Here is a 112,129-nt window from a genome sequence, read left to right on the forward strand (position 1 = left end):
CACTCTTATCGTTGCTATTAGTCATAAACATAACCGTTTGCCTATCCCTTATCGTAAGGGGGAAACGGTGTCCTGTCTTTCATGGGGCTCGTTCATGAAGTCAGTCAAGGTTGCTCGTGCCCAGGCAGAGATAGAACCCTTGGGGCCGCACCTTGGAAAATCAGGCGGTCACTATTACCCGTTGTCCGAAGCGTCCAAACGCTACATCGAGAAATACGGCATCCCCTACGGCAGCTGGTAAACATCACCGCACAAAAAAACGGGCGCCTATCAAGGCGCCCGTTTTCATTCCGGCATGACGCAATCAAGCCTCACTGATCTGACTGACACTCGTCACCTGCCCATTCCAGATCATCTCGTAATGCGCCGCCTGAATGACCGATAAAACCGGTTTCGGCGTCATCAGCGCCCAGCAATGACTGCCGTGCATTCGCACCGAGTTATAACGAAGCCCGGGACAACCTGCGTCTTTGACCAACTTTCCCAAACGCCGGGAATGGGAGTAATCGTGCGGATCATAAACAGGATCGGTCATCGCAATGGACGTCGCATCTTTCATCCCTGCATCCCCAAAAGAGCAGGACAACCCCCGGAAAACAAACCGCTCATAGTTCAGGCTCGGCACGTTCGACCAATACAGACTCTGGTGATGTTTCACTTCGGCCAACGCCGTTTCCATGGTGTCCGCCAGATACAGCACACCAAAACGGCCATCGCTGAACCGCGAACCCGCCGGGTTGACGTGGGTGAACGGCGCTGTCGCGTAAGAGCAGCCCGGAATACCGAACGGGATTTCACTGCGGCGAATCAGCTCAAGGCGACCCACTTCATTTTTCAACCTGGGGTTGGTGAGTTCCTGTATCTGATACAGCACCTCGAACTCGTCCGCGTCGGCGACGTCATCAAACAAAGCCACCGGTGGGAACTTGGAGTTGACCAGTCGATAGGCTTGCAATGGCTCACCGGCAAGTTCTGCCAGTTCGTCCAGCCTCACCATTGCGCACCACGCAGCACGTCGATGCGGCGGAAGGTTTCATACAACGAAATCATGTCGCCCTGAGCCATGATCTCGAGCGGCGAGCGGCCGTTGAAGAATTCGTTATCGTTGGCCATCGACGGGAAGCCGTAGACGTTCTCCGGATTATCGAACACCAGGCGCAAGGCGGCGTGGATGTTGAGCACAAAGCTGATGCGCTGCATCTGATCCGCATCCAGCGCCACGGCCCAGTCGGGATCGCGTTGGCGGGCGCGGGTGTAGGTGCTGCGGGAAATGCGCAGGATACGGCAGGCCTGATCGCTGGACGCCTTCCACTTCTCGAGGATGCCGACAGCAGCACGCAGGCCCGTTACACACTGGCTCTTGCTAAAGGCTTGTTGCTGGAGGGCAACGGCCATGTTCATTACCTCTTTTTTAATCCATGGATTCAAAGTTAGGTAAAAAGCGTCTAGAGAGCAAGTTCGTGGCGACCAGTGGGGGCTGCTATCGTTATTAACCTTCCGACTGCATAAATGAAAGGAGGCGCAGCATGGACCGATTTACCGGTGGCTGCCTGTGCGGCAACGTCCGAATCGAAGCGTCGGGACGTCCCTATCGGGTCGGCCTGTGCCACTGTCTCGACTGCCGCAAGCATCATGGCGCGCTGTTTCACGCTTGCGCGATATTCCCCGAGGAGGCGGTAACGATTACTGGCGAAACGCGCGACTACGCCGGGCGGTTTTTCTGTCCGCGCTGCGGCTCTTCGGTTTTTGCCCGCACTGATGACGAAATCGAAGTGAGCCTGGGATCACTGGATGCTTCTGATCAACTGACGCCAACCTACGAAAGCTGGATCATCCGTCGCGAGTCCTGGTTGCCGCCGTTTCCGCTCACGAGGCGGTACGAGCGCGACCGTGAAGGTGCGGGGCGATTGGAGGAGTAGGGCGCACGAAAGGCGTGAGGGCATCACGCCAATGTCAGGATCGCTACGCCAGCAAATCGGCGTCCGATCGGCGTCACGATGTCAGCGATTGAAGTTTCTTCAGAATCTCGACGCTCGGATCTGCGTTCCTGGCTGCGCTGGATTGTTCGCTGTCAGAGCCGTCCGTCACGACACCCGCGAGGATTTCAGCCAGGTTGTGAAAGTGGCCGGTCTTTTTCTCGGCCGGGTCCGTGCCACCGCTCTGATTCAATGCCGCTTCCAGTGACAAGTGCTGGGACAGCCATTCAGGCGTGGCTTTTTCTTCAGGGCTCATGTTGTCCATAAAAGCCAGCGCCGCCGTGGCTCGACCGAAAGGGTCATTGATAAACGGGTCTTTCCAGTTTTTTTGCTGGTCCGCCGGGCCGCTGTAATAACCGGTGGCGAGCCGGGCTTGCTGGCGCATCAAGGCTTGCGCCGAGGCTTGTTCCTGAGTGGTGAACTTCCCGCCCTGATTGGTGGCGACGGCGTTCAGCGAACGTCGGTCCAGATCGCCCATCAACGCATTACGGTCTTCATCGCTGCCGGTGTACGGTTTGCCGCTGGCGGTCATCAGTGCGTATTTTTCGTCCATGCGCTTGCGGGCATCGGCGGCCACTTCGGCAAAGGTCTTGTCCTTGGAACTCGAGACCGCGCCAGGCTTGGAAGCGCCCAGAACGAGTGCGTCGGCGTTCATCCCCGCACGCACCGGGAAGAATGGCGCGTTACCCGCGATCGAGTTGCTGTAATCGGTAGAGGTGCTGGACAGGCTCACCGAATCATCATTCTGCGGCTTGGCCTGATCATCTTGCGTGACGCGTTTTTGCGCATCGGCGGCAGCCTTTGCATCGACGGCAGACGTGTAGGCAGACATCGCCGTATTCGTTGAAGTTGAAGCAATGATCATTGTTCTTCCTTGACGAGGGCAGCCAGTTGGCCGCGTTGAGACGCTCAATGTCGGACAAGGTACGCCAAAATTGTGAACCTGGCATTTACATGTACATCGCACTGTCGATTTCGCAGTGTCTCGTTCGATTATGGGTCAGGGAGTGAGTCGGATGATCGCGATGATCTTCGGCGTTCCCTGCACAAGAACGTTCTCGAAGACGAACCGGGAGAAGACCATGCGCACACTCACCGTTGCCGCTTTCATCAGCCTGGATGGCGTCATGCAAGCGCCCGGCGGGCCCGAAGAGGATCGCAGCGGCGAATTCCGCTTCGGTGGCTGGATCGTGCCCTACGCCGACGAAGCCACCGGCCAGGCTATAACGGATCTGTTCTCGCCGCCGTTCGAATTGCTGCTGGGGCGTCGCACCTACGACATCTTCGCGGCGTATTGGCCGCGCATCCATAACCACCCGATTGCAGACCCGTTCAACCAAGTGCCCAAGCACGTGGCCACGCATCGAGCCGATACGCTTGAGTGGCACAACAGTCATGCGCTGAAGGGAAACATTGTCGACGCGATACGCGCGCTCAAGCAGCAGGACGGCGCCCGGCTGCTGACGCAGGGCAGCGGTGATCTGGTCCGCCAACTGCTGGCAGCAGGGGTGGTGGACGAACTTCGGCTGATGATTTTCCCCGTCGTGCTGGGGTGCGGCAAGCGCCTGTTCGACGACAGCGCACTGGCGTCCGCCTTCACGTTGGCGAACTCGACCACCACGCCGGGCGGTGTGCTGATCACCCGCTATGTGCGCAGCGGCGATGTGCGAACAGGAACGTTCGAAGACGCTGAGTAGCGAGCGTCAGTATTGCGCCACTGACCTGATTGACTGCTTGGCTAGAATGAAACGTCAGCCCATTGTTGGAGAACCGAAATGACCGGCAAAAACACGATTTGTCTCTGGTACGACGGCGACGCACTGGACGCCGCGACGTTCTACGCCAAGACGTTCCCGGACAGCGCGGTGGGCAATGTCCTCCGCGCGCCCGGCGACTATCCGGCGGGCAAACAGGGCGATGTCCTGACCGTCGAATTCACGGTGATGGGCATCCCGTGTCTGGGGCTGAACGGCGGGCCAGGGGTCAAGCACAACGAGGCCTTCTCGTTCCAGGTGGCGACCGACGACCAAGCCGAAACGGACCGCTTGTGGAATGCGATTGTCGGAAACGGTGGCCAGGAAAATGTCTGCGGCTGGTGCCAGGACAAATGGGGGCTGTCGTGGCAGATCACCCCTCGTGTGCTGACGGCGGCGATCAACAATCCAGATCGAGCGGCGGCCAAGCGCGCGTTCGACGCGATGATGACGATGGGGAAGATCGATGTTGCGGCGATTGAAGCGGCGCTTGGGCATTAGCCCGCTGGGGGGCTTGGACATGTTGGGTGCCTCGTGAGTCGTGTCGAGCGCACCCAACCAATATCGTCCTTATTGCCTGTCGACCGCCGTATAACTGTGGGAGCCGGCTTGCTGGCGATGGCGGACTGCCAGCCAATAAATCAATCGCCTGACCCACCGCCATCGCCAGCAAGCCGGCTCCTACAGGGGGCGTGTTATGACAGGCGCGATTCCCGTGCCGCGCTGCTCAAGCGTTCAGTCGTGGTGCTGATGCGCGAGAACACCAACCACGCAAACAGCAGCACACTGCAGCCAACGAGAACGGATGCGACTGCAATCAAGGGCTCGACTGAAGCGAAGCCCTTGAGGCGCAGCGTCAGTGCGCCGAGCATCACCGGGACGCCCACGTTGTACATCCAGAACTGGACTGCCGCAACGCGTCCTTCGGTGATTGACGGGTGCGCAGTGCCGATGATTCCGAACAGGGCCATCGACACCCATCCCAACAGATTGACATGGGCATGTACCGCGAACAGCGAGTGGTCGCCGGAAGCGCCCATCGTCACACCCAGCGCCACGCCAATGGCGAAGTAGAGGGCAGCGAGCCGAAACCAGGTCCGCGAACGGGGGTTGTGATTCATGGCATTCACCTCATGCGCCCAGAGGCGCGCTCAGTTGCTGAAACATAATGGGCGACCCTTGTAGATTGGTTGCCGTGTGTCTATTATGAGACTAAGTCTCATGAAAAGACAGAGTCTCATATATTCCATGTCGATCCCCAAGTCAAGCCCGTCGAACCCCGACGGCGATCCCCAAGGCCGCGCCAACCAGAAACTGCGAACGCGCCAGGCGTTGATCGATGCCGCCATCGCTTTGCGCGACGAGGGTCATCACCCAACGGTTGCGCAAGTGGCCGAGCGCGCAATGGTCTCGCGCGCCACGGCGTATCGCTACTTTCCCTCGACCGAGGCGTTGATCAGTGAGATGGCGGCCGATCGCGAAATGAAGCCGCTGGACAGCTTCTGGCAGCCGGGAGACGATCCGGTAAAGGGCATTGGCCTGGCCGCGAACGCGTTGAACACACTCTTGATCGACGACGAGATCGGCCTGCACGTGATGGAACGTTCGTTCATGTCGGTGTGGCTGGACAGTGAGACTCACGAGCCTCTGCGGCCAGGTCGGCGCATGAGCTACATCGAGCCGATCGTCGACTCGCTGAAGGGCGTGCTCACCCCCAGGGCGCGCAAACGCCTGAAGCAGGCGCTGTCGATCGTTATCGGCACCGAAGCGTTGATCGCCGTGCGCGACATCAGTGGCGCGAGCGTTGAAGAGTCACTCGACACCGCGGCCTGGGCGGCGAAGGCGCTGGTTCGTCAGGCCTTGGCGGAGGAGGAACAGGCGCGGCAGAAGCGAAAGTGAGGCCGGGCGCCATCGCTTACTCTCGGCGCACAGGTTCGGCGATCAAGAGCAACGACTGCGGCACAGGACTCTGTGGGTGCTGCGGCTCTTGCAGGCCGGCCAGCCGAAAACCGGCCATGTCCAAGGCGTTGAGCCAGCTGGACAAGGTGCGGAAATACCACGGCATGGGTTGCCACTGTCCCTTGAACCCGGCAAAGGTCTCTGTGCGCCAGCCATCCTGATAATCACCCGCCGCCGCGGTCCATGGGTGCAGAGTCTGGATCACCAGTGCACCGTCAGGGACGAGCAAGGTGTTCATGGCGGCGAGCAGAGGGATGATGTCTTGGTGCAGCAAGGCGAAGTTGGCGCAGATCAGGTTGTAGTCACGACCGATAGCGACTTTCGCCTCCACCAACGCTTCGTAACTTGCCAAATGCACCGCTGAAGTTCCCGCTGCCCGGGCCGCTTCGACCAGCGTCGCATCGCCATCCACGCCGACCGCCTCGATGGAGCGTTCCGTCAACGCCCGCAACAGCCAGCCCTCACCGCAGCCCAGGTCGAGCACGCGCTTGGGCTGACGGCCCAGCACTGCCAGCAGGATCGCCTGGTCTGTGACCGTGTGGCGGCTTTCTATGGTGCCGGCGCGGATGGCTTCGATCCAGGACCGCGCGTTAAGGTGCCAGCTTTGGAGGAGGGTGGATTCAGGGGCGGACATGGCGGCGACCGGCGTTGTGGGTTGGATGAAGGATAGGACAAATGTTGAGGGGCGAATGGGGCTGGGCAGGCAACTGGTTGAACGAAAGGGCGATGAGCCTCTCTTTATGCTCACTCAGTCGAGCGCGATCATCTTCTACGCAGCCGAAAAGGCTCCAGAACGGCTCTTGCCCCGGTGTCGCGAGCCACAGGGCGTCGTGTATGAACGCTTCTTCTTTTTGACTGATGTCATCGCACCTCCGGGCTCTCTAACGTCGCAATACCCTCAAAGCAACCGTTCAATGGCAGAATCTCTCAACTTGATCGTTTTGGAGAACACCATGCTTCGTGCGTTTGAACGAAGGCTCGACCCCTTTCCTCCTGACGAGGTACCACCGCCACCCGACGGCCTGGCTCGCTTTCTGTGGGCCTGTACGCGGGGCGCCCGCGGTTACATCCTGGCGCTTGCGCTGCTCAGTGCCGGTGTGTCGATTTATGAAGCCTGGCTGTTTTTCTTCCTCGGACAGGTCGTGGACCTGCTCTCGACCTGGCAGGCAGGCGGTGAAGCGGCGGCACAGGAAAGTCGCGCGTTGTGGGGCATGGGTATCGTCATGATGGCCAGCGTCGGGCTGGTGGCGTTGCGCACCATGGTGCAGCACCAGATATTGGCGATCAATCTGCCGTTGCGGCTGCGCTGGGACTTCCATCGCCTGATGCTGCGGCAGAGTCTTTCGTTTTTTTCCGATGAGTTTTCCGGCCGGGTCACTACCAAGGTGATGCAGACTGCGCTAGCGGTGCGCGACATGCTATTCACCCTTATCGAGATCGCACCCGGGATCGGGGTGTATTTCATTGCGATCATCGCACTGGCCGGCGGCTTTGCTCTGAAACTGATGCTGCCTTTCGTTGCCTGGGTCGTGTTGTTCGGGCTTGCCATGTGGTACTTCGTGCCCCGCCTGGGGAAAGTCGGGCAGGAACAGGCCAATGCGCGGTCGATGATGACCGGTCGAATCTCGGACGCCTACACCAACATCACGACAGTGAAGCTGTTCTCCCACTCCAATCGTGAAGCGCACTTCGCGCGTGCAGCGATGGAGGATTTCAAGCAAACCGGCTTTCGCCAGATGCGCCTGGTCAGCCAGTTCGAGATCGTCAACCAGGCGCTGGTGGTGGCGTTGATCATGGCAGCAGGTGGCTATGCCCTGTGGCTATGGCACCAGGGTGAGGTCGGTGCTGGTGCCGTGGCGGCAATCACCGCCATGGCGTTGCGTATCAATGGCATGTCGCACTGGATCATGTGGCAAATGACCTCGCTGTTCGAGAGCATCGGCACCGTGCAGGATGGCATGGCAACCCTTACCCGCGGCCCAAAGGTGCAGGATGCGCCGGACGCGGGCGTGCTGGTGACCTCCGGCGGCGCGGTAACCTTCGATAACGTGAGCTTCAACTACAACGGCGAACGCCAGGTGCTCGATGGCCTGAGCCTGAACATCCGTCCGGGCGAAAAAATCGGCCTGGTTGGCCGCTCTGGCGCCGGCAAGTCCACGCTGATCAACCTGCTGCTGCGCTTCTATGATGTCGACCGCGGGGAGATTCGCATCGACGGCCAAAACATCGCACAAGTGACGCAAGACAGCCTGCGCGGCGCCATCGGCATGGTCACGCAGGATACCTCCCTGCTGCACCGTTCCATTCGGGACAACATCGCCTACGGCCGTCCCGATGCGACCGACGCGCAAATCCGCAGCGCCGCGGCCAATGCCCAGGCCGATGAGTTCATCAGCCAACTGAGCGACCGGCAAGGCCATACCGGCTACGACACCCTTGTGGGTGAGCGGGGCATCAAGCTGTCGGGCGGCCAACGCCAACGCGTCGCGATTGCCCGGGTGATGCTCAAGAACGCCCCGATCCTGCTTCTTGACGAAGCTACCAGCGCGCTGGATTCGGAAGTCGAAGTGGCCATTCAGGAAAGCCTAGATGAAATGATGCAGGGCAAGACCGTGATCGCCATCGCCCATCGGCTGTCTACGATTGCGGCCATGGACCGGCTCATCGTTATGGATGACGGACGCATCATCGAGCAGGGTACTCACACCGAATTGCTTGCGAAGAACGGCATCTACGCGCGGCTGTGGCAGCATCAAAGCGGCGGGTTTCTGGGTGAGGATCAGGGAGTGGTCGAGGCTATGGATCAGGTGTGAGCGTGAAGGGCGCGCAGCAGGGGGCGATGGGGGCGGGCCACGACCCTTGGCTGACATTGCCCCTTCTGTATGAAAGGGCGGTGGATACGAAAATGAGTCGCGGTGTCATTTTCATAAGCTTTGGCAGTTGGTTTTTTTCTTGCCGATTACTGTCGGCACTAAATTTTCCGCCAGGGGCAAATACCTCAGTCGCCAGCGGATGAACTACGCTCCAAAAACAACCCCGCAGATCGAAGAAACAGTGCGCAAGGTGGATACGACCAGAAAGCTGGTGGAAACCAACGGGCCATTCTTCGGGATCCGGCATCCCTGATCGCCACCACCCGGAGTACGCTCCGTGAGAATCAAACAGCCCCTTCTTGCTTTACTGGTGCTCGCCTTGCTGTTTGGTGGCTGTACGACACTCAATGTCCCTCGCGAACCCAGTCAGGCCTTGCCGGCGAGCGATTCGGCGTTCGGCCGTTCCATCCAGGCCCAGGCAGCGCCCCATGAGGGCCAATCCGGCTTTCGCTTGCTATCCGGCAGTGCCGAAGCTTTCACCGCCCGCGCCGAGCTGATTCGCAACGCCCAAAGCAGCATCGACTTGCAGTACTACATCGTCCACGACGGCATCAGTACGCGGATACTGGTGAGCGAGCTGCTCGACGCCGCCGACCGCGGAGTCCGCGTGAGGATTCTGCTCGATGACACCACCAGCGATGGTCTGGACCGAATTATCGCGACGCTGACTGCGCACCCGCAGATTCAGGTCCGCGTGTTCAACCCGCTGCACCTGGGCCGCAGCACCGTCGTGACGCGAACGATGGGCCGGCTGTTCAATCTGTCGCGACAACACCGGCGCATGCACAACAAGTTGTGGGTGGTGGACAACAGCGTGGCTATCGTCGGAGGGCGAAATTTGGGAGACGAGTATTTCGATGCCAAGCCCGACAAGAATTTCACCGACATCGACATGCTGAGTGTGGGCCCGGTTGCAGAGCAGCTGGGGCATAGTTTTGACCAGTACTGGAACAGTGCTCTGAGCAAGCCGATCGAGCAGTTTCTCTCGACCAAACCAACAACCAGGGACCTGAAAAATACCCGGACCCGGCTGGACGAATCCCTGGAGGAAACGCGCAAACAGAATCATGCGCTCTACCAACAATTGATGGCCTACACCACTCACCCACGTCTGCATGTCTGGCGCCGGGAGCTGATCTGGGCCTGGAATAAAGCGATGTGGGATGCACCGAGCAAGGTCTTGTCGAAGGGCGAACCAGCCCCGCATTTGCTGTTGACCACCCAGCTGGCACCCGATCTTAACGGGGTCACCAAGGAACTGATCATGGTGTCGGCCTACATGGTGCCCGGCCAGCCGGGGGTGGTGTATTTGACCGGTCGTGCCGACGCCGGCGTGTCGGTCAGCTTGCTGACCAACTCGCTGGAAGCCACCGATGTGCCCGCCGCGCACGGTGGTTACGCCCCTTATCGCCAAACCTTGCTTGAGCATGGTGTGCAGTTGTTCGAATTACGCCGCCAGTCCGGCGACGATGGCGACAGCGACAGTGGACCGCGTCTGTTCCACCGCGGATCCTCCGAGAGTTCCGACTCCAGCCTGCATAGCAAGGCGATGATTTTCGACCAACAGAAAGCTTTCATCGGCTCGTTCAACTTCGACTCGCGCTCATTATTGTGGAACACCGAAGTCGGGGTGTTGGTAGATAATCCGGAACTCGCCGGACGCGTGCGCGAACTGGCCCTGGAAGGGATGGCTCCGCCTCTCAGTTATCATGTCCTGCTGGAAAAGACTCAGCTGGTCTGGGTCACCGAGGATGACGGCAAACAGCATACGTTGACCAAGGAGCCGGGGAGTTGGTGGCGTCGCTTCAATTCGTGGCTCAGCAGCAGGATCGGGCTGGCGAAAATGTTATAGCGACAAATGGGGCCACTTCCTGCCTGGCAAAGCCTCTTTTATAAAAGTGACATAGACGAACGGCATGTCACTTTCAGGACCAGGATGAATCATGCGGATCGGGACAGGTGGCATGGCGCGGCTTGGCATCCAATTGATGATGGCTGCGGGTATTAGCCTCATCGGAATCCTCACGAGTGTGCAGGTTCAAGCCACACCTCAAGCCACTCAAGAGATAAAAGGCTTGCTGGACTTTGTCGAACACAGTGAGTGTCAGTTTGTGCGCAACGGGAGCGGATACCCGGGCCCCCGCGCTCGGGCGCATCTGGAAAAGAAGCTGAATTATCTTGAAGGCAAGAACATGGTGAACAGCGCAGAAGACTTTATCGATCTTGCTGCCACCAAAAGCAGTATGAGTGGCCGCGTGTATGAAGTGCGCTGTCCAGAAGGCGTAGAACCGGCAAGCAACTGGTTGAAGAGGGAGCTAGAGAGGCAACGCCAACTTCATTGATAATGTCTCAGGCCTAAAATAGTCAGGTTGGCGATGGGGTTTTTTACTTACATAATGTGAACCGCACTTTGGAAAAAAGGCGATGCTTGTCTGGCTGGGTGGTTTCATATTGATCGTGGCCGTTACTTGCTTTCAGTCGCTGTAATGAGCTGCTGTAACGGGCCGATTGCTGCCCTTCGTGAAGGGCTGCTATCGCCTAAAGCAGCCGCTCATGCGACTGCTTCCTCCCCAAACTGCTCAGTGCGGGCTAGCAGTAGGACGAACCACAATTTCACTGACATCAACATCGTCGGGCTGTTCGATCGCATAGGCGAGTGCTCTCGCAATGGCATCTGCGCCGAGCGCCACACGGCGGAACGCTTTCATTTCCTCTCGCGCCACCTCATCGGAAATCGTATCGGCCAGTTCGGACTCGACGACTCCCGGGCACACTACGGTGACCCGAATCTTGTCTGTTTCCTGCCGCAGACCATCCGAGATAGCCCTGACTGCGAATTTGGTCGCGCAGTACACCGCGGCTGTCGGAGATACTGCAAGGCCGCCGATCGACGAAATATTGATGACCTGGCCGGATCCTTGAGCCTCCATGCTCGGCAAGACTGCGGCAATACCATGCAGCACCCCGCGGACGTTGACATCGAGCATCTGGTTCCACTCGTTGACCTTCAATGAGGCCAAGGGCGAAAGTGGCATCACGCCTGCGTTGTTGATGATCACATCCACCTTGCCATATTGCGCCTTGGCGAAGTCCACGAAAGCATGCATGGAATTCAGATCCGTAACGTCGAGTGCGCAGGCACTTGCCGAGCCACCTTCGGCACGTATCTCGTTCACAAGCTTTTCCAGACGCTCGGTACGGCGGGCACCGAGCACCACTCGGGCACCTTTGGCTGCGATTAGCCTGGCCGCTGCTTCGCCAATACCACTGCTTGCACCAGTAATCAGTACGACTTTGTTTTGGATGTTCGACATATCCGGAGCTCCTGCTTTATGCATTGAAGTTCAGCTCCGACCGCTGAAGGCGCGGGCGTTGCTAATGGGTACGTCGGAAAGGTTAAGGGCACTTGTCGGGTCGACGCGTGCCAAAACCTGCGCAACTTTTGCCTATTCGTGTCTGTGTACTTAGCGACGGCAGAGTCGCGCCAGATTGTCGCTCGAAGTTACCAGAGCCTGATGACTGATCCAGAAGCGCTGCTCTATGCTGGCCAGGTCCGGTTTCGCGTCGCAGCGACCGGTTCAAGCCTGAAAATGTATGAAGGAACGACGCTCAAGCCCCACGAAACTCGCTGGGCGTTACGCCCACCTCACGACGAAACACCTGGGAGAAATGACTGGGGCTTGAGTAGCCGACCTCCAACCCAACATCGATGATGCTACGTCTGGTCTCAAGCAACAGAAGCCGCGCACGGATCATGCGCAAACGGATGAAATACTGAGAAGGCGACAGTCCTGTCGCACGCTTGAACATGCGGCTGAAGTGGTACTCACTCAGCTCGGCAAGCCTTGCAAGGTTTGCCAGGCTGAATTCAGCGCCCAGATGCGCAGTCATCGCATCAGTGACTTTACGCAGTTTGTGCGCTTGTAACGCGTTAACCCGACGCTCAGGCTGGATGTCGGCGATGTAACTGCGCATAAGATGTACTGCCAGCGCCTGTGCCAGAGAGCGGGCAAAAAGTGGGCTGGGTGAGCGCTCTTCGACCAACTCAGTGCGCAACTGCTCCATGACGAACGCGACTCGCGCGTCCCGTGCACCTGATACATCGCGCAAACGTACAAGCCCAGCATGTTCACCCAGCAGCTCCCTCGAAGCTTGCTCTATCAGCGGTAAACCCAGATACAGATGCATGACTTCGAAGGTATCGCCCCCGTGAGTCTGCCAGCGCATTTCATACGGCTCATCGGAACTGGTGAGGAAAAAATCACCGGCGCTGACATCTGCCGCTTCCCACTCGCCACCCCGTACGCGCTCCTCCACCTTCGCTGTCCCTTCCAGAACCAGGACCAGCAGCGGTTCCACCACCGCAGGTACCAGAATGGGTTCAATGATGCTGCGATGGGTAAACAGCTGAATCACAATGTCCTTGATTTCCGGATGCGCTGGTAAAGCCTGCGGCTCGCCTGGCAGGTATTCACGCATCGACTCCCCGGTGATGCGTAAGCCAGGGGAGGGTGTCGGATCCTGTTCCAGAGACGTTAGCTTGGTACTCGCCATGAACATGTCCTTTTCGTACTCGGTTATGCACAGCCAGACAGGCTTCAACCATTCTCCAAGCGCTTACCCGTACCCCGTGCGATGAGACTGTATTGATGATATCGGGCTTTTCCCGCTCATTGAATGGAGGGTCGAGCCTTTCCAACTTCACATTCAGCGCAAAACCCCGACAGCTTCGGCAAACCCACGAAAGCCGGCTTCCCCTTGTTGCGAGACAGTAGCTCCGTCGCCGATGACAGCGCCTTGCGCGCGCAGGATCGGTACATCCCTTACTGGATCACAACGCTGGAGAACATCATGACCGATATCAACCACAACACGCCAAACGAAGTAGCAGGCAAAGTCGCACTGGTCACTGGCGCGGCCAGTGGCATCGGCAAGGCGATCGCGCTCTTGCTGCACGCACGTGGCGCCAACGTCATTGCCGAAGATGTGAACCCTGCGGTGGAGGAACTGGCTCGCCCGGGTCTGGTGCCACTGGTAGCCGACATCACTCAGGATGGCGCCGCCGAGCGCGCGGTCGCATTGGCCGTCGAGCACTTCGGTCGGCTGGATATCCTGGTCAATAACGCCGGCATCATCATCAACAAGCTGGTCATCGATATGACCCGCGAAGATTGGGAGCGAATTCAAGCGGTCAACACCACAGCGGCATTCCTGCATAGCCGGGAGGCTGTCAAAGCGATGATCCCTAACAAGTCCGGCTCGATCGTCAACATCGCGTCCTACGCATCCTACTTCGCTTTCCCCACCATTTCCGCCTACACCGCCTCTAAAGGCGCGCTGGCCCAACTGACGCGCACGCTGGCGCTCGAGGTCATAGCCCACGGCATTCGTGTCAATGCCGTCGGCGTGGGGGATGTGGTGACCAACATCCTCAACGATGTGGTCGACGATGGCCCTGCATTTCTGGCCAAACATGGCGAAGCCGCGCCTATCGGCCGTGCAGCACAGCCGGAGGAAATTGCCGAAGTGGTGGCGTTCATCGCCTCGGATCGTGCCAGCTTTCTGGTCGGCTCGGTTGTCATGGCAGACGGCGGCATGACCGTCACTGCCGGATGAGCATCCGCAGGAATGAACCGCAAGGCATCCACATCGAGCCCAAGAGGATCAGGCAAATCTGCGGCAGTTTCGACCTAACGCCGCTGCGCTTCAGCTACGTAATCTGAAAACACGCAACGGATGCAGAGACAGGCCACGGCAGGCCATTCAACCGAGCAACGTAGATGAGGATCTGAACAATGAAAAACTCAAATCGACTTTCCGTTTCGCTGGTTATCAGCGCGCTCGTTGCATGCGCTGTCAACCTTTCCCCCACAAGCCTGTACCTGGCCGCAGACGGTGCCGAGCGGACACCCGGCATGCGGCTGAGTGAAGGCGGCAGTGATCGCACGCCTGGTTTTCGCGTTGCCGACGACGGCTCGGACCGTACTGCCCTGGGTCGTATCGGCTAAGGATAAAGTTTGAGGAGAGCACCTTATGAAAAAGGCCAAAGAAGCCATTCACGATCATCGTTACATAGGCATGTGGGTCACCGCTGATGGGTTCATTCGTCACGAGCTTCTGGCGACTGGGCGTTACGACGAGGCCCGTGGTAAAAATAAGAGTGCCTACCAAGGCCGCTACGAAATGGAGGGCAACTACATCCAGTACTGGGACGATAGCGGCTTCACCGCCGATGGCCACTTTCATGACGATGTGCTGTATCACGCGGGCATGATTCTCTATCGGCAATGAGCGGTTCGATTATGTCAGGTGTATACCGTCTGCCTGGAAAGCTCCAGGCAGGCGCTCTTGAACATTTGTGAGAGCTTTGAAATGGAACAAAGCGATGCTTTCATCCTTCAAAACACAGCCATATACCGTGACGAACTGGTCCGGTTACTGACGCAACGGTTTACGACGCCCGGCCTCTATGAGACCGCCGTGGCACCCCTGCATGTCATTCGTTTTGACAGTCCCTCGGAGCTTATCCATACCGTCCACAAGCCGGCACTTTGCCTGATTGTGCAAGGGCAAAAAGAAATCGGCTTGGGTGAGGAGCGTTACCTGTACGACCCGCTCAGCTACCTGGTGGTATCGGTGACTCTTCCAGTCTCCGGTCGCGTGCTGATGGCCAGCCCGGAAGCGCCCTATCTGTGTATCCGTTTTGATTTCGAGGCCACGGAAATCGCTCAGGTTATCGCCGATGCTCCTCCTGCGGGGGTTCCGGATGAGCCGGAACTTGGCCTTTTCCTTGAAAAAGTCGATGTCCCCTTGCTGGAAACAATGCTTCGGCTGGTGCGGCTGCTGGAGACGCCGCGGGACATCGGCATGCTGGCTCCGCTCGCTCTGCGGGAGCTGTATTATCGTCTTCTGCGCGGCGTGCACGGGCGCCGTCTGTATGAGCTTGCCCTCGGTGATTCGCAAACGCGACGGGTGACGCGGGCAATCGATTGGTTGAATAACCACTACACCCAACCTTTACGCATCGAAGAGCTTGCCCGGGTCGCCAATTTGGGTAGTTCTACATTGCATCACCGATTCAAGGCGGTGACCGCGATGAGTCCGCTGCAGTATCAGAAACAACTCCGTTTGCAGGAGGCCCGCCGACTGATGCTCGGTGAAGGGCTGGATGTGGCGAGTGCATGTTATCGAGTGGGCTACGAGAGCCCATCGCAATTCAGCCGAGAGTACAGTCGCCAGTTCGGGTGTCCGCCATCCAGAGATACCAGCCGAGCTCGCCGTCCTGCGTGAAGACCCTACTTGGTTGCCTACGGCTGATGCGGTTCAACTCGTATTCTGAGGGCGGGGTTCACCGAATAGCCGACATTGGCGACAAGGGGTTTTTCTCTCATGATCCCTGCCGGGACTGAGCGGATCGATTGCCGGGATGGCGAAAGTCCCTCCCTCTAATCAAGACAGATCTCAGGCGTTGTGGGCAAGCTATCGATAAAGGCGTCAATCTGCCGGGCACCGCGCAAGTGCACCACAGGAATCTGCGGGCCGATGGCCAGGCGCACCGCTTCGATTCCCGAACGGTAGCCACGATCGAAATTCCATACGAAGTTCAAAAAGATCAGGAACGCCCGGTCGAGCTTCTCTGTACAGCCTGCTGCAAGGTCAGGGCGAGGGCGGTTCATGACGCTGCGCATGATCACCCGGATCAAACAGGTGAGCCGCGATGTATCGAGCCAGATGATCAGGTCGGTTCGGGGCAGGCGAAGGTCGAAGGTTCGCCGCGCATAGTTGCCTTCACAAATCCAGGCATCCGGTGTGATCGCTTCGCGGACCCGCGCGCGAAACTGCTCAGCGTCGGGTTCGATCCAGCCGGGCTCCCAGAACAGCGTGTCCAGGTGAACCACGGGCAGGCTCAGGCGTTTGCCGAGGGCGCGGGCGAGGGTAGATTTGCCGCTACCGGCATTGCCCAGAATGACAATCCGTTGCATGGGGGGACTTCCTGTCGCGAAAAAAGCCGGCAATTGTGCAGGTTTTGCTGGGGCAGTGAAAGGCGACCTCCACGAGCGACAGTGACTGAGCGATATCAATGCGACCGCTTTAGCCTGTCCGGTTCAGCACCAGCAAACGTGCCGCCAGCGCCGTCATGACGATAGCGAAGCCATAAGCGCCCAAGCGCCTGGAGATCATGCCTCCACGCCCGCGCCCGTGCAGCCGCCCGGCACAGACGCTGAGCAGGGAATGAAAGATCAACGCGAGCAGCGCAAGCAACACACCTAATACCATCAGTTGCAGCGTGACACTGCTGGTTCCCAGGGTGACGAATTGCGGCAGGAATACCATGAAGAACAACAGCGCCTTGGGATTCAACAGGCTGTTGAGTGTGGCCCGGATGAAGATTTCGCGCTGCGATGCCAATGCAGGTTCAGCATCAGCATCCGCTGGCGGAGTGCTCAATGCCTGCCAGGCCAGCCACATCAGATAGCAAGCCCCGGCCCACCGCAGCAGATCAAATGCCGGCGCCCAACTCATCACCACCGCACCGAGCCCTGCACTGACCATGGCCGTCATCAGCACGTCGGCCAGGGTAATGCCCAATGCGGCGGCGAAACCGGCACGCCAGCCGTGGGCAACGGCATGACTGATGACGAAGGCCATGTTCGGACCAGGCACGATCAGCAACAGCAGGGCCGCAACAGTGAACAGGTAAAGGTTGGTGGCGTCTGGCATAGCGCAAGCTTCCCTGGATGAGAATCAAGGCTAACCGTTAGTCGTCGGGTGAAGCAGATACAGTGGGGATGGATTTGATAGCAACAGTCAGGTGTGCGGCGCCCGGTTGGCTTGAGCCGCAAGCGGCCTCGACCAGCGGACGCGTCGAGCGCGCTGTGCTAACTCAGGCTCGTCAGTCGTTTTTAGCGCTCGCTAGAAAGTACGCAACCAAAGCGTTGGCATGACCATGACCCATGCCGTGTTCAGTCTTGAGCAAGGCAACCATTTCCATGTGCTTTTTGCCGCTGACTGTTTTGAGCAGGTTCAGCCAGTGGATGATCGGGTGCCCATACTTTTTTTCAATAGAGGGGAAGTACGACGCTGGCCCTTTTACTTTTGGTTCGTCGGTCATGACGCAAGCTCCTTTTTGTCTGTGTGGTTTGTGCCGACCTCAAGACTTTAGCCTGTCATCGGTCGGCCGCTAAAGCCACGTATTCAGCACCCGCCGATCCAGCTCCTCCCAATCCGCCATGCCCAACACTCGCGTGGTGTTCAGCCCGCGCAAATAACCGCGCAACTGATTGGCGGTCGCCTGCGCGAGCTGCGGATCGGGCGGGTTTTCGCCCAACAGTACGGTTTCGTACTGAACCAGGTACTCGGCCACCCGGTCACGAAAATCGGGCAGAACAGCGTCGCGGATCAAGTCAAAAGTTCTCAAGTAGAGATCCTCATCCATCTTTTCCAGTGGTGATTGAGTGTGTATCGGTCTGCGCGGCGCGCAACTATTGCTAGAGGTAATAGTGACCATCAAGAAACGCAAGTTCTACTTTGATGGCAATAACCGGAAAATCACCTCCAACGACACACCACTCACGAAAATTTGCGTGATTTGATGAACAAACCTTTCAGGATGAGACCGATGCGTCTTTTACATGTGCCTGCCATGGCGATTGGCGCTTTGATGCTCGCCGGTTGTGCCTCCGCGCCGAACGACCCGACGCTGACCTTGCAGACCAGCAAGACCCCGGCCCAATACGCTGAATGCGTCGTACCGAAATTGCAGGGCGATGCATTGAACCCGACCGTCTCGCAGACCCAGCGCAGCTATCGGATCGTGGTGCCGAGCAAAGTTTCGGCTGACAACGTGCTGGAAGCCTACAAGGCCGGCAACGGCGGCAAGGTGTTCATCTACGAGCGGCACTTGCTGGCCTGGAACCTGTTGCCTTCGAGTTTTGAACGCGCCGCACAGGATTGCATCTGACCCCGGCCCGTAAACGTTTTCTACAGAGCTCCTTTGGTTGGCCGCAACCAACCAATTTTCTGCCTCGCACCCCATTTGGTTGCGGGGCTTTTTTTTGTCTGGGAATAACAACAGCTGGCTTTCCACTCGTCTAAATCGACAGGCCAAACCGATACTTCTGGTCTGTTCCTTCTTGCCCGGATGTATGTTCGATCAAGAAGCCACAGCGCTTGAGGACCTTGGCTGAGCCGATATTGGCAGCGTAAACGTTGGCAACCAGTTGGTTAAGGTTCCAGCGCAACTTCGCCTCCTGGATCAGATGCTTCACCGCCTGTGTGGCCAGTCCTTGTCCGCAAGCACTTTGAGCAATCCGATAGCCGACTTCTGCCGAGCGCCGGGACGTGTCGATGTCTTTCAGGTTCGCTCGACCCACTATTGTTCCGCCAGAGTCGACGATGACACAGGGGTGCCAGATTCCGGCGGCGTAGTCGGATAAATAAGCCGTGATGTGCTCGGTGACGCCCTGCACCGAGTAAAAAGCCGCATCGCGCGCGTCAATGTGGCGCTCGAACCACTCGCGATTATCCCATTCAAATGTCAGCAACGCCTCAGCATCAGTGCTTTCCAGAGTCCGAATCCTGACGGATTTCATAAGTACGCTCCCTCCTTGGTAAACAACCTGGATCATTGTTCAGGGGGACACCGGTCCGCTCCTGGCCGCCAGCATCCTCTCACAAATAACGGCCACCGCTAACGCAAAGACTTGAACGCCGTGCGGAGTTCTTCAGTGAACAGTTGCGGCTGTTCCCAGGCTGCAAAGTGGCCGCCTTTATCGGCTTGATGAAAGTAGATCAGATGGCTGTAGGCCCGTCGTGCCCAGGATTGCGGAGGGTAATAAACGTCATCCGGAAACACCGTGACCGCCACTGGCAGGGAAATGTCGGTGGTCTTCTGTGCGGCTGAGGAAAGAGGGCTGCGTCCCATGTTTTCCCAATACAGCCGTCCTGCCGAAGCGGCACTGTTCGTTAGCCAGTACAGCGTGAAGTTATCCAGCACCTGATCCTTTGTCGGCAGCTGTTGAGCGTCGGCGCCGTACATCCATTTTGAAAATCCCGGGTGAACGAGCAGCAGCGCAGCGAGAAAGGCCGGTGAATCCGCCACGCCGTAACCCATCATCTGTGGTCGGGCGGCCATCATTGCGCTGTACGCCAGGTTTCCCTGTTTGATCAGTGTGGCAACGGCGTCGAAGGTTGCGCGTTCCTGCGCGGAGAAGTTCTCCGGTGCCGGCCCACCGGCCGCGAGTGCCGCCGTCGCTTCCGGCGGTAATGTGGCCGGCAGGTTGAGGTGGATACCGAGCAATCCGGCCGGTGCCTGGCGCGCCATCGCGCTGGTGATCGGACCACCCCAGTCGCCACCCTGAGCGACGTAGCGCGTGTACTCGAGGCGTTTCATCAACTGTGCCCAGACCCGTGCAATATGATCCGGGTCCCAACCAATACCCGTCGGCTTACCGGAGAAGCCATAGCCAGGGATCGACGGAATCACCACATCAAATGCATCCGCCGCGTTACCCCCGTGAGCGACGGGGTCGGAGAGCGGACCGATGACATCGATAAATTCGAGAATGGAGCCTGGCCAACCGTGGGTCATGATCATCGGCAATGCGTTCGGACGGGGAGAGCGCACCCAGATGAAATGGATGTCCACCCCATCGATATTCGTTACGTACTGCGGCAAGGCGTTGAGCCGGGCCTCCACTTTGCGCCAGTCGTAACCCGTGCCCCAGTAGTGAACCAGCGCCTTCAGTTGTTCCAGTTGAGCGCCCTGGGACCGATCGGAAACGGTCTCTTTATCCGGCCAGCGGGTCGCCGCAATTCGGTTACGCAGGTCCACAAGATCGCGCTCAGGAACGTGGATTTCGAAGGGCCGGATGGCTTCTGCATCTTCGGTGGCAACCGCATGGGCGGGAAGCGATGAGGTGAGCATGACGGCGACTGCGGCAGCAACGAAGGCGAGTTTCATTTTCACTTCCTCGGATGAGGGCATGCTGGGCATCATTGCAATTGAAGGTTAGCAGTTCAGCCGCGTCCACTACGCTCACCCCTGAGGACCCCGCCATGCGCCATGTCACTGTGGAATACCTGTTCAACGGCGAGCCCCGTACTCACCTGTTCGAGTTCAAGCAGCCTCAGCTGCCCGTACACGAGGCGGCGATGCACTTGCTGCAACTGCATTTCGGGGATGGAGAAAACAGCCTGATCATGCCCAATGCGGATGCCACGCCCGCGCAGATTCTAGAGCAGGCCGAGCGGGTAGGGCTGACGCAGATACAGGTTGACGACTAACGTGTAGACCAAAGCAAAAAACCTATTGAATAAAAACTCTATAAACGGGAAGCTCACTGGCACATTGCTAGCAACCACTCAGTGAGTATCGCCAGTGACTGGCTCAGGGAGCGCTGATGAGTGTTCGTCCATTAACCGACGCTGTGCGGCAACCGAACGATTGCGAAGTTATCGCCTCTCAGCTTAAAGGGAATTCGGACACTCTCGGCATGGCTGACGCTTGCAACACGGAAACAATCGAGCAATTGCTGGACTCGGCGCGTACCTGGGCACACACCACCGCATGGGTGGTTTACCGTGCCGGTGAGCAAATGCATCTGGTCGGACAAGGCGACCCACGGGCGCAGTGGCCGGCCAGTGTTGCAAACGAAGAGTTCGACACCTTTTGCCAGAACTGGCGCTTGCACCGCTGGCCGACGGGCAGCGGCGAAAGTGTGCTGGGCTGGTTGCTCGCGCCGGTCGACGCTGCTGCGGAACCGGCGCTCGCCGGGTTTGCCCGGCGCCTGGGTATTCAGGTGCAGACCAATACCCTTGCCCGTGCGCAGATTACTCAGCGTGTACTGTATGAAATCACCTACCTGGCCAGCTCGACCCGCGACCGCTCAGTGTTTCTGGTGGGGGTTCACCAACTGCTGGCCAGCCTGATCGACGCCGAGAACTTCTATCTCGCGTTGTATGACCCGCACAGCGGCAAGATTGACTACCCGTATTACGTCGACATCATCGACGTTGATGCCGTGGAGTCCTCGCACTACGAATACCTTGACCCTTCGCACCTGTCGCTGACCGGCCAGGTATTGACCACTGGCCAGCCGTTGCTGATCGACGCCGCCGGCATTCTCGCGGCTCAGGCCGAGGAGCGTTTTTACTGCGTGGGTGATCGTCCCGAGTTCTGGATGGGCGCACCGTTGAAAAATGCCTCGGATGACGTGTTTGGCATGCTCGCGATGCAGGTCTACGACGTTTCTCGTACCTACAGCGCGGAGGACCGCGCGCTGTTTCTGGTGGTGGCCCGCCACGTGGCGATGGCGCTGGACCGGATCCTGCACCGAGAGGATCTGGAAGCGACGGTGATGCGTCGCACCCTGGAACTTTCGGCACTCAACGACGCCTTGCGGCAGGAAGTGGCAGATCGAGAGCGCGCCGAACATCTGCAGAGCGCGCTGTTCCAGATCGCCGAACTGTCCAGCCAGCCTGGTGACATGGCCGAGTTGTTTCAAACCTTGCACGGTATCGTCGGTGATCTGCTGTTCGCGCGGAACTTCTACATTGCGCTGTTCGACGATGCGACCAGTGAAGTGACCTTTCCGTATTACGTTGATGAACGGCAGACGACCTGCCCGGTGGCACGGCGTGGGAGCCGCGGCCTGACCGAGTACGTGATTCGTCAGCGTCGAGCTTGCCTGATTGACGCCGACGAAGCTGAGCGATTAACTGCGCACGGTGAAATCGAAGTGGCCGATGCGTATTCCCAAGCCTATTCCTGGCTGGGCATCCCCTTGTTCGATGGCGATGTGGTGCGTGGCGTGCTGGCGGTGCAAAGCTATACCTCGCAGGTGCGCTATACCCTGCGTGACCAGGAACTGCTGACGTTCGTGTCGCGGCACATCGACACCGCGTTATCGCGACGCACGGCCGCCGAAGCGATCCATGTCGCCAACCTCAAGCTGGAAGCCCGGGTGCAGAGCCGCACCCGCGAGCTCGATCACGCCAATGCCAAGTTGCAACACGAGAACTCCCACGATGCGCTGACCGGGCTGCCGAACCGTACTTACCTGCAACAGCGCCTCAATCAGGCCTGGTCGCAGTTCGGTAGCGAAGGCGGGCACCTGGCGGTGATGTTCATTGACCTCGACCGTTTCAAACTGGTCAACGATAGCCTCGGCCACCATTTTGGCGACCTGCTGTTGATGCAGGCCGCCCATCGATTGCGCGGTTGTCTGCGCGACGCCGACATGCTGGCGCGCCTGGGGGGCGATGAGTTTTCCGTGCTCGCGCCCGAGGCGCCGCTGGACGTGGTGATCGACATCGCCGAACGGATTCTGGTGGCGTTTGACCTGCCGTTTTTGATCAATGGCTATGAAGTTTTTTCGTCCTGCAGTATCGGCATTGTCACCGCCGACAGTCAGTTCCATCAGGAGCCAGCCGACTTGCTGCGCGATGCCGATGCGGCGATGTACCGGGTCAAGAGTGCCGGGCGTGACAGCTACGCGGTGTTCAATCAGGAAGTGCGCCGTGAAGTTTCGGACCAGGTCGAGCGGGAAGGGGCCTTGCGCAACGCGCTCAAGCGTACCGACGAGTTGCTGCCGTATTTCCAGCCGATTGTCAGCGTCGAAAGCGGCGAACTGTTGGCCCTTGAAGCGCTGATCCGCTGGCAACAGCCGGGCGGCAGGGTGATCGCGCCGGGCGAGTTTTTGCCGGATGTCGAGGGCCTGCGCCTGATCGGTCGACTGGACCTCTACATGCTCAACAGCATTGCACTGATCCTCGCACAGCCCGAGCACGCCAATTGGCCTCCGGTGCACGTCAATTGCTCCAGCTACAGCATGACGCGTCCGGACTTCGCCAGTGATGTGCTTGCACTGTTGGCGCGGTACCGGGTCGAGCCGTCGCGGATCTGCCTGGAGTTGACCGAAGGTGCGCTGGTCGCCGAGCCGGCGATTGCCCGACTGACCATGCAGCAATTGGCCGACAACGGCATGTCTGTGGTGCTCGATGACTTCGGTGCAGGGTTTTCATCCCTGAGCTATGTGCATCAATACCGTTTCAGTGGCTTGAAGATCGACAAGTTGTTCATCCTCGAACTGACCGCCAGTCCTCGCAGTCGCGCGATCGTTCGGGCGATTGTGCGGATGGCCGAATCGCTGGACCTGAGTGTGGTGGCCGAAGGTGTCGAGGATAAAGCGACGCTGGACTTGCTGCGTGAAATGGGCGCAGGGCAGGCCCAGGGGTATTACTTTGCCAAGCCGATGGGGTTGGAGGCGTTGTTGGCGAGTTCGCTGATGGGGGGGTAGGGTGTGTATCGTGCCCTTGTCGCGGTCGCCTGACCTTCAAACGCGAGTACGGCTTGTACCTCATCTATGACTGGCCGGCATTGGCCTTCAGCGCCGGTTTCACGCCTTCGCCTGCGCCCGCAAGCGTCGGCCAAGCACGTCCATCAAGTCACAGCCGTCGCGAAACGGGATGGCCTGCAGCTGAGAAAAGTCCTTCAGCACCACCGTGTCGCAACCAAGCTCGGCGCGCAAGGCTATGTTTTCCAGTACATCGTATGAGTGCCATACATGGCTGGATCAAGGTCAACGGCTTTCACCCAGCCTTTGACTGTACGAGCGTATTGCCGAGTGGATAGATGGTCTGAGGTATGCAGCCGGCTAGGGAAAGGCAGTCCTCGCTGTGTAGCTTGCCCTGATGTATCCAGACTGCGACAGCCGGCTGTATTTGTTCAGTCATCTCGAACTGCACTGGCCGCGGCGTTTTCTGCTGCATCACCATGGCTCGTGATGATACGTGCTCGCTGTGGGCGACGTCGCGCATAAGGTGGGCGAATCAATCCAGAGGCCGTCCTTGCCTTAATAGCCAAGGTTCGCCAACTGGGTCAACACGGCACCTAGCGAAATAGTGCCCTGAATTCGTTCGATATTGCCGCCCTCAAACGAGATCCACCCCTCATTGAAACCATCGAGCATGCGGATTCGAGCCAGCGGATGCTGCATCCCTTGTGAGCGAAAGACGTTGTCCCAAGTCTCTCTCGGCACTGCCCGAGCTTGAACAGAACGGCCCAGTATTACGCTGAATGTAGCGGCAATGTCTTCAGGACTCACGTGTTGCCCCTCCAGTTCGACAATGCGCCGGCCCTGCCAGGATTGCTGGATGAGTGCAGCGGCCGTCCGGCCGACGTCCGCAGTTGCGATCATGGGCGCTGTTTTATCGAGTGGTTGCAGGAAGCTGTGGATCGCGCCCTCATCCCGTGCCGAGGCCACGTCCCACAAGGCATTCTCCATGAACCAACCAGGGCGCAGGAACGTCACGGGAACATCAAGCTTGCTCAGGGCTTGTTCCATGAGCGTGCGTTGGGTAAGCAGGTTGGTGTTCACGGCTTGAGCACCGATAGTCGAAAGACAGACGACTCGCTGTGGCTGCGCCGTTACGATTGCCTCACTCACTGCAGCAATCACCGCTTTGGCCTTGGGGAAGTGCGGTTCGGGATCAAAATCCGACGGTGGCAAGATGAACACGCCTTGGGCGCCTTCAAATGCCCGCGTCAGTGCGGCGGCGTCGTCCATTTCTGCAAGGGCGATCTCGCAGCCGACCGCTTCCCAGGATTCAGCTTTGTTAACGTCGCGCACCACGGCGCGAACGGGTTGCTTGTCTTCCAGCAGAGCACGGGCAAGTGCGCCGCCGACCTTGCCGGTGATTCCAGTGATTGCGTACATGATTGATCTGCCATCAATGAGTCCGAAGGGGATGCGCCACTGCATCTACGTACATCTATGTGCAGTAGCGATCTGACGGGGGCAGATTATCGAAGCCTGCACGATGACAGAATAGCCATCGAGTCAACTGAGTGATGATCTAAAGTCATGAATTGGCGGGCTGGCCTCCGTATTCTCAACCGACGTCTGTAACCGCCTTGACTCGGGCTTTAGAACGAGCCCGATAGCTGTGCGCCGCAGGTTCGGATAGATCCAGTACCTCTGTCACGAAATCGATGAATGCGCTGACCTTTGCAGGAGGCAGGTGGCGAGAGGGGTAGAGCGCGTACAGGTTAAAGCTCTCTCCCTGCCAATCTTGAAGTATCTCAACCAGGCGGTTGAATCGCCCCTGATTTTGTAGAGCATTGAATGACTGCTTCAATCCAAAGCTGACATTCATTTTGAGTCGCTCAATCACTGGCTCAGAGGACAGTGTCGTCACGTAGAAATAAACAAGGCCGCAATCGCAGCCTTGTTTATTTCGGAGGGTTACTCGTGCGAATGGCCGTGCTTGGCACTCTCGGAGGTTGTGCCTTTTCGCCACCGCCGCATGAAAGCGACGAGTTTCCCATTTGTAGGGGGTTTATATCCCCCTGGGGGATGTGGGGCCATCCGAAACCAGAGCCAGTGGTAGCTCAAGAAGTAGGCGCTCGGCCGTTCATCTAATGTTGGGAAGACAGTTAGGAAGTCGCTTGTCCAATGAAGGCAATTAGCCATACGCTGCGAAGCGTGAGATATCTCACGGATAAAAAAACATGAGCATGGAGCAAGCCCTGATGAAACTGTCCGCCATTTTGATCGCCGCTTTACTTTCGATTACGTCCGTTGCTGTCTTCGCGCACAGTGGCGGTACTGATTCAAAAGGTTGCCATCGCAACCATAAAACGAACGACTACCACTGCCACTAAATAGCAAGAGCACACCTTGCGGCTGGACCGCAAGGTGGCATTCTCACATTTGTGGAGGCCAGTTAAAGAAAGGCTGATTCCATGCGCTTCAGACTTTAAAGTGAAGGGCCGCTTTTGGCCGATAGCCGCCTGTTGGAAGAGGCAACTTTCTACCCAAATCCAAGGGTGGCTGACCATCGGTGGCCGCATTACAACCGTCACGAAAAATCGCATCTCCCTAGAAGCAGACTGCCGCGGATCACTTCATACACAGCAGATCAACGTCGCCCAGTCCGAGTGCTCACATCCACCCACACGGCCAACACCAGAATGCTGCCCTTGACGATCATCTGCCAGTAACTGTCGACGTCGAGCATGGACATGCCGTTGTCCAGGCTGGTAATGACCAGTGCGCCGAGGAGGGCGCCGTAAACGGTGCCGGACCCCCCGCGCATGGAAGTGCCGCCGATGAAGCAGGCGGCGATGGCGTCGAGTTCACCCATGCTTCCGGCCGAGGGTGAACCGGCGGCCAGGCGTGCGGTGTTGACCACGCCGGCGAGGGCGCACATGACTCCCATGATTCCGAAAATCCACAGCTTCACGGCCTGCACATTGATACCGGACAGACGTGTCGCTTCCATGTTGCTGCCCACGGAATACACGCGCCGGCCGAACACGGTCTGGCTGGTCACGTAGCTGAAACCGCCCAGCAGAACCAGCAGAAGCAGGACCGGCACGGGAATGCCGTCATAGCTGTTGAGGGTCTGGACGAATCCGGCTAGCACCGCGCCGATCAACAGCACACGCACGACGTCACGCACCAGTGAATGTGCCGCAAGGCCATGAAGGGCGCGATTGCGTCGTTGTTTCCAAGTCAGGAACAACGTCAGTGCGAACAGCAGAACGCCCAGGCCCGTTCCGATTGTGTGGGGCAAATAACCCTGACCGATGTAGACGAGTTCCGGTGATACCGGGGCGATGGTCGTGCCGCCGGTAATCCCCAGCAAAATGCCGCGGAAAGCCAGCATGCCTCCCAGCCCGACGATGAATGACGGAATGCGCAGGTAGGCGGCCATGTAGCCGTTGGCGAGGCCGATCAGCAGCCCGCACAGGGCCACAAGGCTCAGGTTCGCCAGCAACGGTACGTGGTAGACCACGTCGAGGATAGCCGCGACACCACCGAGCAGGCCCAGCAATGAGCCGACCGACAAATCGATCTCGCCGCTGATGATGACCAGCACCATGCCGCAAGCGAGAATTCCGGTAATGGACATCTGGCGCAGCAGGTTGGAGAGGTTGCGCGGTGTCAGGAATCCACCCTCGGTCTGCCAACTGAAAAACAGCCAGATAAACGCCACGGCAAACACCAGCGCGAGCATTTTGTAGCGGGTGAAAAGTTGTTTGACCTGATTCATTTACGCGGATTTCCGATCATTATTGTTATGGCCAGCAGGCTGGCTGAGTGCGGCGGCGAGCACCTGCTCCTGAGTGAGTTGCTGGTTGATGAAGTCGCCACGCAACTGGCCTTCGCCGATCACTAGCACGCGGTCGGAAACGCCGAGCACTTCGGCCAGCTCCGAAGACACCATGATGATCGACACGCCTTCGGCCGCCAGCGCCCCCATCAATTTGTAGATCTCGTACTTGGCGCCGACATCCACACCTCGGGTGGGCTCGTCGAGAATCAACACCCGGGGTTTGGTCAGCAGCATCTTCGCCAATACGGCTTTTTGTTGATTGCCACCGGACAGACTCGTGATCGGCAGGAGCGGGCTCGCGGTCTTGAGGTGCAGGCGCGAAATTTCTCGATCAATGCTGCCCAGTTCGGCTTCGGCATCGATGCGGGTCAGTTTCGAGTAACTGTCCAGCACGGCCAGGGTGATGTTCTGGCCGACGCCCAGGTCTGGAATGATCCCTTGACGCTTACGGTCCTCCGGCACCAGGCACACGCCGGCGCGGATTGACTTGAGCGGTGTGCGGGTATCGATGAGTTGGCCGTCCAGCCAGACTTCGCCTTCGTGGCAACCGGGATAGGCGCCGAACAGCGCGGTCACCAGTTCGGTGCGGCCTGCACCGACCAACCCGGCGATGCCGAGGATTTCCCCGCGTTTGAGACTGAACGAAATGTCGTCGACCCGTTTGCGCCCGGGACTGTCGACGTCGTAGCAGGTGATGTGACGGGCCTCGAAAATCACCTCGCCAATGTCGTGTGGCTCGGTGGGGTAGAGGTTGCTCATTTCCCGTCCGACCATCTGGGTGATGATCTGCGGAATATCCATGTCCGCCATGGCGGTCGTGGCGATGTGTTTGCCGTCCCGGATCACCGAAATCGTGTCGCACACCGCGGCCACTTCATCGAGCTTGTGGGAGATGTAGACACAGGCAACACCCTTGGTCTTGAGGTCGCGGATGATGTCCAGCAGCACCTCGATTTCCGAACGGGTCAGGGCCGATGAAGGCTCGTCGAGGATCAGCAGGCGTGCCTGCTTGTTCAGTGCCTTGGCGATTTCCACCAGTTGCTGATAGCCGCCGCCGTACTGCGAAACCGGCAGCGATACGTTCATGTCCGGCACTTTCAGTTCACGCATCAGGGCTTCGGCGCGGTGGATCATCGCCGGGTAATTCATCCGCCCACCGGGCAGCGTCAGTTCATGGCCCATGAAAATGTTCTCGGCCACCGACAGGTCGGGAACCAGGGTCAGTTCCTGGTGAATGATGACGATACCGGCGGCTTCCGTTTCGCTGATCGATTGCGCCTTGAGCGGTTGACCGTCCCAGAGGATCTCACCGTCCCAGGTGCCATGGGGGTACACCGCGGAAAGGATCTTCATCAGCGTGGACTTGCCGGCGCCATTCTCGCCGCAAAGCCCTACGCATTCCCCTGGCTTGACCTTGATGTCGATGCCATTGAGCGCTGTGACACCGCCGAAGGTTTTGACGATACCGTTCATTTGCAGCAGATAGTCGGACATGGCAGAGACTCATAAGCGGCAGTGACGAGGCGGGTCCCCGCAGGAGCGGGCTGGCTCCTGCAGGGGGGGCATTACCGGGCGATGATCACTGCCCGGCAATCTGCGCCTTGGTGTAAAACCCGTCCTGTTCCAGCAAGTCGATGTTGTCCTTGGTCAACGGAGTCGGGGTGAGCAGGATGGTGTCGACTTTTTTGCTGCCGTTGTCGTATTGCGAGCTGTAGGCGGGTTTCTCGTTACGCGCCAGTTGCACCGAGAGCTTGGCAGCTTCGGAGGCGATGAGTTTGAGCGGTTTGTACACGGTCATGGTTTGCGTGCCGGCGATCACTCGCTTGACCGCTGCGAGGTCTGCGTCCTGCCCCGAAATCGGCACCTTGCCGGCCAGTTGCTGAGAGGCCAATGCCTGGATGGCGCCACCTGCCGTGGCGTCGTTGGAAGCGACGATGCCGTCGATTTTGTTGTTGTTGCGGGTCAAGGCGTTTTCAACAATGCTCAGCGCTTCGGTCGGGTTCCATTCCTTCACCCATTGTTGGCCTACGATCTTGATATCCCCCTTGTCGATGGCCGGTTGCAGCACTTTCATCTGACCTTCGCGCAGGACTTTTGCGTTGTTGTCGGTAGGCGCACCTCCGAGCAGGAAGTAATTGCCCTTGGGCGCTGCGTGCAGCACGCCGCTGGCCTGCATCTCGCCGACCTTTTCGTTATCGAAGGAAATGTAGGCGTCGATATCCGCGTTGAGTATCAGGCGGTCATAGGACACGACCTTGATCCCGGCTTTCTTCGCTTCGGCCACTACGTTGGTCAGGACCGTGGCGTTGAACGGCACGATGACGATCACATCGACGCCACGGGAAATGAGATTTTCGATTTGCGAAATCTGCTTTTGCTCGTTGGCATCGGCCGACTGTACAAAGACCTTGGCGTCCATTTTCTCCGCCGCCGCGACGAAGTAATCGCGGTCACGCGACCAACGTTCCAGCCGCAGATCATCAATGGAGAAACCGATTTTCGGGTGGGCAGCATCGGCCATCACCGGTAGCGACAGCAGCGCCAGGGCGCTGGCCAATAGCGCGCGTTTCACATTTTTCATGGTGGTGCGTCCTTTTGTTTTTGTTTGAAAGACACTGCCTGACGATGAGTCTCGGGCTGGTAGAACTGTAGAGAATTGGCAGACGCAGAAGACACAGATTTGTCGTGCGAATGTCACAGCGTTGTTGCGCCCGCAGACGCCGTGGCGATCAGCGATAGATGAACCGGTTGACGACGTTTTCGAGCATTTCCTGCCTGCCGCTGACGGCCTGCGGATTCAGTTCGTTGGCGAAGGCATGTTCGGCCAATGACTGGAGGTTGAACTCACCCGCCAGCACCGCCTGCCCGAACGGCTGCTGCCAGCCGGCGTAGCGTTGATCCTTGAGCCGCTGAAGCTGGTCGTTCTGCACCATGGCGGCGGCCCGCTCCAGGGACAGGGCGAGGACGTCCATTGCGCCGACGTGACCATGGAATAGATCGATCTCACCGAGGCTCTGGCGGCGAACCTTGGAGTCGAAGTTGAACCCGCCATTCTTGAACCCGCCGGCCTTGAGGATTTCATAGGTGACCAGGGTCATTTCTTCGACGCTGTTGGGGAACTGATCGGTGTCCCAACCGTTCTGCGGGTCACCGCGGTTGGCGTCGATGCTGCCGAAAATCCCCAGCGAGATGGCTGTCGCAATCTCGTGATGAAAGCTATGACCGGCCAGGGTCGCGTGGTTGGCTTCGATGTTGACCTTGATTTCCTTTTCCAGGCCGAACTGCTGGAGAAAGCCAAACACGGTGGCGCTGTCGTAATCGTATTGGTGCTTTGTCGGCTCCTGCGGCTTGGGTTCGATCAGCAGGTCACCTTTGAAACCGATCTTGTACTTGTGCTCGACTACCATGCGCATGAAGCGGCCCAGTTGTTCGCGTTCACTTTTCAAGTCGGTATTGAGCAGGGTTTCGTAGCCTTCGCGACCGCCCCACAACACGTAGTTGGACCCTTTCAGGCGTTGGGTCGCGTTCATGGCGCTGAAGACCTGGGCAGCGGCGAAGGCAAACACTTCGGGATCCGGGTTGCTGGCGGCGCCGGCGGCAAAGCGCGGATTGCTGAAGCAGTTGGCGGTGCCCCACAACAGCTTGATCCCGCTTTCCTCCTGATGTCGCTCCAGATGATCAATCATTTGCGCGAAGTGGTTGCGGTAGTCCTTCAACGAATTGCCTTCCGGGGCGACATCCGTGTCGTGGAAGCAGTAATAGTCGATACCCAGTTTGGAGAAGAACTCGAACGCGGCTTCCGCCTTGCCAATCGCCAGCTCCATCGGGTCGCCGGGGTGTTGCCACGGGCGCTTGAAAGTACCTGCGCCGAACACATCGGAGCCCGGCCAGACGAAGGTGTGCCAATAACAGGCGGCCATGCGCAGGTGTTCGCGCATGGGTTTGCCGAGGATGATTTTGTCGGCGTCGTAGTGACGGAAGGCGAGCGCAGAATCGCTGGAAGGGCCTTCGTAGCGAATCTTGTCGACATCGGGGAAGTACGGCATTGGCAATGTCCTTGTTGTTCTTGGCGGTGTCTCGATACTAGCAACGGCCCCATGCCTGCTGATTATGAAAATCACCAACACTGGGTGCGATTTTGCGTATTGAGATTCGTGGTCTGCGCGCCTAGTCTGTGCAAACCGCCTCCGTGAGAAGGGGCCCCGGAACAAGCCTGAAAATAATGAAAACAGTACCGCCTGTTCACCGCATCGCACTGTTGTTCAACGGGAGCAAGATCTATGACCGGGGTATCATCAGCGGCATCGGCAACTACCTGAGCAGCACTCGCGCCTCCTGGGACCTGTTCCTGGAAGAGGATTTTCTCTGCCGGTTGAAAGGGATCGAGCGCTGGCAGGGTGACGGGATCATTGCCGACTTCGACGATCCGCTGATTGGCGAGGCGCTGGCCGACATCAAGTTGCCGGTGGTGGCGGTGGGTGGTTCTTATCAGGATGAGCGCGCCTACCCGAAAGGAATCCCTTATGTCGCCACCGACAATAACGCATTGATCACCCTGGCTTACGCGCACTTGATTGAGGCGGGGCTGCAGCGTTTTGCCTGCTTCAGCCTGCCTGAAGCGCAGGCCAATCGTTGGGCGCAGGAGCGGGAAAAAGCCTTTCGACGGCTGATGCAACGTGACGGCCTGCATGCCGAGGTCTACCGCGGCATGGGCACAAGCGCACCTCTCTGGGACAGCGCCGTCGAACAACTGATCGCCTGGCTGCAAAGCCTGCCTAAACCCATAGGTATCATCGCCGTCAGTGACGCCCGTGCAAGGCAGTTGCTGCAGGCCTGCCTGACCGCCGGAATCGCCGTACCGGAGCAGGTGGCGTTGATCGGCATCGACAACGATCCGCTGACACGCAGCCTGACCCGGGTCCCCCTGAGTTCAGTCATTCAGGGCACCGAAACGATGGGCCGCACCGCCGCGCAACTGCTCCACCAGATGCTGCACGGCATGCCCTCCACCGGCACCCACATCCTGATCCCGCCGGATGCGATCAACGTGCAGGTGTCGAGTTTGCACCAACCGTTGGGCAACCCCTACGTCATGCAAGCGCTGCTGTTTATCCGCCAATATGCCTGCCAGGGCATCAAGACCGCGCAAGTGGCGGCTTATGTCGGCGTCTCGCGCTCATCGCTGGAGTCGCACTTTCGCACTGTGAGGGGCTGCAGCGTGCATGATGAGATTCTGCATTTCAAACTGGCGGCGGCGACGAGCGGGTTGGAAAATACCGAGACAGCGATTGCGGAAGTTGCCCGCGCGTGCGGATTCAAATCCGCACAGTATCTGCACACGGTGTTTCGTCGCGAGTTTGGCTGTACGCCCCGTGAATACCAGCAGGGCGCTATAGTGATGCCGGGCGCAATTGGTTGATTGTTGTGGGGTGAGAAGGGTTGGTTTGGCCAGAAGTAGTCATTCGACACCTCCCTTTGCCAAGGGCCCGAAGCAGGGATGCGGCTTGTCCAAAAGCGCAAGAGACGGTCGATTTAACATCGCCGTAGTACGAGATCTAATTGGCGCATTAACGCAAACGCTCATTTGTGCTAGCGCCGTCTACCAGGCGTTGAATGCCGAGCGGATTGGCGTTTTTCAACGCGTCGGGAAGCAAACTGTCCGGGTAGTTCTGGAAGCAGATCGGCCGCAGGAAGCGGTTGATCGACAGCGTTCCCACGGACGAGCCTCGGGCATCCGAGGTGGCGGGGTAGGGGCCGCCATGAACCATCGCATCGCAGACTTCGACACCGGTCGGGTAACCATTGAGCAAAAGGCGACCCGCCTTCAGTTCCAATACTGGAATCAACTCGGCAAATATCTCCAGATCCGCGGGTTCGGCAATCAAGGTCGCGGTCAGTTGTCCCTGCAAACCGTGCAGCGCGTGCTGCAGCTGTTGCCGGTCATTGACCGCAACGACGACTACAACCGGGCCAAACACCTCGTGCTGCAGCAGTTCGTCATGGTTGATCAGCAGTTCTGCGTCCGCTTCGAACAGCTGTGGGTTAGCCTGGATACCTGCTTGAGGATTCCCCGCTCGATGGTGGATCTGCGGATGATCATGCAGGCGGATCAGGCCATCGGAGTAATTGCACAGCCCGCCGGCGTTGAGCAGGGTATGTGCAGGCTGAGCGTTGATCTGCCAGGTCAGCTCATCGAGAAACGCATCGAACTCGGGAGAGCGTATTCCGATCACCATTCCAGGTTTTGTGCAGAACTGTCCTGCCCCTTGAACCACAGAGGCGCAGACCTCGGCCGCAATGTTTGCACCACGGGTCTTGAGGGCCTCTGGCAGCACCAGTACCGGATTGACACTCGACATCTCGGCGAACACCGGGATGGGTTCTGGTCTTGCCGCTGCCATGTCACACAGCGCCCGGCCGCCCTTGAGCGAACCGGTGAAGCCAACAGCCTTGATTGCCGGGTGTTGCACCAGCCAGGCACCGACCATCCCGCCGTAAATCATGTTGAAGACACCGGGCGGCATTCCGGTCTGTTCGGCGGCGCGAATGATTGCCAGAGCGACCCATTCCGCCGTAGCCATGTGCCCGGGGTGTGCCTTGAATACCACCGGGCAACCGGCCGCGAGCGCAGCGGCGGTATCACCGCCCGCCGTAGAGAAGGCCAGGGGGAAATTGCTGGCGCCGAATACGGCGACCGGGCCGATACCGATGTGGTATTGGCGCAGATCGGGACGGGGCAGGGGGTGACGGTCAGGCAGGGCACGATCGATACGTGCCCCAAAGAAATCCCCACGTCGCAGCACCTTGGCAAACAGTCTCATCTGCCCACTGGTACGGGCACGTTCACCCTGAATACGTGCGGCCGGCAGCGCCGTTTCGCGGCAGACCGTCGCGACAAATTCGTCACCCAGGGCGTCGAGCTCATCCGCGATGGCGTCGAGAAACGCCGCGCGTCGAAGGGGCGGCAGGGTGCGGTACAGCGGGTAGGCCGCTGCCGCCGCATAGGCGGCAGCATCCACTTCCTCTCGCGTGGCTTCAGTAAAGTAGCCCGGAAGTTCCTGCCCAGTGGTGGCGTCGAAACTTTGCAGGCGCGAGTGACCTTCGGCGCTGCGTGCGCCATTGATAAAGTTGTGTCCGGTGCTGGCGTTCATAAGCATTCTCGTTTTGGCTAGCGTGGCTTGATCGCGGCAGAAACCAACCCGCGACCGTGCAAGTTATCGAGCAGGGCGCGATAACCCATCTGCCAGGCCGGCGCGCGATCGCTTGTCGTCACGCGGTTGACCAGCGTGCCGAACCTGGCGCTGCTGATGGCGACCAGATCACCCTCTTTATGGGTGAAGCCTCCGCCGGGTAGATCGCGGTCTTGCTTGGGGGCAAACAGCGTGCCGAGGAACAGCACAAAGCCGTCCGGGTACTGATGGTTCTCGTTGAGTGTCTGGGCGACCAGATCCAGCGGGTCACGACTGATCTGGTTCATGGAGCTGCTGCCATCCATGATGAAACCATCGTCGCCTACGACACGCAGTGCGACTTCTGCCGAGCGCACGTCCTCGATGCTGAAGGTTTCGTCGAACAGTCGGATAAATGGCCCAAGCGCGGTCGACGCATTGTTGTCTTTGGCTTTGGAAAGCAACAACGCACTGCGCCCTTCGAAGTCGCGCAGGTTGACGTCATTGCCCAGCGTAGCGCCCTGTACCTTGCCACGACTGGAAACGGCCAATACCACTTCGGGCTCTGGATTGTTCCAGCTGGACTTCGGATGGATTCCAATGTCCGATCCGTAACCCACCGCTGACAACGGCTGAGCTTTGGTGAATATCTCGGCGTCCGGGCCGATGCCTACTTCGAGGTACTGCGACCACATGCCCTGGCTGATCAGCACTTCCTTGAGCGCGGCGGCCTGGGAAGAGCCCGGCACGATGTCCCCGAGGTCAGTACCGATGCTCGCTACCAGCGTTGCGCGAATGCTATCGGCCTTGGCCGGGTCGCCCTTGGCCTGCTCTTCGACCACCCGCTCAAGCATGCTGGTTGCGAAGGTCACCCCGGCGGCTTTTACCGCTTGCAGGTCAATCGGCGCCAGCAGCCATGGCTGTGTTTCGTCGCGCATCGAGACATCGCTGTTGCACAGTAACGCGTCAACGCTGATTAGCGCCTGCTCCAATGGCAGGCTGCGCAGGTAAGCAACGGGGTCATCGAGTTCAAGCAGGGCCGAAACGGTCGCCACCCGAACGCTGATGTCATAGACCTCGCGGTCTTTAAGCAGGACGATGGCAGGCCCTGCCGTGGCGCCAGGAATCCACACGCGACCGATCCAGGTGCCTTGCGCGAGGTCCTGGGCTGGAGTGTTCAACTCCGACAATGTGATGGTAACGTTTTTTTGGGGCATGAAAAAAACCTCGGCGAAAGTGGCGAATCAGTGGGAATGACGTGGGTCGCCGCTGCGTGCGATGACCCGCAGGTGCAAGGTCGCGGGCTCCAGGCAACCACCGGTCGAGAGTTGGCCAACCTGCTGTCGGTAGAGTTCCTGCCATGGCGTTTGCGAGGCTGGAAAGGACGGTTTGAACGCCGCCTGGCGGCGTGCCATTTCGCTCTCATCCACGAGGAGATCGACGCGGCGAGCGTTGAGGTCGACGCGAAGACGATCATTGGTTTCCAGCAAACCGATGCCGCCCCCCACCGCGGCTTCAGGGGACATGTTGAGTATCGACGGGCTGGCCGAGGTCCCGCTCTGGCGTCCATCACCCAGGCAGGGCAGGGAGTCAATGCCTCGTTTGATCAGTGCTGCGGGTGGGGCCATGTTGACCACTTCGGCGCTGCCCGGATAACCCACGGTGCCGCAGCCCCGAATCACCAGAATGCAACGCTCGTCGATGTCCAGAGCCGGGTCGTTGATGCGCGCCTGATAGTCCTCGGGGCCATCGAAAACAATGGCTCTGGCTTCGAAACTGTTTTCCGCGCCCGGCTCGGACAGGTAGGTTTTGCGGAATGCTTCGCCCACCACCGACATCTTCATGATGGCGCTGTCGAAGAAATTACCGCTCAGCACGATGAACCCGGCCCGTTGAATCAAGGGATTTTCGTACGCGTGGATCACATCGGTATCGCTGGCGGCCGTATGGCTGACGATCTCGCCAACGGTCTTGCCTGAGACCGTGTCGCAGCCTTCATGCAGTCGCCCGGCTTTCTGCAGTTCGTGCATGACTGCCGGGACGCCGCCCGCGCGGTGGAAACCCTCGCCAAGGTATTTCCCGGCGGGCATGCAATTGACCAGCAGGGGCACGTCTTCGCCAATCCGTTGCCAGTCTTCCAGGCTGAGATCGATGCCGGTGTGCCGCGCGATAGCGATGAGGTGCGGCGGGCAATTGGTCGACGCCCCCAAGGCCGAAGCCACGGCAATGGCATTTTCAAAGGCTTCGCGGGTCATGATTTGGGTAGGACGAATATCCTGACGGACCATGTCGACGATGCGCTTGCCAGTCGCATACGCCATCTGGCCGCGTTCACGATAGGCGGCCGGAATGCTCGCACAGCCGGGCAGCGACATACCCAGCGCTTCGGCCAGCGCGTTCATCGACAACGCGGTGCCCATCGTGTTGCAGTGACCGATCGAAGGAGAGGCCGCCGTGGTCATCTCCATGAAGCCTTCATAATCGATCTCTCCACTGGAGAGCAGGTTGCGCGCATGCCAGAGCACCGTGCCGGAGCCGATCAATTTGCCTTTGTGGTGCCCATCAAGCATTGGACCGCCCGACAAGACGATCGCCGGGATATCAACCGTCGCGGCCGCCATGAGACAGGCAGGGGTGGTCTTGTCGCAGCCAGTGGTCAGCACCACGCCATCCAGCGGGTACCCATGAAGAATCTCGACCAGGCCCAGGTACGCCAGGTTGCGATCCAGTGCGGCAGTCGGACGCCGGGTTTGTTCGGCCATCGGGTGCACCGGGAACTCCATCGGAATGCCGCCGGCATCGCGAATACCTGCTTTGGTGCGTTGCGCGAGTTCGAGGTGATGACGGTTGCACGGCGCGAGATCGCTACCGGTTTGAGCGATGCCGATGATGGGACGGCCCGATTGCAACTCCTCGCGCGTCATACCGTAATTCATGAACCGTTCGACGTAGAGCGCGGTCATGTCAGCATGACTGGGATCGTCAAACCATTGTTGACTTCGCAGAGGCAGAGGAGTGTTTTCGGGCATGGTTTTTATCTCTTGTTAGAGGCATATCAGCGGAAAGTGAACCACCGCAGGAGGCGACAAACAGGCGAATCATCACCGCCGTCGGCGTTCGAATGGCTTTATGTTACCGGTAACATTTCATTTGTAAAGACCCAATCTCGACGTTCGAATGGACGCTGGACACCTTTGCAAGGAGCAGAGGTCGGCCTGCCAACGGCCATGTATAATCAGCGACCATCTGTGTTGGCGGCATTGATTTCCAGGGTCCGCCCGGTCATTTTCAGGAAAACAGGACGTTCATGAGTTACGAGGATTCAGGCAAAACCACCACGCCGCCGCGAATGGCCGACGTCGCCAAACTGGCCGGTGTTTCGAAGATGACGGTTTCCCGGGTCCTGGCCGGTCGCGACGTCTCAGAGCGCACGCAGAAGCTAGTACACGAGGCGATTGAAACGCTCGGCTATCTGCCTGATGCCTCTGCAGGAACCCTGGCCACCGGACGTTCGGAGTTTATCGTTGCGCTGGTGCCGTCTTTGGCGAGTTCGAACTTTGCCGACACCGTCCGCGGCCTGAATGATGCCGTTAGCGAACATGGGCTCTGTCTGCTGTTGGGTGACACGGATTACCACTTGGAGCAGGAGGCCCTGCTGGTACGCACGCTGCTGCGCCATCGACCCGTCGGGGTGATGCTGACGGGCAGCGCGCATCTGGATGAAACCCGAAAGCTGTTACGCCAGGCGCAAGTGCCTGTTGTCGAGACCTGGGACATTCCAGCCGATCCACTCGAGCAATCGGTTGGATTCAGTAACTTGGCCGCCGCTGCCGCAATGTATGAACATCTGCATCAGCAAGGTTATCGACGAATCGGCTACATCGGGGGGGCATCCGTTCTCGACCATCGGGGGCAGCAACGTCAGCAAGGCTACCTTCAGGCTGTCGCGGCGTTGGGGGCAGGTGAGCCTCGGGTGATGGAATATGGCGAGTCGCCTATCACCATGAGCCATGGTGGAGAGTCCGTGAAGCGACTGCTGGAGAAGTGGCCGGACACAGACGCGGTCATGTGCGTCAGTGACCTGTCAGCGTTCGGCGCGATCATGGAATGCCATCGGCAAGGGCGACGAGTGCCCGGGGACATTGCGATAGCCGGTTTTGGCGATTTCGAAGTCTCACGGTACTGCACGCCGACGATCACCACGGTCTCGGTCGACCCCTATGGAATTGGCCGCCGCGCAGGTGAGTTGCTGGTTGCCAGTGCCGCTGCCCAGCGTCTTGGACTGCCTCGTCCGAAGGCGTCCGATGTCGTCGAATTCAAAATCCTGGCGCGCGAAAGCACCTGAATTTTTTTAACCGGGCGCGCTTGCTTTGCGTCGAATTTAGTTGCTAAATTAAAAATGTTACCGGTAACAGACTAACTTGCAGCGTCTTTTTTCCTGTGGATTGGCCTAGGTCAGCCCAAGGAACTCAAGGTCGCAAGCCAAAAACAAAAACAATCGGCATGACGACATGCCTTGAGGTCAACACATGGAATCAGTATCTCAGCGTCCTCTCGAAGGAGAGGGCTCGGCGGAGCTTACCTCCGAGGATCGTACCTACCGCAAAGTCATCCTGCGCATCCTGCCGATCCTGCTGTTCTGCTACATGGCGGCGTACCTGGATCGGGTGAATATCGGTTTTGCCAAGCTGGACATGCTCAACGATCTGCAATTCAGCAACACGGTCTACGCCCTGGGTGCGAGCATTTTCTTCTGGGGCTATTTCCTCTTCGAAGTCCCTAGCAATCTGTTCCTCCATCGCTTCGGCGCACGCCTCTGGATCGCCCGCATCATGATCAGCTGGAGCATTGTCTCCATGGCGGTAGCCTTTACCGTGCCGCTGGCTAAGTTCTTTCACATTGAATCGGAAACCATGTTCTACGTGCTGCGCTTCCTGCTGGGAATCTGCGAAGCCGGTTTCTTCCCAGGGGTGATTCTTTACCTCAACTACTGGTTTCCGACGCATCGCCAAAGCCGTGTAATGGCGGGCTTTTTGATGGCCATGCCGATCAGCCTGACATTGGGCGGGATTCTTTCCGGGTGGTTGATGGGCGCGATGCAGGGTGTCCATGGTATGGCCGGCTGGCAGTGGATGCTGATCATCGAAGGCATCCCGTCGTTGATCATGGCCGTTGTCGTGGTGACGTTGCTGGTCGATAAAATCGACAATGCCAAGTGGCTGAGCACGGCAGAAAAGAACATGCTCAAAAACAACCTCGACCGAGACAACACGGCGAAGGCTTCCAGCCTTCGGGATGTGATCTTCAACGGTCGCGTGTGGTTACTGGTGTTGATTCTGCTGACGTTCAATACGGGTTTTTACGGACTGGCGTTCTGGATGCCGACGATCATCAAGTCCACCGGTATTTCCAACACCCTGCACATCGGTTTGCTGACCGCGATTCCCTACGCTACCGCCATCGTCGCCATGACCCTCAACGCCTGGCACTCCAATAAAACCGGTGAGCGCCGATTGCACGCGGCCATCCCGGCATTCATTGGCGGGATGGGCCTGATTGGCAGCGCCTTCTTCGCCCATAACCTGCCGGTGTCGATTTTCTTCCTCAGCATCTCCGCGTCAGGGTTGCTGAGCCTGATGCCAATTTTCTGGACATTGCCCGGCACGGTTTTATCGGGTGTGGCTGCAGCAGCGGGTATCGGCATGATCAACGCAATCGGCAACCTCTCCGGGTTCACCGGTTCCATGATTACAGCCATGGCCGAGACACTGACCGGCGACATGAACAACGGCACCTATGTCCTGGGTGCTTGCCTGCTCGTCAGCTGTGTGTTGATCCTGCTGATTCCAAAATCGATGCTATCCAGAGACATCAAGGCCTGATTGGCCGTCGATTCGCCCGACCCTGTTCCGTGAGCAGGGTCGACGGCCGATCAGTGCAGAGAGAGGCGTTTTGATTCAGTCCGCTCGTGAGAAGTAGTTTTGGTTCTGAATCCGTTCGGGAATGTTGCCCGGTGAGGTTCAGGCGGAGAGTCTCATTTATCCCGAAAAAATATTTCAACGCGCAGACAATCGAGACGAGGTTGTGGGGTAATGCACCTGGGATTTTAGTCAAGCATATGTTGTCAGGGGGGCGAAGTGGAAGGTCCACGGAGACCTCCAAACCCGACAATCTCAGGGTAGAGCCGACCTCTTTTTCAAGCCGGAGGACAATGTCCACTTTTGGCCGATTGTTGCCTGTCGTGACCGACTGAAACCGACCCAAAGCTGCCGGTCGCGAGAGCTTTCAACCTGTCCCATTCTGGCTATAGGTACGCGGAGCGTGTAACGCTGTTTATGAGCTGGTCTTCACCAACGCATCAAACTTTTCCAATGCAGCGTTGAAGTTCACTAAGTCAAAGCTCACCGGCTGGCTATTGGCGTCCCACCGGGTCGAAACACCCACTTCGAGCTTTCCCGAAACGCTCCAACCAAAACGAGCCCAGCGCACCGTGGCGCCTTCGACAACTTGCTCCGCTACCATCACGGTACAGTCAAAATCCATGTCATCACTGCATACCAATAGCGGGACGATTGTGGAAGTGCCCTCCTGTCCGGGAATGAAGCGCCGTTTCGCAAGCGCATCTTCGTCCTCATCCAACAACCACATCAGCGAAAGACCAAGTTTGGCGACATCTGGATCATTGAGATGACCGGATAGCCATTGCTCAATAGCGACGTCATCGATAGTCAGCCATGCGCAACTACTGCGGGAGAACGACGCTTGGTGGTAAGTGGCATCGATACGGTGAAGCATGGGAGAAGACCTTCGGAGTGGCCTCGAGCGTCGCTAGCTCAGACGAATTAAAGATGGGAGTACAAGTCGATTATCGACCTGCTGTCAGCCATGATGACATGTAGCGAAGCGCTTGCTTTGATGAATGACTGCTTATGGCCGTTAGCTGCCTGTCATGAAGGGTTTCTAACGAACCATAGGGGCCTCTGATCAGTGGCAGAAATCGGCCAAATGCGGTCAGGCGAACTGCTGGTGAGCGCGCTGCCACAGTTCGTGAGCGTCATCGATCAGGCTGACGGCAATCGACTCCCTGGTCTCCGAATCTCGGAGGAGGGCCAGGTCCTCATTGGAAGGGGCATGTAGATTCACATTGAAATTAGAGAACTTCCAAAACAGGTTGCCCGAATTGCGAGTGTTGGGTGCGATCTCTCGACTCAGCGCCAAAAGGCGCTCCCGGTCTTCCGGGAACTGCTCACCGTCACAGTAGTAGCCAACGTAGAGACGGTGGTTGAGTTCGATGTACACGCCACCATTCATAAACGTGAAGGGGAAAGTGAGGCCAATGTATTTGCTGTTTTTGGCCTTCTTGTAATAGGCGGAAACCGCCTCCTTCGTGGCCGAAATTGCGGGCTTGCCGAGTTGTGGATATTGGCTCGCTTGGCAAGCCGTCATGCGCTCCCAAATATCGAACTGTAGATCGGCCAGTACGGACTTGAATGCATGGTTGATGTCGGCGATCACGAAGAGATTCTCACCCAGCAGGATCTGTTCTTTTAGCTTGCTCATGTAGATCTCACCCTGGTCACTGGATGTCAGCTTTTGGAGTAGTTCGATGTACTGGAAAACGCTTTCTCGTACGCCGGGCTCGCGGGCAACCAGTGGGATACAGTCCTTCAACCAAGCGATGATCTCAGCTTCGTAGCTGAGAAGAACTACAGGCAGAGACTTGCGACTCTGTTCACTGGGCTCGGAACCATCCAGAGTGAGATACGTGGTCCAAATCTCACCGTAGCCTTCCGCCTGCATTCGCTGGTGGTAGCGCCAGAGCTGCTCGTCCTGATCGCCGGCGTAGATCTTGTTCTCGATGATCACTGCCTGCTTGGATTGGTTGCGGACCAAGATGTCGATGTTCTGGTACTCGACCTCGACAATCGCATTCTCTGAATCGAAGCTCTGGATGCCCAGTCGCTTCAACAGGAGATTCAGTAGCGCTGTTCCCTGATTGTGGGTTGCCTTTGGGTCGAGCAAGAAGGCGAGGAAGCGCGAGTGAAGCCGAACCTCGTCACTCGCGCTGCGGAGTACGGAGAAGAGGTTGAAGTCTGCCCGGCGCTGATACCTCGCGCGCAGCAGAGCCACGGTTTGCAAAAAATCGTCCATGAGAGAGGGTCTCTGATTAAGGCCAAGTTGCGGCGCGCAGTATCAGGCAAATCACGCTCTTATGTAATGGCTATTTGATGCTGCTGGCATCATGCAAGTCTTGGTTTAGAGCTGTGTCGACCGTTCGGACCTTGCCAATGAAGCGTTTTGCGAAGTCGCATCACACTAAGTAATCCGGAATCGCTGTAAACAGCTCCTGCTTTTGTAGACACGCGATGACCGCTTTTGGCCGATTTCTGCCTGTCACGATCGGCCGTTTCTCACCGACCTATCCATACATGTCCGATGGGTAATCGCTAGGTTTGTTTCGCATGATTTAAATCAGGTGAGGCATTGGTTTCGGAGGGGCAAGCTGAGTGGCAAACACTTACGTGCAGTGCCAATTATGCATTCACAAGGTTACTCAACGGCCCCTCACACTGACGGCCTACACAGTTACATCAACACCCACACGCGTCAGTAGCCACTCCTGATAAACCGCAGTGCTGGTGATCGACAAGTCGCCATGGGTAGGGTTGATGGCCTGCTCTTCAAGGCGTCCGGTCTCGATCAGAGGCAGGAGGTCTTGCGGCACAGGCGAAGCGTCGCTTTTGCTGAGGGACTGAACATCGGGCCGTTCGACAGGGTTGCTTTTCGTGTCGAGCGTCGCCCGACCCGGATCAGTTTTATAGCGGGCTATCAGCTGTTCCAGATCGCGTTGTGACTCGCGAAAACCAGCATCAAGCTTTGCCTGGAGTTCCGGTGTCGCATTGGCGACCTCGATCCTGCCGGCGGTCACCTTGCCACTTTCCAAAGACTTTCTGAGACCCTCTACGTAAGGCAGCGGAGGTAAGTTGCTTCCGATCATTTTGACACTCCCTGGTTGGTCACCGAGTAGCAGAGCAAAAGCCGGGCCATTCGCTGAGTGCCTTGTCCTTCAGGGGCGTTGGCGGGTCGCTGAGGTGAGTCGGTGGCACACGCTAGCCGGGAGCGGCAAAGCATTGCCATAGCGTCGGCGGTTCAAGCTCTGCAGATCAGCTCTCAGGGGAGATCTCTGACTCTTGGCTGGATTCAGCAGCCAGTTTCAACCGGTCAGCCTTACTGATGTATTTAGACTTGTTTTGCGGTGCCAATTTGGCGCTGGCCTTTTTGGCGTGCGCCCTTAGTAACTGCTTTATTTTTTTTTGACGATTCATGTTTTTTACCCGGCTTGTCAGTTCTTCAATGATGACAGAGGTTTGCGCACGAAGCCCAGGGGCGTGAGGCAGGGCTTCACTGCGTCTTCGAGCCTGTTAAAGCTACCGCCAGCGCTGCCGATATCCCCAGCCATAGACTTGCGTACCGCCGGTACGACTGTAATGACTGACCTTGCGACCCATGCGCTCTGCTGCCCGGCCGCGTCATTTAAGGAAAAGTGACTGTGATCATTGGTATCGACCTGGGCACCACCAACAGCCTCGTGGCGGCCTGGGAGGGTGAACATGCCCGGATACTCCCCAATGCCTTGGGCAGCCTTCTCACGCCTAGCGTCGTCGGCCTCGACGACCAGGGTCAACTGGTCGTCGGGGATATCGCCCGCGAGCGGTTGCACACCCACCCGCATCTCACGACGTCGCTGTTCAAACGCTATATGGGCAGCGCCCGTGAAACGCTGCTCGGTGGGCGCGCCTACCGCGCGGAAGAACTCTCGGCGATGCTGCTGCGCAGTCTCAAGGCCGACGCCGAGCGGGCCTTGGGCGAGCCCGTTCACGAAGCGGTAATCAGCGTGCCGGCGTATTTCAGCGATGCCCAGCGCAAGGCTACGCGTATCGCTGGCGAACTGGCTGGGTTGAAGGTTGAAAAGCTGATCAACGAACCCACCGCCGCAGCCTTGGCCTATGGCCTTCAACAGCGAAACGAGGCGACCTTTCTGGTGTTCGACCTCGGCGGTGGCACCTTTGACGTGTCCGTAATGGAGCTGTTCGAAGGCGTCATGGAAGTTCGCGCCAGCGCGGGGGACAACTTCCTTGGCGGCGAAGATTTCGATGACCTGCTCGTGGAGCACTTCATCGCTAAAATTGGCGCCGCTGACCTGCCAGACACGACCCTCCCGGCCATCGCACAGCGGTTGCGGCGTGAAGCGCAGCGGGTTCGCCATGCCCTGGGACAGGCGCAAATCGCACGCTTTACCCTTCGCGAGCAAACGGGGGAGTGGAGCATTGAACTGACCCAGGCCGACCTTGCGGACATCTTCCGTCCCTTGCTGGACCGCTTGCGCGCTCCGATCGAACGCGCGCTCCGTGACGCCCGGATCAAGGTCGCGGACCTGAACGAAATATTGCTGGTGGGCGGCACAACGCGCATGCCGCTGGTGCGCAAGCTGGTCGCAGCCCTGTTCGGGCGAATCCCGGCGATGCAGCTCAACCCGGACGAAGTGGTCGCGCAGGGGGCAGCCATTCAGGCGGCGCTACTGGCGCGCCACGCCTCGCTTGAAGAAGTGGTGCTCACCGATGTGTGTCCTTACACCTTGGGAATCGAGACGTCGGTGCAGGTAGGTGCCGGTTTCCAAAGCGGCCACTACTTGCCGATCATCGAACGCAACACCGTGGTGCCGGTGAGCCGTTGCCGTACGGTGTCCACCCTCAGTGACAACCAGAAGGTGGTTCATCTGGGGATTTATCAGGGTGAAAACCGCTTGGTGAGTCACAATATTTTCCTGGGTGAACTGGAAATCTCCGTGCCGCCACGCAAGGCCGGCGAAGTCACCCTGGATGTGCGCTTTACCTACGACAACAACGGATTGCTCGAAGCCCAGGTGCACCTGCCGATCAATGGCGAAACCCGCCGGCTGGTCATCGAGAACAACCCGGGTGTACTGGCGCCAGAAGAAATCGCCCAGCGGCTGGCCGCCCTCGAAGCACTGAAAGTGCACCCCCGCGATCAACAGATCAACACCCTGTTGCTGGCTCGACTGGACCGCTTGTATCAGGAAAGCCTCGGCGATGGCCGGCAGTATATTGCCGGGCTGGCGAACCACTTCCAGCAAATGCTCGACACTCAGGACGAACGCCAGATACGCGAAGCCCGCAGCGACATTACGCAGCGCCTTGCTCATTTCGAGCGCGAGGGTTAAGCCACCATGAACCACTGGCAATTGCTCAGCCTTACCCCGGACGCGGATGAACGCAGCATCAAGCGCGCTTATGCGCGGCTGCTCAAAACCCACCGCCCGGACGAAAACCCCGATGAGTTCCAGCGCCTGCGTGAAGCCTATGAAGCCTCGCTGGCCGAGGCTCGCTGGCGCGCGCAGGCGGATGAGGACGTCGTTGATGCCCCGATAGTCGTCAGCGCGCCAGCCCCGGAATATTCCCAGCCAGCGGAAGTCTCCCCGCTGGTCATGCCCCTGGAACACGTCGATATCCCTGCCGCCATCAGCCCTCCGGAACCTTCCCTTGAGCAGATGCAGCAGTGGTTGGCCGAGGGTAAAGACCGTCAGGTAGTGGACGCGCTGCGCGTCTGGATGGCCAGCGACTGGCTATTACCCTTCGAGCGCCGCCAGCAGTTCGAGCAGCGCGTACTGGATTGGCTCGAATCCGCCCCGCAATGGACGCCAGCCTTCTTCGAGGGCGTGTGCAAGGCCATGGGGTGGGACGAAACCCAGGACACTCTTCCTTGCGAGCATTGGCGTTGGGACAGGCTGATCCGGCGGTGCGAGGTGCAAGCCATGGAGGAGACCGTACGCGGCGATCTGGCCAGGTTCGACGCCGATAAAATCCATGGGCAGGCAACGGCCTTGCTGCTCAAACCAATGAGTGACCGCCGCCGTCGTGGCATGGCCGACTACTTTACCGGCCTCGACTGGCAACGCTTTACACAGCTCGCTCAATCCATCGAATACCAATACCCCGAGGTGCCCCAACGTCTTGGGCTGCAACCACTCGACAACTGGCGGGACTGGTTGCCGGCCGAAAGTTATCGAGGGGTCTACCTTTTTCTGTGGCTGGCGCTGGCTGCTTTGGTTGTTTCTTCGTTGCTGGCTGTGCCGATGAAAAGGAATGGGCTGGGCGCCGTGGTGGTATTGCCGCTGATGATGCCCGTATTGATGTGGTTCGGCGCGAAGGTCTACCAGGTTTGGGCCATGGTGGCGGTGGCGGCGGGGCATCTTGATGTGCTGCTTAGCCGATGGTTACTCCCGCGCCGTTGGTACCGGCAAGGCGCGGGGCTCTTGGTGCTGCGCCACATACTCCCCAGTGCAGTGCCCGCAGCCGTAGCGTGCGCATGCTCCGCTAATGTGCCGTGGCTGCGATGGGTCAGCCCGGTGGTGGTGTTCCTCGGCACGATTTATTTCACGAATTCAGCGCTGAGTGGCGGTAAGGTCTCGATCGGTACTCGGGCATGGCGAGCAATCAAGCTGAAGGTCGAGCGGTTGCCCTGGCACATGCTCAAGCGCGAAGGCATTCTGGTTTTGATGGCCGTGGCGGCGATGGCAGTCTGGATACATATGCATATCAAAACTGCTGTTTAGGCGCTCGCAAAAATGGGTGGGGCCTGCGGGACCCACAGCGGTCATCGCGAAGCGACCGACAGGGATACGCTAAAAGCGATGGGTGTCGTCGATCAATTGTGATCCACTGTTCGCGCCGCTTCCGTTCCTGGAGGTTCGAATGCCGCCCATCACCACGCGCCTGGTGGCGCTGTTGGTTCTTTGCCTGACGCTTGAGGTGCCGGCCCAGAACAGCGCCTGCCCGGCTGGCGAGAAACAAGTGTGCCTGGACAGCTGCATCTGCCTGCCAGACCTCGGACAGGTGCTCGGCCCCGTGCCCGATGGCATCTATCAGATCGCGGCACCTGCCCTGGCGCTGTGGCTGACTCAAGCCCGGGCCGAAGCAGCCAGCGCCGGCCTTCAACCCATTCCACCGCACATCCGCGAGCAACTGCTGCGTTGGTACGACCCCGGCGTCCTCGATGCCGCGCACTACAAAGTCAGCGACAACGGCCAGTTCAGCGCCGCCACTGCCATGCTGCAAAACCCCGATGTCGGCGCCGTGACGCTGATCGACATCATCCTTTTTCGGGATGCTCAAACCGCAGAACAGAACGTTGCGCTCTGGGCTCACGAACTCAAGCATGTGCAACAGTTTCAGGAATGGGGGATAGAAGGATTTGCCCAGCGCTATACACAGGATTTCAATACCGTGGAGGCGCCGGCGTATGCCATACAGGCTGAGGTCAGACGGTTTGTGCGCGAAGGGACTGAACACGAATCCCCGGCACATCCTCAATGACTTCCCCGGCAGACAAACGTAGTCTTGTTGATTCGCTTCTCACGACAAGAACAAAACCAGGAGTCATTGATGCAACCGATCCGTCTCGGTCTGGTGGGCTACGGCAAGATTGCCCAGGATCAACACGTCCCCGCTATCTACGCCAACCCCGCCTTCCAGTTGGTCGCTGTCGCCACGCAAGGGCAGCCCTGTGCAGGGGTAGAGAACTTTCAGTCCCTGGGTGAACTGCTCGAAAACGGCCCGCCTGTGGATGCGATTGCGTTTTGCACGCCGCCGCAAGGACGATTCGCGCTGGTGCAACAAGCGCTGGCCGCAGGTAAACACGTGCTGGTCGAAAAGCCGCCGTGCGCCACGTTGGGCGAAGCGATGGCGTTAGTGAATCAGGTCGGCGAGCAAGGCGTCAGCGGCCTGTTCGCCTGGCATTCACGCTACGCGCCAGGTATCGAAGCCGCCCGTGACTGGCTGGCCTCCCGCACCCTGCAAAGCGTACAGATCGACTGGAAGGAGGACGTGCGCAAGTGGCACCCCGGCCAGGCATGGATCTGGCAACCCGGAGGCCTTGGCGTCTTCGATCCCGGCATCAATGCTTTGTCGATTGCAACTCATCTGCTGGCGCTGCCGCTGTTTGTCGAGTCTGCCGAACTGCGCGTCCCCGGCAACTGCCAGTCGCCTATCGCCGCGTCCATCAAAATGTCTGACGCTCGCCACCTTGATGTCCGCGCAGAATTCGATTTCGACCACGGTCATGACGAACTCTGGAGCATCGAGGTTCGCTGCGCCGAAGGCATCCTGCGGCTGGACAACGGCGGCGCACTGCTGAGTATCGACGGCGTGCGCCAGGCCGTATCGGAGGAGGGCGAGTACGCGGCGGTGTATCGACATTTTCAGCAGCTGATCGGCGACAAGGCCAGTGACCTGGATCTCCAGCCGCTGCGATTGGTTGCAGATAGCTTTTTTGTCGGCAGTCGGACGCTGGTTGAGTCGTTCTACGATTAGCGACGGCTCGGGTAAAGGCAGAGACAAGCGTCACGAGCGGCGATGGAAAGTTGACACCGTCGGATCGCGAAAATAACGCGCGCGATTGCGCGTTATTCTGCCGCTGTAAGCGTATTGGACTGGATCAAGAGCGTGGACGTATCGGCGGTTTCCACAAACAGGTCATAGGCCTCCAGATACAAGTACGCGTTGCTCATCTTCAGTGCGTTGTTGGTGGCGCAAGTCACAGCGCGTGCGTTCCCTTGCAGTGAAGCAACTGTCTGTGAAGCCGGAAAGGACTCACCTACCGAACACTCGATTTTTTGCACGAAAGGTTTGCCACTGCTTTCGATAAAGCTTTTGCTGTAGGCGATCGAGCTCCCGGGTTTGAGGTTTTGCCAATCGCCCACCAGGTCGATGTTCGTGAGGACGCTTCGCTGATCGTTTTTGCCGGCTGGTCCCGTGTGGCTCGTTGCGCCAAGTTCGATCAGCCCACGCCAGCGCAGGCTCACACGTTCGCTGCCCAAGGCGCCCGTCGCCTGCTCGCGCCACAGACCACGGGCCGGGCCCGGTTGCAGATACACGTCCATTGGGCGGTCGTTGACCACGGCGCGCGGCACCAGTGGGGAGGAGGCGCTGTAGCTGAATTGCAAATGACTGAGCGTGTGAGTCGGTTGTCCCTGAGGTAATGCACTGACGTGTGCCAGCAGTGTTGCCGGTAGTTCGGGTGTCAGCATGTTCGGCGGCAACTTTTTCCGGGTGACTGGCGTGGCGAGTTGCGCCAGGTTGGCGGGTTCGGCGCACGCGATGCCACTCAACCGGGCCCGTTGCTCAGTGTTCAATGCACAGTCGAGCGGCTGAGCGGGCGGCGGTAGCAAAGTCGCGTCGCCTAAACGATAAGCCAAGCGAGTGCTGGTCAGGCGCGTAGCACAGTCGATTTCAACGAGTTCGAACTGACGGCCGTACGGTTTCCCTTCGCTTTCATCCAGGCGGGTGCGGCCAAAGTCGATGCCTGCCCATATCGAGCGCCGGGACTTTTCTATGCGCAGTGTGCCCGGGTCCAGTAACAACAGGTCTTCGCCGTCACCGGGAAGTTGCTTCCAGCTACTGTCCGGGACCGCCTGGCACATTTGCTCGGCGATCTTTCGCGCCGGGTCTGCTGGCAGGACGTAAGGACTGCTCCTGTCCTTTCCACTTCGATAATCCATGGCCACTGTCGACGCATCGCAGCCAGCGAAAAGTCGGACCTGGTTCGCTGGCTCAATCCCGGCGGCGGGTACGTCAACCATCACCACGGCGGTTCGGCCGAGTTTGAAAGTGCTATCAAGCGGCAGCGACTGTGTTTGTACCCGGGTCGCCATGGCTTGATTTTGTACCTGGCGCTCGGCAGCCAGGCGCTTATAGTAATCGGCCATCCCGTTGCCTTGCAGGGCACAGCTTGCCAGGGTCACAGTGAAAATAGCGCCCGTCAGTCGAAATACAATACTCACAGCAAACAGCTCCTTGGTGCGCCCGGTATCCAGGCCATCTGAATCGGCTCGACGGTCCAAACCTTTAGGGCTGCGAGTGGCCGCGTCTGTTTTCGCTCTTCAGATTCCCCCGGCAGGGACGACAACGTCTGTACATTCCCTTGGTGTCGTGAGTCGTTCATGAAAAAGATTGCTGTCCTGTTGTTTGCCGTTCTTTTCCTCGCCGGATGTGCCAACCAGAAGTTCAAGCCCGAGTACCGTGCGCAGATACACACCGTGAAGGTTCTCCCGGTTTCGTGGAAACCCCGGGAAATGAGTTACATGGGCCGTGAACAAGCATGGGGCGCGGCATTGGGCGCCGGTGTTGGCGCCGGTGTCGGTATGGCGGCGGGCGCATCGAGCCTGGGCAAGGCCGCGCTGGGTGGGGCCGGATTTGCCGCAGGCCTGAAGGCCGGCGACCTGGCTTCAATGTCGACGGTCGATGCGATTCTCTACAACATGGAGACGGCTGATATCGATCTGGCCAGGTTGGTCAAAAAGAGCTTCGAGGAACAACTGGCCGCTACTGGCCGTTTCAAGATCGTGAGTGAAAACGAACAGGCCGATGCGGACATTCAGTTGACCGTCCTCAGCTGGGGTTTCGCCCTGACTCAAGGCTTCAGCAGCGTGGTGTACCCGACGATTGCAGTGAGCGGTGTCATGAAGCGCGGCGATGAACTGATCTGGCAACGCAACGAGCCCATCACCGCCTTCAACGGTGCCAACACCTATGGCTACGAGCCGTTGCGCTATCGCACCGAACCGGAGCTGCTACGGACTGCGTTGACGGGTATTGCGCAAATTGCCGACAGCTACCTGGTCAAGGACTTGAACGAGTGAGCATGGGATAAGCGTGCTCAAACACGCCGTAAAAACACCGCAAGCCCCTGCGGGGGCGTGTAGGTGAACCTCAGTTGGTGACCAACAGTTCCGGGCCGAGGTAGTTGTTGATGTGGTCGATGTCGTCATCGCCCAGACTGCCCACCGAAGAGGCGAGGCGCAGGCGAGACATCAAGTACCGCAGCTTCGCCTCGAACAGGTCGTGGCGCGCAACGAAGAGCAGCTCTTCGGCATTGAGCACGTCCGAGTTGGTGCTGGTGCCTCCTTCCTTGAAGCCCTTGCGTGTCGACATCAGTGAGCGTTCGTTGGACTCTACGGCTCGCTCCAGTGCGCGAATGCGTTTGGCGCCGCTCTGTACGCCGGCATACTCGCGGGTGGTTCCGGAGATGACTTCCTGTCGTGTGGCGTCGAGTTCGTCCAGGGCCTTGGAACTATTGGCACTGGCCTGGCGTGTCAGCGCGCTGGTGCCGCCACCGTTGTACAGCGGGAAATTGACCTCCAGCCCGATTGAGGCATAGCGGTTGCGTTGATTCAGCTCGGAGATTGATTGGCTATCGCCTGCGGTGTAGCCGGCAACGAAATCCAGAGTCGGCCAGTGACCCGCTTTGGCGCGCTTCACTTCTTCCTCAGCCAGGTCGCTGCTATGACGGCGCGCATGGATCAGCGGGCTATCGCTCTGAGCCTTGACCAACCAGTCCTGCAGGTTGCTCGGTAGCAGCGGTGGCATATCGAAGCTCGGACGCAAGGTGGTCAGCGATTCGGGGGGTTCTCCGATGTATTCCTCAAGCTTGCGCCGCGCATTGATCAGGTTGTCCTGCGCTTCGATCAGTTCAGCTTCGGCGAGGTCGCGGCGAGCGATTGACTCGTCGATGTCGGTGACGGTGCCGGCCCCCAGCTCCATGCGCCGTTTCGCCGAGGCGAGTTGCTCATCGAAAGCACTCAACTTGGCCTTGGCGAGGACGATGGTTTCACTGGCCAGCAGCACGTCGAAATAGCTTTCGGCGAGGCGCACCGCCGCGTCCTGACTCTTGGCATCGAACACCGCGACGCTGTAGTCGGCACGCTGTTTACCCTGGCGGTACTCGGCCATTTTCTGTTTGTTGAACAGTGGCTGGCGCAAGCGCACGTTGGCGCCCTTGGAGTCGTAGTCGAGATCCCTTTCGATGCCGCTCTGGCGCTGGGTGCCATTGACCTTGTTGTCGTAGGCCGAAGCACTGATCTGCGGTAGCAGACCGGCCTGGCCGATGGCGCGGTTTTCCAGGCCGGCCTCTTTTTCATGCACGGCGGCGCGGTAGACGGGGCCTTGGTATTGCAACAGATCCCACGCTTGTTTGAGGTCCATGGCGCTGGTCGGGAGGGATAACGCCAGCAGGCAGAAACACAGGCAATGACGGTCCATTTCATTGTTCCTTGAAGGAGCTGTCAACACGCTCGAGCATAGGTTTGAGCAGGTAACTCATCAAGTTGCGCTCGCCAGTCTTGATGGTGACGCTGGCGGGCATACCGGGGCGAATGTGATTGCTGCCAAGCAGGCTCATGCCATCGGGCGTGACTTCCACCTGGGCCAGATAGAACGGTTGCTTGCTTTCCTCGTCCATCAGGCGGTCGGCGGAGACGGTCTTCACGCGGCCGGGGATGTTGGGCGTCTGGGCATGGTTGAAGGCCGGGAAGGCAATGTCTACATCGAGTCCGGGGACCATCTTGTCGATGGCCTGCACGGGAATCATCGCGTCGACCTGCAGCGGCTCGTTGTCCGGAACGATTTCCATGATCTTGAAGCCGGGCTGGATGATCCCGCCGACAGTGGCAATGCTCAGGGACTGGACCATGCCATCGATCGGCGAGCGAATGACCGTGTGGGTCACTTCATAGTCCAGCGCACGCAAGCGGTCGGCCAGGGTGGTGTTTTCCTTGGCGGTGTCGGTGAGCTGCGATTCGACTTCCTTCAGGTAATCGTGCTGGCGCTGCAGGATGCGCAGCTTGATTTCGGTGGTCTGGCTACGCACGCGAGCGATGTTGTTGAGGTTCTCGGCCTGGCCGGCGGCGAGGTCGGCGTTGCTGCGTTCCAGCTCAAGCAGGCGGTTGCGCGGCACATAGCCTTCGGCCGCCAGCAAGCGGGTGCCTTTGAGTTCCTGGTTGAGGAAGTTGATCTGGGAGGCGCGGGCCCCATAGACCTGCTGCAGGCCCTTGAGCTGTACCGCCGACGCTGCGAGGTTTTCCTGCAGGATGCTGATCTCGCCAGCGAGGCCGGCGCGCCGAGTGTCCAGCAAGCGTTGTTGCAGATCCATGGCGGCCACCAGGCGCGGATCATTGCCGAAGCGCTTGAGCAATTCGGGGTCGAAGTTCACCACATCACGGTCGTCACGTTCCGCTTCCAGGCGGTTTTCCACTGTCTTGCTGACGATGTACTGGGCGCTGACCGCACCCTGTTCGGCAAGGGCGCGCAGCGAGTCGAGGCGGACCACCTCCTGACCTTTTTTCACTGAGTCGCCTTCGCGAACAAGAATGGCCTCCACGGTGCCGCCGCTCAGATGCTGCACGGCTTTTCGATTGCTGGTGACTTTTACCGTGCCTGTCGCCACCACGCCGGCATCCAGCGGCGCCAGCCATGACCACAGGAGGAAGCCGCCGAAGCCGGCGAGCACCAGCCACATGGCCTTGCGCACGGGTTTGGCGACGTCCAGATCTACCGTGTGCCTGGAGTCGGTGAGAATCATGTCGGTGTGTTGGCTCATTTGCATGATCGGTCACTCCCGTGCTTTGACGGAGGCCAGCGGGGTTGATGCGCCTGCAGGCATCACACTGGCCTTGCGCAGCGCTGCGAATACTTCGTCGCGACTGCCGAGCATCTGCACGCCGCCGTCTCGCAACATCAACACCTTGTCAACGGCGCAGAGCACATTGGGACGGTGGGAAATCAGGATGACCGTGGCGCCGCGGTTTTTGAGTTGGGCCAGCGCATCGACCAAGGCCTTCTCACCGACGTCGTCGAGGTTGGCATTCGGCTCATCCAGCACAATCAGATTGGGGTCTCCATACAATGCGCGGGCCAGGGCGATGCGTTGCTTCTGGCCACCGGAAAGCGGGCTGCCATCGGTGCCCAGACGGGTCTCATAACCCTGCGGGAAACGCAGGATCATCTCGTGCACGCCAGTCGTTCTGGCGGCGCGGATGACTGCGTCGCTGTCCACTTCACCAAAGCGTGCAATGTTGTCGGCGATGGTGCCCTCGAACAGTTCCACGTCCTGTGGCAGGTAACCGAGCCAGGGGCCAAGTTCGCCCTTGTTCCAGGTGAAGATGTCCGCACTGTCCAGGCGCACCTTGCCGGCCTGTGCCGGCCAGACACCGACCATCAGGCGGGCGAGGGTGGATTTGCCCGAGGCGGACGGGCCGATAATGCCAAGGCTTTCGCCGGGGGAAAGGTTGAAGCTCACCCCGCGCAGAATTGTGTTGTTGGTGCCGGGGGCGCCGGCATACACGTTCTCTACCGCCAGCATGCCCAGCGGCCGCTGCAGCGACATGCTCGGTGGCCGGCGCGGATAGTCGTTCAGCATTTCGTTCAGCCGGCCCCAGGCCGAACGGCAGCCAAGCAGTTGCTTCCACGACGCGATGACTTGCTCCACCGGAGCCAGTGCACGGCCGGTGAGGATCGAGCAAGCAATCATCATCCCGGGGGTGATCTTGCCTTCGATCGCCAGCAGCGCGCCGGCGCCCAGGATCAGCGACTGCAACGTGATACGCACGAAGCGCCCGGTGCTGCTGATCAGGGCGGCGCGGTCGGAGGCCAGGGTCTGCATTTCCAGAATGCGCAAATGGCTTTGGTACCAGCGCTTGCCGATTGACGGCAGCATGCCCATGGCCTCGATGACCTCGGCGTTGCGCAGGTTGTTGTTGGCGTAGCTGGCGGAGGAGAGGGCGGCCTGATTGGCTTCGGCCAGCGGCTTTTGCGTTGCCTTCTCGGTGAGATAAGCCAGGCCCACCAGAATCAGTGAGCCGATCAGCGTGACCAGTCCGAGCAGCGGGTGAATCAGATAGGCGACCAGCAGGTAGATCGGCGTCCATGGCGCATCAAAGAAAGCGAACAGGCCATTACCGGTAAGAAATTGACGCACCTGCGCGAGATCCTGCAGGGCCTGGGCCGGATTGCCACCGGCGCGGCTCAGGTTGCGCTCGAATGCCGCGGTGAAAATGCGTCGGTTGAGGTCCATGTCCAGGCAGTTGCCAACCCGGATCAGCACGCGGGTGCGGAACATTTCCAGCGTGGCCATCAGCAAGAACAGGCCTATCACCAGAAAGGTCAACATCGTCAACGTTGTGACGTTTCGGCTGACCAGGGCGCGATCATAAACCTGCAGCATATAAACGGCTGGCGTCAACATCATGACGTTGATGACACCACTGAAAGCTGCCAGTGAATAAAAACTGCGACGAAGGCGAAAGAGTGCGTCTGCCAATTCGGATCGAGTACTCGATTGTTTGTACATTTGGCTGACCCCTCTCGAAAAGCCGTTAGCCCTTGCGGCGCAACAGCTAACACGTGTGATTCGCAAGTAGCCGTCGATATGCAGGGGTTCGCTCTAGGGAGAATCTCCTGCCATTTCTGCGTTGCTCCCATAGCCAGCAGCGTAGGTGGCGATGTAACAACCTGAAATAACATTTCGCTCTAATGGTGCATCGAACTTTCTATAAGTCTATTAAAAACAGCTAGTTGTAAGGTTAAGTGCCGGTCGTCAGGTTTGAGCGTCGTAAAATTGACAATTATTTGCTGTGCGACTTTAGTCTTACTCATTGACGGCACCGTCCGCCTGAAGCCTGTCAACTCTTTGGCAACGCGAGGCGCAGAGTTCGAGGGAGCACACATGTCGATCGTTTCGTTCTTTTGCAGAGGGAAGGGGTTGTTCAGGAAGTTCGCCTTGACTGCATGTTTCCATGGCCCGCCCAGGTCTCTGGGTCGCTCTGCCTGATCGCACAGCGAGCCATTCTTTAGCGAATTCCAGGCGCGCATCCCGGGGGGCCGTTTAACGGCTTTGCCTTCCCGTGTCAGCGCTCGCCAAAAAAAAAGAACCAACACACTGCGCAAGCCAGCACCTGACTGGGCGTGGGCGGACTCCTATCGCCCGTGTCCTTCCCCAAAGAGATCGAGGGCAAGCAAAATGGCCAATTTCAACAAGTCCGACCTGGAGTTCATCCTCAAGCAGATTTTCATCGCAGAAGCACATGCCGACGGCGCCAGCCTCAGTGATTTGCTACCCAACAGTCAGGTGCCATTCGGCTTGCGTACCGTCGATGGCAGCTACAACAACCTGGTCGCCGGGCAAAGTGAATTTGGCGCTGCGGACAATGCGTTCCCGCGCCTGCTGGATACCTCGTTCCTGGCGTCATACACCGGGACAGGGACGGTGGTGGACCCGCAGCCGAGGATTATCAGTAACCTGATCGTTGATCAGACCGCCAACAACCCGGCCGCGGTTGCGGCGAACGGCGGTGCAGACCCGGTCATCAGCCCAGGCCCCGACGGTGTCTTCGGCACGGACGACGACACGCAAGTGTTCTTCATTCCCAACCAGTCGGCGGACGCCGGTCTGACCGCCGGCTTCAACTCGTGGATGACGTTCTTTGGCCAGTTCTTCGATCATGGCCTCGACCTGGTCAGCAAGAGCATTACCGACTTCGTGTTTATTCCGTTGCAGCCGGACGATCCGTTGTTCGTGCCGGGCAGCCCGACCAACTTCATGGTGCTGCCACGGGCAGTACGTACAGCCGGTGCGGACGGAATTCTCGGCACTACGGATGATGGTCAGCCCAACACCACCTCTCCGTTCGTGGACCAGAGCCAGACTTACAGCTCGCACCCCTCGCATCAGGTGTTCCTGCGCGAATACGTCATCAACGCAGCAGGTGACCCTGTTGCCACCGGGCGCTTGATTACCAACCGCGATCTGGGCGCCGACGGCAAGTTCGGCACTGCCGATGATGGTGGCGCGGAAAATGGCGGCATGGCGACCTGGGCAGTGGTCAAGGCCCAGGCCCGCGACATTCTCGGCATCGACCTGACCGACGCCGATGTGCACAACGTGCCGCTGCTGGCGACCGACGCGTATGGCAACTTCATCCGGGGCCCGAGTGGTATGCCGCAGGTGGTGATACGCATCAGTAACGGCGCTGACGGTATCGCCGGTACAGCTGATGACGTCACGCAACTGGTCGAAGGCAACCGGGATGCTCCGATCAGTCTGGCCAACGCTGTGAGCACCGGTCATGGCTTCCTCGACGACATCGCCCACAATGCCGCGCCGGTCGTCGTCGGCGGGGTTCTGCAGGCGGATGCTGACGCCGATATCGGCAATGCTCAGCCAGCGGGCCCGGGCGGCAACAACCTGACCTACGACAACGAACTGCTCGACGCTCACTACATTGCCGGCGATGGCCGGGCGAACGAAAACATCGGCCTGACCGCTGTGCACCATGTGTTCCATTCCGAGCACAACCGCCTGGTCCAGCAATCCAAGGAAACCATCCTGGCCTCCGGCGATCTGGCGTTCCTCAATGAGTGGCTGGCCGACGATGTCGCGGCGATACCGACTACTCCCGCCGAAATCGCAGCATTGGTGTGGGACGGCGAACGGCTGTTCCAGGCCGCCAAGTTCGGCACCGAGATGCAGTACCAGCACCTGGTGTTCGAGGAGTTCGCGCGGACCGTTCAACCGCAGGTCGACGAGTTCCTTGCCCCCAACGGCTATGACACTTCGATCAACCCGGCCATCCTCGCCGAGTTCGCCCACGTGGTGTATCGCTTCGGTCACTCGATGTTGACCGAGACGGTCGATCGCTTCGACCCCGAGTTCAATCCGCTGCTCACTGACCCGAACAACCCTGACACGCAGCTCGGTCTGATCGCGGCCTTCCTCAATCCGCTGGCGTTCGCCGGCAGCGGGGCTACCGCGGACGAAGCGGCAGGGGCGATCATTCGCGGGGTGACCCGCCAGCTCGGCAACGAGATCGACGAGTTTGTCACCGAAGCGTTGCGCAACAACCTGCTCGGTCTGCCGCTCGATTTGCCGGCCCTGAACCTGGCGCGTGGCCGCGACACTGGCATCCCCACGTTGAACGAAGCGCGGCGTGAGTTCTACCAGACAACCGGTGACAGCCAACTCAAGCCCTACATCAGTTGGGCAGACCTGGCGGACAGCCTCAAACACCCCGAGTCGTTGGTCAACTTCATCGCTGCTTATGGCACGCATGACACGATTACGTCGGCGACCACGCTGGCAGGCAAACGCGATGCTGCTCTTGCGCTGGTATTCGGTGGTGCCGAAGCGCCGGCTGACCGCCTGGATTTCCTCAATAGCAGCGGTGACTGGGCCAACGTCACGACGGCCGGCAGGGATGGGGTGCTGGGCACCGCAGACGACCTGACGGGTGTAACCATCAGCGGCGTCGACGACATCGACTTCTGGGTCGGCGGCCTCGCCGAAGAGAAGATGCCGTTCGGCGGTATGCTCGGGTCGACGTTCAACTTCGTGTTTGAAACGCAGATGGAGGCGTTGCAGAACGGCGACCGCTTCTACTATCTGTCGCGCGTCGCGGGCCTGAACTTCGGCACCGAGCTGGAAAACAACTCCTTCGCCAAGCTGATCATGCTCAACACCGATGTCACCCACCTGTCGAACACCGTGTTCCTGACGCCGACGTTCACTCTCGAAGTGACCCAGGCCAATCAGTTCACTGGCCTTGGCGTCGGCGGTCGTGACGACCCGACGGGCGGCATCATGATCAACGGCGTGGAAGTCGTGCCGCTGGTGATCCGCGACAACCCCGACACCGTGGGCACGGACAGTAATTTTCTGCATTACACCGGTGAAGATCATGTCGTCCTCGGCGGCACCGCCGCCGATGACATCATCATCTCCGGTGAGGGCGATGACACCGTTTACGGCGACGGCGGCAACGATCTCCTCGAAGGCGGCGCCGGGAACGATGCGGTGCTGGGCGGCGCAGGCGATGACATCATCACCGACTCTTTCGGCGACAACCGCCTGGAAGGCAATGCCGGTAACGACGTGATCGTGGCCGGCAGGATGTTGGTCGGGGGCAACCTGATCCTTGGGGGCGATGGTCAGGACTTCATCATCACCACCGAAGACATCAGCACCACCTTCGGCGGTCAGGGTGACGACTTCATCCTCGGTGCCAAGACCAACCTGCCAGCTACCGGCAACGAAGGCGATGACTGGATCGAGAAGGGCACGCAGGACGGTGCGCCTGGCGATAACGCCTCGCCGTTGCTCAATGACGATACGATCGGCAACGACATCTTTGTCGGTGGTGGTGGCTTTGACGAAATGATCGGCGAGGGTGGCGATGACATCTTTGTCGGCAGCGATGCGCAGGACAACATGGACGGCATGTCCGGTTTCGACTGGGTAACCCACAAAGATGACAGAGTCGGCGTGACCGTTGACCTGACCATGGCCGCGCTGGCGCAGCCACACGGTAACGCGCCAAACCAGAACAACGGGCCGTTCAATCCGGTCGGCGCGTCACCGGCCTCAATCCTCGACCGTTTTGCCGAGGTCGAAGGTTTGTCCGGTTCGCAATTCGGCGATGTGCTCAAGGGCGATAATGTTGATGCGGACACAATCATCAACCACGGCGGCACCACGGGCAGTGCGCTGACCAATGTGGCATTGATCCGCGGACTGGAGCAGTTCCTGGCCGATGCCGGGTTGCCCACAACCGGCTTTGCCACGGGCAACATCATCCTGGGTGGCAATGGCAGTGACCTGATCGAGGGGCGCGGGGGTGATGACCTGATCGATGGCGACAAATGGCTCAACGTCAGGATTGCGGTGTATGACGCCGGCGACGTCAACCATACAGGCCCCGAGATCGCCAGCTTCGACAGCATGGTCGATATGATCCCGTTCATGCTCGACCGCACCTATAGCCCGGGTCAGCTCAAGGCCGTGCGGGAAATCCTGCCCGGCACCTCGACGGGCGGAGCGGCTTTCGATACCGCGATTTTCTCCGGGCTTCAGTCCGAGTATGTGGTGACGCGTGACACCCGCGGCACGGCCGATGTGGCGGACGATGTCTGGACGGTGACCGATACCGAAGTGGGTCGAGACGGTACCGATACACTGTTGCATATCGAACGCCTGCAGTTCTCCGATACCCAGCAAGTGCTGGTGCCGGGGCTGAATGCACAACCGGTCGGCAGACCAACCGTCACGGATGGAAACGGCGGCGCAATCACAGTGGGCGACACGCTGACGGTGAACGTGGCCGGGGTGCGTGATGCGAACAATATCGCGGTGGGTAATCTGCAGGGTTTTATCAACAACGCCTCAGTGTCCTACTTTTGGCAGTTTGAAGCCGACCCCGGCACCGGCGTGTTCGAGGACATCATTCTGTTGCCTGCCGGTGACCTGGCGTTCCAGAGCGCCGACGGCACCACCTTCAAGGTCTCGCCTGATCTTGCCGGGCTGTCACTGAGGGTCAAGGCGATCTATCAGGATGGTCATGGCACGACTGAAGTGCTGTTCTCGCAGCCGACTGCCGTGGTGGAACCCGGCGCGCCGGTCGTGCCGACAGCACCGACACCGGTAGTCAATGCCACCGAGGGTGGCCCGGGCCTTAACATGGTCCGCTCCGACCTCAACTTCATCCTTGATCAGATCAAGATTGCCGAGGCGGAAGCGGGCGGTCAGGACATCCTCTCGCTGATCCCGAACATCCGCGCGCCGCTGGGCCTGCGTGCGGTCGATGGCTCGAACAACAACCTGATGAACCTCAATGGCATCAACAACACCGAGTTTGGTGCTGCGGATAACACCTTCCCGCGTTTGACCGATCCGGTCTTCAATCCGGCGGAAGGTGCACCTGCCGGGTTCTTTGGCCCTGGCTCGCCGGCCATTCCGGGATCGTCGTATCAGCAGACCAGCGGCAATGTGTTTGACTCGCAGCCGCGCACCATCAGCAATCTGATCGTCGACCAGACGTCGAACAACCCGGCGGCCTATGCCACGGCTTACGATCCGGGGGCGGACGGTGTGCTCAACTTCGGCGCGACAGGTAATGACGACGTACTCAAGGATGGCACACGGATCGTCGCCAGCCCCGGCATGGATGGTCAGTTCGGTACTGCCGACGACCATGATGTGTACCTGTTCGAGAACACCGCGCCGGACGCAGGGTTGTCCGCGCCGTTCAACGCCTGGATGACCTTCTTCGGGCAGTTCTTCGATCATGGGCTGGACCTGCTGACCAAAGGCGGTTCGGGCACCATCTTCATCCCGCTGCAACCGGATGATCCGCTGTATGTGCCAGGCGGCAACACCAACTTCATGGTGCTGTCCCGCGCGACCAACCTGCCAGGGGCGGACGGCGTTCTCGGCACGGCCGACGACATCCGTGAGCACACCAACACCACCTCGCCGTTCGTGGACCAAAACCAGACCTACAGCTCGCACCCCTCGCACCAGGTGTTCCTGCGCGGTTATGAGCTGACCGACAACGGCCCTATCGCGACCGGCAGGCTGATCACTAACCGTGACTTGGGGGCGGACGGCAAGTTTGGTGGCGCAGACGACACCGAAATCGGCGGTATGGCGACCTGGAAGGTGGTCAAGGCGCAAGCCAACGACATCCTGGGTATTCGTCTTACCGATGCCGACGTCAATAGCGGCCCGCTGTTGGCGACCGACGCCTATGGCAATTTCATCAAGGGGCCGAACGGCTTCCCAATGGTCGTGATGAAGGGCGTTGACGGTCTGGGCGGCACGGCGGATGACGTGCTTGTCGAAGGTAATCCGCTTGCCCCCATTGACCTGACCAATGCTGTGCGCACCGGTCACCAGTTCCTCGCCGACATTGCCCACAATGCCGCGCCGGTGTTCATCGGTGGCGTGCTCGCGCCTGACGGGGATTCCGATATCGGCAACGACGTGCCGGTCAATCCGCAAACCGGGGCCAACCTGGCCTACGACAACGAGTTGCTGGATGCGCACTACATCGCTGGCGACGGTCGGGTCAACGAGAACATCGGCCTGACGGCGGTGCATGCGATCTTCCACTCCGAGCACAATCGGCTGGTCGCGCAAACCAAAGACACCGTGCTCGACTCGGGTGACGTGGCTTTCCTGAACGAGTGGCTGCTCAATCCAGTGAGCGCGTTGCCGGTCAATCAGGCGGAGATCGATGCGTTGGTATGGAACGGCGAACGCCTGTTCCAGGCGGCCAAGTTCGGCACCGAGATGCAGTATCAGCATCTGGTGTTCGAGGAGTTTGCCCGGACCATCCAGCCTAACGTCGATCTGTTTTTCGCACCGACCCAGGTCTATGACGTGGACCTCGATGCCTCGATCGTCGCCGAGTTCGCCCACACCGTGTACCGGTTTGGCCACTCGATGCTGACCGAGACTGTCGATCGTTTCGACGTCGATTTCAACGTGATCGGCGATCCGAACAGTGCTGATCCCGATCAGCAATTGGGCCTGATCGCAGCGTTCCTCAACCCATTGGCGTACGCCGCCAGTGGCGTGACGCCTGAGGATGCAACCAGTGCGATCGTGCGTGGGATCACTCGGCAAGCCGGTAACGAAATCGACGAGTTCGTCACCGAGGCGCTGCGCAACAACCTGCTCGGTCTGCCGCTCGACCTGCCGGCGATCAACATCGCCCGTGGCCGCGACGTGGGGATTCCTTCACTCAACGCGATTCGCCGCGACATCTACAGCCAAACCGGTGACACCCAACTCAAGCCGTACACCAGCTGGGTGGACCTGGTGCAGCACCTCAAACATCCGGAGTCGTTGATCAACTTCATTGCAGCCTATGGCACCCATGAGACGATCACGGCGGCGACCACGCTGGAAGGCAAACGCGCTGCTGCCATGGCGCTGGTATTCGGTGGTGCGGATGCACCGACTGACCGCCTGGACTTCCTCAACGGCACCGGTGAATGGACCAACGTAACGCGGGCCGGCAAGGATGGAGTGCTGGGAACTGCCGACGATCTCAAGGGTGTGACGATCACGGGGGTCGATGCCATCGACCTGTGGATAGGCGGCCTGGCCGAAGCGAAAACACCGTTCGGCGGCATGCTCGGCTCGACCTTCAACTTCGTGTTCGAGAACCAGCTGGAAAAACTGCAGGACGGTGACCGCTTCTACTATCTGGAACGTACCGCTGGCCTGTCGATGAATGCCGAGCTTGAAAGCAACTCGTTCGCCAAGCTGATCATGGCCAACACCTCGGCCACGCACTTGCCGGGCCTGGTGTTCTCGGACGTTGCGTTCTATCTGGAAAGGGACCAGAGCAAGCAATTCAACGAAGGCCTGGGCAATGCCGATCCGCTTGGCGAAAACGGCGAGCAGGTGGTGTTCCGCGACAACCCGCTGACCGCAGGGCCGGACGCCAACTACATCAAATACACCGGTGCAGAGCACATCGTGATGGGCGGCACCAACAGCGCCGATATTCTCATCGCGAGTGAGGGGGATGACACGATCTGGGGCGACGGCGGCAATGATCGCATCGAAGGCGGTGACGGCAACGACCAACTGCGCGGCGGTTCCGGCGACGACATCATCACCGACAAGGGCGGCGACGATAACATCCAGGGTGGCGACGGCAACGACGTGCTGCACGGAGGTAACGGCGTCAACCTGATCATCGGCGGGTTCGGCAATGACTTCATCGTGACCGGTGAGGACGCCTCCGAAGCCATTGGTGGTCATGGCAATGACTTCATCCTGGGCAGCAAAGCCAACGAACAGGATATGGGTAACGAAGGGGACGACTGGATCGAGAAGGGCACTTCGGACGGTGCACCTGGCGACAACTTCGACCCGCTCGGCAACGACCCTATCATTGGCCACGATGTGTTCATCGGCGGTAGCGAGAACGATAAGTTCAACGGCGAAGGCGGCGACGACATCATGGTCGGCAGTCTCGGCTTCGGTGATCGCTATATCGGCGGCTCCGGCTATGACTGGGCAACCTTCAAGGGGCTCGCCCAGGGCGTGAGCATCGACTTCACCGACCGCTTTTTCGATGTTCCGCCAGTACCGGGTTCGGGGGCTTCGGCGCTGGTGCGCTTCGACATCATGGAAGGCCTGTCGGGTTCGTCCCACGGTGACTTCCTGCGCGGTGATAACGAAGACGCCACGTCGCTGCCCACTGCGGGTGCAACCGGCAGTGTGCTGACCAACATCGATCTGATCAACGGCCTGGCGGATCTGCTGCCTGACGGTGCGACGTTCTTCGATGGCGGCAACATCATCCTCGGCGGTAGCGGCAGCGACCTGATCGAAGGTCGCGGCGGTGACGACATCATCGACGGCGACAAGTGGCTGAACGTACGCATCAGCGTCCGGGCGAACGCTGATGGCACTGGCGCGGAAATCGCCACGTTCGACAGCATGGAGCCGCTGGTGCCGTTCATGTTGAACGGTACTTACAACCCGGGCCAGTTGGTCATTGTGCGGGAGATTCTGACCGGCAATGACAGCTTCGACACGGCGCTGTACTCCGGAAACCTTGGGGAATACGGCATCGAGATCGATGGCGACACGGTCATTGTGACCGACTCGGTGGCAGGGCGTGATGGCGTCGATCGCTTGACGGGCATCGAGCGTCTGCAGTTCGCTGACGGGGCGGTATCGTCCGGAGTGGGCACTGCGCAAAACAACGACCCATCGGGTCATCTGGCCATCCTCGATGCGGCTACCGGCGTGCGTGAAGATACGCCTGTCGCCGGCCAGTTGCTGCGCGTCAGCGGTTCGGCGGTACGCGACGTGGATAGCCAGAGCGCGACCAATCCGACCGGTGCAGTGACCGGTGGGGTGGCTTACTACTGGCAGGTCGAAACCATTCCCGGAACGGGGGTCTATGAAGACATTACCTTTATCGCCGCTGGCGAGGCAATGCGGGCGACTGGCAGCACCTTCCTGGTGGGGCCGGATGAGGCAGGTCTGAACATCCGTGTCCGTGCGGTGTACCAGGATGGCCAGGGCACGCTGGAGATCGTCGACTCGTCCGGCAACAGTGAACCGACCGAAGGGGCGACCGTTACCGGGCTTGCCGTGCAGAACCAGCTGTTGACCGCCGACACGTCGACCATCGTCGACGCCGATGGTCTGAGCAATCCGCAGTTCACCTACCAGTGGCAGGCGAACGACGGGCTTGGCTTCGTCAACATCGACGGCGCTACCGCAAGCACGTTCGCGCTTGGCCAGGCTCAGGTCGGCCAGGAAGTGCGCGTGATGATCGGTTACGTGGATAACTTCGGTGTGGCCGAAAGCGTCTCGTCCAACATCCTGGGGCCGGTGGACAACGTCAACGATGCACCGACAGGCGCGTTGCTGATCAGCGATACCACACCGGATCAAGGGCAGGTGCTGACGGCGCTGACGGCGGGGATTGCCGATGCGGACGGGCTGGGTACCTTCAGCTACCAATGGCAGCAAGGTGTTGGCACATCCTTCACCGACATTAATGGCGCGACGGCCTCGACCTTCACCCCGGGTGTGGCGCAGGGCAACCTGCAAATACGGGTGATCGTGCGCTACACCGACGGCTTCGGTGCGCTGGAGTCGTTGACTTCCGCAGCAACCGCGGCGGTTGCGGTACTGAGTGGCGTGGTGCTGCAGGGCAATGCACAGGCGAACACCCTCACCGGTGGCGCCGGTAACGATGTGCTGCTTGGCCTGGGCGGGAGCGATACGCTGAATGGCCTGGCCGGTGCCGACCAGTTGTTTGGCGGCACAGGCAACGACATCCTCAACGGCGGAGACGACGACGACGTCCTCAATGGCGAGGACGGCAACGACACCCTCAATGGTGGGCTCGGCGCCGATGTCATGAACGGCGGTGCCGGCAACGACACGTTCGTGGTCGACAACGTCGGCGACCTCGTCAACGAGGCGCTGGGGGGGGGTACCGATCTGGTGCAGACCGGCTTCACGAACTACCAGCTCGGTGCCAACGTCGAGAACCTGACCTATACCGGCGCCAGCAACTTCACCGGTACCGGCAACGCGCTGGCCAACACCATCACCGGCGGGGTGGGTAACGACCTCCTCGATGGCGGTGCGGGTGCTGACCGGATGGTGGGGGGCGCGGGCAACGATACCTACATCGTCGATGCAGCCACAGACGTGGTGGTCGAGGTGGGGGGTGGCGGTACGGACACCGTGCAGACTTCGTTGGCCAGTTACACGTTGGGCGGTAATGTCGAGAACCTGACCTACACCGGCGTCGGCAACTTCGCTGGCAACGGCAATGGGCTGAACAACGTCATCACCGCCGGGGTGGGGAATGACACCCTCAATGGTGGTGGCGGCAACGACATCCTCAACGGCAACAGCGGCAACGACACACTGAATGGCGACGCCGGCAACGACCAACTGTTCGGTGGCCTTGGTACAGATACCCTGAACGGCGGTAATGGCGATGACAGCCTCGACGGAGGTGACGGGGCGGATACATTGAATGGCGGGGCAGGCAACGACACGCTGCTCGGTGGGCTGGGTGACGACAGCCTGGATGGTGGTACCGGCAGCGATCTGCTCCAGGGCGGCGACGGCAACGATACGCTGCTCGGTGGTGACGCTAACGACACCCTGCTGGGTGGCATCGGCGATGACTTTATCGATGGCGGTAACGGCAACGATACGGTCACGGGCGGTGCCGGCAACGACATGATGGTTGCCAGCAATGGCAACGATATCTTCATGTTCTCAGCGGGCTTCGGGGTCGATCAGATCATCGGTTTCGATGCCATCGCGGGAGGAGGCCAGGACCGGCTCGATATCTCCGCGTTCAACATCACGGCTGCGACCTTTGCCGGCAACGTCACCATCGCCGATGTCGGTGCGGATACCCTGGTCAGCTTCGCTGGAGCCGACTCCATCCGCCTGGTCGGTGTGGCCGATGCAACAACCGTCACTGCTACAGACTTCATTCTCGCCACTTGAGGTCCTGATCAGTACTGTCGCAAAAAGCGTGGAAAACGCAGGGGAGGGCAGCAATGCCCTCCCTTTCTTTTTATTCAAAAAGAGGCTGTCAGTTCGGCTGACAATGCGTGAACCAACCGGGCACGCCAGTAGGTCGGAGCGTGGGAAACGCTCGATCAACATTTAACTTGGGAGTGGAAAGAGGGGAACTCAGCCTTGAACACGTCGACTGCCTGAGTCATGAGCAGCCTTTTGGTTTCTCTCGCGCTTCTGTTACCTGAGATATTCCGGCCTTCGATCTGGACTTCATCTTGTCTGCAACAGAAACAATGCTTAACTGCTGAAAAAGATGAACAGACTCCAGGCTACCCCTATCCAGAAGATGAAAAGCATGAGTATCAACGTGAGGATCAGCGGCTGACTTCGCATGAGGGTAACTCCTCAAAAGGGCTGGCAATGCGCGGCGGATCTGCGGCGCAGATGTTTTTGCAGGCTGTTTTGCCCGTGCTGACAACTTCAAACGTTCAATTGATGCACTAGTGAACGCACAGCATTCTCTATGCCAGAAAATTAAACAGCGCATAACTCCCCGCTGGCGGCGCAATCTGCTTTCCTGGCCAATAAAAGTTGGCACAGGATGCGGGTAATACAGCCCGTTTATGGGGGATTTCTCTGATCGTGGGGAATATCGCAGATAGCTTTAAGTCGCATCGCTGGTGAGTTGGCCGGGGTGAGTACAACAATGAGTTTGAACGTGCTCAGGCAAATGCCGCTTCGACAAATGCCTCCAGCGCCTTGGTTTCCAGGATCTCGATAGAGAAGTGCCCGAAGCGCTTGGGCAACCAGATGATGCGTGTCCCGGACGGAGATTGCAGGTGCGCACGGGCCAAAGGCTTGCCGTTTTCGTCTTCCGGTTGAACACCGGCAGCCATCAATTCGTCATAGGCCTTCTCGATGTCCGGTGTCGAGTAGCAATGGCGATAAATCATCCCCTCGCCCGAGGCGTCCAACAGCTCCCTCAGATTCCCCGCCAACGGTTGTACCAACATGAAACGCTCCTGACCGATCAGCGCAATCGCATAGCGTACATGCAGGCCACCTCGTTCCCAGACGAGCGTCTTGGAGATCCTGGCTTTCAGTATCCGTGCGTAGTAATCACAGGCTTCTTCGAGATTCTCGACCAGTACATCGACGTGACTGAACTTCAGATCCATTGCATGCCTCCTTCCGAATTGACGTCCATGGTAACGACCGCGCCTTCGGAATTCGATGGCGTCATGAAAAGTCATCCGAGTGATGCCTGTTCACCCATGGATGAGAAATGGGCGACCCGTGACGAAGAGTGTCTGCTTTTTTGCGGTTGTTGCCTGTCGAAATGGCTTAGGATCATCGAAGGCTGGAATGGAACATCTCGACTAATGGACGCAATATTTATGGAAATCCCTTTTTCTCAAGTCAGCGAGCGCTTGAACAATCGCCGGTTTACGGTAGCGGACAACGCCCAAGGGCTATCCGGTGCGGGCACCGTATTTCATTACCATGTCGAGGAAGAGGCCATTTCAGGCACTTACCAAGGCGGCCGGATTCGCTTGGGTCATCAAGTCGGACGCGTCACGGGCCCCGATACCATTGAGCTTCTTTTTCAGTGCCTGACTACGGAAGGGGAAATGCTTGCCGGCTGGTCGCGTGGCACGGTAGGCGTTGATCACGCGGGACGCACCACTCTGAGTTTCGTATGGGGTTGGTTGTCGGGCGCGACGGGCGGTGGGGAGTCGAGTTATGTTGAGCTTGTCGCTTAGTTAAGGATTATCCCGGAGAGAAGGGACGGATTCATTGTTGAATAATAAATCTGTCCTCTTTCGTCCTAATACCCATTACCTTTTATGCAAGGACGCTCCCGTCCAATCTTCATGCGGGAAGCTCCAATTGTTCATAGGCATATAGCCAATACAACGTATTTCCATTGTCGAAGGTTTTAACCTCGACCATGCCTCGCTGCTCCGGCAACCAACTGTTGTCCCACTCGCGGCTACTGTCCTTCATCTTCCACCAGTGGGCGGTTTTCTCCTGCCAGGTTTCGGCCAGTATCACGCGGTAGACACTGCGTGTTCTGGTATGGGATGGGTTGAATTTTTCCAATACGGGGACCAGGTTTTCGACCTTCAAGCGCTGGAAGTCGATACGCATTTGCTCAGCTTTCTCAGGAGTAAACAGGCGCTTGCCCTCAACGAAAAGTACTTGCTGGTTATCGAACAACATACAGTCGATTCGATATTCGTAACGCCTGGTGATCGGGTTGAGGAACGGTACCTCCATGAACGCATGGGCGTTGCTACGTGTCTCGAAGGCCTTGGCGACTTGATAGGTGAGGTTGCTTTCGTTCAAGCCGTTACGACCATAGGATGGATAAAACGCGCTCAGGCTAGCAGCAAAGTTTTCCGCAGCCTGACGAATAACGCTATTGATGACTCGACTCACAGTATCCCTCTGTCCTTGTATAGACGGTGCGATTGCAAGGGGGCGCAACCCCCTGAATATGCGGCGCATCATAGGCAAAGGCCTGACGTAATGGCTAGCAGATGATGGCCCTATGGCCCGACTTCCGGTGCTTTGACTCATGAGGTAGCAAACCACCCAAAACAGTTGGGCATCAAGCATCACTGATGAAACGTCCGCCGCCAGCGCATCCAGCCTCGCCACAGATCATCTGTCGCTAGTGTCATCTCCGGATCGACCCGGCAGAGCCAGTGATTGCTATCGGTACTAGATGCCAGCGACGCTGAAGTGACAGGGGAGTGCGGCACCCCGCATCACCCTCCATACGCAGTCAATCGGCCATGGCTCGCAGGATCGGAACCCGCACCGTCAATAGCGTCTAAGATTCAGAGAGATGTCCCGCCACACTGAAGGAACGACTCATGCTCAAATCACGCTCATTGGTTGTCGCGATTACATGCCTTGCGCTGGTCAGCGGCTCAGCGACTGCACTGGCCGATCCCGGTAATGGAAAGGGCCAGGGAAACGGCAAGGGAAACCCGCAAAACAGCCAGGTCCATGGCAATCAGGGCAGCAAAGGCAAAAACGCCGGAGGCGGTGATTGGGGTCATGGCCCGAGCATCAATCGAGGCAGCATCCTTGGAATCATTGGCGGTTACAGGGATTACTGGAGTCCCGGCCCTGCTTTGCCACCCGGCATTCAAAAAAACCTCGCTCGGGGCAAGCCTCTTCCACCCGGCATTGCGAAAAAACTGGACGGTCGGTTGCTTGGCAGGCTGCCGCACTACGACGGATACGAATGGCAGCAAGCGGGCACCGATTTGATACTGGTCGCGCTGGCAACCGGGCTTATCTACGAAGTGCTCAACGGGGCGTTTGATTAACGCTGAATGGGGCGGGGGGCTCGATTCCATCCGTCATACCAACGCGCCGACGATAGATCGAGGTCCGAGGTTGGGCACTTGAAGCGTACCCAACCTTGGCATTGACGACTATCTGTTACTCCACCCTGTCGATGCGATAGTCACTGTAGAAAAAGCTGTTTTTATCGGTGCTGGCCTGGAAGAAGTATCCGTAGTCAGCCAGGTAGTAGACGTGGTCCACCCGTTTGTACTCATCAGGCTCTTCGGTGCAGGCCAATGCCTTGGCGTTGCCCGACAGTGCGGGGTTGAGTTCGCTTGCCTTGAGCTCGCGCTCGACCTTGCAACGATTGGTTTTAGCGGCGCCACCGTACGCGCCGACAATGCTGTTGAGCGTTGCATTGTTGTAGGTGTAGCTGACGGTTTCGCCAATCGGCAGGGTGTTCCAGTTACCGCTGAAACTCAGCTGGCTGGTTACACTGCTTGTGGCCATGCCACCGCTTCCACCGTAGCTTGATTTGGACACCAGAGGAATCAAGCCGCGCCAGCTCACCACTTGGCTTTCATAACCATCCCCGCGGGCTGTAATGCTTAACTGGCCACTCGGAACATCGTTGCTGATGAATCGCTCTTCGCCTGCCGGGCTGGTTTTGCCTTTGTACGTTGCGGTGCCCCCCGTGCGCACAAACTTCAAGAAATGGTCTGGCGTTCCAAGGTCGAGTTGCCCAATCACTGTCAGCACTTCGGGCGGTACCGATTGCAGTGCAATCTTCGCCGGGGCTTTCAGACGCGGCTTGAACGATTCCAACCGGGCAGTCTCTTGTCCGTTGCCGCACACCAGCGCGAACAGCGCCTGATAATCGGCATTACTGCCAGCGATGGGTTGGGGCGTCGGTGATACGTCGACTCGCCCGTCGCTGACCCGATTGCGCGCATCCAGGTCATAACCTGCCCACTGCTTGAAGGTGCCGGTGTTGCAGGACACCGCGAAGCGCTCGCGTTTCTGCGCATACGGTGCGTTGTAGGGTGGGTCGTTGAGCACTACCGGATTATCGAAGGCTGCCCAGAAGCGGGTTTCGCCATTGTCGGTGTTCACGCTGTTACGATCGAGCAACACCCAATTGTCTCTGTCATCGGTTTTCACCAGGCGCCAATCGGCTTTTGGCGTCTGCGCACATGCCTGGACAAACGAGGGGTTGGCAGCCAGCGTGGCCCACAATTCTGCGGACAATGGGCGAGCCGAACTGTACTGGCTGGAGCCCATCGAATACACGCGTTTCGCACCTTCCAGGTACAGCAGGTGCAATTGCGGCGACGAACATCCCGCTTCAATCTGCACACTGGTGCGCATGCTGGTGCCAGACTGTGGCAGCAGCAACTGGAAGCTCAGAACGTCACCTTCGCGCAGGATGCTTTCCTGCACGAGGGGCTGGGCCAGGGTCGCCTTTAAATCATTATCGGGCTTGCGTCCGTTGGTGGCGCAACCTGCCAGGCTGACGACGCCACAGACGAACATAACTGATGTAAAAAAGCGCACGGTTGCCTCTCTGAATCCATTCCTGATGTCGGATTGTCGGCTGGTAGCGCTCAGTCTTTAGGCTGATCTACGAAGTGCCCAACGGTGCTTTTGATCAACGGATGAGGGAAGACTTCGGTGTTTGTTCTGGCGGCATGCTGGTTGGGTCAGTGCGCACGGTATCCCGTCTGTCGCATGACTTGAACTGCGGAGGGGAAAACGCGTCTCAAGGTACGCGATATCAACCCTATGGAAGCAATCATGCTTTTAAAAAACAAGAGTTTCGTTGCTGTCATGTCATGCGCCATGATGCTTGCAGCCGCACCATTACTCCCTGCTCACCTTTCCACCATGAGCGCCGCCTACGCGAAAGACGGTGGTGGTAATGGAGGCGGTAATGGCGGTGGTGGCGGTGGTGGTAATGGCGGCGGCCACGGCGGCGGTACCGGTGGTGGTCACAGCGGTTCAGATCACGGCAACGCTAACAGCAACGGCCGCGGCAATGGATTGAGCAGCGATCATGCCGGCAAGTCTGTTCGTGACCACGGCGAAAGTGGCAACCACTACGGCAATGATCGCAATGGCGAGCGCGGTCATGGCACAACGACTTCAGGCATCGCCCATTCCAAAGATACGCGTGGCGTGACCAAAGCCACGGCAATCTCGGCCTCGACACCAGGTGACCACAACGCGAAAGGGTTGAGTAAAGCCGGGACGTCGGTATCAAAGAAATCGCACTGATCAGCGTTACCCGCAGCACGCAACCCTGAACAAAACGGGCGCCCGACAAGGCGCCCGTTTTCATTGGCTCCGGTTTAAGTGCTATTCGTCGACGCTGATGCCTGATCCTCCCAGTTCCTTGGGGACGTCTTTCAGCTTCGGCAATCCATCCTTGATACGCAACACGGTCTCCTGATAGTGCACGTGAATGCCTGGCGAGTACGCGAGATCCGGGATGACTGCGGCATACACATCGATCAGCCCCATCTCCGGGTGTTCAGTGAACAGATGCCCGCCGCACGTCTTGCACCACTTGCGGTAACTGCGCGATGTCTTGTTGTAGGTGCCGATGTTGTCAGCCCCTCGAGTTACTTGCACCGCGTCGGGTTTCCACAGCGTGAAGGCATTGACCGGCCCTGCTGACCAATGCCGACACGACTCGCAATGGCAATAGCCCATCCCGACCGGCTCGCCACTGACGGTGAGCTCGACTGCGCCGCAAAAACAACTGCCCTTGTAAGACCGTTCAGTGTTCATGGCATGACTCCTCGATCAATGGTTTGCCTTCACTCGTCAATGTAGCGCACCGCTGTCGCCGGCGTGCGCCGCACCTGCAACTCGAAAATGTCAGGGCGCGCGTAATGCCCGGTAACGTCGAGCGCTCGCCGCGCTGGCGCCACGAGTGCGACGTCGATGTCCGCATACAAAATGCCGGCTTCGCGGTGCAATGGACCGGCGACGATCCGGCCCTGCGGATTGACCACCACCGAGTCGCCGTCGTTGATCCATTCATCCGGATCGGCAAATAGTTGCGCACGCGCCGGGAAGTCGTCGGGGATGTCGCTGCCGCGCAGCGCGGTGCCACTGCCGAGCACCCAACAGCGGCCTTCGAGCGCAATGTGACGCATCGTGCTGATCCAGCCATCGCCCGTGTCGTACGTGGGCGCGACGTAAATTTCCACGCCTTGGGCATACAGTGAATAGCGCGCCAGCGGCATGTAGTTTTCCCAACAGATCAGCGCACCCACGCGGCCGACCGGTGTATCGACCGTGCGCAACCCGGAGGCATCACCGAAGCCATGCACCATGCGCTCGGGATTCGTTGGCATCAGCTTGCGGTGGCGGTTGAGCACTGCGCCGTCCGTGCCGATAACGACTACGCTGTTATAGAGCGTGCCGCCACCCGTCTGCCGTTCGCATTCATTGATGCCGCACACGATCGTCACGGCGTGAACCCTGGCGGCCTCGCACAATTCGTTCAGGTCACCTTTCGCGATATCGACGGCGTTGGCCAGCAGTCGCGTGTGCAACTGACCCACTACGGCCCCATCCTTTCCCGCCGCCAGCCGCCAGATCCACGACGGGTAACCGGGAATGAACGATTCGGGCAAAACGATCAGCGAGGCTCCAGCCGCTGCTGCCTCGGCGACCGATTGCACGGCCCGGGCGATCGTCGCGCCGCGGTCGAGCAACACGGGCGGGCGCTGAATAATGGCTACCTTGGTCATGGCGTTCTCCGTTTGCACTTGGCTTCGAAGGCTTGAGCGTGCGCGTGGCGGAGTGGCGGGGCTAGTTCACAATCTGAAGCGTTTCAGTCGCGGAGGCCAGGCAATGGACGAAAGCTACGGTCAGTTCTGCACGGTCGCACGCGGTGCCGAAGCACTGTGCGAGCGCTGGACACCTTTGGTCGTGCGCGAACTGTTGTGCGGCAGCAAGCGTTTCAACGAACTGCACCGCGGCGTACCCCGAATGTCCACCAGCCTGCTGGCGCAGCGACTGCGCCACCTGGAAGAAATCGGCGTCGTACACCGCTCGGCCACCGGCAAAGTCTGGGAGTACAGCCTGACCGAAGCGGGCGAGGAACTGCGCCCCATCATCATGGCGCTGGGTCATTGGGGCGCACGCTGGATCGGCAGTCGCCTGCGCGATGACCAACTCGACGCGGGTCTGCTGATGTGGGACGTGCGCCGGTTCGTGCGAATCGAAACATTCCCGCCCCGACCGGTGGTCATCCACTTCAAATTCCGCGACGCCCGGCCCGGCGAGCAAGCGTGGTGGCTGGTGGTCGAGGAGGGCGTGGCCGACCTGTGCCGCGACGACCCTGGCCGCGAACTGACGCTGGTCGTGGATTCCAGCGTGCGCGCATTGACCGAAGTGTGGTCGGGCGACCGCACACCGCGGGAAGTGCTTCAGTCGCGAGAGTTGCGAGTGGATGGCGCGGTGAAGGATGCCGAATGTCTGTGGCGTTGGCTGGGCGCGAGTGCGTTTGCGGGGACGCGAAGCGCGGCAGTCAATCGGTGATCTCGGATGAGCCCGGGTCACGTTAACTGTTTGGAGTTAATCCGATGTTGAACGTGCTTTTCATCTGCAGCCAAAACCGCCTGCGAAGCCCCACTGCCGAACGACATTTTGCTGACTGGCCGGGCGTGAAAACTGCGTCGGCGGGTATCAGCAACGATGCGTATGGTCCCGTCAGCCTGGAGCTGCTGCAGTGGGCTGATCTGGTATTTGTCATGGAGCCGATTCATCGCAACAAACTGGTGGCTCGATTTGGTGCGGAGCTGGCGGACAAGCGTGTCGTTTGTTTGGACATACCGGATGTTTATCAGTACATGCAGCCCGAGCTGGTCAAGGTGTTGGAGGCGAGGGTCAGGCGGTATTTGCCTTCCTGAAAAGAGGGGGGGACGTTCGATGGGAGCTGGCGTAGTGCAGACACAAAAAGCGGGCGCCACCTTGGCGCCCGTCTCGTTTTATTCCCTCGCCTGCGCCTTAAAGCGTCGACCGAGCACATCCAAACAGTAGGTGCGATGCAGTGGATTACACAAAATCTCATACTGTATTTGCGCCGGACCTCACAAAAAATCGGTGGAATTTTCTACAAGCGATGATGATTTAACGTATCAATTATTCTGTAACGATTTACTTGATCGCTTCACCATGCCTCTGGCAAAGTGCCATTTTTAAATGGAATTTAACGTTAATGCGTAGACTTGATTTGCTTGAATGCTACCCGCTAAACAATGGTGAGGTAAGTGCCTTTGAACGACTGGCTCATGATGCAGCGTCGAAAAAGGGATGGGATGTAAGGCCCTTGCACGAAACGAAATACGCGAATAATGCGCATGACTTCGCACATTTGGCTGCTCATCATGGCGGGGCGAATAACGCATTTAACATGCAGCTAGAACAAAAAATTAGAGCCTCTCCAGTTTACAGAAGTTGGGTTGGTGCGATGCCAAACCTGTATGAGGTTCCGGGTATCGACAGCTACAGAGATGAACGCATCACGCCAGGCCTTATACAAGAGCTAAGCAGGCTATCCGTAACGCTGTCTCCGGGGCAGTTTCTATTCCATGGAGGGGCGTGGCCGGGTGAATTAAAAGTGGGTGCTCGGGTTGTGATAGATCGACCATTTTCAACTTCATTAAATGCTAATCCCGCTATTGTTCATGCATACAAAGATCATCGAGAAGTTGGTCGAGGAATTCATATTTGGGTGATTGAGATTGGGGCGGCTTTTTTTCAGCCTGTCTACGTATATAACATTATTACTCAGAGAAGATTCAATCAAGAATTTGAGGTTCTTATACATCCTGGGTCTGATGCAGTGTGTCAGGGTATCGACTACTCTGGCGACTGCACTGTGATTTCAGTTGTGCTGAACTAAATTTATTGGCTGCGAGTCGTGGCTCAGATGGTTGGCCAGTCATGAGCCTTGTGACGCTTGGGGAAAACCCGTCAAGAGGCGCTGATTAGCAAAATGCAGCTTTTGTGATCCCTTCTGCAGAAGACGGCAATTGGCTGTGGATTCAACCGGTCGATGCAGCAGATGGGTTAAATCGTTCAGCGAGCGGTTCGAATGTGGGCTTTAATGTCGTGCCCAAAGGCAGCCACGTTAGCTTCGACTCCGTACGAAGATGGATACGTCGGCCGGCGGGTTCAGGTTGCCATGCACTTGTCTAATCAAGGAAGAATCGACATTGAAAATACCTTTCTGCGCCCTGTTTTTGGCCTGCTTGACGACTATCGCACTCGCTGACGAGAACCCTGTCGGCTTCCAGTCTTCAACACTGTCGGACCCGCAAAATGACCGCTCGCTGGAGATGGTCGTCTGGTACCCCAGTGCAACGACCGGCGTCACGCAATTGATCGGCGATGATGTGGTGTTCGTCGGGGCTGCTGCCGTTCGTGACGCGCCGCCCGCTGCGGGCAAGCATCCATTGCTGGTGTTCTCCCACGGGTACCGAGGTAACTGGAGCAACCAGATCTGGCTGGCCAGTGCCCTGGCTCATAAAGGTTACATCGTCGCCGCCATCAATCACCCTGGCACCACCACTCACGACCGTAGCCCTCAAGCAGCGGCGCAGTTATGGCAGCGGCCCATTGATGTGAGCCGAGCCATTGATAGCGTCACGGCTCAACCTGAAAAATTCGGCCTGGTCGCCAATGACCGAATTGCGGTAGTGGGCCATTCACTCGGCGGCTGGACCGCCCTGGAGATCGCCGGTGCTCGTTCCGATGCAGACCGCTTCGCCCAGGAATGCAAAGCCCATCCGCAGTTAGCCAGTTGCACCGTCTATGGAAAGATAAACCCTGCAAGCACTGCAGAATCACAGGCTGCGTTGGCCGCCGATTTGCGCGATAAACGCGTCACGGCCGTGGTGACATTGGACCTTGGCCTTTCTCGGGGCCTGACCGATGAAAGCCTGGCTGCGCTGGCGGTACCCACGCTGGTGATCGCGGCCGGCGTACCGTCGCACGATCTTCCCGCCGAGCTGGAGTCTGCCAACCTGGCCAAACGCCTGCCTGCTGCGTCAAGCCGTTACGTCGAAATCAGCGACGCCAGCCATTTCAGCTTCTTGTCGATGTGCAAACCTGGCGCAGAGGGATTGCTCGAAGAAGACGTACCAGGCGATGGCATCATTTGCCGGGATGGCGACAACGGTCGGCCGCGTGAGGTGATTCAGCAGCAGGTTACATCGCTGATCGCGGAGTTTCTTCAGTCGTCTATCCACAAAGAAGACGGTTATTCCGTCCTGAAACAGGTTTACACCTATCCCCACACCCGATGAATTCATCGGGTGTTTTGTACTTCTTTTCATTAATCATCAAATACTGAACCGCTTCCCTGAGCGTCAGCTCCTCCGTCACCGGCGTGGACCCATGAGGTTCACTCAGACTGTTGAGCTGTCCAGTGGCTCATTTCTTCGGCGATGAAGTGGGTTACCAGGTCACGGAACATCTTTTCGATTGCATCCGGGCTCAGGCCTGCTTCCGTGGCCCAATCACGACGTGTCACCAGCATGCTGGCGAATCGCTCCGAAGCATGTACCGAGGCCGCGGAGGTCTTGAACTTCGAAGCAGCCAGTACGTATTGGAAACGCCTTCCTAACAACGTGATAACTGCCTGGTCCAGAGCATCAATCTCGCGTCGGATGTCCTCCATACCTGCGCACTTTGCGGGCTGTAGCTGATTTAAACCGTCCATGTAGATAGCTCCTTTTGTTAAGCGCGATGATCCATTCCAGCGATTATCGTATGCCATTTTGTCGCGACTGATGAAGGCCGTGCTTTGGCGATCGCTGGAACTCCCCAAATAAGAAGCCAGATGAGTAATCCCGATCAGTTAAGGAAATTCGTAGGCGCGGGCTTGCTCGCGATGGACCTCGGGATGACGCGTTTATCCAGCCAACACGCGTTATCGTTAACGTCCATCGCGAGCAAGCTTGCTCCTACAAGGGGTTGCGGTCACTTCATGAGTCCGGGGTTGACCCTTTGTCGCCTCCCGACTGATCACACCTTCAAGGGTGTTTACTTCTAGTCAGACCCTGTCTGTACAGAGAAGAGCGCGATGAACATTGAACAGGTGGCCCCCGAAACGAAAGGGGTGACGGTGAAGTTACTGGCAACGGTCGACCTGGGCCCCGAGATCGAGGGCATGGCAGGGCGCCAACTTAGAATGCGTCTGGTGACCATCGATCCTGGCGGCGTCTTCGGGCCGGTTCACAACCATAAAGACAGACCAGGCACCGTCTACATACTGCAAGGAACGATCACTGATCACCGAGACGGAATCGCCACGGACTATGGGCCGGGAGTGGGTTGGCCCGAGGACAGGAACACCACGCACTGGCTTGAGAACAGGGGCACCGTTGCGGCGGTGGAGATCTCGGTTGATATCGTCAGGCACGAGACAATGAGCACGAAAAAGCCCGGCTGATCAGGCCGGGCTTTTTGGGTGTTGCGGTGACGCGATTTGTTTATGCGACGCGGTTTTCGATCAAGCGGTCGGAACCACCTTCAGCGACGCGGTTTTCGATCAGGCGGTCGGAACCACCTTCAGCGACGCGGTTTTCGATCAGGCGGTCGGAGCCACCTTCAGCAACGCGGTTTTCGATCAGGCGGTCGGAACCACCTTCAGCGACGCGGTTTTCGATCAAGCGATCCGAACCACCTTCAGCGACGCGGTTTTCGATCAGGCGGTCGGAACCACCTTCGGCAACGCGGTTTTCGATCAGGCGGTCGGAACCACCTTCAGCGACGCGGTTTTCGATCAGACGATCCGAGCCACCTTCAGCGACGCGGTTTTCGATCAGACGATCCGAACCACCTTCAGCCACACGACTTTCAATCAGACGATCCGAGCCGCCTTCAGCGACAACCGGGTGAGTCGAGGTAGCGGCGAAAGCGTTAACTGCAAAAACCGAGAAAGCGATGCTGAGAATGGTTTGGCGTTTCATGATCGTGTGCTCCGGGGTGTTGTGGGTTGGTATGGAGCAGATGTTACGCCGCGGATTTTTTAAGAGAACTTCATTGACGTGATGTTGACCATCGACGGCATTGATAGGGCGAGCGGCCCACCTCTGGTGAGCCTGATGATGGGGTGTCGCCCTGGCAACCGCGATGTCACAAAGCATTGATTACATTGCGTATCAACTGTAATGCGCGGCAGCGCCGTTCTCATTGCCGCCCGTGACAAATAGAGTAAGCCGCACGCGACTCGCCGCGATTTGCCCACGTCATTAAGGCGCCTTTCATGATCAAGAACATGATGAAAACTGCTTGCCTGGCTGCACTGATTGTCACCAGCGCCACAATGCCGTTCGTCCAGGCACAACCATTGCCGCTCGATAAAGTCGGTGATTTACATAATGAAGACGTCGAGTGGCGCAGCTTTCCAGCCTTCCCCAAAGAAGTGAAACTTGCTGTGTTGGCCGGCGACCCGAGTAAGCCAGCACCCTACGTGGTGAGAGTCAAAGTGCCGAATGGCACAAAATTAATGCCCCATACACATCCTGAGGACCGTATCTATACCGTCATGTCCGGTGTTTTCTATATTGGCTTCGGTAAGGTTTTTGATCCGGCCAAGCTGGTTGCTTACGGTCCAGGCAGCGTAGTGATACTTCCGGCCAATACGCCACACTTTCACTGGGCCAAATCAGGCGAGTACATCTCACAAGTCTACGGAACGGGTCCGCTTGGTCTTGTGTATATCGATAGCCATGATGATCCTCGTAATGCGTCGAACTGACTTCACCTGAAAAAACGTCGACCCCTATCGTTCAGGTCAGGCCTTTGACACCTTGATGAAGCATTCTTGCAAGCAACCGTTATTGGCCAATGGGTGGCTGTCGGGGAGGGCAATTTAAATTCGACCGACTGACTGTTTTCGGCCAAGAGCAGTCATTTATAGCTGGGGAAAATTCAACTGAGGGAGTGGAGGTGGTTTCGATCAACGTGTTACTGATTGAACCAACAGACCACCGAGATGACTGTCGCGATCCATATAATACATAGACATAAGTGTAGAACGACGAAAGGGTTTTCTTTCATGGAAAAATTGTAAGGCTCAAAGGGCTGATCAATCAGACTCTCAAGCAACGGGTCCTTACCTTCCCGATAAGCTATTCCCAGTAAGTTTCCGCGACAGCCCTTGCTCTGCAACCACAGACGTACAGTTGCAAACATCTGTGGAGATTTAGACTCCAACTGTTAAACCTCCAGATGTGAGAAGTTAATGGTTGACCAATGGTAATGTCACCACAAACTCGCTCCCCTTGCCATCTCCGGCACTGTGGCCAGTCACTGTGCCACCGTGGGCTTCGACCAACTCTCGCACCACCGTCAGACCAATGCCCAGGCCCGACCCGTTAAAACCCACCGCGTGGACGTCCTGCACAAAAGGCTCAAAGATGAACGGCAATGCCTTGGCGGTAATCCCAATGCCGGTATCGCGGATGCTTATCTTCATTACACCGTTCTCGGCGGTCACCGAAAGGCCGACGGTGCCGCCCGCCGGGGTGTACTTGGCAGCATTGCCCAGCAAATTGCCAAGAGTTTGATTCAACCGCGTAGGGTCACCCTTCACCATCAACGCGTGTTCAGGCAGTTCGGCGCTGAATTGCAACTGGTGAGCGATCATGACGGGTGTGCAAATGTCTATCGCCTCGTGGATGATCTGAGTCATATCGACAATGCTGCAATCGAGGTGAAACTTGCCAGTGCTGGCGCGGGCGATGTCGAGTAAATCCTCCAGCAATCGGGACATATGCTGCACCTGACCTTCGATGAGCTTCTGCATGCGCGGCAGTTCCTCACTGGGCACGCGCACCAGTCGACCAGCGATCATGCTGAGGGGCGTCAGGGGATTACGCAGCTCATGGGCCACCACCACGAGGACTTTGCGTTGCTGTTCAAGCGCGCGTTCGGCAGCCGCCTGCAGGTGTTGCGCGCTGAGTGCGGCGATCACCAATTGCTCGTTGGCTTCGCGCATTTCCAGGTACAGCCGCTGCTCTTGCTGTGTGCGTTCCGGTTTTTCTGCATCGGACTGCGCCAAAAGGATTGCCAGGACCAATTGCTGATTGGCCTCGATCAGTTGTTCGAGTTGCTGGTTATCGGTGAGCTGGGCGTTGGCGTCGTTTAGTTCCTTGTGCAAGGCCGCGAGCGCGGCGCGCGCCTCGACGGTTTTCTGGCCAAGCAGGAACAGTTCGCGAGCGGCGTTGGCCAGCGCCTGCTCGTTCTTGCTATTGGCCTTATTCATGATGGTTTATTCACCCGTCGTCTTTGCCCAAACGCCGCCTGGTAGGCCGTCCGCCGAGCAGGCCTTCCTGGTCCGACAGCATTTCGCCAATCTGTAATCCGTTATCGTCAATCCGGTACAGGCGCAACTCGTCGGAATGAGCGCTCGCACGCACTTTGACGACGGCCATGATGCGCAACAAACGGCTTTCCACTTCAATATAGCGCTGGACAATGATGGCGTCGGTCAGAAACGCCGTGCCATAGGGGCTGAAACGCAGGTCGGTATAGCGATCCTCCAGCTCCGAGGTCATCAGCACGCTGACGCCGGCGCTCGTCAGGGCCGTGACCATTCGCGACAGGGATTCACGGAAATCTTCGCGGAACGTCGGTGCCAGCGCCATCTCGAACCCCGACAACGAATCGATCACCACGCGGGTCGCTTTCAATCGGTAAATTTCACTCAACAGCAAGTGCACGACTTCATCGATGGACAAATCAGGGGCACGGCTGTCGACCAGGCCTACCTGACCGCTCTGAATCAGCGTTGCGAGGGTCGCGTTCTGCGAATGATTGGGCCGTTGCTCGAACACCGCGATCACACCGGTTTCGCCATTGCGCGCACCTTCGGCAAGGAAGGTAGCTGCCAGAATGCTCTTGCCCGAACCCGACGGCCCGGCCACCAGCAACGAGTAGCCCCGAGGCAGACCGCCTCCAAGCATTTTATCGAGCTGCGGCACGCCCATTTTCAGGCGCTGGAGCGGAAACTCCAGTGGCGCTTCAACAGGGTTGAAAGCAGCGGGCGCGAAGACCTTGATGCCCGAGGTGGCGATGCGGAAGGTGTGCAGCCCCGGCAAGGTTGGCTGTCCACGCATCTTCATGATTTCCATCTTGCGCACCATGGAGTTGCGCTGAACACTCTGGCGCAGCCAGATCAGGCCATCGGCCACGGTGAAAATCGGGTTGGTCTCGGTTTCGGTGAAGTACTCGCCAATCAGGAAGGTCGTCGCGTGCCAGGTAGTCATCAGCATGCCCAGTTGCTGAATGAACTGCGGGAGGTTGTTGTTGGGGTTGTTGCGGGTCTGGCTGGCCAGTACCACCGAACGGAAAGAGTCAACGAACACCAGCGCCGGTGAATGAATCTCTACCTCGTTGACGATTCGGCGCAACACTTCGTCCAGATCCCCGGCCAGCGTGTCGTCAGCCAGGTTGATGTAGCGGATCGAGCGGTTGATCGCTTCGTTGTCGAAAAAGTCGAACTGCTGCTGATATCGCAACATCTTCAACGGCGGTTCGCCCAGCACTGTAAAGAACAATGCGGGGCGATCAGGCGTCGCCAGGGCAAACATCATTTGATGCGCCAGGGTGGTCTTGCCGCAGCCAGGCGGGCCGGCAATCAGGTTGAACGAAAACTCCGGCAAACCACCGCCCAGCACCTCGTCCAATCCTGGCACGCCGGTGGCCAGGCGGTTGATAGTCACTTTGGTGCTCATGGCGAGTTTTCCTGCGAGGGGGTGTCGCTCAAAGGAGTTTCCCAAACGTCGCGAAGCAGCCTTGCGGTGAGCGAGGGCCCGATCAGAGTGGTGAGTAATTCATAGAAGGTGGTCAACATCACTTCACCGAAGAGCAACGCATCGGCTTCGCTTTGTTCAAGGAGGACTTGCTTGAGAGCAGCGAGATCGAACGCAACCTGTGCACGATCATAGATAACGGCAAGGCGCGGATCCCGGGAGGTGCACAGCTGAAGGCTGCGCCGATAGAGTGCAGCCCCGCCTTGGTGACCAATGATGGGCGTTAGGGCGGCGTCCATACCCTGCAGGGTTGAAACAATCGCTCGCGCGATTGCTGCAATGTCAGCGTTGGCGCCAATCCGGTGCGCCAGAGAAGCTACAATCTGGCGGCTCTCTTCGCTTAGCGCGGACATGGCTAAATGGTTTCTGATGGACAGGGTTTGATGGTACACCCTATTGCTGGCCATCGAACGCTTATCAGACGCGGCATACCCATTGCCGTCAATTACGATGGCCGAATGAGTTTTTAAGTTTAAGCGACCGCTTTGGGTTAGCTGCCCTTCATAGGCGGCTGCTTTCGTCCCCTGTAAACGGCATCCCCAAGGTCTTCGCGATTCGGGCCAGTATCTTTGTGCATTCTTCAGAAACAATGAGCGGCGGCTCATTAATCATGTAAAGCAGGTGTTCGAACGCTATTCCAGCCTCGTTGTGATCGACATAATCCAGAACTATTTCACCACCATTCTCTAAACCTGCCTGAGCTAATGCATGGTCATCCGGTATCGGGCCGGTTTGTTCGTATGCAACGGACATCAGTGCGGTGATTTCCTTGAGCGCTTCTATGAAGTAGGTTCTCAAATCGTGGGTATGGCCGCTCACTAAAAACGCTCCTTCGATTAAGATAACTTGCAGTCGGCATGCCTCTAACCGGTAGCAGCCCATCGCGATCGAATGCCAACGACCGATTCTGTGTTGGTGCTGGTGCGGTTTTGACCCAAGCTACTGACTTCAGCTAACCCTTAGGCGGTCTGTGAAGACATACATAAGACCATCGATTACCAAGTATTCGGGGTGGTCATTGATTTCCGGTAGCTTGGGTCAAAACTGCATCAGCGCCAACATCTCTGATTCATCATTGTTCTCCCGTAACCCGTGTTTTGCTCTTCGTCAAAGTCAGGCTCAACAGTACCGAAATCAATATGATGCCGCCGACTGTGGTCAGCGACCATTGGATCGGCATGTGCCACCACGGCGCGACCAGCATCTTGCCGCCGATGAACACCAGTACGATGGCCAGGCCATATTTGAGCAAGTGGAAGCGGTAGGCCATGTCGGCAAGCAGAAAATACAGTGCGCGCAGGCCCATGATGGCGAAGATGTTGGAGGTGAACACGATGAAGGGGTCGGTGGTGACGGCGAAGATAGCCGGGATGCTATCGACCGCGAAGACCAGGTCGCTGGCCTCGATCAGTACCAGCACCAGGAACATCGGCGTCGCCCAGCGCAGGCCGTTCTGGCGCACGAAGAAGCGCTCGCCATGAAAGCCATCGGTGATGCGAAGATGGCTACGCAGCCAACGCAGCAAAGGGTTCTTTTCGAGGTCTGGCTGCTGGTTGGCGAAGATCAGCATCTTAATGCCGGTGATGACGAGGAAAGCACCGAAGACATAGAGTAGCCAGGCAAACTCCTGCACCAGCCACACACCGGCGAAAATCATACCGGCGCGCATGATGATGGCTCCGAACACGCCATAGAGCAGGACGCGGCGCTGCAACTCTGGCGGCACGGCGAAGTAGCTGAAGATCATGACGAAAACGAACATGTTGTCGATCGACAGCGACTGCTCGATCAGGTAGCCGGTGAGAAATTCGAGCGTTGTACGCTGGGCCACTTCGGCACCGACATGGCTGTGCAGATACCACCAGAGCAGAGCGGCGAAGACCAGTGCCAGGCTGACCCAGGCGGTGACCCAGGCCAGCGCTTCGCGGACCGAAACACGATGTGCTTTGCGCCCGCCGAAGACGAACAGATCGAGCGCCAGCATGGCAAGGACGAACATAATGAAGGCGGCCCACATCCAGGATTGGCCGACGCTGATGGCGGTCATTTACTGTCTCCGCATGAAGCAGCAATAGGCTGGAGGAGTCATGCTAACGAGCCTGTTACATCAACAAAAATCATTTATTCATTGCGAATAGTTCGTTTTTTACGAAGTGTTGATTCAGGCGTTCAACTACCGGCAATCGCATTGGTTCTGCTAGGTGCTCAAGGCGGGTGGCATGGCGCGGTTCCAGCACCCCGCCTCCTGCTCGATCGTGATGAAAAGGTCTGCTACATCCTTCGACAGGCTTGGCAACTGGTAAGCCGGTGATGCAGGCGTATATTGATAGTGTCGATCCAGGTAGTTGAGGCGATAAAAGATCGCCAATGGTGGGACAAGCGAAAGTGCTGGGGGCGCTAGCGAATAACCCAGAACGTTTGGAGGTGTCACATGAGGCGGTATCAACGACTCTTTCTGATCGCAGGTCCGACCATGCGTCACTCGCCGGCGATGGAGCGGGCAATCGCATTGGCCGACGCTACAGGCGCAGCGCTGCATATCGCGGTGTTCATCGAAGACTTCGACCTTATGCGGTTAATGAGCAACAGTGAACAACTTCGTGAGAGTTGCCGGCAGGAGAACCTGCAGTGGTTGAAGGATGAGGCCGAACTCATACGCAGGAAGGGCATCAATGTGACCACCGAAGTTGCATTGACCCGTGACCCGCTGCAAGAGATCCTTAAGCATGTGGCTGAAATGCAGCCGGACCTGACTATCAAGGACGTACATCATGAATCAGCGCTCAAACGCGTATTCGTCACGCCTTTGGATTGGCAGTTGTTGCGCGAATGTCCGACCCCCATACATCTGGTCAGCGAAGTCCGGTGTCCGCTTCCTCGGGTGATTGTGGCAGCGGTTGACCCATCGCATCCAGAGGGTCAGATCAGCGGAATCAACGACAGCGTCATTCAGGCTGCGAACGAATTGGCGACGCAATGTGATGCTGAATTGCACATGCTGTATGCCTATGAACTGACACACACACATTTCTCTGATGCAGGTGCTGGCGCCGTGACGATGCCAGGCTTCGGCAACGACGTGCGCCGGTCACTCGAAAAGTGTTTCATTGCCTTGGCTGGACGCCACGGCGTGCCACCTGAGCGACAACACTTCATTGCAGGACCGCCAACCAAAGCAATGACCGACTTTGCCACTCACACTCGAGCGGATGTCTTCGTAATGGGAAATACCCATCACAAAGGGGTGGACAAGCTGGTTGGCAGTACCACGGAGCATGTTCTGTATCAGGTGCCTTGCAGCGTTTTGGCCATCAAGGGAGAAGCGGATGACTGAAGAAAAAAAGCCGCCACTATCGCAGCCGGCTGTTGGTGCTGATGTGGTTTTGACCCAAGCTGCTGACTTCAGCTGACCCTTAGGCGGTCTCTATGAAGACACGCATAAGACCCTCGATTACCGAGCATTCAGGTAGGTCAACGATTTCCGGTAGCCAGGATCAAAACCGTATCAGCGCCAACACTATGCCCGGACATCGCGCCAAAGCCATCGCTTCCGGGTCCTCTGATGTGTTTTTTGATGGCCTCGCAGCCGCCCGCAAAGGTGACACCTGCACATGCGGCAGTGCGCTGGTTTCGGGCGTTGCGACGACTGTGTTCATCAATGGTAGAAATGCCGCGTTGATCGATACTGCGGGAAGCCACGGAGACATCGTGATTGGCGGCTCTGGTACCGTCATCATTGGCGATTCTCATACCCCCGTACCTTTCATCCCTCCCGTGCCTCTCGCCATTCAGAAAATTTACGGACAATCCTTTAGCGTCACCGACAGTGTGACGGGCAATCCTTTGCCCTTCCGTGACTATGTCGCAACAGTCAATGGTGTGGAGACCACTGGCGTAACCGACGTTGATGGCATTGCCCACATCAAGACACCGACCCCGGACGCCAAAATTTCGCTGCACATCAAATTCAACGCCCCCGCGCGAACGCTTCACGAGTTCTCGGAGAAACAATAATGGCTGCCAACTTCGCAACGCAGGCGACCGCGCAAGAAATAAAACCTGGCGAGTTTATGTGTCCGATCCCGATTTCCGTGAATGACCGAGCTGCCACACGTGAGGCAATTATCAAAAAGGTTCAGTCGTTGAGTGCGACGTTTGTCGAACGCTCGTCTTGGGGGGCTGTGAAAGGCAAACCGGAGATGGTCATGGATTGGGACTATTCCATGATTGCACTGCACCACGCCGGTCGCAGTCATAGCTGCACGCCAGGCGCGGAGCAGATGCAGGAGATTCAAAAAGGCCATCTGAGCCAGAAGTATGACGATATCGGCTATCACTACGGGATCGATTGCACCGGGCAGATACTCGAAGGACGTGACATCAGGTTTCAGGGCTCAAGTGTTCTGAAATACAACACTGGTCTTATTGGCATTGTCCTGCTGGATAACCTGACGACACCGGAAGAGGGGGGCGACTGGGTCGCGAAAGGGCGTGTAGCCCTCGACAGCATCGGCTACAGCACAACCAACGTGATACCAGCTGCGCAAATTGACGCGTTGATGCACTTGATTGACGCATTGAAAAGTGTGTTCGTCATCAAGCACTTTGGTGGTCACAGGGAGTACCCAGGACAGGCTTCCGAAGGAAAAATCTGTCCCGGTAACGTCGGAATGGAATTGGTCAAAAATATCAGGGCGAAAACCCAGCTGTTACCTCCACCGGCGCCGCAGCCATGAAAAAGCTATTAATCGCAGCGATGCTTTTGGTGCTGGCCGTGCTCTACGTCGGGTACTACGAAGCGCTTGAAGATGGTGACATCGAGACCATTCTGTTCATCAAAAAACACCCGACTGTTCAGATGAAGTTCTACAACATCCACGCCAATGACGGCGAGATCCGGAGAGTAGAGCGGCTTTCGGAGGAGGAGCGGAAGTGGATTATCGATTACTGCAGATACAGATTAGGAATCGACACCGCGTTAGAGACTCAGGACGACGTTGAAATGTGTAGAAAAAAATAATCAGCGGTTGGGAAACGCTGGTGGTCAGATTCAGCGATAAAAAACGGGCGCTAGTAGCGCCCGTTTTCATTCACTCCTTAACCTGCGCCCGCAATCGCCGACCGATCACATCCATCAAGTCACAACCATCGCGCAACGGAATGGCCAACAGCTGAGAAAAGTCCTTCAGCACAACCGTGTCGCAACCGAGTTCGGCACGAAAGGCGATGTTTTCCAGCACCTGCGTAACCGTGCGGATTCGGTAGTCAGCCGCAGCTTGCAGAACGTCGAGTGGCGCTTGCGTATCGATGAGCAGGGAGGCCGGGATCAGGTCGATTCCGGTGAGGGGCACGTATCTTTCCATAGGTGAGATCTCGTTCAGTTAGATGAGAACCGCCAACAGATCGTCGCCAAACGAATAGGGTGGCAGTTGCGCGCAGGTTGGCGAACCGGGAACGAGTAACCGGCAGACCCGAAGGTCTCCCGCGCGCAACCGCCATAGTACAGCGGTTTTGCAGTTGCGACGACGCCTGCAAATGAGCAGGCGGCCCTCGCATTCGTATCTCGGGTCGCCAAACCCGTATCGCCATTTTGAGCGACGGGCCGACTTTAGACTTCCTCGGAACGGTAGGGAAGGTGACGCATTCCGAGGTTTATGTAGGAATTTTTATGCCGTCCTAGGACCAATAATCAGCGTTGCTCGAATGGATCGAAAACAGCGCCAAAACATTCATTCAACTTTGTTCATCCCCGCTAACGCTATCCTCTAGAATCCCAACCCTCGCAGTCGAGACGGACCTCCACCCCAATGCAAACCCCCACCACCCAACACCCCCTCTGGAAAACCTACCTCCTTTTCCTCGCCCCCATGGTTCTCTCCAATTTCCTGCAATCCATGTCGGGCACCGTCAACAGTATCTACATCGGCCAAATGCTCGGCACCCAAGCCCTGGCGGCCGTCTCCGGCATGTTCCCTATCGTGTTCTTCTTCATCGCCCTGGTCATTGGCCTCGGCGCGGGGGCGGGGGTGCTCATCGGCCAAGCCTGGGGCGCGCGGGAGCCGCATCTGGTGAAAACCATCGCTGCCACCACCTTGCTGTTGGGCGCAATCATCGGTCTGACAGCGGCGGTGTTGGGCAGCGTTTTCGCGAGGTCCGCCTTGCAGGGGTTGGGAACCCCGGCCGACGTACTCGACGACGCGGTGTCCTATGCGCACGTGATGATGTGGATCATGCCGTCGCTGTTGGTCTACGTGCTCTTCACTCAATTGCTGCGCGGGGTGAGCGATACGATGTCGCCGCTGATTGCGTTGGTGGTGTCGACCTGCATCGGTTTGGCGCTGACGCCGGCGTTGATTCGCGGTTGGTTCGGGTTGCCGATGTTGGGGATTCAGAGTGCGGCGTATGCGGGGTTGGTGGGTAACCTGGCGGCGATGGGGTGGCTGGCGTGGCGGTTGATCAGTAAGGGGCATCCGTTGGCGCCGGATCGGGAGATGTTTGCGGCGATGCGGCTGGATCGGGTGATTCTCGGCAAGGTGTTGCGCATTGGCTTGCCGACCGGGTTGCAGATGGTGGTGTTGTCGGTGTCGGAGCTGGTGATTCTGGCGCTGGTGAATCAGCACGGTTCGCAGGCGACGGCGGCGTATGGGGCGGTGACGCAGATCGTCAATTACGTGCAGTTTCCGGCGTTGTCGATTGCGATCACGGCGTCGATTCTTGGGGCGCAGGCGATTGGGGCGGCGCGGGTCGAGCGGATCGGGCCGATTCTGCGCACGGGCCTTTTGATTAACGTGTGCCTGACCGGTGGCTTGGTGCTGTTGGGTTACCTGTTGTCGCACTGGTTGTTGGGGTTGTTTCTGACGGACGATTCGACGCGGGCGAAGGCCGAGCACCTGTTGCACATCATGCTGTGGAGTCTGCTGCTGTTTGGCTTCCAGGCAATCATCGGCGGGATCATGCGCGCCAGCGGCACGGTGTTGGTGCCGATGGCGATTTCGATTGTGTGCGTGGTGGGCGTGCAGTTGCCGGTGGCGTATGTGCTGGACGGGCAGTTCGGGTTGCAGGGGGTGTGGATGGCGTTTCCGGTGGCGTATCTGGGGATGCTGGTGTTGCAGACGCTGTATTACAAACTTGTGTGGAAGCATCAGAAGATTGAGCGGTTGGTGTAGATTGGATCCCGGTGTTTCAATCATGAAACATAATAAGTCTGACTTAATTAGTTCTGGGTACGATCGGATCCCTGTTGCGCTTTTCGTTAGTAAGATAACAACTAATGGATCCAATGGAAGCATCTCAAGCCTCATCTAATTTACCGGGCCAGTTAGTGCGGGGCTTTCGGGGAAGTTGGAGGTTCTCCATCGAGAAGAGTTGCATCATCTGAACTAACCGTCTGTCGGTAGTCTGCTCAAAAAATGAACATTTGAGCGTATCTGCCCTCAGATACTCCAGCACGTCACCATGACCTGCTCCTGCTATCGCAGAAAAGAAGTGGAAACCGAACCTCATATGCAGTGATTGCAAATGAGGCTTTTTTTACCCGAAATTCAGGAGCCAACACCTGACCGGTTGCTTGTTTGCCAGGCAAATCAATCGGTTCAGCCGTGCCAGGTCTATGATTTGGCTTTTCTTGTATCAGTCGGGCCGCACTGGGTTTTTAACTTGATTAATACCCCGTCAAACTAAGGTCTGTACTGTAGAAACAGTTGGAGATACTACCGTGACAATAAATACAATCATGAGTCTGATCGAAAATAAAGAATGCATGGAGTTCGTTCGGTTGGGTGTTGTTTATGCACACTTGGTCGCTTGTTGTGTTGCCATTGGTCTGGTATTGACCAGTGATATTGCCATGGTCAAGAATTTGTTGAAGGGTAAAGTATTGTCGGAGCACGATAATGCTCATCTGGAAAGTCTTCAGACATCTGTCGTTGTTGCATTGATTGCTTTGTGGTTCACCGGCATTGCCATTGTGGGTATCGATTACCTGGAAAAAGGAGTCGAATACTTCAAGAATCCAAAGCTTCAGGCCAAAGTGATCATTGTCATGTTGTTGACTTACAACGGTTATTTGCTGCATCGCCTGGTATTGCCGGCCATGCAAAAGGCGGGTTCGCTGCTCAAGCTCGGGTTTAGCGCCCGGATGCTGGCGCTGTTTTGCGGTTCGCTGTCGGCAGTGTCCTGGATGTATGCAGCCCTGCTGGGCGTCGGACGCCCGTTGGCCTGGAAGTATTCACTGTCCGAATTGTTGATGGCGTATCCGCTGTTGATTGCACTGGGTTTCCTGACGATGCTGGCATTGACTCAACGAGTGAAACAGCAGCACTACGCTGTGGTGCCGCAACGGACTGTTGCGGGGGCTTGCTAGGTTTAACCTTGGCTGAACTTCCCGGGTAGCGCCGGTTTTAAAAAGAGGGCCACCTGTCACAGGGTGGCTCTTTTTATTTGCGTCAAAAGTCGCGGCAGTCTTCGGGTTGCTTTCGCGATCGGGCGGACTTGCTGTTACCCACCTTCGGACGAGTGACAACGTCAACACACTCACGCCTTGACCCAGCGTTGCCGACTCCAGCTGCTCAAGGTATCGACGGCGAACACCAGTATCAGCATCGCCAGAATCACCGTGCTGGCCTGCGCTTCCTGAAACAGGCTGAGGCTGACATAGAGCATTTGCCCCAGGCCACCGGCGCCGACGAAGCCGAGCACGCTGGCCATGCGGATGTTGTTTTCCCAGCGGTACAGGATGTAGGCCAGCAGCTGTGGCAACAGGTTGGGCAGGGTGCCGTAACAGAAGGCCCACACGGCGTTGCCGCCCTGCAAGCGGATGGCGTCGGCAGGTTCGGGCGGGGTGTTTTCCAGCGCTTCGGCGAACAGTCGGCCGAGCACGCCGGTGGTGTGCAGCGCCAATGCCAGGGTGCCGGCGTTGGGGCCGAGACCGGCGGCGAGCACCATCAGCGCGGCCCACACCAGTTCCGGCACCGCGCGCAACGCGTTGAGCACCAGCCGCGAGGCGCTCTGCAACGGCCAGCCGAAACGCCCGGCCGCGGGCAATGCCAGGAGCAAACCAAACACCGCCGCGATCAGGGTGCCGAGGGCAGACATGGCGATGGTTTCGAGGGCGCCGTGGGCGATGGCTTGCAGATGTGTCGGGCTCAGGTCCGGGCTGAGAAAGCGCTGCGCATAAGCGCCCATCTGGTTCAGGTTGCCGGTGCTGCCGAGTTCGCCGAGGTCGATGCCGAGGTAGATGAACGAGGCGATGACAGCAGCGCCGATGCCGAGCAGCAGGGCCAGGTTGAACAGGCGATTCATGTCAGCCTCCAGCGCAGCAGACGGCTGAGTTGATCGGCGAGCAGCACCAGCACCAGGAAGGTCAGCAGCAGACTGGCCACTTCGCCGCCGGCGAACATGCGCAACGACAGGTCCATCTGCTGACCCAGCCCGCCGGCGCCGACAAAGCCCATCACCACCGAGGCGCGGATCGCGCATTCCCAGCGATACACCGTGTACGACAGCAGCTCGGCCGAGACATTGGGCAGGATCCCGTAGCAAAAGGCCGCGAGCCGACCACTGCCGGATTGCAGCAGCGTATGGGCTGGGCGTTGATCGACCGATTCGAAAATTTCCGCGTAGACCTTGCCCAGCATGCCGCTGTAGGTAATGGCAATCGCCAGCACCCCGGCGGTCGGGCCAAGGCCGACGGCGCGCACGAACAGCAGGGCCCAGACGATTTCCGGCACGCTGCGCAGGAATATCAGCAGCCCGCGCACCGGCCAGCGCAGCAGTTGCCCCCAATAGCTTGGGCGACCCGCTCGCGAAGCCGCAGACAACGACAATGCGCGACTGGCCAACAGGCTGGCGGGAATCGCCAACAGCAACGCCAGGGCCATGCCAGCCGTGGCGATGGCCAGGGTTTGCAGGGTGGCTTGCAGCAACAGTTCGATGAACGTCTCGTCATGGGCCGGGGGCCAGAAGGCGGACACGAACCGGCCCATTTCACTCTGGCTGTCACTCGCGATCAGCACACTCAGGTCCAGTTCGCTGTAGTGGATGCCCGGCCACAGCAGGGCGATGGCCAGCAGGGTGAGCAGCAGGCGCGGCAGAACGGCGGGATCGCGGGAGCCGGACGTCAGCATCGAGGAATCTGCACGCTCAAGTGGGCGGGGGGCGGCGGCGAACGTTCCAACTGTTCGTTGGCGTAGAGCGTGTCGAGCAGTTCGCGGTCGACAGCACTGGCCGGCAGGTCAAACAGAATCTGCCCGTCACGCAGGCCGATGATTCGCGAAAAATGCGCCAGGGCCAGCTCCACTGCGTGCAGGCTGGCGACCAGCGTCACGTTGTGCTCCCGGGCATGGCTGCATAGCACCGACAGCGTGTGCTTGGCCAACACCGGGTCCATGGCCGAGACCGGCTCATCGGCCAGCAGCACCTCGGGCGCTTGATACAACACCCGGGCAATGCCCACGCGCTGCAACTGTCCGCCGGACAACTGCTGGCATTGCGTAAACAGTTTGTCGCTGAGGTCCAGCCTGGCCAGGGCCGCGCGCGCGCCCGGAATGTCCAGTGGGTACAGCAAATTCAGCAGGCTCTTGCCCAATCCCCACTGACCCAGCTTGCCGGCCAGAACCGCCGTGACCACTCGCTGGCGCGGTGGCAACGGCGGCGATTGATGGATCAAACCGATGCGTGCACGCAGGCGCTGACGCTGACCGGCCGACAGTTGCCAGGCGCGTTCGCCGAGCACTTGCAGCTCACCGTCGCCCGGTCGCAGGGCGGTGGCCAGCAGGTTGAGCAGGCTCGACTTGCCCGCGCCGGACGGGCCGATAATGGCGACCTGTTCGCGGGCGCCGATGTGCAGGTCCACGCCACGCAGCGCCTGAACGCCGTTGGCGTGGGTAAGGCTGATCTGGGTCAGATGCAACGTCATTTGAGCAGTTCGGCGGCGCGTGCGGCTTCCTCGATGCCCTTGTAGTTGTCCGGGCTGGTTTCGATGAATCGGCTGGCGGCCTGCAAATCCAGAATCTCCTTGTCCTTCGGGTTCGCCGGGTCAAGCGCCAGGAACGCGGCTTTTATCTTGGCCGCCAGCGCGGGGTCGAGGGTCCCGCGCACCGTCCAGTTGTAGTCGAAGTAGGCGGGGGTGGTCGCAAACACTTTGACTTTGCTGGTGTCGACCTTGCCGGCCGCGACCAGTTTTTCCCACACGCTGGCGTTCAGCACCCCGGCGTCCACTTTACCGGCCTGGACCCACGCGACCGTGGCGTCATGAGCACCGGAGTAGCCGACGCGGCTGAAGTAGGTTTCCGGTTTGATGCCGTCCTTGAGCATGAAGTAACGCGGCATGAGACTGCCCGATGTGGAAGACACCGAGCCGAAGGCAAAGGTCTTGCCCTTGAGGTCGGCGAGGGATTTGACGGCGGGGTCGGCGGTGATGAACTTGCTGGTGAACTGGGCATCCTGTTCGCGTTGTACCAACGGGATCGCGTTGCCGGTTTTCAGGCGTGCCTGCACGAAGGTGAAGCCGCCCAGCCAGGCCAGGTCTATCCGGTCGGTGGCCAGCGCCTCGACCACCGCCGGGTAATCGCTGACGGGCACGAACTCGACCTTCATGCCCAATTGCTGTTCCAGATAGGCACCCAGCGGCTTGAATTTACGCAGCAGTTCGGTGGGGGCTTCATCGGGAATCGCACTGACTTTCAGGGTGTCGGCGGCCTGCGACAGCAGGGTGCAAAAAGTCAGGGCCAGGCCGGCAGTCACTGCCAGGGTACGCTTGAACATGGACATTCTCCGGTGCATTTAACGGAACACGATCGAGGCGCCAGCCATGGTCAGGCGCTTTGTGAGGTTAGACGAAACGCGACGGGGCTGACTGCTTTTGGCCCCGGTACACGCGTGCCGCGGAATAGGCGGTGGCAGATGAGGTAAATACCGTTCGTCGGTGGGGTGCACGATAACCCATTGACACCGATGCGTCGCTGAGTGAATATTAATTCATCGCATACGACTAAATCGAAAGCGTCAATAAATCAAACCCATTGCACCGTAGAGGATTTACCCATGAGCAAGATCGAAAAAGTCCTGGCCACCGGCAAAACCCACACCACCGCCAGCGCTGCCGGCAACACGTCCCGCGGCCATAACGGCACCCTCGACATCACCCTGTCGACGCCGGGCAACGCCAAACCCGCTCATGTGTTTGAAGCGACTCAGCCACACCCGACCGCCGAGCAACTGTTCGCCGGTGCATGGTCGGCTTGCTACACCGCAGCGGTCGGTCTGGTGGCCAATGACTTGAACGTGGTGCTGCCGGCGGATCTGTCGGTCGACATCGAAGTCGACCTGGGGCAGGGCGGTGCAGAGTACTTCCTGCAAGCTCGACTGACGCTGCGTGTACCGGGCCTGTCGCAGGAGATCGCGACGACGCTGGCGCACACTGCCGACCAGATCTGCCCGTACTCGAAAGCGACCCGCGGCAACATCGATGTAGCCCTGAACGTCATCACTGCTTAAGTCTTTTTTTAGTTCCATAAATGTCGCGTGCGATAAAAGCGCATGCGCAAACAATCTAAGGTAATCCATCATGAGCAAGATCGAAAAAGTACTGGCCACCGGCAAAACCCACACCACCGTCAGCGCCGCCGGCAAGACCTCGCGCGGTCATAGCGGGAGCCTCGACATCGTGCTGTCTTCGCCCGGCAACGCCACACCGGCGCACGTGTTCTCCAACACCCAGCCGCACCCGACCGCCGAGCAATTGTTCGCCGGCGCCTGGTCTGCCTGCTACACCGCCGCTGTCGGACTGGTGGCCAAGGACCTGAACGTGACACTTCCGGCGGATACGGCCGTGGAGATCGAAGTCGACCTGGGCCAGACTGGTCAGGCGTACTTCCTGCAAGCTCGACTGACCCTGCGTGTGCCAGGCCTGTCGAACGAAATTGCAACGAAGCTGGCGCACACGGCCGACCAGATCTGCCCTTACTCGAAAGCCACCCGCGGCAACATCGACGTGGCACTGAACGTCATCACCGAGTGATGCAACAGGACTCGCCGGCGCCACGGGGTTGGCGCCGGGCGAGTTCACGCCATTGCAGAAAACGGTGGTCAAACTGTGCAACGACCTGATCAGATCGGTGGAATCAGACGGACATTGTGGTCGGTGGCATAAACGGTGGATCTTTGCTTTAGTCCACCTGTGGCGCGCTTGCGCGTGCAGCCCTCAATGCAAACGGGAGCCCCGCCCGGAGAGTTCCATGAATCCTCGAGTTTCGCCTTTCGCCGCTTGGGTTGTTGCGCTCACCTTCGGCGTTTTGTCTTGCGCCGATGCCGCCCGGTACACACAGGTCAATACGACCGCCAGTAAAATTTCGTTCACTTATAAACAGTTCAGTTCGCGGGCCTACGGCACGTTCAGCCAATTCGAAGGCACGCTGGATTTCGACACCGCAAACCCTTCAGCGGCCCACGCCGCGCTCACGATCCAGCTCGACAGTATCGATGCTGGGAGCAGTGAAGCTAACGAAGAACTGAAAAAACCAGCCTGGTTCGACATCGCGAACTCGCCCGTGGCGACGTTTGAGTCGACCGGTGTGAAATCATTGGGTAACAACCGCTATTCGATCACCGGCAAACTCACGCTCAGGGGCATTACCCGCGTGGTGGAAGTGCCCGTGCAGTTGAAGGCCGAGAACGCCATCGGCATCTTCGATGGCCAGCTGACGCTCAAGCGCAGCGATTTCAAAATAGGCGAGGGCGAGTGGGCGGGCGAGGTGGTTTCCGACGATATCAACATCCGTTTTCGTATGGTTGCGCCGCAGCAATAGGGTTCACGTCGGGGCTTTTTGTCGCGTGCCCTGGCATGGTTTGAGTGTTGTGGCTTATGGCCTCTTCGCGAGCAAGCCCGCTCCCACACTGGATTTTCTGTGAACACATTTTTTGTGTCCGCCAGCGATCCAGTGTGGGAGCGGGCTTGCTCGCGAAGAGGCCGGAACATTCAACACCGCTGCCAACTGACACCCCCCTGCGGTCCCGCCAGCACGTTATGATACGCACCCCCGCCCGCCCCAGAGTCCAGAGCCTCAATGCCCCAGATCACCCACTTCAAAACCCCGTGCCCGGAGCACCTCTCCAGTCAGATCCTGCAGATGGTGGTCGACAACCTGACCGACATCAGCATGGTCGCGATCCCGCCGAGCAACCTGTTGTACAACGTGTACCAGTACGCGATCGGCTATGAGGTTCACCTCTATCTGGAGGCGCTGAGCGGGGCGAAAGGGATTGCGGTGGAGTTGATCGTCGCCACGGATGTGGACGATCCGGAAACGGTTATCGGTTTCTTGCTGTACCTGCCGGTCAAGGATGATCCCGAGGCGTGCGGCGTGGCGTACATGGCGGTGCAGGCTGGTCATCGGCGTCAGGGCGTGGCGCGCAAGATGCTGCGGGAAATGGTCGGTCGCTACCCGCATGCCGAACTGACCTGCGCGGTTGCCAAGGTGCCGTGGTTCGAGTCGATGGGGTTCCAGGTGGTGGGCGTGCGCGGTACTCAAGTGCTGATGAACACCCGCGATCATCGCTCCGGCGGTTTGATGGGGCTGTTGGATGTGGCGTCGATCTACAGCTCGCTGGAGGTGCGGCAGATTCATACCTATCTGCTGCAAAAGCACGGCAAGCGCGCGATGCTCGATGCCGAGAAACAGCGTGACCGGCATCTGGATCAATTGACGTACAAGGCCAATGAGTTTGTCCGCGAACGGTTGGGCGCGTTGCCACGCTGACCGCACCTTTCCAGACAACTCGATCAACTGTGGGAGCGGGCTTGCTCGCGATGGCGGCATTACATTCAGCATTTATGTTGACTGAATCACCGCCATCGCGAGCAAGCCCGCTCCCACAGTTGTTCTGCATTCACTCAGGCAGTTCGGTCAGCTTTTTAAGAAAGCTTCACGTTCATGGTGATCAGCGCCGTGAACACCTTCTTGCCTTCAACGTCGAGAATGTCCACCGGCACGATCTTGTCGCCTTGCGTGGTCCAGTCGACGCCGCCCCCATCGGCCACTGCCGTGACGTCGGTCTTTGCCTTCGCCAGGTACTCGACCGTCATGCCTTTTGGAATCCAGCGAGCCCCTTCGGGAATCGACACGTCGGTCATCATTCCCGCTGCCAGTTCAGCCGCATTGCACATCGCGATGGCGTGGACGGTGCCCAGGTGGTTGGTGATTTCCTTGGCGAACGGCACCTGCACGGTCGCGAGGCCTTTTCGCAACTCCGTGACCAGCGGGTTGATGGTGCTGAAGTAGGGCGCCACCTGGCAGGCCATTTTGCTGAAGGCTTGCGGGCCCACGCTGTTAAACATGCTGAGGAACTGACTCATTTTGAAGCCTCACTGATGATTGGGTTGGCAGAATATTGTTCCGTTACAGAATAATGTTCTGTGACGGAACAGTATTCTGTCGGCGGGAAATCTGTCAACCTATCGTCGTGTGTCCGATGGCAGTCATCTGCCTTCACCCTTGATTTTTTGGGACTGTTTTGAGCATGGAAACGTCAGATTTACTCGAGCGCTGCTACCCCGGAAGGCGCGCTGAACTCAAGCGCGAAATTTTTCGAAAGGCCCTCACACTGTTCAACGAGCAGGGGATCGAGGCCACAACCATCGAAATGATCCGCGCCGAATGCGACACCAGCGTGGGCGCGATTTATCACCACTTCGGGAACAAGGAAGGTTTGGTGGCCGCGCTGTTTTTCACCGCCCTGGACGATCAGGCCCGGTTGCGCGACAGCTATTTGAGCGAGGCGAAAACGACGCAAGAAGGCGTGTATGCGCTGGTGCACAGTTATGTGGATTGGGTCGACAGCCAACCCGAATGGGCGCGCTTCCAGTACCACGCGCGATTTGCCGTCACCAAAGGGCCTTTCAAGGACGAACTGGCGACCCGCAACAAGGCGCGCAACAAGCAACTGCTGGAATGGCTGTCGGCTACTGCCAGGGGCGATGAGTTGAACGGTGCTCCGACCGAATTGCTGCTGTCGCTGATCATTGGCCAGGCAGACAACTATTGCAGGGCATGGTTATCGGGCCGGGTGAAGGGCAGTCCGAAGGTGTACAGGGACAGGCTTGCACACGCGGCGTGGCGATCGATTTGCGCCGACTGACTGATGCTGTTCACTTAAGAGCGGGTGCCCATATTTGTGGCGAGGGGATTTCTTGCCCGTCTGATGAGCATTACCGTCACATGCCGGGGCTTTTTCCTGGCTGGAATTCGTGCACTGAAAAAAGAGCCTCAAGGCTCTTTGATGGGGAGGAAGTAGAGCCCTCGAGGCTCAAGATGCACGTGAAACAGGCGGTGAGCTTGGTTGGGGTTCAGATCACTCACCACCTACGCAACCGCTGAGTTGAGCAAACAAACGGCTGCGTAGAATCATCGTAGGAAGATGGGGTTTGGCACTCAAGTACCGCTAGTCGCCTCCGTGCGAGCCTTGCCATGCGCGCTTCTTTCAACCATGGCGACGATGGTTTCGAACAGCTCGTCCTGCGCCTGTACGGCGCTGATTTCACCCGTCGCGGCAGCCTGGGACAAAGCTTCCGCCGCACCGAGCATGGCCCGCAAACCCGCTGCCGTGATCTCACCTGCGCCAGCGAAGGGGGCGAGGGCGGATCGGCATTTGTTCAGGAAGATCGCTTCGTACTCGCGCTTGATCTTCTCCAGTTCCGGCGAGCTGGCCAACGCAGCGATCACCCCGGGAATTTCATTGCCCTGCAGCAGCACACAGTCCACGTACGACGAGGCAATCACCCTGGCGGTACCGACCAGCGTCGGTTCGCTGTTCTGCAGTGCCGTGTCCATGACCGCTGTCTGCCGCGCATCAAAGTCCTGGTAGAGCGCCGCCAACAATCCGGGGCGCGTCGTGAAGTGGTCGTACACCACCGGTTTGGTGATCCCGGCCTGTTCGGCGAGCCGCCCCAGCGTCAGCGCGTCGGTGCCTTCTTCCCGAACGAGCTGCCAGGCGACATCCAGCAACTGGCGCAGGCGGTCCTCCCGGGACAGGCGTCGTCGTGGTTGCGGGGTGGAATCTTGCGCGATTGTTTTGCGGGTTGACATGGCTATGTACCAAAAGTAACTTACTGATCGTAACTTACCAAGAGTATATAAGGTCCGCCTTGTGCTCTCAATCAGGAGTTTGCACCATGCATTCGCTCATTGTTGTCGCTCACCACAATCCCCGTTCGCTCACCCACAGCCTGGCGGCGCGGATCGCTGAAGGTGTGATTGCACGCGATCCCGATAACACCGTGGAGTTGGTCGATCTTTCGGCGCAAGGATTCGAGCCGAGGTTCAGCGCCGCGGACCTGGCAGTGCATCACCGCGAAGCACCGCCGCCTGCCGATGTGGTCGCCGAGCAGGCGCGAATCGACCGCGCCGATCATCTGGTGCTGGTCTATCCGGTCTACTGGTGGTCGATGCCGGCACTGCTCAAAGGCTGGATTGATCGGGTGTTCGCCAACGGCTGGGCCTTCGATTTCACGGCGGATGCGAAGCTGGAGAAGAAGTTGGGCCATCTGCGTGTTCACCTGGTCGGGATCGGCGGTGCCGATGCGGGCACTTACGCCCGGCACGGCTATGCCGAGGCGATGAAAACGCAGATCGACCACGGGATTTTTGATTACTGCGGTGCGCAGGTGCTGACGTCCGAACTGTTGCTGGAGTCGGAAATCCAGGATCCGGCGGTGCATCTGGACGCCGCACGAGCCTTGGGTCTCAAGCTCGTGGCGGCGTCCGGACATCCCGAATCCGTTACGCCTGTTCGCCCGGCCAGCCGGCTCGACGCAAGGCTTTGAGCAGCGTTTCGGCGTCCAGTCCCGGCACCGCATGGCCATTGCCTTCGGCGGTGTCGCAGGCCAGCAGGGCGTTGATGATCGCTTCCTCCACGGCCTCGGTGGCGGCCAGGAATAACTCGCTGATGTGGTCGTTGTTGACCATGCTCAGGTGGTCTGTTGTCGGCGCCTTCTTGCTTTCATAAGCCGCGGGCGGGACATCGTTGCCGGTGGCGAACGCGATGAAGATGTCGCCGCTATGGTCTTCGTTACCGCCGCCGGTGCGCGCGAGGCCAAGGCTGGCGCGTTGGGCGAGGCGGGTGCATTGATGCGGCAACAGCGGCGCATCGGTGGCCAGGCAAACGACGATCGAACCCATGCCCGGATGGGGCAACGAGGCCTTGAGAAATGGCGAGTCAGCCTTTTCCATGTAGCGCCCGACCGGGTAACCGTCGACGCGCAATTCATTGCGGATGCCGTGGTTGGCCTGGACGATGGCGCCGACGGTCCAACCGCCCTGGGCGCTGCTCAGGCGTCGCGAAGCCGTGCCGATGCCGCCCTTGAATTCGTGACAGATCATGCCGCTGCCACCACCGACTGCGCCTTCGGTCACTGGCCCGCCGGTTGCCGTGCGCAGGGCTTGGGCCACATGCTCGGGCTTCACGTGAAAGCCATTGATGTCGTTGAGCAAGCCGTCGAAGGTTTCCAGCACCACCGGCATGTTCCAGTAAAGTCGGCCGTCGTCGGGTTGCTGTTCACGGTCCAGGACGATCAGCGCATCACGAACCACGCCCAGGCTGTGGGTGTTGGTGAAGGCGACCGGGCTGGTCAACAGACCCGCTTCGCGAATCCACTCAAGACCGGTCGCATCGCCGTTGCCGTTGAGCACATGCACGCCGGCGAAGTACGGATGCTGGCTGGTGGAACCGGCACGCGGCTCGATCACGGTGACGCCGGTCAGGATGTCGCGGCCATTCGCGCTGCGGCCCCGCACATTGCTGTGGCCGACCCGGACGCCGGGCACATCGGTGATGGCATTGAGCGGGCCAGGTTGCAGTTGGCCGAACTGGAGGTTCAGGTCACGGGCACGTGGTTTCATGGGTTCTCTCATCTTCGATTCGTGGCAGGAAAAGTAGGGCCGGGTTGAACACGGAGCCTTGTGGGAGCGGGCTTGCTCGCGAAGGCGGCGTCTCAGGCGACATCAATGCCGGACATGACGGCCTCTTCGCGAGCAAGCCCGCTCCCACATTGGTTTTGTATTCAGCCGAACCATTTGGGGTTACTGACCGTTTTTGACCTTGCTCCAGATCCGCGTCCGCACCCGCTCGGTGGCTGGCGGCAGCGGCTGAAGGGTGAACAACGTGGCCAGGGCCTGCGCGGACGGGTACACCGCCGGATTGTTGCGGGTCGCTTCGGCCACCAAGGGCGTGGCGCTGCGGTTGCCGTTGGGGTAGTTGAGGTGATCACTGACCGGGGCAATCACTTCCGGGCGCATCAAATAATCGATGAACGCCAGCCCTTGCTCCGGGTGCGGTGCATCCTTGAGCAACACGAGGGTGTCGAACCACACCGGCGCGCCTTCCTTCGGCAGGCTGTAGGCGATCTTCACGCCGTTGTTGGCCTGCTCGGCGTTGGTCTTGGCTTCAAGCATCGCGCCCGACCAACCCACCGCCACGCAAATGTTGCCGTTGGCCAGGTCACTGATGAATTTCGACGAGTTGAAGTAGGCGATGTGCGGACGCAGTTTCAGCAGCAGCGCTTCGGCCTTCTTGTAGTCCTCGGGGTTGGTGCTGTTGGGCGGCAGACCGAGGTAGTGCAGGGCGACCGGCAGCATCTCGGACGGCGAGTCGAGCATGGCCACGCCGCACTGGCCGAGCTTGGCCAGGTTGGCTTCGTTGAACACCAGCTCCCAGGAATCCACCGGCGCCTTGTCGCCCAGCGCGGCGCGAACCTTGTCGATGTTGTAGCCGATGCCGTTGGTGCCCCACAGGTACGGCACGGCGTACTGATTGCCCGGATCGTTGTTGGCCAGTTTCGCCAACAGATCAGCGTCCATGTTTTTGTAGTCAGGCATCTGCGCATGGGGCAGGGGCGCGAGGGCGCCAGCCTTGATCAGGGTCGGCAGGCTGAAGTTACTGGCCACCACCACGTCATAACCGCTGCGGCTGGTCAGCAGTTTTCCTTCCAGCACTTCGGCGCTGTCGAAGGTGTCGTAAACCGGCGAGATTCCGGTGTCGCGCTTGAAGTCGTGCAGGGTGTTGGGGCCGATGTAGTCATACCAGTTGTAGACGTGAACCGTCGGGCCCTCGGCAGCCACCGCCGACAGCGAAACGCACAAACAGGCGCTCAGTCCAAGATTGATCTGTTGACGGGGACGACTCATGATGCGGCACTCCTGGCCTGCTGCAGGCCGGTGATGAACAGGTGCTTGCAGCGTATCGGCGGGCCGGGGACACACCCATTCCCATCATGGGTTACTCGAAAGGGGTAGAGCGTGGACGCGTTGTTGAAGGAATTGCCGGTGCACCAGGGCCTGGCGAGGGTGTTTGGCGCGTTGGGGCAGGACGGTTTCTGGCGTGCGCTGGTCGATACGCTGCGGCTGCTGGTGCCGCTGGACAACGCCTTGGTCGCGGTGATGACGCCTGGACGAGTGCCGCGCCTGCTGATTGATTTCGACACCGGGGGCAGCGGCGACGAAGCAGAAGAACTGGCCGACTACAGCGCCGGCATGTACCTGCTCGATCCGTTTTATCAGGCGGCCTGCGCCGGTATCGCCGACGGTTTGCACAGCCTCGATTCGGTGGCCCCCGACCAGTTTCAGCAAAGCGAGTATTACCTGAGCTACTTCCGCTCGGTGGTGGGCGGTGATGAGTTGCAGTTCATGATCAACGCCGACGGTGCCGTGCTCGGTTTGTCACTTGGGCGCTCGACGCGCTTTACCCTGGAAGAGCAGGGCCGTCTGCTCTGCATGCGTGACTGGGTGTTGGCCGCGATGCGCCGTCACCTGCAATTGATGCCACCGGAAGGCCCGGCCACCGAGGCCGTGGCGGGGGATCTGGCGACCCTGCTGGATCGCTTTGATGCGCGTTTGACGGTGCGGGAAATCGAAACGGCGCGGCTGATTCTTCAGGGCTTCTCCAGCAAGGCGATTGCCCAGCAATTGGGGATCTCGCCGGAAACGGTGAAGGTACATCGGCGCAACGTCTATCACAAGCTCAATGTGAACGGGCATGGGGAGTTGTTTGCGTTGGTGTTGCGGCCGCGTTGAGTCACCGCCGATTCCCTGGAGCGAGCTTGCTCGCGATGGACTTCAGGAGGTCGCGGGGTATCAGGCTCCCAGCGTTATCGTTGTCGACCATCGCGAGCAAGCTCGTTCCTACAGGGACTGCCGGAACACCAACGCCTTCAACCCGCATTCAACATCCGCATCCGGAAACTCCGGCGGATTCTCCAGCCGTTGCTCGAACCGCAGGCTGGGTGCTTCACGCATGACGCCCTCGATCAGGAAATCCGCACCGAACGCCGGGTCGTTCATGCACGCCAGCACTGTGCCCTGCGGGCTGAGCAACTCCGGCAACCGACGCAGCACGCGCTGGTAGTCCTTGGTCAGCAAAAAGCTGCCTTTCTGAAACGACGGCGGGTCGATGATCACCAGGTCATACGGGCCCTTGCCGATCACTTTGCCCCAGGACTTGAAGAGGTCATGGCCGAGGAAACTCACCTTGCTCAAGTCGTGCCCGTTGAGCCGGTGATTGTCGCGACCACGGCTCAGGGCCGGGCTGGACATGTCCAGATTGACCACGTGCTCCGCGCCGCCCTCGATGGCCGCCACCGAAAAACCGCAGGTGTAGGCGAACAGGTTCAACACGCGCTTGCCCTGGGCATTGGCGCGCACCCAATCGCGACCGTAGCGCATGTCGAGAAACAGCCCGGTGTTCTGCTTGCGGCCCAGGTCCACGCGATAGCGCAGGCCACCCTCGGTAATGGTCATGTCCTCGATCACTTCCCCGACCAGCCATTCGGTGGTGCTTTGCAGCAGATAACGATGCTGCAGCGCCAGGGTATGCGCCCCGGATTGCGTCCACTCGGGGGATCGGGTGATTTCCATCAGCCGCTGTTTCAACGCCTCCAGCTGCGCCGCTTCCGGCTCCTTGAACAGCGACACCAGCACCACGCCTTGCAGCCAGTCGACAGTCAGTTGCTCCAGACCCGGCCAGCAACGACCGCGACCGTGGAACAGTCGGCGGGTTTCTGCGGGGGCCGTTGCCAGGGCGGTCAGCAGATGGTCGTGGAGGGTGGTCAGCGCTTCTGAATTCATCGGGTCGGGTCGGCGATTTGAGGGGGCGGCATTTTAACCACATTTACACAAACACTGTGGGGGCAAGCCTGTGGTGAGGGGATTCCTCCCCCCTCCGCAAGCTCCCACAGGTATGCGGGGCAGTTATCACGGTTAATTTAACTTTACGTGAGGATTTGGCGATCTTTCGGCTCCCATACTCGGCTCCAACGAATAACAACAACCGCCGGGAGCCGATCATGTCGCCGTTACCTGCTTCATCCCATCCTCGCTGGCTCCGGCTCACCCATTGGCTGAACGCACTGGCGGTGCTGGTCATGGTCACCAGCGGTTGGCGCATCTACAACGCGTCCCCGCTTTACGACTTCAGTTTTCCCAAAGGCATCACGCTGGGCGGCTGGCTCGGCGGCGCGCTGCAATGGCATTTCGCGGCGATGTGGCTCCTCGCCATCAACGGCCTCGTCTACCTGATCATCAACCTTGCCAGCGGCCGGCTGTCACGACGTTTTTTCCCGGTGTCGCCGAAAGGTGTCTTGCATGACCTGTGGGCCGCATTGCGCGGGCGGCTGGGACATGCCGACCTGAGTCACTACAACCAGGTGCAACGGGTGGCGTACCTGTTCGTGATGGTCGACATCACGCTGCTGGTGATCTCCGGGCTGGTGTTGTGGAAGTCCGTCCAGTTTCCGCTGTTGCGTGAATTGCTCGGCGGCTACGAAGCGGCGCGGCATGTGCATTTCATCGCGATGGCGTTGTTGGTGGCCTTTGTGGCGGTGCATCTGGTGATGGTCGCGCTCGTTCCCAAAACGCTGTTGGCCATGATCGTCGGTCGCAAGGAGCCCGTATGAAAAAGCGCATCGAGGGGCTGGACGAGTCGTCCATCCTGAAAGACGCCCGGAAAATCATTGCGCCGCAGATCGAGGACCGCTCACGTCGCTCGTTCCTGATGCGTGGGTTGACCCTCGGCGGCGTGGCCATGTTGTCGGGCTGCAACCTCACCGACAACGAAAGCGTCGAGACCGCGCTGTCGTCCATGTCGCGGTTCAACGATAGGGTGCAGGGCTGGCTGTTCAACCCCAATGCACTGGCGCCGACCTATCCGGCGTCGATGATCACCCGGCCGTTTCCATTCAATGCCTTTTACGGCATCGACGAGGCACCCACCGTAGAGGAAGAAAGCTATCGGCTGGAGGTCACTGGCCTGGTCGCCGACAAACGCAGCTGGCGTCTTGAAGAGCTGCGCGCCATGGCCCAGGACGAGCAGATCACCCGGCATATCTGCGTCGAAGGCTGGAGCGCGATCGGGCGTTGGGGCGGCGTGCGGTTCAGCGATTTCCTGAAACGGATCGGGGCCGACACCGATGCCAAATATGTCGGTTTCAAATGCGCCGACGACTACTACACCAGCATCAACATGGCCACCGCGCTGCACTCGCAGACCCTGCTGGCGCTGACCTATGACGGCGCGGTGCTGCCGCGTGAATACGGCTTCCCGATGAAGCTGCGCATGCCCACCAAGCTCGGCTACAAGAACCCCAAACATATCCAGGCGATTTTCGTCAGCAACACCTACAGCGGCGGCTACTGGGAAGACCAGGGCTACAACTGGTTCGGTGGCAGCTGACGGCGCCCGACAATTTCACTCACCCGCAAACTGTGCTTCAAGGAGTTTCATCATGAAAAAGTTAACCACCGTCGTCCTGTCCATGTGCCTCGCCATGGGCGCTGCCAGTGTGTTTGCCGCCGAAGCAACCAATGGCATGAGCAATGACAGCATGAGCAAGGATTCGATGTCCAAGGACGCCATGAAAAAAGACACGATGAAAAAGGACGCCATGAGCAAGGACACAATGAAGAAAGATGCCATGTCCAAGGATTCGATGAAGAAGGACGCCATGTCCAAAGACGCCATGAAAAAGGACAACATGTCGCAGTAATCCAATCAACGCGATCCCCTGCAGGAGCAAGCTCTGCTCCTGCAGGGGTGTGCAGCGTTTGCACCCATGAAAAATCCGGCAATACGCATGCAGCGGTGCTGATGGTGGAGGAAAGGCCGCCGATCTGATTCTGCAGGACGCCTGTTTTTTCACTTGCCTGTATCAAAAATGAATTTCCGCCGAGTCCGCTGCTCATACCTGTAGGCAGCGGAGTTGAGCCCGCGAAAATCATTAGGCAATCAGGGAGCGGTAAAGTCATGTGTCCAGTATCGATGGCGGACGAGCACCTTCCTTGCGGGTTGATTCTTGTGGTGGAGGATGACCCGCTGATTCTGGAGTTTCTCTGCGAAATTCTTCAGGAGGAAGGTTTTGTCGTTGAACCGCAGACCAGCGCGGATGCTGCTGCAAGTTACCTGGAGCAGCACGCCGACAACGTGATGATGCTGCTGACGGACATCACCATGCCCGGCAAACTCAATGGCGCGGACCTGGCCAATCTGTTCGGCGACCGCTGGCCGGACAAGCCGATCATGATCATGTCCGGCTTCGAAACGCCGCAGAGTTCCGGGGTGAAGCACAAGGTGTCCTTCATCAAGAAACCCTGGGCGCTGGGGCAATTGCTCGATTGCGTGGCAGGTGCATTGAAGTCGCATCGCACCCTGTAGGCGCTGCCGCAGGCTGCGATCTTTTGGCATTAAAAAGCGAAGTTCAAAGAACGCAGCCTGCGGCAGCGCCGACGAGGGTCGTGTACATTGCTGACACACCCGCCCGGCTCTTGCAAAAGGACGCTCATCCTTGTCAGCTCAACCATCGGTTTTCAACAAGCCTTATCGCGCTTTTCTGTTCGATATGGACGGCACCGTCCTCAATTCCATCGCCGCCGCCGAACGCATCTGGACCACCTGGGCCTTGCGTCACGGGGTGGATGTCGAATCCTTCCTGCCGACCATTCATGGCGCTCGGGCCATCGACACGGTTAACCGCCAGGCCTTGCCAGGTGTCGATGCCGTGGCTGAAGCGGCATGGATTACCCAAGCGGAAATCGATGACGTCGAAGGGATTGTCGAGGTGGCCAGTGCGGCGGATTTCCTGATGTCGCTGCCGGCCAATCAGTGGGCTATCGTCACGTCTGCACCCAGGGCACTGGCGCTGCGGAGGATGGCGGCGGCGGGGATTCCTGAACCTGCGGTGATGGTGACGGCGGAAGATGTCAGCGCCGGCAAACCCGACCCTGCGGGTTATCGATTGGCGGCTCAGCGATTGGGCGTCGACGTAACCGATTGCCTGATCTTCGAAGACGCCACGGTGGGTATTCTCGCAGCAGAAGCGGCGGGGGCTGACCTTGTGATCATCACCTCGACCCATGAACATCCGCTGGAAACACCGCATGCGACGATGGTCAGTTATGAATCGGCCGCCTGCCGAGTAGATGACGATGGCCTGATCCGACTGTTTGTGTGTGACTAATAAACCCCGGGTATCAACCGCCAGCTACGGCTGCAATACGCCTCATATTCACTGCCAAACTGCGCCCGCAGCAGCGCTTCTTCCGAGTGAATGCGGGCGATCAGCGGGATCACTGTCAGCGCCGCCAGCAACAGGCCAACGCCGGAACGAAACGCCAGCGCCCAACCCAGCGCAATGACCAACATCCCCAGATAACTGGGGTTGCGCAACGTTCGATAAATCCCATCGGTCACCAGTCGGTGCCCCGGTTGAATCGCCACCAACCCGCTGAAACGCTTGCCCAGCACAAACACCGGCCACATGCGCAATGCACCGCCAACAATGAACAGCAACGCCCCGAGCCAGCGCACGCCTTCGCCACCGAAGGTCCAGAAATCGATCCGGTCGGTGCAGGCCGGTAAAAAACCGCTCACTATCCCGATCACCCCGAAAACTGGCAGCACCCAGCGATTGGCCCGGTCTTCCCGTTCGCCGGAGCTGAGATTGACCTCGGTGAACAGCGACGCGACCGCCATCGCCAGGGTCGCCAAGGCAACGACCACCAACGCCCCGTGGGAGAAAAACGCCGCAAACCCGCCCAACCCCCACACAGCGAGGCCAAGGTAGGCGAGGGTGCTGGCGATGGCGAAAAACGCCAGTCTGGCCGAGATTTTCATGGTCACCCCGCACTTCGAACGAATACTTCTTACATTGTAGGAGCTGGCTTGCCGGCGATGGCGTTCTCCAAATCACCACCTGCTTCATGGCCCGATCGCCAGCAAGCCGGCTCCTACAGGAGTTCGGCTCGGGCGTTGCGTCGAATTACCTGTGGCGGCTGCCCGAACGCCCGAAGAAACGCTTCACGCATACGCCGGCGATCACTGAAACCGGCTTCGGTGGCAATCTGATCGAGGTTCAATCGCCCACGCTCCAGCATCTGTCGAGCCGCTTCCAGGCGCAGGTTTTCGATGGCCTTGGCCGGCGATTGTCCCGTTTCTGCCCGGAATGCCCGGCTGAACTGGCGCGGGCTGAGGCGCGCCACGTCCGCCAGTTGCTCCACGGATAACGCCTCGGCGAGGTGTTCCCGGGCGTAGCCGAGCACGGTCTGGATGCGGTCGGATTTCGGCTCCAGTTCCAGCAGCGCCGAATGCTGGGACTGGCCGCCCGCACGCCGGTGGTACATCACCAGTTTCTGCGCCACGGAACGGGCGAGTTCGGGGCCGTGATCCTTTTCGACCATGGCCAGGGCCAGGTCGATGCCGGCGGTCATTCCGGCGGACGTCCAGATCGAGCCGTCAATCACGTAAATGCGGTCCTCTTCGACCTTGATCGACGGAAACCGCGCTTGCAGTTCCCGTGCGTACGCCCAATGCGTCGTCGCCCGTCGTCCGTCGAGCAAACCAGCCTGGGCCAGGACGAACGCCCCGGAGCAAATAGACGCCGTGCGCCGCGCGGTTTTAACGCTGGTGCGCAGGTAGTCCAGCACGCCCTCGGGCGCCTGTTCGAGAATGGCATCGCCGCCGACCACGATCACCGTATCGAACACCCGCTCATCGAACGCCTCGGTGCCGACACTCAAACCACCGGAAGCACGCAAGGTGCGACCGTCCTCGGACAGTACGCTGACATCGTAAAGCGCTTCGCCGGCGCTGAAGTTGGCGTACTCGAATACCGGCATGGCCGCCAGCGCCATGGACTGAAACCCCTCAAACACCACAAACGCCACGGAAGTCATCGATAGGCCCTCAAAAGGACATGTCCTAAAAGCGTACTTTAAACGTCATTTGAGACGCGGGTCAGTCAATTTATAACTGTCACACCCGGCGAACACCTCGCCTCACTGTGAAGGACACTGAACATGGCTCTCTCATCCAAAGGCACCGCCCTGATCACGGGCGCTTCTTCCGGCATCGGCGCGGTCTACGCCGATAGACTCGCCCGTCAGGGTTACGATCTGATTCTGGTCGCTCGAAGCCAGGCCAAATTGAACGCCTTGGCCAATCACCTGAGCAACGAAACCGGTCGCGCCGTGGAAGTCGTCGCTGCCGATCTGAAAGACAAGGCCGATCTGCGCCGGGTCGAAGGGGTTCTGCGCACCGACGCCAGCATCACCTTGCTGGTCAACAACGCCGGGGTCGGCGCCGTCATGCCGCTGCTGGGCAGCCCGGTGGATGACATGGAAGACATGATCACCCTCAACGTCACCGCACTCACGCGTTTGGCCTACGCGGTGACGCCCGGGTTCGTCGCCCGTGGCAACGGTACCGTGATCAACATTTCCTCGATCGTGGCGATTGCGCCGGAGATTCTTAATGGCGTGTACGGCGGGACCAAGGCATTCGTTCTGGGCCTGAGCCAGTCGATGCACCATGAACTGGCCGACAAAGGCATTCGCATTCAGGCCGTACTGCCTGGCGCCACCGCCACCGATTTCTGGAGCGAGGCCGGCAACCCGGTGGAAAACCTGCCGCAGGAAATCGTCATGACCGCCGAGGACATGGTCGATGCGGCGCTGGCAGGGCTGGCGAATGGAGAAGTGGTGACTATTCCGGGCCTGCACGACGGCGCGCAATGGGACCGTTACGACGCCCAGCGCAAAACCCTGTCGGGCCTGTTCGGCAACTCCGTGGCGGCACCGCGTTATCGCTGAAACGGCAAAGCTCGGGCCAGGGTGATCTAAGCTTGAATAAGGACCGCTCGACACCGACTCGTTGAACCACTCGACAAGTCGGTGCGCGCCCGAGGACCCCGACATGCTTCACATCAGAACACCCTTGATCCTGCACCCGGGCTTGTCGACCGCCACTCGGCGAATCTGGCTCAAGCTGGAAAACCTGCAACCCAGCGGTTCGTTCAAACTGCGTGGCATGGGGCTCTTGTGCAGCCAGGCAAAGGCCCAGGGCAAGCGCAAGGTGGTCTGTCCTTCTGGCGGCAACGCCGGTTTC

At 58.8% G+C, this 112,129-nt stretch carries 110 protein-coding genes and 1 pseudogene (1 of these 111 cut by a window edge); 55 read left to right on the top strand and 56 right to left on the bottom strand.

Annotation, left to right across the window (positions count from 1 at the left end):
* Positions 1-94 precede the first annotated feature (94 nt).
* Positions 95-241 carry a hypothetical protein gene (locus FBY04_RS32415; RefSeq protein ID WP_178118313.1) on the top strand — a complete coding sequence of 49 codons (147 nt, stop codon included), beginning with the start codon at positions 95-97 and terminating at the stop codon, positions 239-241.
* 63 nt (positions 242-304) lie between these two features.
* Here the strand turns inward: FBY04_RS32415 and FBY04_RS22090 are convergent, their stop codons facing one another.
* Together FBY04_RS22090 and FBY04_RS22095 are read right to left on the bottom strand one after the other, a co-directional pair.
* Positions 305-997: an RES family NAD+ phosphorylase gene (locus tag FBY04_RS22090; protein WP_145316876.1), complete on the bottom strand. Its 693-nt coding sequence runs from the start codon at positions 995-997 to the stop codon at positions 305-307.
* On the bottom strand, positions 991-1,395 hold the full coding sequence (locus tag FBY04_RS22095) for an antitoxin Xre-like helix-turn-helix domain-containing protein (RefSeq protein ID WP_145316878.1): 405 nt from the start codon (positions 1,393-1,395) through the stop codon (positions 991-993). Before FBY04_RS22095 ends, FBY04_RS22090 begins: the two co-directional genes overlap by 7 nt.
* Before the next feature lie 131 nt (positions 1,396-1,526).
* Between FBY04_RS22095 and FBY04_RS22100 the strand changes: the two genes are divergently transcribed.
* Complete coding sequence (locus FBY04_RS22100; RefSeq protein ID WP_145316880.1) at positions 1,527-1,919, top strand: GFA family protein; 393 nt, start codon at positions 1,527-1,529, stop codon at positions 1,917-1,919.
* A 73-nt stretch (positions 1,920-1,992) separates the two neighbouring features.
* On the opposite strand, the gene FBY04_RS22105 is transcribed toward FBY04_RS22100, so the two are convergent.
* The gene (locus FBY04_RS22105) at positions 1,993-2,808 is read right to left on the bottom strand and encodes a hypothetical protein (RefSeq protein ID WP_256667119.1); all 816 of its coding nucleotides are present in this window, start codon (positions 2,806-2,808) and stop codon (positions 1,993-1,995) included.
* 250 nt (positions 2,809-3,058) lie between these two features.
* On the opposite strand from FBY04_RS22105, the gene FBY04_RS22110 reads away from it, so the two are divergent.
* Positions 3,059-3,673 carry a dihydrofolate reductase family protein gene (locus FBY04_RS22110; protein ID WP_145316884.1) on the top strand — a complete coding sequence of 205 codons (615 nt, stop codon included), beginning with the start codon at positions 3,059-3,061 and terminating at the stop codon, positions 3,671-3,673.
* A 78-nt stretch (positions 3,674-3,751) separates the two neighbouring features.
* Complete coding sequence (locus FBY04_RS22115) at positions 3,752-4,231, top strand: VOC family protein (protein ID WP_145316886.1); 480 nt, start codon at positions 3,752-3,754, stop codon at positions 4,229-4,231.
* A 194-nt stretch (positions 4,232-4,425) separates the two neighbouring features.
* Here the strand turns inward: FBY04_RS22115 and FBY04_RS22120 are convergent, their stop codons facing one another.
* The gene (locus FBY04_RS22120; RefSeq protein ID WP_084321238.1) at positions 4,426-4,851 is read right to left on the bottom strand and encodes a hypothetical protein; all 426 of its coding nucleotides are present in this window, start codon (positions 4,849-4,851) and stop codon (positions 4,426-4,428) included.
* Positions 4,852-4,978: 127 nt separating this feature from the next.
* On the opposite strand from FBY04_RS22120, the gene FBY04_RS22125 reads away from it, so the two are divergent.
* Positions 4,979-5,629: a TetR/AcrR family transcriptional regulator gene (locus tag FBY04_RS22125; RefSeq protein ID WP_084321237.1), complete on the top strand. Its 651-nt coding sequence runs from the start codon at positions 4,979-4,981 to the stop codon at positions 5,627-5,629.
* Between the two features lie 16 nt (positions 5,630-5,645).
* Here the strand turns inward: FBY04_RS22125 and FBY04_RS22130 are convergent, their stop codons facing one another.
* Positions 5,646-6,323, bottom strand: a complete 678-nt coding sequence (locus FBY04_RS22130) for a bifunctional 2-polyprenyl-6-hydroxyphenol methylase/3-demethylubiquinol 3-O-methyltransferase UbiG (protein WP_145316888.1) — start codon at positions 6,321-6,323, stop codon at positions 5,646-5,648.
* Positions 6,324-6,642: 319 nt separating this feature from the next.
* Between FBY04_RS22130 and FBY04_RS22135 the strand changes: the two genes are divergently transcribed.
* The 3 genes from FBY04_RS22135 to FBY04_RS22145 all read left to right on the top strand — a co-directional run bounded on the left by FBY04_RS22135 (position 6,643) and on the right by FBY04_RS22145 (position 10,904).
* Positions 6,643-8,502, top strand: coding sequence for an ABC transporter ATP-binding protein (locus FBY04_RS22135; protein WP_145317050.1), 1,860 nt, complete (start codon positions 6,643-6,645; stop codon positions 8,500-8,502).
* 337 nt (positions 8,503-8,839) lie between these two features.
* Positions 8,840-10,414 (top strand): phospholipase D family protein, encoded by a 1,575-nt coding sequence (locus FBY04_RS22140; RefSeq protein ID WP_145316890.1) that lies wholly within the window; start codon positions 8,840-8,842, stop codon positions 10,412-10,414.
* A 91-nt stretch (positions 10,415-10,505) separates the two neighbouring features.
* On the top strand, positions 10,506-10,904 hold the full coding sequence (locus tag FBY04_RS22145; protein WP_145316892.1) for a DUF5329 domain-containing protein: 399 nt from the start codon (positions 10,506-10,508) through the stop codon (positions 10,902-10,904).
* A 237-nt stretch (positions 10,905-11,141) separates the two neighbouring features.
* Here the strand turns inward: FBY04_RS22145 and FBY04_RS22150 are convergent, their stop codons facing one another.
* Both FBY04_RS22150 and FBY04_RS22155 read right to left on the bottom strand, forming a co-directional pair.
* Positions 11,142-11,876 carry an SDR family oxidoreductase gene (locus FBY04_RS22150; protein WP_145316894.1) on the bottom strand — a complete coding sequence of 245 codons (735 nt, stop codon included), beginning with the start codon at positions 11,874-11,876 and terminating at the stop codon, positions 11,142-11,144.
* Positions 11,877-12,171: 295 nt separating this feature from the next.
* Positions 12,172-13,116: an AraC family transcriptional regulator gene (locus FBY04_RS22155; RefSeq protein WP_145316896.1), complete on the bottom strand. Its 945-nt coding sequence runs from the start codon at positions 13,114-13,116 to the stop codon at positions 12,172-12,174.
* A gap of 297 nt (positions 13,117-13,413) precedes the next feature.
* On the opposite strand from FBY04_RS22155, the gene FBY04_RS22160 reads away from it, so the two are divergent.
* The 4 genes from FBY04_RS22160 to FBY04_RS22175 all read left to right on the top strand — a co-directional run bounded on the left by FBY04_RS22160 (position 13,414) and on the right by FBY04_RS22175 (position 15,852).
* A complete protein-coding gene (locus tag FBY04_RS22160; RefSeq protein ID WP_084321229.1) occupies positions 13,414-14,178 on the top strand; it encodes an SDR family NAD(P)-dependent oxidoreductase in 765 nt (254 codons plus the stop codon).
* A 179-nt stretch (positions 14,179-14,357) separates the two neighbouring features.
* Entirely contained in the window at positions 14,358-14,570 is a 213-nt protein-coding gene (locus FBY04_RS22165; protein WP_145316898.1) for a hypothetical protein, read from the top strand.
* A 25-nt stretch (positions 14,571-14,595) separates the two neighbouring features.
* A complete protein-coding gene (locus FBY04_RS22170) occupies positions 14,596-14,853 on the top strand; it encodes an Atu4866 domain-containing protein (protein ID WP_145316900.1) in 258 nt (85 codons plus the stop codon).
* A gap of 81 nt (positions 14,854-14,934) precedes the next feature.
* A complete protein-coding gene (locus FBY04_RS22175; RefSeq protein WP_145316902.1) occupies positions 14,935-15,852 on the top strand; it encodes an AraC family transcriptional regulator in 918 nt (305 codons plus the stop codon).
* 155 nt (positions 15,853-16,007) lie between these two features.
* On the opposite strand, the gene FBY04_RS22180 is transcribed toward FBY04_RS22175, so the two are convergent.
* The 4 genes from FBY04_RS22180 to FBY04_RS22195 form a co-directional block, all read right to left on the bottom strand.
* Entirely contained in the window at positions 16,008-16,544 is a 537-nt protein-coding gene (locus FBY04_RS22180; RefSeq protein WP_145316904.1) for an AAA family ATPase, read from the bottom strand.
* Between the two features lie 109 nt (positions 16,545-16,653).
* Positions 16,654-17,283: a LysE family translocator gene (locus tag FBY04_RS22185; protein ID WP_084321224.1), complete on the bottom strand. Its 630-nt coding sequence runs from the start codon at positions 17,281-17,283 to the stop codon at positions 16,654-16,656.
* A 172-nt stretch (positions 17,284-17,455) separates the two neighbouring features.
* Entirely contained in the window at positions 17,456-17,674 is a 219-nt protein-coding gene (locus tag FBY04_RS22190) for a DUF4287 domain-containing protein (RefSeq protein ID WP_084321223.1), read from the bottom strand.
* A gap of 69 nt (positions 17,675-17,743) precedes the next feature.
* Positions 17,744-17,980 carry a hypothetical protein gene (locus FBY04_RS22195; protein WP_145316906.1) on the bottom strand — a complete coding sequence of 79 codons (237 nt, stop codon included), beginning with the start codon at positions 17,978-17,980 and terminating at the stop codon, positions 17,744-17,746.
* Between the two features lie 201 nt (positions 17,981-18,181).
* On the opposite strand from FBY04_RS22195, the gene FBY04_RS22200 reads away from it, so the two are divergent.
* Entirely contained in the window at positions 18,182-18,523 is a 342-nt protein-coding gene (locus FBY04_RS22200) for a hypothetical protein (RefSeq protein ID WP_145316908.1), read from the top strand.
* A 130-nt stretch (positions 18,524-18,653) separates the two neighbouring features.
* Here the strand turns inward: FBY04_RS22200 and FBY04_RS22205 are convergent, their stop codons facing one another.
* Positions 18,654-19,154 carry a GNAT family N-acetyltransferase gene (locus tag FBY04_RS22205; protein WP_145316910.1) on the bottom strand — a complete coding sequence of 167 codons (501 nt, stop codon included), beginning with the start codon at positions 19,152-19,154 and terminating at the stop codon, positions 18,654-18,656.
* 98 nt (positions 19,155-19,252) lie between these two features.
* Entirely contained in the window at positions 19,253-20,524 is a 1,272-nt protein-coding gene (locus tag FBY04_RS22210; protein ID WP_145316912.1) for an epoxide hydrolase family protein, read from the bottom strand.
* Positions 20,525-20,619: 95 nt separating this feature from the next.
* On the opposite strand from FBY04_RS22210, the gene FBY04_RS22215 reads away from it, so the two are divergent.
* Together FBY04_RS22215 and FBY04_RS22220 are read left to right on the top strand one after the other, a co-directional pair.
* The gene (locus FBY04_RS22215; protein ID WP_145316914.1) at positions 20,620-20,847 is read left to right on the top strand and encodes a hypothetical protein; all 228 of its coding nucleotides are present in this window, start codon (positions 20,620-20,622) and stop codon (positions 20,845-20,847) included.
* A gap of 116 nt (positions 20,848-20,963) precedes the next feature.
* Entirely contained in the window at positions 20,964-23,861 is a 2,898-nt protein-coding gene (locus FBY04_RS22220; protein WP_145316916.1) for an EAL domain-containing protein, read from the top strand.
* Positions 23,862-23,960: 99 nt separating this feature from the next.
* Here FBY04_RS22220 and FBY04_RS32820 read toward each other — a convergent pair whose 3' ends face one another.
* From FBY04_RS32820 to FBY04_RS32530, 4 genes and pseudogenes are all read right to left on the bottom strand, one after another.
* Complete coding sequence (locus tag FBY04_RS32820) at positions 23,961-24,092, bottom strand: hypothetical protein (RefSeq protein WP_256667120.1); 132 nt, start codon at positions 24,090-24,092, stop codon at positions 23,961-23,963.
* Between the two features lie 17 nt (positions 24,093-24,109).
* A pseudogene (locus FBY04_RS22225) lies at positions 24,110-24,381 on the bottom strand (integrase); the annotation flags it as partial.
* A gap of 35 nt (positions 24,382-24,416) precedes the next feature.
* Positions 24,417-25,280, bottom strand: coding sequence for an NmrA family NAD(P)-binding protein (locus FBY04_RS22230; protein WP_145317052.1), 864 nt, complete (start codon positions 25,278-25,280; stop codon positions 24,417-24,419).
* Between the two features lie 175 nt (positions 25,281-25,455).
* Positions 25,456-25,719 carry a hypothetical protein gene (locus FBY04_RS32530; protein WP_218571659.1) on the bottom strand — a complete coding sequence of 88 codons (264 nt, stop codon included), beginning with the start codon at positions 25,717-25,719 and terminating at the stop codon, positions 25,456-25,458.
* Between the two features lie 376 nt (positions 25,720-26,095).
* Here FBY04_RS32530 and FBY04_RS22240 point away from each other — a divergent pair, with 376 nt between their 5' ends.
* A complete protein-coding gene (locus FBY04_RS22240) occupies positions 26,096-26,227 on the top strand; it encodes a YHYH domain-containing protein (protein WP_123722178.1) in 132 nt (43 codons plus the stop codon).
* A gap of 257 nt (positions 26,228-26,484) precedes the next feature.
* On the opposite strand, the gene FBY04_RS22245 is transcribed toward FBY04_RS22240, so the two are convergent.
* From FBY04_RS22245 to xylA, 4 genes are all read right to left on the bottom strand, one after another.
* Positions 26,485-27,621 (bottom strand): sugar ABC transporter permease, encoded by a 1,137-nt coding sequence (locus FBY04_RS22245; protein WP_145316918.1) that lies wholly within the window; start codon positions 27,619-27,621, stop codon positions 26,485-26,487.
* Positions 27,622-29,178 carry a D-xylose ABC transporter ATP-binding protein gene (xylG, locus tag FBY04_RS22250; RefSeq protein WP_145316920.1) on the bottom strand — a complete coding sequence of 519 codons (1,557 nt, stop codon included), beginning with the start codon at positions 29,176-29,178 and terminating at the stop codon, positions 27,622-27,624.
* A gap of 85 nt (positions 29,179-29,263) precedes the next feature.
* Entirely contained in the window at positions 29,264-30,265 is a 1,002-nt protein-coding gene (gene xylF, locus FBY04_RS22255; protein WP_084321196.1) for a D-xylose ABC transporter substrate-binding protein, read from the bottom strand.
* 148 nt (positions 30,266-30,413) lie between these two features.
* On the bottom strand, positions 30,414-31,730 hold the full coding sequence (gene xylA / locus FBY04_RS22260) for a xylose isomerase (protein ID WP_145316922.1): 1,317 nt from the start codon (positions 31,728-31,730) through the stop codon (positions 30,414-30,416).
* Positions 31,731-31,906: 176 nt separating this feature from the next.
* On the opposite strand from xylA, the gene FBY04_RS22265 reads away from it, so the two are divergent.
* The gene (locus FBY04_RS22265; protein WP_084321194.1) at positions 31,907-33,103 is read left to right on the top strand and encodes a XylR family transcriptional regulator; all 1,197 of its coding nucleotides are present in this window, start codon (positions 31,907-31,909) and stop codon (positions 33,101-33,103) included.
* 148 nt (positions 33,104-33,251) lie between these two features.
* On the opposite strand, the gene FBY04_RS22270 is transcribed toward FBY04_RS22265, so the two are convergent.
* From FBY04_RS22270 to FBY04_RS22280, 3 genes are read right to left on the bottom strand one after another with little or no spacing between them, the layout of a single operon-like run.
* Positions 33,252-34,835, bottom strand: coding sequence for an aldehyde dehydrogenase (NADP(+)) (locus tag FBY04_RS22270; protein ID WP_145316924.1), 1,584 nt, complete (start codon positions 34,833-34,835; stop codon positions 33,252-33,254).
* Between the two features lie 17 nt (positions 34,836-34,852).
* A complete protein-coding gene (locus FBY04_RS22275) occupies positions 34,853-36,070 on the bottom strand; it encodes a fumarylacetoacetate hydrolase family protein (protein WP_145316925.1) in 1,218 nt (405 codons plus the stop codon).
* A 27-nt stretch (positions 36,071-36,097) separates the two neighbouring features.
* Complete coding sequence (locus FBY04_RS22280; RefSeq protein ID WP_084321192.1) at positions 36,098-37,882, bottom strand: IlvD/Edd family dehydratase; 1,785 nt, start codon at positions 37,880-37,882, stop codon at positions 36,098-36,100.
* A gap of 278 nt (positions 37,883-38,160) precedes the next feature.
* Here FBY04_RS22280 and FBY04_RS22285 point away from each other — a divergent pair, with 278 nt between their 5' ends.
* Together FBY04_RS22285 and FBY04_RS22290 are read left to right on the top strand one after the other, a co-directional pair.
* Positions 38,161-39,198 carry a LacI family DNA-binding transcriptional regulator gene (locus tag FBY04_RS22285; protein ID WP_145316928.1) on the top strand — a complete coding sequence of 346 codons (1,038 nt, stop codon included), beginning with the start codon at positions 38,161-38,163 and terminating at the stop codon, positions 39,196-39,198.
* A gap of 184 nt (positions 39,199-39,382) precedes the next feature.
* Entirely contained in the window at positions 39,383-40,735 is a 1,353-nt protein-coding gene (locus FBY04_RS22290) for an MFS transporter (RefSeq protein ID WP_084321190.1), read from the top strand.
* 451 nt (positions 40,736-41,186) lie between these two features.
* Here FBY04_RS22290 and FBY04_RS22295 read toward each other — a convergent pair whose 3' ends face one another.
* The 4 genes from FBY04_RS22295 to FBY04_RS22310 form a co-directional block, all read right to left on the bottom strand.
* Positions 41,187-41,648, bottom strand: coding sequence for a hypothetical protein (locus FBY04_RS22295; RefSeq protein ID WP_145316930.1), 462 nt, complete (start codon positions 41,646-41,648; stop codon positions 41,187-41,189).
* A 216-nt stretch (positions 41,649-41,864) separates the two neighbouring features.
* Positions 41,865-43,004, bottom strand: coding sequence for a PD-(D/E)XK nuclease family protein (locus tag FBY04_RS22300; protein ID WP_145316932.1), 1,140 nt, complete (start codon positions 43,002-43,004; stop codon positions 41,865-41,867).
* 427 nt (positions 43,005-43,431) lie between these two features.
* Positions 43,432-43,851 (bottom strand): hypothetical protein, encoded by a 420-nt coding sequence (locus tag FBY04_RS22305; protein ID WP_145316934.1) that lies wholly within the window; start codon positions 43,849-43,851, stop codon positions 43,432-43,434.
* 166 nt (positions 43,852-44,017) lie between these two features.
* A complete protein-coding gene (locus FBY04_RS22310; RefSeq protein WP_145316936.1) occupies positions 44,018-44,179 on the bottom strand; it encodes a DUF2986 domain-containing protein in 162 nt (53 codons plus the stop codon).
* 224 nt (positions 44,180-44,403) lie between these two features.
* On the opposite strand from FBY04_RS22310, the gene FBY04_RS22315 reads away from it, so the two are divergent.
* The 4 genes from FBY04_RS22315 (at position 44,404) to FBY04_RS22330 (ending at position 49,243) form a co-directional block, all read left to right on the top strand.
* Positions 44,404-46,095: an Hsp70 family protein gene (locus tag FBY04_RS22315; RefSeq protein WP_084321182.1), complete on the top strand. Its 1,692-nt coding sequence runs from the start codon at positions 44,404-44,406 to the stop codon at positions 46,093-46,095.
* A 6-nt stretch (positions 46,096-46,101) separates the two neighbouring features.
* Entirely contained in the window at positions 46,102-47,487 is a 1,386-nt protein-coding gene (locus FBY04_RS22320; protein WP_145316938.1) for a J domain-containing protein, read from the top strand.
* Between the two features lie 139 nt (positions 47,488-47,626).
* Positions 47,627-48,247, top strand: a complete 621-nt coding sequence (locus FBY04_RS22325; RefSeq protein ID WP_145316940.1) for a DUF4157 domain-containing protein — start codon at positions 47,627-47,629, stop codon at positions 48,245-48,247.
* Positions 48,248-48,316: 69 nt separating this feature from the next.
* On the top strand, positions 48,317-49,243 hold the full coding sequence (locus tag FBY04_RS22330; protein WP_145316942.1) for a Gfo/Idh/MocA family protein: 927 nt from the start codon (positions 48,317-48,319) through the stop codon (positions 49,241-49,243).
* A 92-nt stretch (positions 49,244-49,335) separates the two neighbouring features.
* Here FBY04_RS22330 and FBY04_RS22335 read toward each other — a convergent pair whose 3' ends face one another.
* The gene (locus FBY04_RS22335) at positions 49,336-50,712 is read right to left on the bottom strand and encodes a hypothetical protein (RefSeq protein WP_256667121.1); all 1,377 of its coding nucleotides are present in this window, start codon (positions 50,710-50,712) and stop codon (positions 49,336-49,338) included.
* Positions 50,713-50,871: 159 nt separating this feature from the next.
* On the opposite strand from FBY04_RS22335, the gene FBY04_RS22340 reads away from it, so the two are divergent.
* Complete coding sequence (locus FBY04_RS22340) at positions 50,872-51,570, top strand: hypothetical protein (protein ID WP_084321178.1); 699 nt, start codon at positions 50,872-50,874, stop codon at positions 51,568-51,570.
* Between the two features lie 70 nt (positions 51,571-51,640).
* Here the strand turns inward: FBY04_RS22340 and FBY04_RS22345 are convergent, their stop codons facing one another.
* The 3 genes from FBY04_RS22345 to FBY04_RS22355 are packed head-to-tail and all read right to left on the bottom strand — an operon-like array spanning position 51,641 to position 56,054.
* Complete coding sequence (locus FBY04_RS22345; RefSeq protein ID WP_145316944.1) at positions 51,641-52,969, bottom strand: TolC family outer membrane protein; 1,329 nt, start codon at positions 52,967-52,969, stop codon at positions 51,641-51,643.
* Between the two features lies 1 nt (position 52,970).
* Positions 52,971-54,311: an HlyD family type I secretion periplasmic adaptor subunit gene (locus tag FBY04_RS22350; protein ID WP_084321176.1), complete on the bottom strand. Its 1,341-nt coding sequence runs from the start codon at positions 54,309-54,311 to the stop codon at positions 52,971-52,973.
* 6 nt (positions 54,312-54,317) lie between these two features.
* A complete protein-coding gene (locus FBY04_RS22355; RefSeq protein ID WP_084321175.1) occupies positions 54,318-56,054 on the bottom strand; it encodes a type I secretion system permease/ATPase in 1,737 nt (578 codons plus the stop codon).
* 669 nt (positions 56,055-56,723) lie between these two features.
* Between FBY04_RS22355 and FBY04_RS22360 the strand changes: the two genes are divergently transcribed.
* Both FBY04_RS22360 and FBY04_RS32420 read left to right on the top strand, forming a co-directional pair.
* The gene (locus FBY04_RS22360; protein WP_145316946.1) at positions 56,724-67,550 is read left to right on the top strand and encodes a peroxidase family protein; all 10,827 of its coding nucleotides are present in this window, start codon (positions 56,724-56,726) and stop codon (positions 67,548-67,550) included.
* A 219-nt stretch (positions 67,551-67,769) separates the two neighbouring features.
* The gene (locus tag FBY04_RS32420; RefSeq protein WP_178118314.1) at positions 67,770-68,069 is read left to right on the top strand and encodes a hypothetical protein; all 300 of its coding nucleotides are present in this window, start codon (positions 67,770-67,772) and stop codon (positions 68,067-68,069) included.
* 218 nt (positions 68,070-68,287) lie between these two features.
* Here the strand turns inward: FBY04_RS32420 and FBY04_RS22365 are convergent, their stop codons facing one another.
* Positions 68,288-68,743, bottom strand: coding sequence for a VOC family protein (locus FBY04_RS22365; protein WP_084321172.1), 456 nt, complete (start codon positions 68,741-68,743; stop codon positions 68,288-68,290).
* 219 nt (positions 68,744-68,962) lie between these two features.
* Between FBY04_RS22365 and FBY04_RS22370 the strand changes: the two genes are divergently transcribed.
* On the top strand, positions 68,963-69,328 hold the full coding sequence (locus tag FBY04_RS22370) for a hypothetical protein (RefSeq protein WP_145317056.1): 366 nt from the start codon (positions 68,963-68,965) through the stop codon (positions 69,326-69,328).
* A gap of 109 nt (positions 69,329-69,437) precedes the next feature.
* Here FBY04_RS22370 and FBY04_RS22375 read toward each other — a convergent pair whose 3' ends face one another.
* Positions 69,438-70,007, bottom strand: coding sequence for a hypothetical protein (locus FBY04_RS22375; protein WP_145316948.1), 570 nt, complete (start codon positions 70,005-70,007; stop codon positions 69,438-69,440).
* 440 nt (positions 70,008-70,447) lie between these two features.
* Here FBY04_RS22375 and FBY04_RS22380 point away from each other — a divergent pair, with 440 nt between their 5' ends.
* Positions 70,448-70,909, top strand: coding sequence for an anti-virulence regulator CigR family protein (locus FBY04_RS22380; protein ID WP_145316950.1), 462 nt, complete (start codon positions 70,448-70,450; stop codon positions 70,907-70,909).
* A 115-nt stretch (positions 70,910-71,024) separates the two neighbouring features.
* Here the strand turns inward: FBY04_RS22380 and FBY04_RS22385 are convergent, their stop codons facing one another.
* Positions 71,025-72,422, bottom strand: a complete 1,398-nt coding sequence (locus FBY04_RS22385; protein WP_145316952.1) for a hypothetical protein — start codon at positions 72,420-72,422, stop codon at positions 71,025-71,027.
* Positions 72,423-72,662: 240 nt separating this feature from the next.
* On the opposite strand from FBY04_RS22385, the gene FBY04_RS22390 reads away from it, so the two are divergent.
* Positions 72,663-73,142 (top strand): hypothetical protein, encoded by a 480-nt coding sequence (locus FBY04_RS22390; RefSeq protein ID WP_145316954.1) that lies wholly within the window; start codon positions 72,663-72,665, stop codon positions 73,140-73,142.
* Positions 73,143-73,223: 81 nt separating this feature from the next.
* Here the strand turns inward: FBY04_RS22390 and FBY04_RS22395 are convergent, their stop codons facing one another.
* Complete coding sequence (locus FBY04_RS22395) at positions 73,224-73,658, bottom strand: GFA family protein (protein ID WP_084321168.1); 435 nt, start codon at positions 73,656-73,658, stop codon at positions 73,224-73,226.
* Positions 73,659-73,687: 29 nt separating this feature from the next.
* Positions 73,688-74,629 (bottom strand): carbon-nitrogen hydrolase family protein, encoded by a 942-nt coding sequence (locus tag FBY04_RS22400; RefSeq protein WP_145316956.1) that lies wholly within the window; start codon positions 74,627-74,629, stop codon positions 73,688-73,690.
* Positions 74,630-74,732: 103 nt separating this feature from the next.
* Here FBY04_RS22400 and FBY04_RS22405 point away from each other — a divergent pair, with 103 nt between their 5' ends.
* The 4 genes from FBY04_RS22405 (at position 74,733) to FBY04_RS22420 (ending at position 78,193) form a co-directional block, all read left to right on the top strand.
* Positions 74,733-75,422 (top strand): helix-turn-helix domain-containing protein, encoded by a 690-nt coding sequence (locus FBY04_RS22405; protein WP_145316958.1) that lies wholly within the window; start codon positions 74,733-74,735, stop codon positions 75,420-75,422.
* Between the two features lie 44 nt (positions 75,423-75,466).
* Positions 75,467-75,793 (top strand): low molecular weight protein tyrosine phosphatase family protein, encoded by a 327-nt coding sequence (locus tag FBY04_RS22410; protein ID WP_145316959.1) that lies wholly within the window; start codon positions 75,467-75,469, stop codon positions 75,791-75,793.
* Between the two features lie 308 nt (positions 75,794-76,101).
* Positions 76,102-76,788, top strand: a complete 687-nt coding sequence (locus FBY04_RS22415; RefSeq protein ID WP_145316961.1) for a hypothetical protein — start codon at positions 76,102-76,104, stop codon at positions 76,786-76,788.
* Positions 76,789-77,101: 313 nt separating this feature from the next.
* Positions 77,102-78,193: an alpha/beta fold hydrolase gene (locus tag FBY04_RS22420; RefSeq protein WP_145316963.1), complete on the top strand. Its 1,092-nt coding sequence runs from the start codon at positions 77,102-77,104 to the stop codon at positions 78,191-78,193.
* Positions 78,194-78,291: 98 nt separating this feature from the next.
* Here FBY04_RS22420 and FBY04_RS22425 read toward each other — a convergent pair whose 3' ends face one another.
* A complete protein-coding gene (locus tag FBY04_RS22425; RefSeq protein ID WP_145316965.1) occupies positions 78,292-78,609 on the bottom strand; it encodes an isochorismate lyase in 318 nt (105 codons plus the stop codon).
* Between the two features lie 363 nt (positions 78,610-78,972).
* Between FBY04_RS22425 and FBY04_RS22430 the strand changes: the two genes are divergently transcribed.
* Positions 78,973-79,341 carry a cupin domain-containing protein gene (locus FBY04_RS22430; protein WP_145316967.1) on the top strand — a complete coding sequence of 123 codons (369 nt, stop codon included), beginning with the start codon at positions 78,973-78,975 and terminating at the stop codon, positions 79,339-79,341.
* A 40-nt stretch (positions 79,342-79,381) separates the two neighbouring features.
* Here the strand turns inward: FBY04_RS22430 and FBY04_RS22435 are convergent, their stop codons facing one another.
* Positions 79,382-79,861, bottom strand: a complete 480-nt coding sequence (locus FBY04_RS22435) for a phage infection protein (protein ID WP_090473928.1) — start codon at positions 79,859-79,861, stop codon at positions 79,382-79,384.
* 296 nt (positions 79,862-80,157) lie between these two features.
* Between FBY04_RS22435 and FBY04_RS22440 the strand changes: the two genes are divergently transcribed.
* The gene (locus FBY04_RS22440; RefSeq protein ID WP_084323748.1) at positions 80,158-80,652 is read left to right on the top strand and encodes a cupin domain-containing protein; all 495 of its coding nucleotides are present in this window, start codon (positions 80,158-80,160) and stop codon (positions 80,650-80,652) included.
* 483 nt (positions 80,653-81,135) lie between these two features.
* Here the strand turns inward: FBY04_RS22440 and FBY04_RS22445 are convergent, their stop codons facing one another.
* From FBY04_RS22445 to FBY04_RS22465, 5 genes are all read right to left on the bottom strand, one after another.
* Positions 81,136-82,161 (bottom strand): HAMP domain-containing sensor histidine kinase, encoded by a 1,026-nt coding sequence (locus tag FBY04_RS22445; RefSeq protein ID WP_145316969.1) that lies wholly within the window; start codon positions 82,159-82,161, stop codon positions 81,136-81,138.
* A gap of 10 nt (positions 82,162-82,171) precedes the next feature.
* Entirely contained in the window at positions 82,172-83,632 is a 1,461-nt protein-coding gene (locus FBY04_RS22450) for an ATPase domain-containing protein (RefSeq protein ID WP_145316971.1), read from the bottom strand.
* A complete protein-coding gene (locus tag FBY04_RS22455) occupies positions 83,629-84,063 on the bottom strand; it encodes a hypothetical protein (protein ID WP_145316973.1) in 435 nt (144 codons plus the stop codon). Before FBY04_RS22455 ends, FBY04_RS22450 begins: the two co-directional genes overlap by 4 nt.
* Before the next feature lie 148 nt (positions 84,064-84,211).
* Entirely contained in the window at positions 84,212-84,529 is a 318-nt protein-coding gene (locus FBY04_RS22460) for a hypothetical protein (protein ID WP_145316975.1), read from the bottom strand.
* A 253-nt stretch (positions 84,530-84,782) separates the two neighbouring features.
* Positions 84,783-85,757 carry a TerC family protein gene (locus tag FBY04_RS22465; RefSeq protein WP_145316977.1) on the bottom strand — a complete coding sequence of 325 codons (975 nt, stop codon included), beginning with the start codon at positions 85,755-85,757 and terminating at the stop codon, positions 84,783-84,785.
* Positions 85,758-86,141: 384 nt separating this feature from the next.
* Between FBY04_RS22465 and FBY04_RS22470 the strand changes: the two genes are divergently transcribed.
* From FBY04_RS22470 to FBY04_RS22485, 4 genes are all read left to right on the top strand, one after another.
* The gene (locus FBY04_RS22470; RefSeq protein ID WP_145316979.1) at positions 86,142-87,044 is read left to right on the top strand and encodes a universal stress protein; all 903 of its coding nucleotides are present in this window, start codon (positions 86,142-86,144) and stop codon (positions 87,042-87,044) included.
* 185 nt (positions 87,045-87,229) lie between these two features.
* Positions 87,230-87,724: a PAAR domain-containing protein gene (locus FBY04_RS22475; RefSeq protein ID WP_145317058.1), complete on the top strand. Its 495-nt coding sequence runs from the start codon at positions 87,230-87,232 to the stop codon at positions 87,722-87,724.
* A complete protein-coding gene (locus FBY04_RS22480) occupies positions 87,724-88,446 on the top strand; it encodes a peptidoglycan recognition family protein (RefSeq protein ID WP_145316980.1) in 723 nt (240 codons plus the stop codon). Before FBY04_RS22475 ends, FBY04_RS22480 begins: the two co-directional genes overlap by 1 nt.
* Complete coding sequence (locus FBY04_RS22485) at positions 88,443-88,730, top strand: hypothetical protein (protein ID WP_145316981.1); 288 nt, start codon at positions 88,443-88,445, stop codon at positions 88,728-88,730. Before FBY04_RS22480 ends, FBY04_RS22485 begins: the two co-directional genes overlap by 4 nt.
* Positions 88,731-88,800: 70 nt before the next feature.
* Here FBY04_RS22485 and FBY04_RS22490 read toward each other — a convergent pair whose 3' ends face one another.
* The gene (locus FBY04_RS22490; protein WP_084323733.1) at positions 88,801-89,073 is read right to left on the bottom strand and encodes a hypothetical protein; all 273 of its coding nucleotides are present in this window, start codon (positions 89,071-89,073) and stop codon (positions 88,801-88,803) included.
* Positions 89,074-89,517: 444 nt separating this feature from the next.
* On the opposite strand from FBY04_RS22490, the gene FBY04_RS22495 reads away from it, so the two are divergent.
* Together FBY04_RS22495 and FBY04_RS22500 are read left to right on the top strand one after the other, a co-directional pair.
* Positions 89,518-90,876: an MATE family efflux transporter gene (locus FBY04_RS22495; protein WP_145316983.1), complete on the top strand. Its 1,359-nt coding sequence runs from the start codon at positions 89,518-89,520 to the stop codon at positions 90,874-90,876.
* Between the two features lie 548 nt (positions 90,877-91,424).
* Positions 91,425-92,072 carry a hypothetical protein gene (locus FBY04_RS22500; protein ID WP_084323212.1) on the top strand — a complete coding sequence of 216 codons (648 nt, stop codon included), beginning with the start codon at positions 91,425-91,427 and terminating at the stop codon, positions 92,070-92,072.
* A 170-nt stretch (positions 92,073-92,242) separates the two neighbouring features.
* Here the strand turns inward: FBY04_RS22500 and phnE are convergent, their stop codons facing one another.
* The 4 genes from phnE to FBY04_RS22520 are packed head-to-tail and all read right to left on the bottom strand — an operon-like array spanning position 92,243 to position 95,473.
* Positions 92,243-93,010 (bottom strand): phosphonate ABC transporter, permease protein PhnE, encoded by a 768-nt coding sequence (phnE, locus tag FBY04_RS22505; protein WP_084323211.1) that lies wholly within the window; start codon positions 93,008-93,010, stop codon positions 92,243-92,245.
* Positions 93,007-93,834: an ABC transporter permease gene (locus FBY04_RS22510; RefSeq protein WP_145316985.1), complete on the bottom strand. Its 828-nt coding sequence runs from the start codon at positions 93,832-93,834 to the stop codon at positions 93,007-93,009. The genes phnE and FBY04_RS22510 overlap by 4 nt, the downstream gene beginning before the upstream one ends.
* Entirely contained in the window at positions 93,828-94,625 is a 798-nt protein-coding gene (locus FBY04_RS22515) for a phosphonate ABC transporter ATP-binding protein (RefSeq protein WP_084323209.1), read from the bottom strand. Before FBY04_RS22515 ends, FBY04_RS22510 begins: the two co-directional genes overlap by 7 nt.
* Positions 94,622-95,473 (bottom strand): putative selenate ABC transporter substrate-binding protein, encoded by an 852-nt coding sequence (locus FBY04_RS22520; RefSeq protein ID WP_145316987.1) that lies wholly within the window; start codon positions 95,471-95,473, stop codon positions 94,622-94,624. The genes FBY04_RS22515 and FBY04_RS22520 overlap by 4 nt, the downstream gene beginning before the upstream one ends.
* Positions 95,474-95,752: 279 nt before the next feature.
* Between FBY04_RS22520 and FBY04_RS22525 the strand changes: the two genes are divergently transcribed.
* From FBY04_RS22525 to FBY04_RS22540, 4 genes are all read left to right on the top strand, one after another.
* Entirely contained in the window at positions 95,753-96,205 is a 453-nt protein-coding gene (locus tag FBY04_RS22525) for an Ohr family peroxiredoxin (protein ID WP_145316989.1), read from the top strand.
* 70 nt (positions 96,206-96,275) lie between these two features.
* Positions 96,276-96,728, top strand: a complete 453-nt coding sequence (locus FBY04_RS22530; RefSeq protein ID WP_084323206.1) for an Ohr family peroxiredoxin — start codon at positions 96,276-96,278, stop codon at positions 96,726-96,728.
* Between the two features lie 217 nt (positions 96,729-96,945).
* Positions 96,946-97,515, top strand: a complete 570-nt coding sequence (locus FBY04_RS22535) for a YceI family protein (RefSeq protein WP_084323205.1) — start codon at positions 96,946-96,948, stop codon at positions 97,513-97,515.
* Positions 97,516-97,773: 258 nt separating this feature from the next.
* A complete protein-coding gene (locus tag FBY04_RS22540; RefSeq protein WP_084323204.1) occupies positions 97,774-98,466 on the top strand; it encodes a GNAT family N-acetyltransferase in 693 nt (230 codons plus the stop codon).
* A 155-nt stretch (positions 98,467-98,621) separates the two neighbouring features.
* Here the strand turns inward: FBY04_RS22540 and FBY04_RS22545 are convergent, their stop codons facing one another.
* The gene (locus FBY04_RS22545) at positions 98,622-99,062 is read right to left on the bottom strand and encodes a hotdog fold domain-containing protein (RefSeq protein ID WP_145316992.1); all 441 of its coding nucleotides are present in this window, start codon (positions 99,060-99,062) and stop codon (positions 98,622-98,624) included.
* Between the two features lie 164 nt (positions 99,063-99,226).
* On the opposite strand from FBY04_RS22545, the gene FBY04_RS22550 reads away from it, so the two are divergent.
* A complete protein-coding gene (locus FBY04_RS22550) occupies positions 99,227-99,844 on the top strand; it encodes a TetR/AcrR family transcriptional regulator (protein ID WP_084323202.1) in 618 nt (205 codons plus the stop codon).
* Between the two features lie 293 nt (positions 99,845-100,137).
* Here the strand turns inward: FBY04_RS22550 and FBY04_RS22555 are convergent, their stop codons facing one another.
* On the bottom strand, positions 100,138-100,791 hold the full coding sequence (locus FBY04_RS22555) for a TetR/AcrR family transcriptional regulator (RefSeq protein ID WP_084323201.1): 654 nt from the start codon (positions 100,789-100,791) through the stop codon (positions 100,138-100,140).
* A gap of 86 nt (positions 100,792-100,877) precedes the next feature.
* Between FBY04_RS22555 and FBY04_RS22560 the strand changes: the two genes are divergently transcribed.
* A complete protein-coding gene (locus FBY04_RS22560) occupies positions 100,878-101,528 on the top strand; it encodes an NAD(P)H-dependent oxidoreductase (protein ID WP_145316994.1) in 651 nt (216 codons plus the stop codon).
* Here the strand turns inward: FBY04_RS22560 and FBY04_RS22565 are convergent.
* Positions 101,485-102,603: a P1 family peptidase gene (locus tag FBY04_RS22565; RefSeq protein ID WP_145316996.1), complete on the bottom strand. Its 1,119-nt coding sequence runs from the start codon at positions 102,601-102,603 to the stop codon at positions 101,485-101,487. The genes FBY04_RS22560 and FBY04_RS22565 overlap by 44 nt on opposite strands.
* A 180-nt stretch (positions 102,604-102,783) precedes the next feature.
* Positions 102,784-103,887, bottom strand: a complete 1,104-nt coding sequence (locus FBY04_RS22570) for a polyamine ABC transporter substrate-binding protein (protein ID WP_145316998.1) — start codon at positions 103,885-103,887, stop codon at positions 102,784-102,786.
* 111 nt (positions 103,888-103,998) lie between these two features.
* On the opposite strand from FBY04_RS22570, the gene FBY04_RS22575 reads away from it, so the two are divergent.
* A complete protein-coding gene (locus FBY04_RS22575; RefSeq protein WP_145317000.1) occupies positions 103,999-104,772 on the top strand; it encodes a helix-turn-helix transcriptional regulator in 774 nt (257 codons plus the stop codon).
* 108 nt (positions 104,773-104,880) lie between these two features.
* Here the strand turns inward: FBY04_RS22575 and FBY04_RS22580 are convergent, their stop codons facing one another.
* The gene (locus tag FBY04_RS22580; protein ID WP_145317002.1) at positions 104,881-105,822 is read right to left on the bottom strand and encodes a class I SAM-dependent methyltransferase; all 942 of its coding nucleotides are present in this window, start codon (positions 105,820-105,822) and stop codon (positions 104,881-104,883) included.
* A gap of 218 nt (positions 105,823-106,040) precedes the next feature.
* Here FBY04_RS22580 and FBY04_RS22585 point away from each other — a divergent pair, with 218 nt between their 5' ends.
* From FBY04_RS22585 to FBY04_RS22605, 5 genes are all read left to right on the top strand, one after another.
* Positions 106,041-106,649: a cytochrome b/b6 domain-containing protein gene (locus FBY04_RS22585; protein ID WP_145317004.1), complete on the top strand. Its 609-nt coding sequence runs from the start codon at positions 106,041-106,043 to the stop codon at positions 106,647-106,649.
* A complete protein-coding gene (locus FBY04_RS22590) occupies positions 106,646-107,425 on the top strand; it encodes a molybdopterin-dependent oxidoreductase (RefSeq protein WP_145317007.1) in 780 nt (259 codons plus the stop codon). Before FBY04_RS22585 ends, FBY04_RS22590 begins: the two co-directional genes overlap by 4 nt.
* A gap of 52 nt (positions 107,426-107,477) precedes the next feature.
* The gene (locus FBY04_RS22595; protein ID WP_084323193.1) at positions 107,478-107,738 is read left to right on the top strand and encodes a pentapeptide MXKDX repeat protein; all 261 of its coding nucleotides are present in this window, start codon (positions 107,478-107,480) and stop codon (positions 107,736-107,738) included.
* A 257-nt stretch (positions 107,739-107,995) separates the two neighbouring features.
* Positions 107,996-108,403 (top strand): response regulator, encoded by a 408-nt coding sequence (locus FBY04_RS22600; protein WP_145317009.1) that lies wholly within the window; start codon positions 107,996-107,998, stop codon positions 108,401-108,403.
* Between the two features lie 130 nt (positions 108,404-108,533).
* Entirely contained in the window at positions 108,534-109,205 is a 672-nt protein-coding gene (locus tag FBY04_RS22605; protein ID WP_145317011.1) for an HAD-IA family hydrolase, read from the top strand.
* Here FBY04_RS22605 and FBY04_RS22610 read toward each other — a convergent pair.
* Both FBY04_RS22610 and FBY04_RS22615 read right to left on the bottom strand, forming a co-directional pair.
* Positions 109,202-109,861 carry an isoprenylcysteine carboxylmethyltransferase family protein gene (locus FBY04_RS22610; RefSeq protein WP_145317013.1) on the bottom strand — a complete coding sequence of 220 codons (660 nt, stop codon included), beginning with the start codon at positions 109,859-109,861 and terminating at the stop codon, positions 109,202-109,204. The two genes, FBY04_RS22605 and FBY04_RS22610, sit on opposite strands and share 4 nt — an antisense overlap.
* Positions 109,862-109,974: 113 nt before the next feature.
* Complete coding sequence (locus FBY04_RS22615; protein ID WP_084323189.1) at positions 109,975-110,919, bottom strand: GlxA family transcriptional regulator; 945 nt, start codon at positions 110,917-110,919, stop codon at positions 109,975-109,977.
* A 123-nt stretch (positions 110,920-111,042) separates the two neighbouring features.
* On the opposite strand from FBY04_RS22615, the gene FBY04_RS22620 reads away from it, so the two are divergent.
* Together FBY04_RS22620 and FBY04_RS22625 are read left to right on the top strand one after the other, a co-directional pair.
* Positions 111,043-111,834 carry an SDR family oxidoreductase gene (locus FBY04_RS22620; RefSeq protein WP_145317015.1) on the top strand — a complete coding sequence of 264 codons (792 nt, stop codon included), beginning with the start codon at positions 111,043-111,045 and terminating at the stop codon, positions 111,832-111,834.
* Positions 111,835-111,937: 103 nt separating this feature from the next.
* Positions 111,938-112,129, top strand: the start of a protein-coding gene (locus tag FBY04_RS22625) for a pyridoxal-phosphate dependent enzyme (protein WP_145317018.1). Its footprint extends 738 nt past the window's final position; only the first 192 of its 930 coding nucleotides appear in the window; the start codon lies at positions 111,938-111,940; the stop codon falls past the right edge of the window.

Source organism: Pseudomonas sp. SJZ080 (assembly GCF_007828295.1).
Lineage (GTDB): Bacteria > Pseudomonadota > Gammaproteobacteria > Pseudomonadales > Pseudomonadaceae > Aquipseudomonas > Aquipseudomonas migulae_A.

What these genes read in the sequence shown, in the direction of transcription:
- FBY04_RS22240 (WP_123722178.1), top strand. Translation starts at nt 26,096, where the DNA reads ATGAAACTGTCCGCCATTTTGATCGCCGCTTTACTTTCGATTACGTCC.
- FBY04_RS22165 (WP_145316898.1), top strand. Translation starts at nt 14,358, where the DNA reads ATGAAAAACTCAAATCGACTTTCCGTTTCGCTGGTTATCAGCGCGCTC.
- FBY04_RS22365 (WP_084321172.1), bottom strand. Translation starts at nt 68,743, where the DNA reads ATGGATCTGAAGTTCAGTCACGTCGATGTACTGGTCGAGAATCTCGAA.
- FBY04_RS22190 (WP_084321223.1), bottom strand. Translation starts at nt 17,674, where the DNA reads ATGACCGACGAACCAAAAGTAAAAGGGCCAGCGTCGTACTTCCCCTCT.
- FBY04_RS22170 (WP_145316900.1), top strand. Translation starts at nt 14,596, where the DNA reads ATGAAAAAGGCCAAAGAAGCCATTCACGATCATCGTTACATAGGCATG.
- FBY04_RS22465 (WP_145316977.1), bottom strand. Translation starts at nt 85,757, where the DNA reads ATGACCGCCATCAGCGTCGGCCAATCCTGGATGTGGGCCGCCTTCATT.
- FBY04_RS22160 (WP_084321229.1), top strand. Translation starts at nt 13,414, where the DNA reads ATGACCGATATCAACCACAACACGCCAAACGAAGTAGCAGGCAAAGTC.
- FBY04_RS22405 (WP_145316958.1), top strand. Translation starts at nt 74,733, where the DNA reads ATGGACGAAAGCTACGGTCAGTTCTGCACGGTCGCACGCGGTGCCGAA.
- FBY04_RS22155 (WP_145316896.1), bottom strand. Translation starts at nt 13,116, where the DNA reads ATGGCGAGTACCAAGCTAACGTCTCTGGAACAGGATCCGACACCCTCC.
- FBY04_RS22620 (WP_145317015.1), top strand. Translation starts at nt 111,043, where the DNA reads ATGGCTCTCTCATCCAAAGGCACCGCCCTGATCACGGGCGCTTCTTCC.
- FBY04_RS22585 (WP_145317004.1), top strand. Translation starts at nt 106,041, where the DNA reads ATGTCGCCGTTACCTGCTTCATCCCATCCTCGCTGGCTCCGGCTCACC.
- FBY04_RS22325 (WP_145316940.1), top strand. Translation starts at nt 47,627, where the DNA reads ATGCCGCCCATCACCACGCGCCTGGTGGCGCTGTTGGTTCTTTGCCTG.
- FBY04_RS22130 (WP_145316888.1), bottom strand. Translation starts at nt 6,323, where the DNA reads ATGTCCGCCCCTGAATCCACCCTCCTCCAAAGCTGGCACCTTAACGCG.
- FBY04_RS22220 (WP_145316916.1), top strand. Translation starts at nt 20,964, where the DNA reads ATGAGTGTTCGTCCATTAACCGACGCTGTGCGGCAACCGAACGATTGC.
- FBY04_RS22345 (WP_145316944.1), bottom strand. Translation starts at nt 52,969, where the DNA reads ATGGACCGTCATTGCCTGTGTTTCTGCCTGCTGGCGTTATCCCTCCCG.
- FBY04_RS22310 (WP_145316936.1), bottom strand. Translation starts at nt 44,179, where the DNA reads ATGAATCGTCAAAAAAAAATAAAGCAGTTACTAAGGGCGCACGCCAAA.
- FBY04_RS22295 (WP_145316930.1), bottom strand. Translation starts at nt 41,648, where the DNA reads ATGCTTCACCGTATCGATGCCACTTACCACCAAGCGTCGTTCTCCCGC.
- FBY04_RS22415 (WP_145316961.1), top strand. Translation starts at nt 76,102, where the DNA reads ATGCGTAGACTTGATTTGCTTGAATGCTACCCGCTAAACAATGGTGAG.
- FBY04_RS22330 (WP_145316942.1), top strand. Translation starts at nt 48,317, where the DNA reads ATGCAACCGATCCGTCTCGGTCTGGTGGGCTACGGCAAGATTGCCCAG.
- FBY04_RS22525 (WP_145316989.1), top strand. Translation starts at nt 95,753, where the DNA reads ATGAGCAAGATCGAAAAAGTCCTGGCCACCGGCAAAACCCACACCACC.
- FBY04_RS22175 (WP_145316902.1), top strand. Translation starts at nt 14,935, where the DNA reads ATGGAACAAAGCGATGCTTTCATCCTTCAAAACACAGCCATATACCGT.
- FBY04_RS22270 (WP_145316924.1), bottom strand. Translation starts at nt 34,835, where the DNA reads ATGAACGCCAGCACCGGACACAACTTTATCAATGGCGCACGCAGCGCC.
- FBY04_RS22400 (WP_145316956.1), bottom strand. Translation starts at nt 74,629, where the DNA reads ATGACCAAGGTAGCCATTATTCAGCGCCCGCCCGTGTTGCTCGACCGC.
- FBY04_RS22395 (WP_084321168.1), bottom strand. Translation starts at nt 73,658, where the DNA reads ATGAACACTGAACGGTCTTACAAGGGCAGTTGTTTTTGCGGCGCAGTC.
- FBY04_RS22530 (WP_084323206.1), top strand. Translation starts at nt 96,276, where the DNA reads ATGAGCAAGATCGAAAAAGTACTGGCCACCGGCAAAACCCACACCACC.
- FBY04_RS22520 (WP_145316987.1), bottom strand. Translation starts at nt 95,473, where the DNA reads ATGTTCAAGCGTACCCTGGCAGTGACTGCCGGCCTGGCCCTGACTTTT.
- FBY04_RS22150 (WP_145316894.1), bottom strand. Translation starts at nt 11,876, where the DNA reads ATGTCGAACATCCAAAACAAAGTCGTACTGATTACTGGTGCAAGCAGT.
- FBY04_RS22100 (WP_145316880.1), top strand. Translation starts at nt 1,527, where the DNA reads ATGGACCGATTTACCGGTGGCTGCCTGTGCGGCAACGTCCGAATCGAA.
- FBY04_RS22110 (WP_145316884.1), top strand. Translation starts at nt 3,059, where the DNA reads ATGCGCACACTCACCGTTGCCGCTTTCATCAGCCTGGATGGCGTCATG.
- FBY04_RS22560 (WP_145316994.1), top strand. Translation starts at nt 100,878, where the DNA reads ATGCATTCGCTCATTGTTGTCGCTCACCACAATCCCCGTTCGCTCACC.
- FBY04_RS22245 (WP_145316918.1), bottom strand. Translation starts at nt 27,621, where the DNA reads ATGAATCAGGTCAAACAACTTTTCACCCGCTACAAAATGCTCGCGCTG.
- FBY04_RS22430 (WP_145316967.1), top strand. Translation starts at nt 78,973, where the DNA reads ATGAACATTGAACAGGTGGCCCCCGAAACGAAAGGGGTGACGGTGAAG.
- FBY04_RS22390 (WP_145316954.1), top strand. Translation starts at nt 72,663, where the DNA reads ATGCTTTTAAAAAACAAGAGTTTCGTTGCTGTCATGTCATGCGCCATG.
- FBY04_RS22120 (WP_084321238.1), bottom strand. Translation starts at nt 4,851, where the DNA reads ATGAATCACAACCCCCGTTCGCGGACCTGGTTTCGGCTCGCTGCCCTC.
- FBY04_RS22515 (WP_084323209.1), bottom strand. Translation starts at nt 94,625, where the DNA reads ATGACGTTGCATCTGACCCAGATCAGCCTTACCCACGCCAACGGCGTT.
- FBY04_RS22305 (WP_145316934.1), bottom strand. Translation starts at nt 43,851, where the DNA reads ATGATCGGAAGCAACTTACCTCCGCTGCCTTACGTAGAGGGTCTCAGA.
- FBY04_RS22610 (WP_145317013.1), bottom strand. Translation starts at nt 109,861, where the DNA reads ATGAAAATCTCGGCCAGACTGGCGTTTTTCGCCATCGCCAGCACCCTC.
- FBY04_RS22350 (WP_084321176.1), bottom strand. Translation starts at nt 54,311, where the DNA reads ATGCAAATGAGCCAACACACCGACATGATTCTCACCGACTCCAGGCAC.
- FBY04_RS22435 (WP_090473928.1), bottom strand. Translation starts at nt 79,861, where the DNA reads ATGAAACGCCAAACCATTCTCAGCATCGCTTTCTCGGTTTTTGCAGTT.
- FBY04_RS22275 (WP_145316925.1), bottom strand. Translation starts at nt 36,070, where the DNA reads ATGCCCCAAAAAAACGTTACCATCACATTGTCGGAGTTGAACACTCCA.
- FBY04_RS22105 (WP_256667119.1), bottom strand. Translation starts at nt 2,808, where the DNA reads ATGTCTGCCTACACGTCTGCCGTCGATGCAAAGGCTGCCGCCGATGCG.
- FBY04_RS22445 (WP_145316969.1), bottom strand. Translation starts at nt 82,161, where the DNA reads ATGAATAAGGCCAATAGCAAGAACGAGCAGGCGCTGGCCAACGCCGCT.
- FBY04_RS22360 (WP_145316946.1), top strand. Translation starts at nt 56,724, where the DNA reads ATGGCCAATTTCAACAAGTCCGACCTGGAGTTCATCCTCAAGCAGATT.
- FBY04_RS22425 (WP_145316965.1), bottom strand. Translation starts at nt 78,609, where the DNA reads ATGGACGGTTTAAATCAGCTACAGCCCGCAAAGTGCGCAGGTATGGAG.
- FBY04_RS32420 (WP_178118314.1), top strand. Translation starts at nt 67,770, where the DNA reads ATGAGCAGCCTTTTGGTTTCTCTCGCGCTTCTGTTACCTGAGATATTC.
- FBY04_RS22450 (WP_145316971.1), bottom strand. Translation starts at nt 83,632, where the DNA reads ATGAGCACCAAAGTGACTATCAACCGCCTGGCCACCGGCGTGCCAGGA.
- FBY04_RS22230 (WP_145317052.1), bottom strand. Translation starts at nt 25,280, where the DNA reads ATGTACGCAATCACTGGAATCACCGGCAAGGTCGGCGGCGCACTTGCC.
- FBY04_RS22285 (WP_145316928.1), top strand. Translation starts at nt 38,161, where the DNA reads ATGAGTTACGAGGATTCAGGCAAAACCACCACGCCGCCGCGAATGGCC.
- FBY04_RS22410 (WP_145316959.1), top strand. Translation starts at nt 75,467, where the DNA reads ATGTTGAACGTGCTTTTCATCTGCAGCCAAAACCGCCTGCGAAGCCCC.
- FBY04_RS22590 (WP_145317007.1), top strand. Translation starts at nt 106,646, where the DNA reads ATGAAAAAGCGCATCGAGGGGCTGGACGAGTCGTCCATCCTGAAAGAC.
- FBY04_RS22535 (WP_084323205.1), top strand. Translation starts at nt 96,946, where the DNA reads ATGAATCCTCGAGTTTCGCCTTTCGCCGCTTGGGTTGTTGCGCTCACC.
- FBY04_RS22490 (WP_084323733.1), bottom strand. Translation starts at nt 89,073, where the DNA reads ATGGAAAGATACGTGCCCCTCACCGGAATCGACCTGATCCCGGCCTCC.
- FBY04_RS22475 (WP_145317058.1), top strand. Translation starts at nt 87,230, where the DNA reads ATGCCCGGACATCGCGCCAAAGCCATCGCTTCCGGGTCCTCTGATGTG.
- FBY04_RS22600 (WP_145317009.1), top strand. Translation starts at nt 107,996, where the DNA reads ATGTGTCCAGTATCGATGGCGGACGAGCACCTTCCTTGCGGGTTGATT.
- FBY04_RS32415 (WP_178118313.1), top strand. Translation starts at nt 95, where the DNA reads ATGAAGTCAGTCAAGGTTGCTCGTGCCCAGGCAGAGATAGAACCCTTG.
- FBY04_RS22095 (WP_145316878.1), bottom strand. Translation starts at nt 1,395, where the DNA reads ATGGCCGTTGCCCTCCAGCAACAAGCCTTTAGCAAGAGCCAGTGTGTA.
- FBY04_RS22510 (WP_145316985.1), bottom strand. Translation starts at nt 93,834, where the DNA reads ATGCTGACGTCCGGCTCCCGCGATCCCGCCGTTCTGCCGCGCCTGCTG.
- FBY04_RS22455 (WP_145316973.1), bottom strand. Translation starts at nt 84,063, where the DNA reads ATGTCCGCGCTAAGCGAAGAGAGCCGCCAGATTGTAGCTTCTCTGGCG.
- FBY04_RS22215 (WP_145316914.1), top strand. Translation starts at nt 20,620, where the DNA reads ATGCGCCATGTCACTGTGGAATACCTGTTCAACGGCGAGCCCCGTACT.
- FBY04_RS22135 (WP_145317050.1), top strand. Translation starts at nt 6,643, where the DNA reads ATGCTTCGTGCGTTTGAACGAAGGCTCGACCCCTTTCCTCCTGACGAG.
- FBY04_RS22125 (WP_084321237.1), top strand. Translation starts at nt 4,979, where the DNA reads ATGTCGATCCCCAAGTCAAGCCCGTCGAACCCCGACGGCGATCCCCAA.
- FBY04_RS22495 (WP_145316983.1), top strand. Translation starts at nt 89,518, where the DNA reads ATGCAAACCCCCACCACCCAACACCCCCTCTGGAAAACCTACCTCCTT.
- FBY04_RS22355 (WP_084321175.1), bottom strand. Translation starts at nt 56,054, where the DNA reads ATGTACAAACAATCGAGTACTCGATCCGAATTGGCAGACGCACTCTTT.
- xylA (WP_145316922.1), bottom strand. Translation starts at nt 31,730, where the DNA reads ATGCCGTACTTCCCCGATGTCGACAAGATTCGCTACGAAGGCCCTTCC.
- FBY04_RS22595 (WP_084323193.1), top strand. Translation starts at nt 107,478, where the DNA reads ATGAAAAAGTTAACCACCGTCGTCCTGTCCATGTGCCTCGCCATGGGC.
- FBY04_RS22090 (WP_145316876.1), bottom strand. Translation starts at nt 997, where the DNA reads ATGGTGAGGCTGGACGAACTGGCAGAACTTGCCGGTGAGCCATTGCAA.
- FBY04_RS22615 (WP_084323189.1), bottom strand. Translation starts at nt 110,919, where the DNA reads ATGACTTCCGTGGCGTTTGTGGTGTTTGAGGGGTTTCAGTCCATGGCG.
- FBY04_RS22210 (WP_145316912.1), bottom strand. Translation starts at nt 20,524, where the DNA reads ATGAAACTCGCCTTCGTTGCTGCCGCAGTCGCCGTCATGCTCACCTCA.
- xylG (WP_145316920.1), bottom strand. Translation starts at nt 29,178, where the DNA reads ATGTCCGACTATCTGCTGCAAATGAACGGTATCGTCAAAACCTTCGGC.
- FBY04_RS22205 (WP_145316910.1), bottom strand. Translation starts at nt 19,154, where the DNA reads ATGAAATCCGTCAGGATTCGGACTCTGGAAAGCACTGATGCTGAGGCG.
- FBY04_RS22440 (WP_084323748.1), top strand. Translation starts at nt 80,158, where the DNA reads ATGATCAAGAACATGATGAAAACTGCTTGCCTGGCTGCACTGATTGTC.
- FBY04_RS22340 (WP_084321178.1), top strand. Translation starts at nt 50,872, where the DNA reads ATGAAAAAGATTGCTGTCCTGTTGTTTGCCGTTCTTTTCCTCGCCGGA.
- FBY04_RS22290 (WP_084321190.1), top strand. Translation starts at nt 39,383, where the DNA reads ATGGAATCAGTATCTCAGCGTCCTCTCGAAGGAGAGGGCTCGGCGGAG.
- FBY04_RS22280 (WP_084321192.1), bottom strand. Translation starts at nt 37,882, where the DNA reads ATGCCCGAAAACACTCCTCTGCCTCTGCGAAGTCAACAATGGTTTGAC.
- FBY04_RS22540 (WP_084323204.1), top strand. Translation starts at nt 97,774, where the DNA reads ATGCCCCAGATCACCCACTTCAAAACCCCGTGCCCGGAGCACCTCTCC.
- FBY04_RS32530 (WP_218571659.1), bottom strand. Translation starts at nt 25,719, where the DNA reads ATGAATGTCAGCTTTGGATTGAAGCAGTCATTCAATGCTCTACAAAAT.
- FBY04_RS22300 (WP_145316932.1), bottom strand. Translation starts at nt 43,004, where the DNA reads ATGGACGATTTTTTGCAAACCGTGGCTCTGCTGCGCGCGAGGTATCAG.
- FBY04_RS22145 (WP_145316892.1), top strand. Translation starts at nt 10,506, where the DNA reads ATGCGGATCGGGACAGGTGGCATGGCGCGGCTTGGCATCCAATTGATG.
- xylF (WP_084321196.1), bottom strand. Translation starts at nt 30,265, where the DNA reads ATGAAAAATGTGAAACGCGCGCTATTGGCCAGCGCCCTGGCGCTGCTG.
- FBY04_RS22580 (WP_145317002.1), bottom strand. Translation starts at nt 105,822, where the DNA reads ATGAATTCAGAAGCGCTGACCACCCTCCACGACCATCTGCTGACCGCC.
- FBY04_RS22555 (WP_084323201.1), bottom strand. Translation starts at nt 100,791, where the DNA reads ATGTCAACCCGCAAAACAATCGCGCAAGATTCCACCCCGCAACCACGA.
- FBY04_RS22200 (WP_145316908.1), top strand. Translation starts at nt 18,182, where the DNA reads ATGCGTCTTTTACATGTGCCTGCCATGGCGATTGGCGCTTTGATGCTC.
- FBY04_RS22380 (WP_145316950.1), top strand. Translation starts at nt 70,448, where the DNA reads ATGCTCAAATCACGCTCATTGGTTGTCGCGATTACATGCCTTGCGCTG.
- FBY04_RS22570 (WP_145316998.1), bottom strand. Translation starts at nt 103,887, where the DNA reads ATGAGTCGTCCCCGTCAACAGATCAATCTTGGACTGAGCGCCTGTTTG.
- FBY04_RS22550 (WP_084323202.1), top strand. Translation starts at nt 99,227, where the DNA reads ATGGAAACGTCAGATTTACTCGAGCGCTGCTACCCCGGAAGGCGCGCT.
- FBY04_RS22470 (WP_145316979.1), top strand. Translation starts at nt 86,142, where the DNA reads ATGAGGCGGTATCAACGACTCTTTCTGATCGCAGGTCCGACCATGCGT.
- FBY04_RS22180 (WP_145316904.1), bottom strand. Translation starts at nt 16,544, where the DNA reads ATGCAACGGATTGTCATTCTGGGCAATGCCGGTAGCGGCAAATCTACC.
- FBY04_RS22185 (WP_084321224.1), bottom strand. Translation starts at nt 17,283, where the DNA reads ATGCCAGACGCCACCAACCTTTACCTGTTCACTGTTGCGGCCCTGCTG.
- FBY04_RS22370 (WP_145317056.1), top strand. Translation starts at nt 68,963, where the DNA reads ATGGAAATCCCTTTTTCTCAAGTCAGCGAGCGCTTGAACAATCGCCGG.
- FBY04_RS22320 (WP_145316938.1), top strand. Translation starts at nt 46,102, where the DNA reads ATGAACCACTGGCAATTGCTCAGCCTTACCCCGGACGCGGATGAACGC.
- FBY04_RS22115 (WP_145316886.1), top strand. Translation starts at nt 3,752, where the DNA reads ATGACCGGCAAAAACACGATTTGTCTCTGGTACGACGGCGACGCACTG.
- FBY04_RS22480 (WP_145316980.1), top strand. Translation starts at nt 87,724, where the DNA reads ATGGCTGCCAACTTCGCAACGCAGGCGACCGCGCAAGAAATAAAACCT.
- phnE (WP_084323211.1), bottom strand. Translation starts at nt 93,010, where the DNA reads ATGAATCGCCTGTTCAACCTGGCCCTGCTGCTCGGCATCGGCGCTGCT.
- FBY04_RS22485 (WP_145316981.1), top strand. Translation starts at nt 88,443, where the DNA reads ATGAAAAAGCTATTAATCGCAGCGATGCTTTTGGTGCTGGCCGTGCTC.
- FBY04_RS22265 (WP_084321194.1), top strand. Translation starts at nt 31,907, where the DNA reads ATGAAAACAGTACCGCCTGTTCACCGCATCGCACTGTTGTTCAACGGG.
- FBY04_RS22545 (WP_145316992.1), bottom strand. Translation starts at nt 99,062, where the DNA reads ATGAGTCAGTTCCTCAGCATGTTTAACAGCGTGGGCCCGCAAGCCTTC.
- FBY04_RS22565 (WP_145316996.1), bottom strand. Translation starts at nt 102,603, where the DNA reads ATGAAACCACGTGCCCGTGACCTGAACCTCCAGTTCGGCCAACTGCAA.